The following is a 113,779-nucleotide window of genomic DNA, read 5'->3' on the forward strand; positions in this document are numbered from 1 at the left end:
CGGTCGATTCGTCTTGAGGTTGACCCCGACGCCGGAGAAAGCGATTCGGTTGCCCACCTCCGGCTTGTCCTCGGTAGTACCTCCACACACGACCGGAACGCCGTGCGACAGCGCGAACATGACTCCGCCATAGCCACCGTTGGTCACCAGCACCGCAGCCTTCGACATGATCTTGTCGAAGGGCACGAACGTCGTCGCCCGAGCGTTCGCGGGGAGCTCACCGGACAGCAGGTCTGGATCGACCGTCGCGACAACGAGAACGTCCAGGTCGGACAGCGCATCCAACGCCGGGATGATCAGTTCATCGATACCAGTGGCGACCGTCCCCTGCGTGACGATGACGACCGGCTTCACCGAGTGCATCACTTCGTCCCACCACTGCGGCAATTCCACGTCAGCGGACAGGGTCGGGAGCAAGGGGCCGACAAAGTGCACACTCGCGGGCAGGTCGTTGCGTGGATATTCGAGCCCCGGCACCGACGGCTGGAGGTGCAGCATCGGCGAGGCGAACATCGAAAACGGCTCCGGCTTCAGTCCGACCTCGGCGCGGATCTTGTTCATCACCTTGTTGACCGACCGGAAGACGAGGTTCTGCGCAACGAATGTCAGCGCCTTGTTCTTCCACCGGCCCAGCGGCGAATAGTCCGGCAGCTGGCCAAGACCGAAGGGCGGTACGTCAGCGCTCGGCAATCCGAGGACGGAGATGTTGAAGACCGCCCACGAATCCAGCTCGCCGAGCTCGTACATCAATTTCGCGCCTGCGAACCCGGGATCGGACACGACCGTCGCCGGGAACCTGCTCAAAATCTCGCGCAGGTCCGAGATTTGCCCGGGCACCGGCTCGATGAAGATCTTCCGGAAATCGAACTTGATCTGGCTGATCCCCTTGAGCGCACCCCGACCGGGAAACGCCTCGTCGTAGTCCCGGTCGTCATAGTCGGGGGCGGCGGTCATCGGCTCGAATTTCGCGCCGGCAGCATCCACCTTCGACTCGAACTTCTGTCCGGTGTAGAACCGCACCTCGTGACCACGATCGACGAGTTCGCGCGCCAGCACGAGGCCCGGATTCACATGCCCGGTGATCGGGTGCGCACAAAGTAGGAAGCTGGCCACGGTTGTTCCTCGAAGGTCGAAGAGGCTGGTGTCGGCACTACTTTGTCCCACCGGTCCGGTGATCGGCAACCGGGACGGCGACTTTGTTCGCGTCTCGTCACGAACTGCTCTGCGACACAATGAAGGTCATGGCAGATGTGGACTTTTCGCTGCTCGATGTACCGCGAAATGATCCGATTTCCGACCCGGAGGCCTACCTGCGGGCCGCGATCGCCTGGCATTTCGGCCCGGCGACCGGTTCTCGCTACTGGCTGCGGACGGCCGCACGGCTCCCCTTCGACCCGCTGACCTCGATTCGGACCTTTGCCGACCTCCGCCTCTTCCCCAACTTCGTCAACGAACTGCGGGAGGTCCCGGTCGAGGATCTGATCCCGCAGGGCTGCTCCGGGTTACCGCACGTCTTCGAGTCCGGAGGCACGACAGGCGCGCCCAAGCGAACGTCCCAACTCCCCGACTGGACCGAGCAGGTCATCCGTTGGCAGATCGAGGACTTCACCGCCGGCGGCTTCGAGACCGGCCGTGGATTGCTGTTCGTCATGCCGAGCGGACCGCACGGCGTCGGGTACTTCTCACGGGAAGTCTCGCGGCGACTCGGTGCCGTCTTCTTCCCCGTCGACCTCGACCCGCGATGGGTGAAGAAGCTCGCGGCACGGAACGCGACGAGCGAGATTGCGCACTATGTCGACCATGTCATCGAGCAGGCGGTCTACGTACTGCAAACCCAGGACGTCGGGAATCTGCACACGTCACCGCCGCTTCTCGAGGCCATGGCGCGGGACGATGCCGTCGTCGATCTCATCAACGAAAAGGTGCGATTCATCCTGCTCAGCGGCGCACACGTCGACGTCGACACTCTCGACCTTCTGCGCAGCATCTTCCCCCGCGCGTCGATCACGATGGCGTTCGGCAGCACGATGGTCTTGTCGCAGGCTTCGACTCGGCTCCGCGACGATTCGTTCGTGTTCGATCCCCGGTCGCCGTACGTCGTCATGTGGGTCGTCGATCCGACGACCGGCGATCCCGTTCCCTACGGGTCGCGCGGTCAGGTCGTGATGAACCACCTCAGCAAGGGAATGTTCATTCCCAACAACCTCGAACGCGACTCCGCGATCCGGTTGTCCGGTCCGCCCGGGCACGTCGGTGACTCACTCAGTGAGGTCAAGCCGGTCGCGACCTTCGAGGGTGAACCGGTCATCGAAGGCGTCTACTGAGATGTTCATCGACGCTCTCGGCCCGACGGGTGCCTACCGGACGCGCAATCGCGAAGTCATCAAGGACACCGCGGGAAACCAGGTCGCAGAGCTCAGCATCGTGCCTCCGCTATTCGTCGCGCGATGCGTTCAGACTCAGAGACGGACGCATCCATTACCGGTCGCGGACCGTGCCGCGGCGTTGGAGAAGGCGTCCAAGCTCTTTGTCGACGAGGAGATCGACGGGCTCGATTTCGAGCAATATGTCGAACTCACCAGCCGCGTCTCCGGCTTACCGATAGCCGTCGCACGGGACGGCGCACACGCTGTCGCGGACGGCCTCCTCGCGGCGTTCGACGCCGTGCGACCCGCCCAGCCGGTGGGCGCAGCCTTCGACTGGCGGGAAGAACGCACCCGGCTCGGCAGCGCTGTGTGGGCGCGGCGAGGTGAGGTTTTCGCTGTTCACGCGTCGGGAAATGCACCGGGCATCCACGGAACCTGGCCGCAGGCCTTGGCTCTGGGATACCGCGTGGTCGTGCGGCCATCGCGGCGGGAACCGTTCACCGCGCATCGCCTGATCCAGGCACTTCTCGCGGCTGGCTTCCGACCAGCAGACGTCGCATACCTCCCCACCGACTACGCCGGCGCCGACGAGCTCATTCGGTGCGCCGACCTGGCGACTGTCTACGGCGGTCAGGACGTCGTGGACAAGTATTCGCACGATCCGACGGTTCTCGTGAACGGACCCGGACGCAGCAAGATTCTCGTCACCGCCGATCACGATTGGCGGGATCATCTCGACACGATCGTCGACTCGATCGCGAACCTGGGCGGTATGGCGTGCGTCAACACGACGGCCGTGCTGATCGAAGGCGATCCTGCTCCGCTCGCGCAGGCGATTGGCGAACGGCTCGCGACCATTCCACCGCTGCCCAACCTCGATGAGCGGGCGGTTTTGCCCACGGTTCCGACCGAGAAAGCGCACGCCCTCGCATCCTTTCTGGCGACGAAGGCGGCCGGAACCACGGCGATCCTCGGCGCGGATCAGGTGGTGGCCGACCTCGGGAACGGCCACGCCGCGCTCCGGCCTGCAGTGCACATGCTTGCCGAGCCGGACACCGACAAGCTCAACGTCGAACTTGCCTTCCCATGCGTGTGGGTCGCACCGTGGGCGCGGTCGGACGGCCTCGCGCCGCTACGGAATTCACTCGTCATCTGTGCACTGACGAACGACGGCGACCTGATCGACGACCTCATCAGCGATCCGACGATCGCCAACGTCTACAGCGGGCACCACACGACCTACTACCAATCGGCAGCGATGCCCCACGACGGTTACCTCGCCGACTTCCTCATGCGTAACAAAGGGGTCATACGGGACTGACGGCACGCGGGACCGCAAAGATTGTTCGCACTACTAACGATTTCGGGTTTACGGTGTCGGGTATGTCAGCCGAGGCGCGCAACGTCAGCGCGGTCAAGGAGCGGATCGCGCAGCTCTACGCCGAAGAGCCTGAGTTGCGTGCCGCCGTCCCCCTGCCGGAGATCAGTGCCGCCATCCGAGAGCCCGGCACGAGCCTGGCCCAATCGGTCGAAACCGTCATGACCGGGTACGCCGACCGGCCTGCCGTCGGATTCCGCACAGATGATGAGTTCACAACGGTGTCCTACGCCGAGCTCTGGGCACGCGTAAACGCGCTCGCCGCCGCGTGGCAGGCGGACTCGATCCGACCCGGCGACCTCGTCGCGATTCTGGGTTTCACCGGACTCGACTACACGATCGTCGATCTGACCTGCGTACATCGCGGGGCGGTGTCGGTGCCGCTGCAGACGAGCGCGGCTCAATCCCAGCTTGCGGCAATCCTTGCAGAAACCGAGCCGCGCATTCTGGCGACGAGCGCCGAACATCTCGACGATGCAGTGACGCTCGTTCTGAGCGGTTTCGCACCGGAACGTCTCCTGGTCTTCGACGCACCAACCCCCAGCGCCCTCGTCTCCGCGCGCCAGCGGCTCGCATCGAGCACGGTCACAATCGACACCCTCGACGAGGCACTTGCGCGCGGCCGTTCGCTCGAACCGGTCGACATCCATATCGGAAATGACGACGAGCTCAGCCTCATCATCTACACGTCCGGAAGCACGGGAACACCCAAGGGTGCGATGTACACCGAGCGACTGGTCAAGGTGTTCTGGACGGCACCGCCACCGCAGGCCGCGATCAACATCAACTACTCCCCGATGAGTCACGTCCTGGGTCGCTTCACGCTCTACGGAGTTCTGGCTCGGGGCGGCACCGCGAATTTCACGTCCCAGAGCGACTTGTCGACGCTCTTCACCGACATCGCGCTGGTGCGCCCGACGGAGCTGACCCTCGTCCCGCGCGTGTGCGACATGGTCTACCAGCGCTACCAGGCCGAGATCTCGCGCCGGCCGGACGCCGACATCAAAACCGAACTGCGGGAACAATTCTTCGGCGGCCGCGTGATCAATGCCGCATGCGGAAGCGCCCCTCTCGCGCCAGAGATGCGGAAGTTCATCGAATCCGTCCTCGACGTCCCGCTGCATGACGGCTACGGGTCCACCGAGGCCGGGCCGAGCGTCGTCATCAACAACAAGGTTCGGCGCCCGCCCGTCATCGACTACCGGCTTGTCGACGTTCCCGAGCTGGGCTATTTCGTCACCGACCAGCCGCACCCGCGGGGCGAGCTGTTGCTCAAAACCACCGCGATGATCCCCGGCTATTACAAGCGCCCGGACGTCACGGCGGAGATGTTCGACGCCGACGGCTTCTACCTGACCGGCGACATCGTCGCGGAGACCGGCCCGGATGAGCTCGTCTACCTCGACCGCCGGAACAACGTTCTCAAACTGTCGCAGGGTGAGTTCGTGACGGTTGCCGCCGTCGAAGCCGCGCTGTCGACAAGCCCGCTCATCCGCCAAATCTATGTGTACGGCAGCAGCGAGCGTGCGTATCTCCTCGCCGTGATCGTGCCGACCGATCCATCGACGCCGCGGTCGGAGATCAGCGCATCGATCGCCCAGGCGGCACAGGAAGCCGAGCTACAGCCGTACGAGATTCCGCGCGATTTCATCATCGAAACCGAGCCCTTCAGCGGCGACAACGGCCTGCTGTCCGGGATCGGAAAGTTGCTGCGACCCAAGCTCAAAGCGCACTACGGCGAGAAGCTGGAACAGCTCTACGCCCAACACGTCCAGGCCCACGACGACGAGATGGCAGCGATCCGATCCGGTGCAGATTCGCGGCCGGTTCTGGAGACTGTGGTTCGTTCGGTCGCCGCCATCCTCGACAGCAGCGACATCCCGACAGATGTGCGATTCGTCGACCTCGGCGGTGACTCGCTGTCGGCCCTCACATTGTCGAACCTGTTGCATGACGTATTCGGCGTCGACGTGCCGGTCGGCGTGGTGAACCACCCGGCCAACGACATCGCGCAGCTTGCGCGGTATGTCGAGGAGAAACTCGCCGCGCCGACGTCGTTGCCGGATGTGGTCCATCCCGATCCGGACGTGATTCGCGCTTCTGAGCTGCAGCTCGAGAAGTTCATCGATCGCCAGACGCTGGATTCTGCACGGTCGTTGCCGATGCCATCGGGACCGGTTCGGACGGTTCTGCTCACCGGCGCGAACGGCTACCTCGGACGGTTCCTGTGCCTCGAATGGCTGCAACGGCTGAAGCCCGTCGGCGGCCGGGTTGTGTGCATAATTCGTGGTTCTGCCGCGCGTTTGGAGAGCGTGTTCGAGAGCGACCCGGCGTTCCTGGCTCAGTTCCGCGAGCTATCCGAAGGCTGCCTCGAGGTCGTCTCCGGCGATGTCGCCGAGGCGAACCTCGGGCTCGACGAAGCAACGTGGGACCGGCTTGCGGGCCAGGTGGACCTGGTCGTTCACTCCGCCGCCCTGGTCAACCACGTCCTGCCCTACCGTCAACTGTTCGGTCCCAACGTGTTCGGCACCGCCGAAATCATTCGTTTTGCGATGTCCGAACGCCTGAAGCCGATCTCGTTCGTCTCGACCGTCGCCGTCGCAGCGCAATGCACAACGTTCGACGAGGACGGCGACATCCGCGAGATGAGCCCCTCGCGATCAGTCGGGCCGGGCTACGCGAACGGCTACGGCAACAGCAAGTGGGCCAGTGAAGTCTTGCTGCGCGAAGCCAACGACTGGTGCGGTCTGCCCGTCACGGTATTCCGATCGGACATGATCCTGGCGCACCCGCAGTTCGCCGGACAGCTGAACGTCCCGGACATATTCACGCGACTGCTGCTGAGCCTCGCCTCCACTGGACTGGCGCCGCAATCCTTCTACCGTCGCGGCGACGGCCATTACGACGGCTTGCCAGCAGATTTCGTGGCACGGGCGATCACCGATCTGGGTCTGAGCAAGGACGGCTTCCGCACGTTCAACGTCCTCAACAACCAAGGCGCGTCACTCGATCAGTTCGTCGATTGGCTCATCGATGCCGGCCAGCCGATTCACCGTATCGACGACTATCGCGAGTGGTTCGGACGCTTCGAGTCCCAGCTTCGCGGGATGCCGGAATCAGTCCGCGACCACACGCTGCTCCCGCTGCTGCAGGCATTCGCCAAGCCCGCGGGGTCGTCGTCGTTGCCAGCCGATCGGTTCCGCGAGGCGATCGGAGACCTGCCGACCGTCACCGCGGAACTCATCGCGAAGTACGTTGCCGACCTTCGCCTTTTGGGACTTTTGACTCACTAGCAGAACGGTTCGGTCGCAGCCTGAATGCGAGTTCCTCACGATCAGGTCATCGTTCGTTTCGGGCGTATTTCGTCACTACTGTCACATGTGTCACACGCAATTCCTGATCTCCATCGGGGGAAACACATGAAGACTCTTTTCAAGCGAAGCGCAGTCGTCGCTGCTGCCGTCGTCGCGCCCCTGATGCTGTCGGGCGCCGGACTCGCAAGCGCGGCCACCGGCCCGACGGTCTCGGCAACGGCGATCCCGTTCATCGGAATCACGATGGTTCACGTCTCGGGCGCTCAGCCCGGTGCGACCTGTGGCGCCGCGAACCAGACGATCACCGCGCCGAGCACCGACAACATCGCAAAGCTCGTCGTCAACCCACTCTCGGCGCTTCCGAACGCGAAGAAGGTCGGCCTCAACGGCAGCGCAGACATCATGCTGATGAGCGGCAACGCCACGAAGGTGCATGTCGCGTGCATCAAGCCGAAGATCTTCCCGCTCCCGGCCTCGCTGAACTTCCAGACCGCCGAAGCGAGCGTCAGCAGCCCCTTCGGTTCCTAGATTCCCCACCAGCGCACCCTGGTCGCGACAAAGCTCGAGAGGCTTCCGCGACCAGGGTGCACTCGTGTTCGCATCAACCGGTAAACAAGGACTGTGAGTAATCATGTCCTCGACAACCCCACGTGGCACTCGCTGATCGGCAAGCACCGGCATTTGAGCGCTCGCGCAGGCAAGGCGATTCGCTACCTGCCGGAGGTGTCGATCTTCGGCGGCGTCGAAGACTGGAATGATCCCGCCGCTTGGGCGGACGTCAGCTCGCTGACCAGCTCGCTCGCCTTGATCGGCGAGGAGTTGACACTCCCCACCGACTGGGAGTTCGCCTGGCGGGGCGTCGGTGTCCAGATGACCGAAACCGATTCTTTCGCACCGTACTTCGACGACGCTGCGGTCGTTCTGACCGATGCCGACGTGCCGGAGATGCTCGATCTCGTGGCCCGCACCCAGCCCGGGCCATTCTCGAAGCACACGAACCGGCTCGGTACCTACCTCGGGTTTCGCTCCGAGGGTCGGCTCGTCGCGATGGCTGGCGAGCGGATGGCACCCGAGGGGTGGACCGAGATCAGCGCCGTCTGTACCGATCCGGATTTCCGAGGTCGGGGTTATGCGGAGCGTCTCGTCATGTCCGTGGCGTCCGTCATTCGCGAGCGCGGCGATCGTTCGTATCTCCATGCGGTCGACAGCAACGTCGGCGCGATCCGGCTGTATGAACGACTCGGGTTCGAAGTTCGGCGCGCAGTGACGTTCTCGAGTGTGCGCAAAGCTCGATAGGGCGTTCCGGCCGGTGTGCTACGCCAACTCCTCGAACTCTTTGCGGCACACCAGGACCGGGCACGGGCTGTGGCTCAGCAAGTAACGGCTCGTCGAACCGAGAAACAGCGACCTGGCACGGCCCCGGCCATGGCTTCCCACAACCACCAAGCGCGCGTCGAGCGCCTGCCGCTGCAAAGCTTCCTCCGGCGGAGCCGCGACCACGACCCTCGTCACCTCGACGTCGGGATACTTCTCCGACCAGCCTGCCAGGCATTCCGCGAGCACCGCGTCTTCCGCCGCGCTGCCGACGTCCCGTTCATCCGCGATCAAAACGCCAGGGTCCCACGCATGCACGGCACGAAGATCCGTGCGATATCTGCTGGCAATCTCGAAAGCGTGCTCGACCGCGAGATTGCTGAGCGGACTGCCGTCGACGCCCACGACCACCGGCCCGGCGAAGGGCTCGCCTCGCCATACCGCAACGGGGCATTCGGCGTGGTTGACCACTTGCGCGGTGGTCGAGCCAACGATGAGCGAGTCCACGGAGATGTGCCGATGCGCACCGACGACAATCATCTGCGCACGCCGACTCCATGCCGTCAGAGCGACGTCGGCCGGTCCGTAATTGCTCCACGTCGAGACTTCGACATCCGGATACTTCTCGGCCACGACGCTCTTCGCGTGGTCGAGGTATTTGTTCGCGGCGGCCGATTCGCTGCTGTACAGCGGAATCTCGGTTGGCATGAGCACGTTGACGGAGTAGTACGCGGGTACCACCACGGCTGAGGCGAGCACAAGCGGCACCTGCATTCGCTCCGCCAGGTCAGCAGCCCACAGTGCGGCTTCGACCGCGGCCTCCGAATCGTCCACTCCGACGACGATCGATTTTCTGTCTGCACGAGTCACGGCTTTCAGCGTTGCGCAGCTGGGGAACGCCAACTAGGGACGAAGGTCGTGACTCCAGCCGCCGGATGGACATTTCGGCGGGTGTCGGGCGTCGATGATCGAGTTTCGCTAGACCAGAAGGCTCCGCGTTCAGCAGAATCGACCTTGACGACGCGGCGAGCGGTGAGGCGATGGACGATGCGACCCAGCGCAGTGTGACCGTCGGGGTGGTAGCCGACCTCGAGGCGGTTGGACTCAGCGATGCCGAGCCGATTGGGCAAGGCGGGTTCGGCATCGTTTACCGCTGCCTGGAAAAACATCTCGGTCGCGCGGTCGCCGTGAAGCTGCTGCTCGACGAACTGGCAGAGGACGAAGATCGCGAGCGATTCCTGCGCGAGCAGCAAGCGATGGCCCGGCTCTCGGGGCATCCCAACATCGTCGATGTTTACCAGGCCGGAGTGACCAACTCTGGCAAGCCGTTCATCATGATGCCGTTCTATTCCAGCGGCTCGCTGGAGACCCGGTTGCGAAGCGAAGGTCCGCTACCGGCGCGGGACGTTCTTTCCTTGGGAGTCAAGCTCGCGGGCGCGTTGGAGACCGCACACCTGGCGGGAATCCTCCATCGGGACGTCAAGCCGTCGAACATCCTGATCAGCGACTATGGCGAACCGCTGCTGACCGACTTCGGAATCGCGCACATGACCGGCGGATTCGAGACGGCCACGGGTGCGATCACTGGTTCGCCGGCATTCACCGCGCCCGAGGTCTTGTCCGGTCGGACCCCAACTCCGCGATCCGACGTCTACAGCCTCGGTGCCTCACTCTTCTGCCTGCTCACCGGGCACGCGGTTTTTGAGCGCAGGGAGGGCGAGAAGGTCATCGCGCAGTTCGTCCGGATCGTGAATGATCCGGTCCCGGACCTGCGGGGGCAAGGCCTGCCTGCGGAACTGTGCACTGCTCTGGAACACGCCTTGAGCGCAGATCCCGGTCTGCGTCCAGCGTCGGCGGCCGAATTCGGTGACGCACTGCGGGATGCCGAACGTGAACTCGGACTTCCGCTCACGGAGATGGCGATTTCATCGCGCCGAGCAACTCCCCCAGCGCCGGACACACCACGGGCGCTGACACCGCCCGTTGCGGCGACCAAGTACCGGCCGCCGCCCGCTGCGCACGCGTTGGTCGAGCGCAATCGGCTCATCGAGACGTTGCGGGAAGGTGGTCGCCGACGGCTGGTTCTGATCCACGCGCCTGCTGGGTTCGGAAAGAGCACCTTGGCGGTCCAATGGCGGGAAGAGCTTGTCCGCGAGAGGGTTCCGGTCGCCTGGCTCAGCGTCGACAACGACGACAACAACGTTGTCTGGTTCGGATCGCATCTCCTCGAAGCGATCCAGAAGGCTTCTCCCGGGCTCGCCAACGGCCTCATTCAGATGCTGGAGGCCGGCGGCCCGGCCGCGGTTCGGGGAGTTTTCACGCTGCTCATCAACGAGATTCACGAGGCTGGCAAACAGGTCGTTCTCGTCGTCGATGACTGGCATCTGGTCGAGGACCCCGAGAGCCGGAAGGCACTTGCCGGACTCCTCGATGCGGGCTGCCATCACCTACAGATCGTGGTCACTTCACGTTCCCAGGCGGGACTGCCGTTGGGCCGGCTGCGGGTGCGCGATGAATTGATCGAGATCGACTCGGCTGCTTTGCGATTCGACGGCGCGGAATGCCGTTCGTTCCTCGTTGATCGGGGCGGCATCGCGTTGGCAGACGATGCGGTAGAAGAGCTTCACGACTCGACTGAAGGCTGGATCGCCGCCCTCCAACTGGCTGCGCTGTCCCTCCGCGGCCAACGCACGCCGTCGACCATGCTTGCCCGAATCACGAAGGACCACCGCGCGATCGAGGAGTATCTCGTCGAGAACGTGCTTGATTCCTTGGAGCCGGAACTGCTCGATTTCATGCTCGCGATATCGGTCACCGACCGGACTTGCGGCGAACTCGCCTCAGTTCTGGCCGGAGTGCCCGACGCACAGGGCGTGCTCGACGACATCGAGCGTCGCGAACTGTTTCTTCGCCGAACCGACGAAGACTGGGAGTGGATGCGCTTCCATCACATCTTCCGCGACTACCTGCGTCGGAAACTGCACACGAAGGACCCTGCGCGCGAAGTTCAGCTACACAAGATGGCCTCGCTATGGCTTGCCGACAACGGCCTGTTGAAGGAAGCCGTGGATCACGCACTTGCCGCCGGCGAGACAGATCGCGCGGTCGACCTCGTCGAAACGACCGCTCCGCAGCTTCTCGAACGTGCCCAGATGGCGACGTTGCTCGGTTTGCTCACGAAACTGCCCCTAGATGCCGCAGTCGGGCGACCACGCCTCCTCGTTGACGTCGCGTGGGCGAATTCTCTGCTCAACCATGTGGCGGACAGTTCACGGGCCCTCGATCTTGCGGCACCTGACGCGGACGACGCCCTTCGTGCCGAGACCGATGTCATTCGGGCGACCACCAACTGCATCGCCGACCGCGTCGATGGCGCTCTGGAACTCGTGAGTGGGTGCCTCTCGCATCCGGACGACTTCCGTCCGTTTGTGGTGAGTGCCGCCGCCGCCTGCGCAGCGTACGTGGACTACTGCCAATTCGACTTCCTTAAGGCGATCGAACGGCAAGCCTGGACCAGGCCTTTCCACCGTCGGATGACTGCCCCGTTCGGCGAGGTCTATTCCGAGAACATTTCCGGCATGGCATCCATGGAAATGCTCGACGTCGCCGCCGCCGAGGAGCACTACCGCAGGGCCATGGCGCTCGCCCACCGAACGGGTGACCGGAGCTCTTTCGCGTCCCGGATCGGGGGTGCCCAGCTCGGCGAGCTCCTGTACCTGCGTGGAGACATCGATTCTGCCGAGCCACTGCTCGACGCCAGCCACGAGCTGGGCTTCGAGGGCGGAGTCGTGGCGTTCAAAATCGCGACGTTCGCGACCGGCGCGCAAGTCAAGGCCGCTCGCGGCGACCTGGCTTCTGCTCGGCGACTGCTCGATGAAGGAACCGCCATCGGCCGTGCGATGAATGTGCCGCGGATCGGCGCACACATGGCGCTCGTTCGCATCAAGCTCGGGATCGACGACGGGTCGGATGTCCGAATGGTCGCGGGCGCTCCGATGCTCGAAGAAGTCGTCGACGAGGTGCGAATCCGGCGGCTCGTTGCGCGGGGCGAGTTCGACGCAGCCTGTTCCCAAGCTTCCGAGCTGGTAGGGCGACTCCAGCACGGACCGCGGGCATGGGCTCACCTGAATGCGCAGCTAGTGCTCGCTTTCTGCCTCGCGTCCGCGGGCAGACTTGACGAGGCGCGACCGGTGTTGACCGAGGCGATGGAGACGTGCTCGCGAGTTGGGTTGGTCCGGCCGCTTGTGGATGCGGGGGCTGCGGTTCAGGAATTGGTCGCGAGCTTGCGTTAGGTCGTGAGGTTGCGCTGAAGAACCACGGAACCGATCGGCCTCCTCCTGCGTCCAACTCGGCGAAGGAGGCCGAGGATGCGTGCGAACCCAGATGGACTGCGAAGTGCGGCGAGGCAGTTGCGGGAGGCTGCGGCCGACTTGATCGACGCCGTTCGCCTTCTGCAACCGCAGCAAGCCGGCGACTCGAACTTCATCACGTGCTCACGTGCCGCCCGACGACTTGTCTGCGCGATGGGTCAGCAAGCCCAACTCCTCGAGCTCGCGGCAAGACATGACGAAATGCTCTAGCAGCGACTAACCCCTGGCCAGGCACGATGAGCACATGACTGCCTCGATCCACGTCGCAACCGCTGTCGTCTTCGTGTGGATCGGGCTCGTCGTCGGCATCTCGTGCATCGAGGCGCCGCTGAAGTTTCGCGCTCCGGGCGTCACCATCCCGATCGGGCTCGGGATCGGGCGGCTCGTCTTTCGTGCGATCAACTCGGTTGAAACGGTGCTCGCCCTCATCCTCATCATCGCGCTCGTCGTGGGTTCTCCGGGCGCGCCGGCGATCATCGCACTCGGCATCGCAATTGCGTCTCTAGCTGCGCAGATACTCGCCGTCCGCCCCCGGCTGACCCGTCGCACCAACGCTGTTCTCGCGGGCTCGGACGCTCCGCGCTCCCGTGCCCACCACGCCTACGTTGCTCTTGAAGTCGTCAAACTCGGTGCACTCATCGTCGGCGGGGTCGCCGTCATGTCGTGATGCCGGCCGCTTCCGCAGCCTCCCGATAAGCCTCGGCCAGGGTCTCGACCGTATCGTGCGCATTGAGCCCGCTCGGATTCGGAACGACCCAGACTTCAGCGCCACCGATCGACTCAGCTTGACGGCCGAGCTGCGCCTTCGGTCGTCGAAAGGCCTGCCGGTATGCGGTGACACCGGCCACCGCAACGACGGTTGGTTTCACCTCGTCAACCAGCCGTGCCAGCTCTACACCGCCGCGGCGCAACTCCTCGGCCGACAGTTCGCTCGCCCGAATCGTCGCGCGCCGAACAAGATTCGTGATCCCGATCCCGCGGTCGAGGAGCCGCTGACGATGGACATCCGTCATCGGCGTCCCCCGGGTGAAGTCGGACATGTCGACGATCCCGGCCCGGGTCAGTGCGGGATAGAAGCGGTTGCCCGGGTAGTTGAAGTGCGTTTTCGTCGCCGCCGTCATAAGTCCTGGGTTGATCCCGACGAACAGTAACTTCACACCCGGCCCGATGAGATCGTCGACTTCCTTATCGCGGAACGCCTCCAGTTCTGCGCGGCTGAGCATCACTGCGGCGTCGATTCCTTGCGCAATCGCCGCTGCGCCCGCTCACGAAGTGCGCGCACCCAGCGCGGTCCCGACGGAGTCACTCCCTCGGGGTCCATGAACTCGTTTTCGGCGAGGACACTGACCTCGTCCGAGATGTCTTCCGGCTCGAACGCCCGCAGCGTCCGACCATCATCCCGGCACAACGACTCAACCGCTCCGATGAGTGACCCACCTGCACCTTCGAACGCCGATGCAAGTTCGTCTCTGCTGCATCCCAGATGCTCGCACAGCAGGTCGTCGCGAATGTCGAGGATGGAAGCGGCGACGGACTCTGGGTCAGCCTGCACGGCCGCATCGACCGCAAGGTCGCATTCGGAGTCGAAGCCCATCGAGCGATTGTTGAGATTCGACGACCCGATGCGAAGCAGCCGATCGTCCATGATGAGCACCTTCGCGTGCACGTAGATCGGCTGACCCGCTTCGGTGACCGGGTAGAGAACTCGAACCTTGTGGTGATCGTCGTTCTGCCACAAAACGTGGAGCAGTCGTCGTCGGGCGCCGTCCATCGCCAGCTGTTCCAGCCACCCGGCGGCATTACGCGGGATGACGATGACGATTTCTGGACAGTCAGCACTTTGGAGTCGTTCTGCGATTGCCTCGATGACGATCCTCGATGCGAGGTACTGCGTCTCGATATAGATCGACGAGCGAGCCTCCCGGATGGCCGCCAGGTAGAGCGCCTCGATCTCACGGACGACGTCCTGACCGCGGTATGCGGCCCGAGTTCGCGCGATCGCCACATCCACGTTGATCATCGTCGGCATGAGGCCTTGGGGCCAGATCTCCCTGCCGCGATGGACTGGATCGAGGTCCGTTCCGCCCGCGGACTCCCAGCGTGAACGAACGAGCTCGCCCAGGGAACGTGCGATGGGTCCCTGGACCGCCGTTGTGGCGTCGTGCCACGGCCCGTGTTCTTCGCCGCCGGGATCGGTGCGACGGACATCGTTGTCGGGGTGGTCCCGCGTGTCCCACCGCTCCACCGTCATGTCGATTCCACCGCAGAATGCGAATGAATCGTCGATCACGATGACCTTCTCGTGGTGGGCCGCACCGACCGGGTGGGCCGCATCCGACAGGAGATGCAAACGCTGATGCGTCATCCAGTTGAGCAGAGTCACCGGCATCATTCCGCGGCCGATTGCGGCCCACGTCCCGATGTTCCACTTCAGCAAGTAGACGTCGAGCGAAGAGCGTTCCTTCACCAACCACGACAGAAACGAACCGAGCTTGTTCGGTCCGGGCATCGTCTCCCCGTCCGGTTCGAGCTCGATCCGCGTGTCGAAGTCCCAGCCGACCAACATGATTCGCTGCTCGGCCAACGACATCGCAGCCTTGGCGTAATGGAAATAGTCGGCGGCATCGATGATCACCGAAAGTCGTTCTGCGCGTTCGATTCGCCAACAGGTTTCGCCAGGAACCAAGATCGGGGTTGGCTGCGACACGACGCTGAGTCTATGGGCACGCTTGTCGCCCAGCCTCGCTACCTCGCCTCTGCGACCAACTCGAGAGCCCGAACGCGCTGGTCCGCAGTGACTCCGTGGAAAACGAGCATGACCTCGTCGGCGTCGGCTTCGACCGCGAACTCATCGATGGCACGGACCGCGTCAGCGCCCGTTCCGACGACCGTCTTTCGCATCATCCGCAGTACCTGGCGGCCCTGCGGAGTCGACGCGATCGCGTCGAGTTCCTCATCGGTCACCTTCTCGGCGCCCGGAATTCCGCGCAAGAGGAACGACCGAATCCGCGACCGCCGTACGCGCAGATGAATGGCGTCCGCTTCCTCGACGGTGGGCGCTGCCGTCACGTTGAACGCAGCGATGACATAGGGCTCGTCACGCTGCTTCGAGGGCCGGAACTCCGCGCGGTACGCGGCGACCGCTTCCTCCAGCAGATCAGGTGCGAAGTGTGATGCGAACGCATAGGGCAGACCGAGGTGACCTGCCAACTGCGCACCGAACATCGACGATCCGAGGATCGTCAACGGCACGTTCGTCCCGGCGCCAGGAATTGCACGAACGCCTTCGACCACGGACTCGTCCGACAGATATGCCTGCAGTTCCAGGACGTCCCGCGGGAATCGATCGCTCGTTCGCGGATCGACGCGCAGCGCGGCAACGGTCTTCTGATCCGTTCCCGGTGCTCGCCCCAGCCCCAGGTCGATGCGGCCGGGGTGCAGCGTTTCGAGCGTCCCGAACTGCTCGGCGATGATGAGTGGTGAGTGGTTGGGAAGCATCACCCCGCCGGCGCCGAGTCGAATTGTCGACGTGTGCGCGGCAATGTGCGCAATGAGCACCGCGGTTGCGCTCGACGCGATCGTGGGCATGTTGTGGTGTTCGGCGTACCAAACGCGCTCGTAGCCGTGCTTTTCCGCAGCTTGGGCGAGACGGACACTGCCCGCGAACGAATCCTGAATCGATTCCGTTCGACTCACGGGAGCCAGATCGAGGACGGACAACTTCATGCGGCTTGAGCCTCCAAGAATCGTGCAACGGCTGTCGCCGCCGCGCGGCCGGCGCGATTTCCGCCGATAGTGCTGGCTGATGGTCCGTATCCAACGAGCTGAATACGCGGGTCCTGAGCGGCGGTCACCGCCGTCTGAACGTCGTGACCCGTTGTGCGCAAGGCGATTCCGCCTTCACTGCCGCGCAGCCCGAGCGGCGCGAGGTGGTCAACCGCGGGGCGGAAGCCCGTGGCCCACAGGATCACGTCGACCTTCTCGAACTCTCCCGATGCCCATCGCACACCATCGGGCTCGATGCGCGCGAACATCGGCCTGCGCTCGTACGCTCCCAGACTCTCCGCGAGACGTTCCTGCGGACGCAAAGCGAGTCCCGTGACGCTGACGACCGAGGCCGGCGGCAGTCCTCGACGCACTCGCTCTTCGACGAGACTGATCGCCTTCCGGCCGAGTTCGGAGTCGAAACCATCGCGCCAGACCGGCGGCCTGCGGGTGACCCACACGGTGTCGGTCACTGGCGCGATCTCACCAAGGAACTGCACTGCCGACGCGCCGCCCCCGACGACGAGCACTCGCTTGCCGTGAAAATGTTCGGGGCCCGGGTAATCGACGGTGTGCAATTGCTCGCCTTGGAACGTCGAAGCTCCCGGATAGAAAGGGACGAACGGACGACTCCACGTACCGGTCGCGTTGATGATCGTTCGGGTCGTCCACGTGCGGTTTCCCGCATGGACCACGAGCAGTTCGCCGTCGTTCGTGACCGCGTCGACCCGCACCGGTCGGACCACCGGAAGATCGTGCTCGCGTTCGTAGTCGCCGAACCAGGTCGGCAGAACAGTGTTAGCTCGGTCACTCGACTTGCCCGGTGCGGGCCCATCCGGCAGATCCGCGACGCCGTGGACGTCGTCCATGCTCAGTGAGTCCCACCGGTGCTGCCACGCGCCGCCAGGCGCCGGATTCGCATCCAGGACAACGTGATTGATCCCAAGTCGCTGCAAGTGATACGACGCCGACAACCCCGCCTGACCGGCTCCGATCACAATGGCCTCATACACCTTCACGGATCCTGCAACGCGGGAACGCATCGGAGTATGCCGGCGTTAGCTCCAGAAGAAGGAAGGAACTCGATGACCTTCCAGCGCAAGGAGGAGCCCATGAGCATCGCAGCGAGTACCGCAGCGCAGCGAGGAACGCAGCGAGGAGCGGAATTGGCGACGGTGCGCCCATGAACGGGTCTCGGATCGCAGCAACCCTCGCTGTTGTCATCACTGTTCTGTTCACGCCGATTTGGTTCGCCGTCGTCAGCGGCCCCGACTGGGGATCGACTGCGACCGCGGTCGGAACCGCGTTGGTAGTCGCTGCAGCACTTGCACTTCCGACGTTCATGGTTCTCGGGCACGGACCCCGCCGCCTCGATCGCGCCGCCGTTGCCGGCGACACGATGCTCGGTGCCACGTGGGTTCTGTTCACGTGGTCGATCCTCGGTCTGGTCGCGCGTGCAATTCTCGAGGCCTTCGATGTTTCGAACGCGGGCCGCTTCGTCGGTATCGCAGTGCCTCTCATCTCCGCTGCGCTTCTGGTCTACGGGTTCATCGCCGCGATGCGGGTACCGCGGGTTGTGAACCAGGACGTGGTGATCGACCGCCTCGACCCGGATCTCGACGGTCTGCGCATCGTCGCGATCACGGACACGCACTACGGCCCGATCAACCGTTCGCGCTGGTCGGAGAAGGTCGTCGACCTGGTGAACTCCCTTGAGGCCGACCTCGTCTTCCACGTCGGCGACCTCGCGGACGGCACCCCGGACACTCGGTTCCAGCAGACTCGGCCGCTCGTCGAGGTCAAGGCACGACTCGGCCGGGCCTATGTGACGGGCAACCACGAATACTTCAGCGAAGCCCAGGAATGGCTCGACTACATGGCCAACATCGGGTGGAGCTCACTGCACAACGCACACATTGTTGTCGGACAAGGCGACGGCAAGCTCGTCGTCGCCGGCATCGACGATTTCACCGCCCAGGGTTCGGGCTTGCCGGGACACGGCGCGAATCTCGCGGCGGCATTGGAGGGGGCGGACCCTTCGCTACCTGTCGTTCTGCTCGCCCACCAGCCGAAACAGGTGTTCAGCGCGGCCGAGGCCGGCGTCGACCTGCAGATTGCCGGGCACACCCACGGCGGTCAGATCTGGCCGTTCCGCTACCTCGTTCGGCTCGATCAGCCGGCCGTCAACGGCTTGCAGCGCTTCGGCAAGACCCAGCTCTACACGAGCCGGGGCACCGGCTTCTGGGGACCTCCGTTCCGCGTGTTCGCGCCGAGCGAGGTCACGGTGCTGACGCTACGGACGCCCCACCAGAACGGTTGATTCCTCGGCGTCGTCGAGCGCGAGATTCCAGCGCTCGGGCTGATCGACCAGGTCCCAGAGCTCGGTGAGAATCACCGGCCAGAAGACCTCGGTGGCTGCCGCGAGTTCGGCGGCAGTCCACCACCGGTCGCCCTTGAGCGTGAAGAGTTCGTCGTCGGTGTGACCGCTCGTATCGACCTCGAACGCCGGCACACGGACCGCATAGAAGACGTCGTTTTGGTCGACGATCTGATCGCTGTATCCGTGCCAAACATGTCGTCGTGCGAGCGGTCCGAGAATCGCGTCGGGGGCGATTTTCAGACCTGTTTCCTCGGCCAACTCACGAATGACGGCATCGGCTTCCGACTCACCAGGATCGATTCCGCCGCCCGGCGTCGTCCACCAGGTGTCGCCGGTGCCCGGGTCGCTGTCTTTGAGCAGGAGCACACGGTCGCGATCGTCGAGAACGAGCACGCGAACTGTCGACCGCACGCGGCGACGACGCTGCGCCGGGTCCGCGGGGACGACGTAATCGCGTTCAGCCACAGTCGCATACACCGGTAGCGGGAAGAGCGACGAAGCAGTTCGGGCACAGTGTCACTGGGCGTTCGCCTGGCCCCATCGGCTTCTTGACGGCCTTCTTGGCGGGCGCCTTCGCGACTCTCTTCACCTTGACCGGCGCAGCCGCCGCAACCTCAGGTCGGCGCTGCTGACCGAGCTCCGGTTCGTCGAGTGCCGCAAGCACTTCGTTGATCGCGTCCCGCACTTCCGACGGATCCGGCTCCGAATCCCAACTCCGCTCGATCGCCAGGCTCGGCCGAACATCGACCTGCTGGCGAGACAGTCCGCGCAGCCAGATAATCAGGCCGCTGACCTCAGCGTCGGTGATGTAACCGCGCTCGACGAGATACCGAATGAAGTTCGGGTTCTCGACCTCGTAACGCGAGAATCGGCCGGCGTTCGGCAGGTCGGTCGCCCACTGCCACAGGTAGTCGCGAGCCGGCATGCGATTCGCCGGGTACCAGCGCTGCTTCCAGTCCGAGTTGTGGAACGCGAGGTGGAAGTTCGCGCGGAGAATCCAACCCTTTTCCTCAAGCGCGCCAAGCGATTCCAGCACGTTCACGTTGCCGTACAGCCGGGCGTATTGCGGCATCAATTCACCGGCCCACATGCCCAGGTGAACAGTCGCTCCCTCCGACCACAATGTGGCCCGTTGCGCAGATTCGACGCCATGATCGAAGTCCACGCTGACGCGACCGCCATCATGCTCGTACGCGTTCAGATCAGTTGCATTTTCGAGAACCGTAAAGAGCGCGTCGACCACCCCCTAAAGGTACGGGAGACGCGGGGGTGCAGCTAGGGCGCCTCTCCCCAACTCCTGGCCGTAGCGAGCGGTGGTCAGGTGCGCGGAGTGCAAGGCGGACGAGGAGCACATAGCGGAGCTATATGCGACGAGGACAACGCAGCAGGCCGTGTGCCTGGGCACCGCGCAGTAGGCCACGGGGTTGGGAGAGGCGCCCCAACTTCAGTGAATTCGCCGGGCTTTCACGATGCCGCCATTGGCCGGAATCATCGTGACGTTGCGGTGCTTCGGCGTCTCCCCCGGTCGATCGTGGGTCTTGAGATCGACGCGGCGAAGGATTTCTCGCGTGACGATCTGCAATTCCGCCATCGCGAGCGTGGCGCCGAGGCACCGCCGATTTCCGCCACCGAACGGAATGAAAGTGTGCGGCGGAATGCGTTTGTTGAGGAAGCGGTCGGGCTGGAAAGCGAACGGTTTCGGGTAGAGCTCATCGCGGTGATGGAGGAGCAGGATGCTGATGAGCGCGACGCTGCCCGTCTCGGCGACGTCGTCGCCAATCTGCCACGGACGCATGACTTGCCGCCCCACGATCGGTACCAGCGGTCGGCTGCGCATCGATTCGTAGATGACCGCCTGGAGGAGAGGGTCTTCACCATCCGCTCGGACGGCATCTTGCACGCGGTGGTACTCGTCGGCGTGACGGGTGAGGCGCTCGAAGGTCCACGCGAGCGTGTTCGACGTCGTCTCGTGGCCGGCGAGCAGGAGCGCGAGGAGTTCGTCTCGAATTTCCTGGTCGGAGAGCTTGTCGCCGTTCGCGCGCGTGGCTGCGAGCAAGACCGACATGATGTCCGACCCGGTCGCGTTGTTTCGACGACGCTCCTGGATGACCGCGTAGACAGCCTTGTCGAGAGGGCGAAGAACCAGCTTGGTCAGGCCGATCGCCTCGTCTGTCGTGGCGTTGAAGACCTGCGCGAGAGGTGCGATGGGCATCGTCGATCGCGACAGGAACTTGATGACCTGCTTGCGAAGTTCGAGTTCGGCGCGAGTGGCCTGATGTTGGTCACCGATGCCGAAAATCGCGGTCATGATGACGTCGAGCGTGATGGCCTGGCCGATGTCGGCAAGTGGCTGCAGTTTGTCCACGCGCCAACTATCGATGTGCTTGGTCGCGGACCGCTCGATCGCCGACTGATAGTGCGCGATCGCGCTGCCGTGGAACTCGGGCATGAGCAATTCTCGTTGCTGCTTGTGCCGCTCCCCGATGGCGGTGATGACGGAGTCGGGTCCGACGATCGGGCGTATCGGCGACTGGTGCGTCGCGGATCGAACGTCCGCGACATCTGCGGTCATGAGCGATTTGATGTGCGCCGGATTGCTGGTGACGAACACCGGGTGCTCGCGACCGATGACCTCGTGGCGGTTCACTTCGCGATGCCGTCCGTCGGCGAAGAACATGTCGCCCTGACGAAGAATCAGGTTCAGCGATGTGCCGAATCTGGTGGCCAATCCGTGTCTCGGTGATTCGAGCGCGGTTTCCGCTGGTCCGGCCGCTGGGTTGCCGTCGATCAGCCCGCTATCGGCGGCGGGATCGGTGAGATACCAACTCTTGGTGAGAACGGACTCGATCGTGGACAACATGCCGGGCCTCCTGAGCGCTCACTTCGAGGCTAGGACGATTTCGGCGTGAGCGGGAAGGTGCTGCGGTCGGACGTCGTGTCCTACTGCGGTCGGAGTCGGTGGTCGGCTCCTTCGAATCATCCTTCGGCTTGGCCATGACCGCGATCAGCGCGTACATGCCGACGATCCAGGCCAGCAATAGTGCGAATCCCACCTTGCATCCCTCCTCGTCGACCCGATGTTGACTCCATCGTGAGCCGGGTTTGTGACGGAAGGATCAAGATCAGCTGAGAAAGAGGCGGAGGACACATAACCGCCGATTCCGTGGTTACGGAGCGTTCCGATATGCCTTCAGCGCGGTCGTGATCATCGGGATCTGCAACGGCAATCGCGCAATTGAGGCGGCCTTCAACGGCTTTGACTTCCGGGGGTCGCTCATCCAGTCGACGGTCATCTGAATGTTCGCGGGGAACACTCCCAGCAGCAGTCCGACGGCCGCCAACGCAGCCGGCTTTCGCGTTCGAGGCATGAGCAGTCCACCTGCGATGGCGAGTTCGGCGACACCCGACAAGTAGGTCCACTGACGGGCCTCGCCCGGGAGCGCGTGCGGGACGATCGTGTCGTACGGCCCTGGAATTGCGAAGTGCAGGACGCCCGATCCACCGAGGAGCGCTGCGGTGAGATACGCGGATTTCTGGCTCTTCGCGGAAGCCGACTCATCACTCATGAACTGATCGTCGCAGTTCTGGGGCCAGATCACCCCGCGGTTCGACGACCAGGTCCGCGAGCCCGAGCCAATTCGCCATTCTGCGCAGTTCACGCGCAAGTTCCGCGGCTGTCTCCGGTGGCGAATCAGGCTCGGAAAATGCGCCTTTCACGAGAAGCTTGGAGCCTGCGCGGTCGGCTTTCAGATCGACTCGGGCCACCATCGCCTCGCCCAGGAGGAACGGCAGCACGTAATAGCCGTGGACGCGTTTGTGCTCGGGTGTGTAAATCTCGATGCGGTACGAGAAATCGAACAATCGCTCGGTCCGCGCACGCTCCCATACGAGCGGGTCGAACGGGCTCAACAGCGCTCGCGCCGACACTTTCCGCGGAATGCGGGCATCGCGGTGGAGTAAGTGACCAACCCCATCAACCGAGACCGGTAGCAACTCACCCTCCTGGGCGAGCTGGTCGATCGCGGGCTGCGCCTCGGCCTTTCGCATGCGGTAGTAGTCCGCGAGGTCGCCGACGGTTGCGACGCCCAGCGACGTGGCTGCTCGCCGGACGAGTTCCAGCCGCGCCTGGGCGTCGGTTGGTTCGGGCTGATCCAATACAGCCCGCGGTATCACTCGTTCCGGCAGGTCATAGACACGTTCGAACTGACTGTTCCGCCGGCTTACCGCGAGCTGACCGGAGATGAAGAGCCACTCGAGCGCCCGCTTCGATTCCGACCAGTTCCAGCCCCAATGCTTCTTGGCGCGCGGCAGCCCGCGGTCGAGTTCCCGAGCTGTTTTCGCACCGTCGTCGCGGATCTCCGACATCAGCGACCGCACCAAATCCTCGGAGGCCTTCTCCCCCGTCCAGACGTGTCCCTGCTCGTAGAAGGCGGTCATTCGGTGCCGCATGTATGGCCACAGATCGACCGGCATGTAGGCCGCGACGTGCGCCCAGTACTCGACCAATCGGTGCGGTGATTGCCCGGTCGCGCGATGCAGAAGGTCGACGTCGTACGGACCCATCCGCGAGAAGAGCGGCATGTAGTGCGCGCGTTGGAGCACATTGACCGAGTCGATCTGCAGAACTCCAGTGCGTTCGACGGCACGCACGAGGGTCCGCATCGTCGGCGGATCATGCGGTCTGTCGAGGAAGCCCTGGGCGGCGAGCGTGATCCGTCGCGCTTGCGACCGGCTCAGCGAGTCCATGTCGTGAGGGTATTTGATGTTCGGCTCGCCACCGGCATGCTGTAACGATGGTTTCCCTCTTCACGGCAATCGCCGGCAACTGGCAGGGCCACAACGGCTTCCGATTGATGCCCGATGACGACCTGTCGGACGCACCATGCACCGCGGCCGCGTCACTGGCCGCTCGCGGTTCTGTCCTCACGCTCAGCTACGACTGGCGGCATCCCGAGGACGGCCAGCAAGAGGGCACGCTCGTTCTCGCCCGCACGAGTGAAAGCTCGGCGTGCGGACTGTGGATCGATACGTGGCATCAGAAGAGTGCGCAGCCACTCGGCGACGTCGAGCACACAGATGAGTCCATCCTGTTCGAGTGGGAGTACGCGGAAGGATGGCGTTGGCAGATCGAAGTCGCAATCGCCGAAAGCCTGCTGGTGACGATGCGTAATATCGTTCCGCGCGAACCCGTTACGCCCTACGAAACGATGACGATGCGACTGGAGCGAGCATGAGCACCGATTGGCGAGTTGCGCTGGTAGGCGAACTCCGCACTCTGATCAACCGGGCCGCGCCGGGCGTCACCGAAGAGGCGAAGTGGAAGAAGGCATCGAATCCCGATGGCGTCCCGGCCTTTTCGCTCGGCGGTCTGATCTGCACGATCGAGACCTACAAGGACAAGGTCAAGGTGACCTTCTTCAAGGGCGGATCGCTCGAGGACCCGAGCGGACTGTTCCTGCCGTCCGACGGCGTTCGCCGCGCGATGGACGTCTACGAACAGGACGAACTGAACGAAGATGCGTTCATGGCGTTGGTACGCGTCGCGGCCGCGCTGAACCAGAAGTAGGTTTCCGCTCGCTCAGTGCCTGCTTCTTCGTCGCCGCGAACGAACAGATCGGGCACACGGCGAAGTCGTGACGGAGCGCTGGGCAGTACTCACGGCCGAAGAAGATGATCTGCAGGTGACGGCGATTCCACGTGTCGATGGGAAACGCACTCTTAAGGTCTCGCTCGGTCTTCTCGACCGATGAGCCGTCCGACAATCCCCATCGGCGCGCGAGCCGATGGATGTGGGTATCGACCGGAAACGCCGGCACCCCGAACGCCTGAGACATGACCACGCTCGCCGTCTTGTGGCCAACGCCCGCGAGCGACTCGAGGAACTCCCAATCGGGAATGATCTCGCCGCCCGCGTTCATGATCTGACCGGCCGCGATCCACAAATTCTTGGACTTGGTCGGCGAGAGCCCGATCTCCCGAATCAGTTCGAGGATTCGCTCGGGCCCGAGCGCCAGCATCTTCTCGGGGGTGTCCGCGACCGCGAAGAGCCGCGGCGTCACCTCGTTCACTTTCTTATCGGTCGTCTGCGCAGACAGCGCGACCGCAACCAGGAGCGTGTACGGGTCCGTGTGATCGAGCGGGATCGGAGTCGTCGGGTACAGCTCATCGAGAAGAGACCCGATCTTTTCGACCTTCTCCGCACGTCGCATGGATCGGACGGTACTACGCGCCGCCGAGAGCGAAGACCGGGTGATCGGCATCGTCGGGCAGTTGCTCCCAGTAACCCTTCACCACGCTGCCCAACTTCTCCCGGTAGTGCGCGATGACCGGGCCAGCTTCGGAGACCGGCACCTCGGTCGCCGACACCGTGCGCGAACTGCCCTTCTTCACCAGCTCGATCTGCCCGGCGGCGCGGACATTTCGAACCCACTCCGCCTCACCGCGAACCGACACGAGGTATTGCACGCCATCGAATCGGATCGGCGTCACCGGAACCTTGCGCGGTTCCCCGCTGGTTCGTCCCTTGACGACGAGAGTCTCGGTTCCACCGATGCCAGTCGCCATCGCGACCTTGTTGAGGACGTTCCGGACGAGGAAAGGGGGTTTGACGTAGGCCATGGGGTTCATTGTGCGTCAGGTCGTCGCGCTCGTCCTTCCGTACCGTCGCGAGAGCTTCCGCCAGACCAACCCGTCCGGGACATGCCGGTCGAACAGCACGTAAGCCGCGGTCGAGTCGTTCACCATCGTGAGCTGGAGTTCTCGGCGCGCGTGCGGAGTTCCGGCGAAGAGCAGCGCGTCACCCGTCGCGAGGTGCACGTCGTTCCCGGGGCACAGGATCGCGTCGTCACCGCGTCCGAGTAGCAGCGGTACGGCATCGAGCCGGTGATCGCGGTCCACGGGATCGCGCAGCAGGTCGCCGATGCAGACGTCCTCGGACGCGAGCGCCCCGACGACCGCGGGCGAATGTGCAACGTCCAGGGTCATCGCCCACAGCGCCGGCAACGCCATACCGCAGTGGCCGCGCAGCCGCTCGACGACTTCGGCCGCCCACGCATCACCGCGAGCGGGAGCCTCCTTCAGGAAACGCCACAGCAAAGGGGTGCTGATCTGCGCATAGACCTGATGAGCGACGACTTCGGTGGGGACAAGCAGGGAGTCGACGTTCATGGCGCGGAACAATGCGGTGCTCGACGGCTTGTTCTGGCGGGCGGCGAGGAAAAGGTTCGGATTCAGCTGTCGCGAGTTCGCGAGAATCGACAGATTCGTCGTGTCGTTGTCGGTCCCCGCGACGACGCCGATCGCACTGTCCAGCTTGGCTTTCGCCAGCACCTCGAGATCAGCGGCATCTCCCCGGATGACACCACGTTCGTCGCTGTCGGTGGTTTCGATGATGGTGACCTCGAGCCCCGCTGCGCGGAAATCCTCCACAAGGCGCTTTCCGAATCGGCCGTACCCGCAGAGCACCCATCGCCCGTCCGGAGGCAACTTCCCGCGCACCGGAAGTTCGGCGCCGGGACCCCCTTCCAGCCATTCGAGCAGCTGAAATGTCGACGGTGCGCTCAACGCCAGCCGTAGGTGATCACCGAAGACATCGAACGGATCCACCACGATCGGAGTGCCGAAAGCCCGCGCACGATCGGCGATCGTCGCGGAGGCCGTACGCGTGAAAACCGGCAAGTCGGGCCGCAGAAGGGCGGCGGTGACGGAGATCGTCAGGTTGGTCTCGTCGTTGTCGGTGAGTGCGAGAACCCCTGCACAATGCCGATGACCGAGTCCCGCGAGAGTCAGCAAATGCGGGCTGGCCGCGTCGGCAGCGAGGCCGGGCACGTCCGCGTGCAGAGGTTCGAGGTCCAGCGCCTCGATCCGGCGATCGACCTTGTCGAGGACGACAACTCGCTGGCCGAGAGCGTCGAACGCCTTCACGAGCAGTCGGCCGGTCTGTCCATACCCGGCGAGCAGCAGGAAAGGCTCACGGGACCGCGCGACCGTGCGGGTGAAACGCTGCACGGCCAGAGCCCGCCGGAAGCCGGCGTCCCCAAGCAAGGTCAACAGCGAGCCGATCGCGTAGGCCCAGCCGATGACCGAAAGATAGATCGAGAAGGTCACCCACAGCCGTTGCGCGACGGTGAAGGGCAACGGAATTTCGCCGAAGCCGATCGTCGTTGCGGTGTAGCTGATGACGTAGAACGAGTCGAACAACGTCATCCGCACGGGATTGCCGTCCGCGTCGACACCCGGGATCAAGGCCAAACCGACGACGCTGATCGAGAACACGACGATGAGCACGATGAGCGGCGCCCGCATCTTTCGCATGACGAGGAAGATCGTCGCCGACGGGGCGGCGAATTCATGGTCCGCGAGCGCTCTTGGTCGTATCGAACTCTTCCGCGCACCGAACTGGCGGAAAGCGAAGAACAGCGGATTCGACACGGGTCAGCGTCGGAACGTCACGGTCTCGGACACCAGCAGCACCACCGAGACGATGTTGGCGAGAAGTGCGCCGCCCGAGAGCGATACGACGCTGGCGGTCGAAGCCGCCGTCATCCCGTGGCCGGTGACCTGCTCGGCGAACACCCAGACGAGCCCGGCGGCAAACAGTTGGAGGTCGGCGACGAGGCTCGTGGCGAGGTGAACTGCACCCAGTTGGGTTCGGTCGCCGAACTTGAGAACGGTGGCAATGAGACTGACGGCGAGCGCCGCGAAGAGCTCGTAAATGTTGTGCAGTTCAGGTTTGGTGATGTCGCCGAGAAAGAAGCCGAAGTTCAGTGTCGCGGCCAAAAGCACGAAGAAGCCGAAGACCACCTTTTCGAGGTTCATGGGCCCTCCCTGACGATCATCAGAACGTCCTGAAGTCAGCGTCTCAAATTTTGTTGGCCCGATGTGTCGGAATGTGTCGGTCGGCTCCGACCACCAAGTGAAGGACCTCACCGAAGGAGAGAGCGATGACCACGACCATCGACATCGAACGCATCTACAACGCGGCGCCCGAGCGCATCTGGGACCTGTGGACAACGGCGGCCGGCATCGAATCCTGGTGGGCACCCGACGGGTTCGAGGTCCGTGTCGACGAGTTGGACCTGCGACCCGGCGGCGAACTCCGCTATGTCATGACGGCGACTGGTCCCGACCAGGTGGCGTTCATGAACTCGGTCGGGCTGCCGCTGTCCACGTCGTCGCGGAAGTACTTCACTGCCATCGAAAACGAGGCGCTCCTCGCCTACGACACGGTCGTCGATTTCGTGCCCGGGCGGGCCGAGTACCGGCATCGGACGACGGTGACGCTGACTCCTTTTTCGTCCGGCACTCGGGTCGTCATGACGATCGAGCCCATGCACGACGACGAATGGACGGAGCGAATCGTCGCCGGTCGAGGAAACGAACTCGACAATCTGGGAGTGGCGCTCAGCTCAGACGGACGGGTTTGAGCCGACCACTGACAACAGCTGCAGCTTCTCGTAGCTCTCGCTCCCCGGCACCGCGGTGTAGACGAGGAGCAGGTGCAACTCCTCCGGGTCCAGTAGGACCTGGCAGTTCAGTTCCAGCAGGCCGACGGTCGGGTTGATGAATCGCTTCACTTCGCGGGGTCTGAGACCGATCTCGTGGGCACTCCAGAAGGTTCGAAATTCCTCGGACTGTTCAGTCAGCAACTCAGCCAAATGCGCGGCTTTTGAGGTGGGACCGCGCATGGCGAGTACTCCGCGGAGTCCCGAGACGTACATGCGCGAATAGAACTCGTGGTCGTCCGGCGGGTAGAGGTCGCGGATCGTCGGATCGGTGAACCATCGATATCCGATGCTGCGCGCCGGACCTGAGAAGCGAGTCAGGTCCCCCACGAGCGCGGCGCCGAGCGGAGTCTGCCGAAGCGTCTCACCGAGTTCGGTGACGATCTCGGCCGCGGTGTCATCAAGGCGATCGAAGATTCGCAGCATCCCCGGGCTGATGTGATCGCTTCCCGAGCCGAGTGCCGGCGGCTGATGCCCGGCCAGGCGAAACAGGTGGTCGCGCTCGGCGCGCGATAGGTGCAGCCCCTGTGCGATCGACGCGATCATCTGCTCCGAAGGGTGCGGACCACGCTCCTGTTCGAGGCGTGAGTAGTAGTCGGTCGACATGTGACACAACGCGGCGACCTCTTCGCGACGCAACCCGCTGGTTCGGCGGCGCTGACCCGGTGGGAGCCCAACATCTACCGGTTGCAACGCCTCACGGCGCCGGCGAAGAAACTCGGCAAGACCCGCGCGATCGATCATGCAATTCATCTTTCCTGCACCGGGATCGCCTAACCACGGATCATCAGACCGTGGATAGCGCTTGCGGCGTTGGGCAGGCTCATGGGGAGACCACAAGCTTCAGGAGCAAATCATGATGCGACCCAGACAGTACGACGTAGCCCTACCCGACCTCACGTGGAAGCGTGCCGTCGTGACGGGGGCCAGCGACGGAATCGGACTCGGTATCGCGACGAGGCTCGCGGGTGCGGGAGCCGAGGTCGTGATGCCGGTCCGCAACCGGATCAAGGGCACAGCGGCGATCGCAAAGATTCGAGAGGTGCATCCGCAAGCTGAACTCGTCCTGCACGAGATGGACCTGGCGTCACTGGCGTCGGTCGCCTCGTTCGGCGAAGCGATGCGGGCCGAGGGCGCTCCGATCCACTACCTCGTCAACAATGCCGGGGTCATGACCCCGCCCCAGCGCGGCGTCACCGCGGACGGTTTCGAGTTGCAATTCGGGACGAATCATCTGGGCCATGTGGCGCTCACCGGCCACCTTCTGCCGCTGTTGAAAGCAGGAAGGGCACGCGTGACGTCGCAGACCAGCATTGCGGCCCGACGCGGCGCGATCAACTGGAATGACCTGAACTTCGAGCACGAATACGACGGCATGCGGGCCTATCGACAGTCCAAGATCGCGGTCGGACTTTTCGGGCTGGAGCTGAACCGTCGCAGTGAAGTTGCCGGATGGGGAATCACGAGCACCATTGCCCATCCCGGGGTTGCACCGACGAGCCTGCTCGCGGCCCGCCCGGAAGTCGGGCGTGCGAAGGACACCACCGAGGTGAAGGTCATCCGATGGCTTTCCGGGCACGGGATGCTCATGGGAACCGTGGAGAGTGCCCAACTTCCAGCGGTGCTGGCCGCGACCACGCCCGACGTCGGTTTCTACGGACCGCAGTGGCCGGGGAACGCCGGTGGTCCACCCGGCAAGCAGAAGCTGTGGAAGCCCTTGAGCAACACCGCCGACGCGGATCGGCTGTGGACGGTATCGCAGGAGCTCAGCGGAGTCGCGTTGGTCTGACTCCCATTAGGCTGACCCGGTGTCTGCAACGTTGAACGTCAGCGATCTTTCGGTCGCGCGTGGCGAACGAACCCTGTTCTCCGATTTGGATCTCACGATCGCGGACGGCGACGTCATCGGGTTCGTGGGCGCGAACGGCGCGGGCAAGTCGACTTTGCTGAAACTGCTTGCCGGACATGATCTCCCAGGCGCGGAAGTATCCGGGTCGATGTCGATCGCGCCGCCGGAGGCGACGGTGGGGTACTTGGCGCAAGAACCGGAGCGGATTCCGGGCGAGACCGTTGCGGGGTTCTTGGCCCGGCGAACCGGCGTTGCGGCGGCCGAAGCGGCGATGAACGAGGCAGCCGAAAATCTGGCCGACGCGACCGAGGACGACTACACCCCGGCGCTCGAGGCGTGGCTTGCGCTCGGCGGCGCAGATTTCGAAGAACGTGCGGAAAAGGTTGCCGCAGACTTGGGGTTGACGGTCGCACTCGACACGGAAGTCACGTCTCTGTCGGGCGGCCAGGCGGCGCGCGCCGGGCTCGCCGCGATTCTCCTTGCCCGGTACGACGTCTTGCTCCTCGACGAGCCCACGAACGACCTCGACATCGCCGGACTGCACATCCTCGAACAGTTCGTCCGATCGACGACGACTCCCCTCGGGGTCGTCAGCCACGATCGAGAGTTCTTGGCGCGCACGGTGAACCGGATCGTCGAGCTCGACCTTCCACAGCAGCGGATCGATGTCTACAACGGTTCCTATGACTCGTACCTGAACGAGCGAGCGGTCGCCCGGCAGCACCGACGTGATGCCTTCGAGGCGTACGCCGACACCAAGTCCGACCTCGAAGCGCGCGCCCGCATGCAGCGCAACTGGATGGAATCAGGCGTGCGCAATGCTCGCCGGAAGGCGACCGACAACGACAAGATTGGGCGCAAATTCCGGGCCGAGGCGACGGAGAAACAGGCGGCGAAGGCGCGCCAGACGCAGCGTCGGATCGAACGTCTGGATGCGGTCGAAGAGCCGCGCAAAGAGTGGGAACTGCGGATGGAGATCGCCGTCGCGCCCCGGAGCGGAACGGTCGTTTCGACCCTCAACAGTGCCACTACCGCGTTCGGAGTCGGACCGATTACCGCGCAGGTGAACTGGGGTGACCGCATCCTCATCACCGGCCACAACGGGTCGGGTAAGACCACGCTGCTCAAGCTTCTCCTCGGTCGGATCGCGCCGGAATCGGGCTCTGCGTCCATGGGTTCCGGCGTCGAGATCGGCGAGGTCGACCAGGCGCGAGGCCTCTTCTACGGCGACGGTCCACTGGTCGAGGAGTTCGCGAAGGCCGTGCCGGACTGGGCCGATGCAGACCTGCGGACGCTTCTGGCAAAGTTCGGGCTCGTCGGGCATCACGTACTTCGGCCGGCGTCGTCCCTGTCGCCCGGAGAACGGACTCGCGCCGCGCTCGCGTTGCTGCAAGCGCGTGGCATCAATCTGCTCGTCCTCGACGAACCGACCAACCACCTCGACTTGCCCGCGATCGAACAGTTGGAATCGGCGATCGAATCATTCACCGGCACAGTTCTTCTCGTGACCCACGACCGACGGATGCTCGCCACCGTCCGGAGTACGAGACGGTGGCGAATGGAACACGGGCGGCTGTTCGAGGATTAACTCGGGGCGCCGTATCCGTAGGTGTAGCGGCCGCTCGTCCAACTCATGGTTGCGTGGTAGTAGAAGCCCTTGGATCGCCCGTCCGTGGTGACTTCGGTCGTCACGAAGCAGGAGAAGGTCGTCGTCTCGAGGGTGATGTCCTCGACTCCGCCGGTCACCGGGTCGCAGGTCACCAACAGGATCGGTCCGACGATGAAGCCGGACGCCACGTGCTCGTTTGCCATCTGGCGCACTGACGCTTCGATGTCGTGCGCTGCCGCTCGCCGGCGCGACCGCTCCGACTCGACAGCCTGCTCGGCGGCGCGAGCCGACGACGTTGCGGCAGCCGACGACGACGACGCTGCCGCGGATGACGAGGAGGCCGCCTCGTCGTTTCGTTCCTGCTGGTCGTGCACCGACTTCAGCATGATGCCGCCGAAGATCATCGAGCCCAGGACCGCGACGGTTGCCAACGCGACGAGGATCTTCTTCCACGCCGATGCCTTGTCCGGCTGCGGCACTTGAGGTGCCGAGTACATCGGCGGGAGCGGAGCCGCGTACGGGTCCGGGATTTGAGGGTGAGTGATCATCTCTTCTTCCTTCCAACAGATGATCTGGTGGAGAAAGAAAAGCACCGGGGTACGACAAGTTTTCACTCAAGCCGCGTGTCGCTACACGCCCACAAGCAACCTCCGTGCTAGGTAACCCGGCGCAGAAACCTTCGCAGCGTCGCCGAGTACCACTCGCGGTCGAGATTCCACGCGCGCACGTGTCCCCCACCTTCGATTCGATGGAACTCGACCAGGTCAGGGCGGATTCGATAGAGCCGCTCGCCCACCGGGAACGGAACTGCGGCGTCCGCGGTGCCGTGAATCAACAAGATCGGCAGTCCGAGTTCGCCGGCCCGCGCGATGTAGTCGACTCCGTTCAGATCGATGCCGGTCCGCAAGCCGATGAACCGCAATGTCAGTTTCAGGAGTGCGCCAGCGAATCGACCGCCGGACGGGAGCGCCTCGCCGGAACGCAACGACACGATGTCCCGCACACTCGCCGCCGGTGCTTCCAGGATCAGCGCGGCCACGTTCTCCGGAGCGTGCATCGTGTATGCCAACGAGATCGCGCCGCCCATGCTCGAGCCGAAGAGCACGATCTTTTGTGCACCGTTCGCCTTGGCGAAGTCGACCGCCGCCGCAATGTCGGCGAACTCGTCCTGGCCAGCGCGGATGATCGAGTCCGCAGTCCGCGGAGCGTCCTCGTCGTTGCGATAGGTCACGACCAGCGCGGAGTGCCCCTCGCCGCGCAGTGCGTCCAACACCCGAATGAATTCCGCGGGCGTCGCACCGAGCCCGTGGACCATGACGATCCAGGTCGGCGAGCCCTTGACATGCCAGCCGGCGAGCTCACCAAGCGGTCCCGGGTAGCTGACCTGCTCGAACGCGATACCGACGTCCGCCGGGTCACGCGGGTACATGAAGGGTTCGAGCACTGCGACAGCGTCGCCGACCTGCGGCTTGTCGCCTTCGAACAGAGCGAACGGTCTCGTCTCGCGTCGACCCGCAATGACCGTCGCCGGACCCACATGCCCGTAGCCAGTACTCCAGCGCAACCCGAGGTGCGCGCGCTGATCGGGCACGCGATCCGGCAGCTCCGGAACGTCGAGCACGATCTGGTCGGACGTGACGTCGACGATGCCGACATCGAGCGTCTCGTCGGGGATGCCGGTCACTTTGAGTCCGTCGGCAACGATTCCGGCCGCGTACCACGCCATGCTGACGGAGCTTCCGGCTGCCGAGGCGCCGCCGAGGGCCGCCGCGATACCCAGCCCTCTCGGAAACTTCTTCACGGCGGCCATCGTACGGACGTGTGACGGTTATCGCGCATCCGTGCCGACCGACGGTTACGTCTGGTAGCCCTGTGGTGTGGGAGTTTCTCGAGGTGGTCGACGTGGACTGGGCAGCCGCCTGTTCAGGTTGTGCGGTGCGTTGTTCGTCCTCGGTCTGGTCGCCGCCGCATTGCTCTGGTTGATCACTCCCTCCGTCGGCGACGCGTGGGACCGCTTGCACACGCTGACCACCCAAAATCACTCCGCACAGCTCAATGAGCCGGTGCCGCCGAAGTTCGAGGCAGCCCTCGTTGCCACGGAGGACAGTCGCTTCTATCGGCACCACGGAATCGACTCGATCGGTGTGGTCCGCGGCGGCGTCGGCTTCGTCACCGGCAACGAGACCGGCGGCTCGACCTTGAACCAGCAGCTCGCGAAGAATCTCTACTTCGACGGCCAGCATCCGATGTGGCTCGCTCCGGCGCAGATGACCGTCGCGCTGAAGCTCGACCGTGCCTACTCAAAGGCCGACATCCTGCAGATGTACGCCGACATCTCCTACTTTGGCCACGGCTTCTACGGTCTGCGCGATGCCGCGTGCGGCTACTTCGGTCTCACGCCAGACGAATTGACCTGGTCACAGGCGTCGCTGCTCGCGGGTCTTGTCCAAGCTCCGACAAACTACGATCCGCTCGAGCACCCCGATCTGGCTGCGAAGCGTCAAGAGCATGTTCTGGATCGGCTCGTTGCGACCGGTGCGATCACCGAAGAGCAGAAGCAGGCGATCACCCCGGCGACGTGGGATTTGAACCCCGGGACGCGCTGCCGCTAGGTCACCACTCGACGGAGATCCCCGCTTCCCGAGCCAGCGCGGCGGCAAGTCCGAGAAGATCGCCGCCCTGGATAGTGGCTCCGCGGAGGTCCGTGACTCCCCTCAGATTCGCCATGATGCAGTCGACGAATCGGACGTTGACCATCTCCGCGCCGCTGAACTGCGCACCGGATAAGTCGCATTTCTCGAACAACACATTCCGGAACTTGACGCGCTCGAAGTCGGCCTGCGTCAGTTCGCAGTCACGGAACACGACCATCTGGAGCTTCGAATAGCCGAAGAACGTGAGATTGACCCGGGACGACTCGACGGTGACGTCCCGCCAGGTACCGGCGGTGCAGGACATTCCGGTGAGCCGACTCGACGAGATCCTGGACTGCAGTAGCGATCCACTGTCGGCGTGCAGGTTGGCGAAGTCGCAGCCGGTGAACTCGGTGCCGTAGACGCTGGTTCGTCGCATCGCCGCCGGCATCGTCACGTTGTCGAAGCGACATTGTTCGATTTCGGTCGCTTCAACTCGGACCCCGGCCATGTCCTGACCGAGGTAGTCGAGGCCGCCCAGATGCTTTTCGTCCTCGAAGGCATCGGCTGGAAGTTCGGCAGGCCGCAGCGCCGGAAGCTTGGGCGCCGCGGGCGCGATCCGAGTGCTCGCTGCTCTACCCTTCGCCGAATTGCGCACGGGCATGAGCGTAGTCGGGTTAGACCGTCGGCAGGTTCGCGGTCGCCCACCGCTGGCCATCCGCCGCGGCACGCTCGAGCGCTCCGAATTCGCCGATGTAGTCCGCGACGATGCCGACGTACGGAAGTCTGCCCAGATACGTGTACCGCTTCGTCGGGTGCGGGCGTTTGCCGAGCTCATCGCTGAGACCGCGAACCATCTTCCCGATGCGCCACAACGTCTTTGCGAGGACGAAGGGCGTCCAATTCGGCTCCGGCTCGTTCGGGGCTTCCGGGAGCGTCATCCGCTCGTTGATCACCCGCTTGTTGAGAACCTGCGCAAGCATTCGAACCTGATCTTCGGTGTCGGTCAGCCCGTATTCGCGAGCGACGGCACACAACACGATGGCCTGGTTGCCGTAACCCAGCGCTGCTTGGACCGGCAGCAAGTCCGCGATCGCACCGAACACCGCGGGATACGCGACGACGAGGTTGTTCACCGCGCCGACGCGAATCACCCACCAGCGCGTTCGCGCGGTCACGTCCATCTCGTCCCAGGCCTTCGTGCCGGGCACGGTTGCGGTATTCAGGACCCAAGCCGCGGCATCGAGGACGTGCCCCGGGATGTCGAGCAACTCGCGATCGTCGTCGGGTTCCTTGGTGCGTTCCCTCAGCCCCAGCGGATCGAACGTCGCCAGCACATCGAGCACTGGGTTGACGATCCACACCACCCTCGCGAGGATCGCGGCAACCGTCTCATTGTCGAATGGGTCGTCTGAGGCCACGGCTCGTGAGCGTACTCAGATAAGCGTCTTCTGGTGCACCGGATCGAAGGGCACGATGTCCGCGAGCCTTCCGGTCGCATGCTTGTTCACCCAGTCGGCATCCGAGATCAGAGCGCGTCCGACGGCGGCGAGGTCGAACTCCCCGGCCTCGAAGCGCGCGACGAGTGGGTCGAGCCCGATCGCAGCAGCAGCCTCCGGGCGCTGTCCGCCGAGGAAAATCTTGTCGAGCCCGACCGAGCCGACGGTGACCGTTGGCAGCCCCGTGAGGTGGCGAGTCCAGCCCGCGAGGCTGAGTTCGGAGTTCTCACTCGGAAAGGCGGGCTCCCAGAAGCGCCGAGTCGACGGATGCAGCACGGAGACACCCGCGCCGACCAGAATGTTCAGAAGGTTTGCGAGCTCTGCGGAACTGTCGACGATCTTCGCGTCGTAGGCGCCGGCCTTCCATTGCGAGAACCGGTAGACCACGGGGAACTCTGGCCCCACGGCATTCCGCACGGCACGGACGACCCGCGCCGGGAATGCCGCCCGCGCCTCGAGCGATCCGCCAAATTCGTCGTCCCGACGATTGGTCTGCGCCCACAGGAACTGGTCGAGCAGATACCCGTGCGCTCCATGAAGTTCAATGCCGTCAAAGCCGACGGCCTTTGCGTTTTCGGCCGCCTGCACGTACGCCCCGACCAGTTCGTCAAGATCGGCAAGGGTCAGCGCACGACCAATCGGTGTTCCGGCCAGGCTGAGTCCGGACGGACTTACCGTCTCGACCTCCGGATTGAAGGACGGCTCGGCGCCGCGCGCAGCACCGAGGTGCCATAGCTGCGGAATGATGGCGCCGCCTTCGGCGTGCACGGCGTCGACCACTCGGCGCCAACCCTCGAGCGGTTCCGTGCCCCACAGTCTGGGCACGCGCGTGCTGGGTCCCACCGCATCGTGCGGGATGTAGGTGCCTTCGGTGATGATGAGCCCCACACCGCCGGCGGCTCGACGCCGGTAGTACTCCGCGACGTCTTCGCCGGGGACACCATCGGTTGAGAACTGCCTGGTCATGGGTGCCATCGCGATCCGGTTGGGCAACGTCAAGCCGCCGAATTCGAAGGGTGAAAGTAGCCCGCCAAGCTGTGCACTCATGCGCTCGCCCGATTCTGTCGTGAAGGATTCCTTACGGGTCAACCAAGCGACGGGCGCGGTTATTCTCCGAGACCTGGCTTTCGATCACGATGGGTTTAAGTGCTACCGGCTGCTTCGCCATCCGTAGAACGCAACGGCCAGTCCGATGAGAGCGATCACTGGGCCGAGGACTGACCAGGTCGTGGTGTTGCTCATCGGGCTGCCTTGCACGGCACCGAATCCCTGCAGCGTGAAGAGCAGGCCGAAGAGTGCGACAACGATGCCGCCGATAACCAGCACTGCACTCCGCATCGGGACCTCCTAGGTCAGTATGTCCGCTGGAGTCTGAATAACGTCCACCCCAGCACGAATCGCGTCCTGGTTTCGCAGAATCCGGCATCGCGCCCTATCGTCCGGGCGCCGTGACGGGCTTGAGCCTGCCTCCACCGACCGCGAGTCCGGCAGCAAGCACTATCGCGGCCCCGCCGGAGATCAGGAGGGGAATGCGCCCGTCACCGTGCCAGGCCAGGCCGGCCCAGAGGCCGGCGAGGAATACGGCTCCGCCGGTCAAACCCTGGTAGAAGCCTTGGGCGCTGGACTGGCGTTCTGCCGGAGCCAGGCTGGAGATCCATGCTTTGCCGACGCCATCAGTAGCCGCCGCGAATCCCCCGTACAACGCGAGCGGCAGAAAGACCCATTCCGGCTTCTCGGTATAGGCCAAGCCCAGATAGCCGACGGCGAAAAACAAAAGTCCTGCCGCGAAGACCAGATGGCGAGGAACGCGGTCGGAAAGAGCTCCAGCAGGGTACGAAAGCGCAGCGTAGACCAGGTTGTAGCAGATGTATGCGCCGACGACGGCGCCCGTCGATAAGCCGATTTCGTGAGCGCGCAGCAGTAGTAAAGCGTCCGGGAAGTTGATTAACGAAAACACCGTTAACGTCGCGATGAGAATTCGCAATCTGGCGGGCATCCGGCCAGTTGGAGCAACGCTTTGCGCCCGTCTGAGCTGTGTTGTCTCTGTCCGGCGGGGCCGTTCTTTGACTGCAAGCACGAGCAGAACGGACATGACCGCGGGGACAACGGCGATCATCAGCAGTGGGCGGATCTGATGATCGAGTGCTACGTACAACAGCAAACCGATCGTCGGACCGACGACCGCACCCAGAGTGTCCGCCGTCCGATGCAACCCGAATATCCGACCGCGAGCCGCGGGATCGGCATCGACCATCAACAACGCGTCGCGAGGCGCACCACGAATGCCCTTGCCTAGGCGGTCTACGGCGCGCGCAGCAAGCACGATGGGCCAACTGCTGGCTAGGGCGAGCACCAACTTTCCGAGTGCAGCGAGCCCATATCCGAGGCCGATCAGCGGTCGCCTTGCAAACCGATCACCCAGTCGTCCGGCGAGAATCTTCGTGAATGCCGCAGCTCCTTCCGCGGCACCCTCGACGATGCCGACGACGGCCACTGGGGCTCCGAGGGTGACGGTGAGGAAGATCGGCAGGACGGGATACAACATCTCGCTCGCCGCATCCTGCAGGAACGAAACACCGGAAAGGACTGCGACGTTGCGGGTCAGCCACCTTGGACGCGGCGCCATACCGAATCAGCTTGCCAGCGGAGTGCGCCAGCGTCCATGGAACGTCGTGGATGGTTTAGGTCAGCGCATCCACCGGCGTCTGAATGAAGTCCAGCCCAGCACGAATCGCGTCCCGGTTTCGGAGAATCCGGTAATGCGCCAGCTGGCCAAGTCCACGCGTGGTGACGAGCTGCGCGCTGGGCCAGGTCTCCGCGATCATTTGGCTCGTCGCATAGGAGCTCTGCTTGTCGTCAGGGTCATGTGCGATCAGCAACGGTGGCGGGTTCTTGAGCGCCAACGCCAGATGCTCGATGTCGGTGTGCAGCAACGGATAACCGAGGCGCTTGTCGATGTAGCGATGCAGTCCGTGGCGGATGCGCGGGCCGAAGCCGTGCCGGCGCGCAAAGCTGTCCAAGTAGATATCGAACGTCTCCATCGGGGCGAGGAATACGAGCCGCTCCGCCTCGACTCCCCATTCCAGCGTCATCGCAGCAGCTTTGGCGCCGAGCGAGTGCGCGACGACCGCTTGCGCGGGCCCGAACTTCCGGACCACCGCCTCGACGGCCTTCGCACATTCCAGGATCGTCGTGCGACCCGGCGCCAGCGAACCGTTGCTCGACGCATTGTGACTCGGCAGATCGAACGCGATCACGCGATGACCGGAGTTGATCAGCGGCTTGATGAACATCCCGATATGCGCGGGGCAGCCACCCCAGCCGTGCACGAGATAGACGGTTGGACCCTCACCCCAGATCTGGACGTCGATCCGGTGGCCCTCCCAGTACGCGTCGGCGGGCTGACTCGTCGGAACACCCGGCGGCATTCGAAGACTTGCGTCGAGTTGCGGCACCGAGCACCACAACTCGAACGCCCAGCGGGAGCCGATGGCCGGCGCGAACCGTTCGAGTAGACCGAAAGCACGTCGCGTGCGATCGGACACGGGAGTACCTGCGGCGGGCTCGTCGTCCTCGGTCACAGCCGGATCGTATCCGCGCCGCAGGTAAACCGCTCTTTACGCGCCCGGCGATTCCGGCAGCTTCTTTGGACCCCACAGGTTGACGATGGCTGCAACGACGAGGAAGGCGGAGATCGCGACGAGCGAATCCGTCAGTCCGCTCATGAACGCGTCCTTGACGCCTTCGGCGAGCTGAGTGCTCCCCATCTTCTCCGCCACTGCGAGACCAGCTGCGGCGGAATCCTGCACCGCCGTTGCTGCGGTTGCCGGCAAGCCCGCCAGGCTCGGAAGGTGGTCCGCGTACGAGGTCGTGAATACCGCACCCATCAGCGCAATTCCGACTGCTGATCCGACTTCACGAGTGGTGTCGTTCATCGCGGACGCGACGCCCTGCTGGCGGGTCGGGAGGGCTGTCACGATCAGGCTGGTGCCGGTCGAACTCGTGATGCCGATTCCGGCGCCCGCGACGATCAATCCCGCGAGGAACGGCAGGTAACCCGAGTGACTGTCCAGTGTCGCGATCCAGAGCATTCCCCCGGTGAGGAGCAGCAGTCCGACCGAGGTGGCCACGTTGACGCGCACCCACTTGATGAGTCGCGGCGTCATCGTCGACACCGGCAGGATCACCGCAGCGACCGGGATCAGCGCGACCGCGCTCTTGAGCGGGCTGTATCCGAGGATCAGCAGCAGGTATTGCAGAGCGACGAAGAAGAATCCGAGGAACGCCATGAACTGCACGGTCACCGTGATGCTGCCCATGAGGAAGCCGCGACGACGGAACAGTCGAGGGTCGAGCATGGGTTCCGGGTTCTTCATGCTGAACGCGTAGTAGGCGATGAAGGCCAGCGCGGACGTGACGAATGAGATGACGACGACCGGCTCGGTCCAGCCGCGCTCGCTGCCCTCGATGATGGCGAAGACGAGCGCGCCCACACCGGTCACGGTCGAGATGGTGCCCGCGAGGTCGAAGCGGTGCGGATTCTCGTCCTTGGTCTCGGGCGCGAACTTGATCGCCGCGAGTCCGGCGACGACAGCTGCCGCTCCGGTGACGTAGAAGATCGAACGCCACGACCAGTTGTCGAGCAGCGCACCGGCCGCGAGAAGCCCACCGATCGCGCCAGCTCCGGCGAATCCGGACCAGACAGCGACGCCCTTCTCGCGCTCGTTCGGCGGGAAGACTGCAGTGATCGTCGACAGCGTGCCGGGCATGATCATCGCCGCGGCGAGGCCCATCACTGCGCGCCAGACGATCAACGAGCTGGTGGAGTCACTGAATCCGGCGGCGACCGAGGCGACCGCGAACAGGGCGGTCCCGGCGAGCAGCACTCGACGGCGTCCAATCGCGTCGCCAAGGGCGCCCAGCGGGAGGACGAATGCGGCCAAAGCGACCGTGTAGGCATCCGCGATCCACGTCAGGGACGTGTTCGAGGCACCCATGCTGACGGCGAGCTCCGGCAGCGCGAGGTTGACGGCCGACACCGAGGCGACGACCAGGACTAGGGCAAGACACATGGCGAACAGGACGCCAGGCGTTGATTTCTCGACCGGCGCAGCGGCGCGAGTGGTCGTACGTTCGAGGAGAAGCATGACGAAATCGTCACTTATGAACAATGCGTCAGGCAATGGTTATGTGACGAAAGCGTCAGTTCTGAAGATTTCGGACTATTCTTGGGTCGTGATGGCTACCGAGACACGCGTCAGTCGGCGCAAGGCCGAGACCCGCGCGAAGCTCATTACCGCGGCGCAACAGTTCCTCGTTGACGGCAACGTCCATCCACCGATTCTGGAGATCACGAAGGCCGCCGATGTGGGGATGGGCTCGTTTTACAACCACTTCTCCACGCGCGAGGAATTGTTCGATGCCGCGGTTGCCGCAGCGCGCGAACCATATGCCCAGGCTGTCAATCGGTTGACGCAGGACATGACCGACCAAGCCGAGGTGTTCGCGACCGGATTCCGCATCACCGGGCGGATGTTTCGTTGCCTGCCAGCGCTGGGCCGGATCATCCTCAAGAACGGAACCGAGGAGATTTTTTCGGACTCCGGTATGACGGCGAACGCGCGACGGAACATGCATCTGGCGATCGAGTCCGGCCGGTTTGCCGTGGCAGACCCGGAGCTTGCGCTTGCCGTCGGCGGAGGCGCAATGATCGCTGTCGGCCAGCTCTTGCTCGACGATCCGTCGCGCGACGATGCGGCTTCGATCGACCAGGTCTGTCGGGATCTCTTGCAGATGTTCGGGATTGAAGCAGACGAGGCCGAGCGGCTGGTCAACTTGCCACTGCCAGATCTTGATCAGCTTGCGTTGCCGGGTTCGTAGACTCATTTGATGCGTACCTTGCCGATGTTTCCGTTGGGAACTGTGCTGTTGCCTGGCGCCGGCCTGCCGTTGCGCGTTTTCGAGCCTCGATACGTCGCGTTGGTTGAAGCGTGCCAGGCCGCGGAGGACCTGACTTTCGGGGTGGTGCTGATCTCGCGCGGTAGCGAGGTCGGCGGCGGCGAAGTTCGGACCGACGTCGGCGTTATTGCTCGCATGCAGTCGTGTGTTCGCATGCCGGGCGATCGATTTGCGATGGCCTGTCGGGGTGAAGACCGGTTTCGAGTTGTTCGCTGGTTGGAAGACGATCCGTTTCCACGGGCGGAGATCGAGCTGTGGCCTGACTCAGACGACGGCGACGACTCCGACGCTCTGGCTGCTGTCTTCGAGCGGCGGGACGAACTAAACGAGCTGGTCCGTCGGTTGGCTGAGCAGACCGGGAACGACCCTCGTGCGTTCGCGATGTCGTCTCTGCCAACCGATCCGTCGAAGCGGTCATTCAGCCTGGCTTCGTCGCTGCCGATCTCGGAGATCGACAAGCAGCGGGCACTGGCTGCTGCGGGACCCGTTGAGCGCCTTGGAGTGCTGGCGGACTCACTGGAAGACGTCGTCGCCACGCTGCGATTCCGGTTGATGTAGCCCTCGAACCCGGATCGAGTCCGGGTCCGAGGGTCGGCGTCACGCTGCCAGCACCTTCCAGTCGTCGGTCTTGCGGTCGAACTTCACGCGGACCACCTGTCGGTCGGGGTAATTCGACGCGAACGCGAGCGCTTCGGCGACCATGTCCTGTGCATACCGCAGAACCTCGTCGTCTCCCCCGGACGTTCGCAGCAAGGCAGCCCACCCCGCCGATTCGAGATAAGCGAGGTACGCCGTAACCACGTCGTCGTACGTCAGGTCGAGGTCGCGCACCATCAGGGTGGTACTGGCTTGATGAGAGTTGAGTCCGCCGAACGCGCGGTCGCAGCCACACCGCTTGCTGTCGCAGACCAAGCTCGGTAGTGCGAGCTCCCCCTCGATGCCGAAACAGAAGTCGTCCTCGCGCTGCTTCAGGTGATGAATCGTCAGAACCTTCATCGCTACCCCTTCCTCGATCAAACCGTCCCCCGGGGCGGTTCGAACAAACTATCGAATGGGTGTGACAAGTAGCGGCTTAGCGCGGGGCCCGGGCGGCGATGGAGGCTCTGTCGAGACGGTGTTCTTGCAGGTAGCGCGCAGCCGACTCGTCAGTGTCCTCGAACTTCTGAATCGACAGGAGGAAGAGGTCACTCAGCTCCTGACCGGCTTCTATGAAATCGTTCAGTCGGCCGATCAGCACCTCGTCGCCCGCCAACCGATCGAACTTGCCAGCCAATTGAGTTGCAGATGGAAGGTCGGAAAACCCCTTCGACCGAGGGATATCCCGTGCCGTCGCACGTAGGCCGCTCAGCGCCGACACCCACTCTTCGGCCGCGTCGCGTCCTTTTATGGCTCCCGACGGATCGAGCCACAGAGTCCCGTCCGTCGCGTCAGCGAGGTGCTTTTCAAACATTCATTTCCTTAACTGGGGAGGCTTGGCAGAAGCTTGCGGGCTACATCAACCGCGCGCTCACACGCGTCGTCTGCATAAGGCTTGGTCATATCAATGTGAACAGAGCCGTAGGACGTGTCGAATCCAACGGTGCAGCCACCTCGGCGCGAGTGGGTGAAGAGGTAGGTTTGCCCTTTCCTGCCGTCGACTGACACATCTCGAAAATCGGTGTAAGTCGGATCGCGTCGCATCGTCGACAGGGTGTCCTCATCGGTTGAAGACACATTCAGCCAGTAGTGCTCAAAAACAGTTGGCCATGCACATATGCGCCAGCCGACCAACTGAACGGCAGCGTTCTTCTTCTCGGGCAATGCTCCAGCCTGCTTCAAGGTCGCATCCGATAGTTCGGCGCACGGATCCCAAAAATGCGCTTCGACTGCTTTTCCTTGGACAGAACAACCGCTAAGAGCCATACCCACCAAGAACACAGACAAGATCGACCGCAAACCGTGCACCTCCCTCAAACCCTTTGACGCACGAATGTCGGGCGTGGTTCCGCTCAGCTTCCTATTCCCGTCGAATGTCCCCGGTCGATTGCACGGCAACGACTTACCGGCAGTGGCAGCTTCAGTCTTGTCCACTCGAGAGCTGTTGCTGCCGCAGGTACTCGCGCCCGAGCGCCTTCCCCTTTTCAGTTCCCACAACCCAGTAGCCCTCCCCTCGCGGCTCCCATCCGTGGTCCTCCAGGTCGGCAACTATGCGCTCGAGCACTTCTGGCGAGTGCCCCTCCACCTCGTACAACTTGCTGTAGTGGCCGGCCTCCACGAGTCCCTCGCGAAACAGGTAATCAAGAACGTCGCGGACGAGCGCTTCGAACTCCGGACCGTCGTTCCCGACAGCTTCCTCGGCGGGATCCAGGACCGCTTCGACGCCCCACCAGTCGTCATCGGTCAGCATCATCAACACTTCTCGGACGACTCGATTAACTCGTTGCATCGATATGCACCTTCATATGCTTCTTTCCTACGAATACTTCGACTGTCGGTCCACCCGAGTTCGAGTCAACTCGCCACTGAATTCGCGTCCCGTTCGGCAGCTGGTACGCCTCCGAGATCTTTGGGTCCTTGACTGGGATTCTGACCGCTCCTTCGACCCAGCTATCGAAAAGCGAATCGAGCTGTTCTTCGGTATCGACAAGTCGAACGTTTCTTTGATCGCCTTTTCGCAACGTTCGCCACTCGTGAACCCACTTGCCACCGTTCACCGCGCGTGCCGCTGCCGGCAGCTCCGGATTCTTGACCAGCATCTCGATCCGCCGCATCTCCGCAAGCGACCGGGTGAGGTCTCGCTCGATCTTCACTCCGCGCTCGAAGCGTTTAGCGTTGAGCCAGACGACGATCGCGTCGTGAATAATTCGGCCAAACTTTGCGACAGTCGTGACGGCCTTCGCGGCGCCCGCTGCCGCGCCAACACCAAGGCTGACAAATGATGCACCGATCGCGATCGCTGCATCAATGGCGAGCTCGGTCGCAAGTTGGGTCAAGAAACCTTTGATCTCGTCCCGGAGCTCCTTTAGCCCCGACGCGTATTCGTGGCAGGAACCTGCGATTTCTTGGCACCCCGATTGGAAGTCTGCGATCGCAGCGCGGATCGACGCGAGATCCTCGAAAACGTACTCAACCTCGGGCGATTCAACGTCGATGAACTGCGCCGCGATCTCGTCGAGCTTTGCAATGGCGTTGTTCGTGCTGCTCGCGTCGGCATGTGCCCGCCAAGTTTCCGCAGCCTGGGACAACTTGTCTGAATCACCGTCGGGAACCGGAACTCGGATATGGTCCAGAAGGCCGAGAGCGTCATCAATGAGCCCTTTGCCGGGTCCACCCGCCGCGGGCGGACTCTTCAAAAGAGACGCCGGAGATGCGGGCGGAACCGGCGGCTGAATGGGCGGTTCACCCGGCTCCACGTTCGCGTTGTAGTCGGAAGTTTCGCGGTTATGGCCGAGTTGGATCAGAACCTCGCCATAGCTTTCTAAAGCTGCGACGACCGAATTCGATGCCGTCACAAGTTCTTCCGCGCGAACATCGTAGGTAGAAGCCCAGAGCTTCCCAGTGCTGTAACTACCGGCCATCGCGCCACAACCATTGAGCCTGGTTATCGTGCTTTGGAAGTCGCGGTGCACATCCTTTGCGACGTCAAAGCACGTCTGAGCCGCGCGGTAGAACACCGCGGGGTCGACACTGAGAACTGAGGAATCCATGAGGCCTTGATCCGTGTTTGTGGACTTCACGGCATTGGACGCATCCGATGGCGACATGGTTCCGTGTGACGCGGAACCGAAGTCCGTTGCCTGATGTCCAAGGACGCGAAGGCGGCGCCGAGGCAACCAGCTCCGATCAGGTGAGTGCCGACGCCAGCGGCGGGGGGAAGTCGTCTCCTACGCGATGAAAAGAAGGAAGGCCGATGGCGACGGACTCCTTCTCAGCGAGGGCGACTGGTGGGCGGCACCATCCTGGGCCTGCCACTGGGTGATCGAGTTCGTGCTTCCCAGCGTCTCTCACCCAGAGACGGTCGAAATCCTTAAGGAAATCGACGACAACAACCTTCCGACCTTCCGCATTGATGAGCTGCCGGAGAGCCAACGTCACGAGGTCTACGAACTTCTCGCCACGCGACTCGTGCCGGACGCCGCAAAAAGAATTAAGACGACGGGCGCGACACGCGAAAGCAACCTCGAGTTCCTCGGGACCTTGGCCGAACGCGCACAGGCGTACCTGCCGTCCACTTGATCGGCCTCGGACTGACCCACCACCCGGATGGAACCGATCCGCACTTCCCGGCGTCCAACCTCATAAGTCACCGTCGATCACCGACGCCTGCCTCTGAGGAAACTGCTCGTGAAGTTCACCGTTTCAAAGCTCCGCCAACTGTGGAGCTCAAAGTCCAACTGCTGTCCGGTCTGCGGGTTTTCTGGCCTGCACAAGCCGGCCTACGACTCCGAGAGTGGGCTCGGATCAGCTGAGATCTGCCCCTGCTGTGAGTTCGAGTTCGAGGACCACTACGACACGTACGTGCACGGCGAGTTTCGCGACCGCTGGATCTCGTGCGGAATGCCGTGGTCCGGGGACGAGCACCGGAAGCCGCGCCACTGGGACCCAGCGGGACAACTCGCGGGACTGCTACGTCTAGCCGCAGCAACGTTCAGAAATGTTCACAACGACGTAGCAGCCGCAATCGTCAGTCTCACTACCGCTCTGCAGGAATCTGCGCAGATGGCGGGCACCGATGACACCGCCAAGTCGTGGAGCGACGCTTACGACTGGTCGGTGGCCGCGGTGCTGGAGGCGGCATCGATCGCGGTACTCACGACCGCCGATCTGGTCGAGCAACTCGAACCCGAATCGCGTCGACCAGCACGACTGCACCTGACACCGGTCCCACGCGCGTATGGCAGCAGCCAGCCGAAGCCCAAGTTCGCCAAAGGCACAGGTTGGCCGAACGGCGATCCAGACCGTCTCGCGGCAGCCGCGAAGGCATGGAAGGACGCAGCGACCTCCCTTCACATCACCGATCCGCCAGCTCAACACGCGATCGACATGATTGCGGCACAGCCGGATTCGGCGACCCGCGGGCTCGTCACGCGAGCTCGTACGGTCGCTAACCAGCTCACTGCAGTCAGCAATCAGTTCGCCGAACTCAGCCGCAACTGCCACGACTTCGGACGCACGATCAGCGACGCACAGGCCAAGATTCGTCGGGAGCACAACGCAACTGTTGCGGCCGACGCGCAAGTAGCGCGACTGAAGTTCCTTCCCGAGCGGAAGCCGATTCGGCTCGGGCGCAGAATTCTGATCGGTTCAGCAATCGTCGTCATGATCACCATCGGCCGGCTCATCTATGCGCTCCACGGCACGTCCGTCGTCACCGCGAACATCGGTGAGCAGGCCACCATTGAGTATCGCGACAAAGCCGCCACCGTGATCATCGGTGGATGGCACTGGGCTGAGGGAAGTTCGCTGTTCCCTCCGAAGGGACGACTCATCGTCGTCGATGTGACGATCACTGCCGCGAACGGCGGGTGGACGGTCAACCCGCTCTACTTCTCCGCGCGAACGAAACAGGGCGACGAACTCCAGCCCTCGATCTTCAATCCCGACCCCAACGACCTCCGATCCGAAGACCTCCAGAAGGGCAAGACCGTCCGCGGAACGATCGCCTTCGACGTACCCAACGGGGCGACCATCGACACGATCGAAATCAGCGGCACCTTTGGGCACACGGTCGGAGTGTGGAAGGTCGGGAAACCTACCCTGCCGGCTTGATACGCCCTCGGTTCGTTGAACTATGTTTCCGCAGCCCCTCACTGGGAAGCCCCTATTACATGTTGCTTCGCAGAATTGCACGCCCACTCTTGTCCGCAGCCTTCATTGCGGAAGGCATCGATATCCTGCAGAACCCCGGACCTCTCGCTGACAGACTGAGCCCCGCGCTCGACTTCACTCGCCGCAGGTCGCAGCATCGCGCTGACGACGGATTCGTGGTCGCACCAAGCGCATCGGGAATCGAGGTCAATTCGCCGACCACCTCTGACGCGGTACCGAATTCGTTCAGTTCCGAGCACAGACTGCCAACACCGCCGCTTCCCGAATCGCCGGAGACGGCGGCCCGGATCGTCGCCGGTGTCCAAATCGCGAGCGCGGCACTGTTCGCACTCGGCAAAGCACCGCGCCCCGCAGCGGCTCTCCTCGCCACGACCACCGCGGTGACCCTGAGCCAACACGCGTTCTGGAACGAGGTAGATCCCGAGCTCAAGAAGAGGGAACGCGCTCAGTTCCTCTCTGGCATAAGCAAACTCGGCGGCGTACTCATCGCCACCGCAGACACCGAGGGTCAGCCTTCGCTCGGTTGGCGCGGTCGTCGCGCGGCACGCGATGCCAAGGACCACGCGGAGGCACTCGCGGCGACTGCGGCAGCCATCGCCGCAACAGCGCGCGAACGCGGAACGAACCTTGTCGACACGGCGCGTGAGCGCACCTCCGACTTCGCCGACACGGCAAAGGAGCGTCTCCACGTTGCCGAGGCGCCGCTTGACCGACGCGGCCGTCGCGCGGCCCGCAAGGCCCAGGCTCGTGCCGCCTCGCTCGCCGAGACCGCACGAGAAAAGGGCTCTGCACTGGCGGAAACCGCACGCGAGCGGGGTCCGGAACTCGTCGACGCTGTTCGCGAACGTGGGTCAGACCTTGCCGAACGCGCCCGCGAGCGGAGCTCCGAGTGGGCCGACAAAGCCCGCGACGAGGGTCCGAAGATCGCGGAAGCCGCACGCGAGCATGCGCACACAGCCGCGGACATCGCCCGAGCCAAGGCCGACGTTGCGCGCGCAAAGGCCCGTGAGTTCAGGGCCGAGCACTCCTAAACCGAGTCATCGCGGTCGGATCATCAACGCCTGCGAACCCTTGCCGACCTGACCCTGCAGGTCGTGGATCGTCGTCAGCGCGGTTCCGACACCGGCTGGTCCGACAACGGTCTTGGCATCCATGCCGATCCACTCCCCGACGGGAACCCGCTGGATATGGACCGTCAGTTCGGTGTTGATGAACCACCAGCGGGTCGGGTCGAGCAGGCTTGACAGTCCGTTGCCCGAGTCCGCGACGGCGAAGAGTCGCTGCAAACCGGTCGGCGCTTCGCCTTCCACCAAGGCGACGCGTTGGCGCATCCACGCAACGGACGGACCCGGGATATCGAGCGCACCGGAGATCGGCCGAATCTCCATCGCGTCGAGGTAGCCCGCTCCCCAGTTCTCCGGCCTCGGCCGGACCGCGAATCCGTCCGGAGAAGGCAACGAGTCGGCGCCGCCGGTGACGACCTCGCTCGAGTCGCTGGACGCAATGCGCCACGCGGTGGCAGTCGCGACCAGCTTTGTTCCGACGGAGAGCTCGGCGGCAATGAGCTCGACCGATCTCCCCGGCCGCACGACGCGCGCTTGGACCGTCACGTCCGCAACCGGAAGCGATCCGAGAATCTCCACGGTCACGCGTGCGATCTGCATTGGACGATCTGCCGGCAGCCCTTCCAGCGCGCGTACGAGCAAAGCCGACGGTGGCCCGAAGTGCTGAGCATCTGCCGACCATGGGCCGGCGGTGTGCTCAGTCGACGTGAAACTGGCGTCGCCGCGCGGAATGTAGAACGCCTCAGGCGTTTTCGACATGATTCAGAAATACCGGAGATCAGGCGTTGAGCGACCAGATCGAGTAGTTCAGCGCGCTCGCAAAGAGCACCCAGCCTAGATAAGGAACCAGAAGCAAGCCTGCCGTGCGAGAAGCGCGGATGAACAAGGCGATCGTGACGACGAGCGCAACGTCAAGCACCACGATGTCCACCAAGGCCGCCAGCCGTAATGCCAGGGCAAAGAAGAGCGGTGTCCACGCGAGATTCAGCACCAACTGGATGCCGTAGGCGGCGAGGCCAGGCAAGCGGTGCGGCGAGTTCGAGCGCCAGACGAGCCATGCCGCCACGGCCATGCTGATGTACAAAACCGTCCAGACCGGGCCGAACAACCAACTCGGCGGAGCCCACGACGGCTGCTCGAGAAGTTGGTATTCCGCACCAGCATTTGCCGACGACAGGCCGCCGATCACCGCGACCGCACCGACCGCAACCAAGGAGACTACGAGGGCTGCGCGGTCAGCGTTTCGAGACTCGGCCATCACCACAGTTCAAGCGGCCACGGGGACTCGACGGGCGCGCATCGCGTCGAAGAGGCGTCCCACACCGAAGAAGATCAGCAGCCATCCCGCGACCACTACCAATGTGACCAGCGAAAGTCCCGGCCACGCGAACAAGACGATGGCGCCGAGCAGCGACAGCGCGGCAAGCCCCCAGGCGGCGAAGCGGCTTCCGCCGCGAAGGTGTGCACCCAGTGCCGCCCCGGCGATCGCGTCGAACAACCAGCCGACAGCGATGAACACGACGAGCAGCTCGAGCGACCGACCCGGGCTCATCAGGCAGGCGACACCGACAATGACCAGCAGGACTCCGAACAATCCGACGGCCGCTTTCAGCATCCCGGGTAGTTCGAATTCGAAGGCGGCGGCGATGCGCAAGATTCCCTGGATGAGTAGCTGGAACCCGAAGATGACCGCGACGACGAGCAGCGTGGCGCCCGGCCAGGCCAAAACTGCGATTCCGAGCAGAATGCAAAGGACTCCGTTAACGGCAATCAGGCCCGGAGAAGCTGATCTTAGGAGCATGACACTCTCCTTCTTAGCAACAACAGCGCTACATCAAATAATCTCGCGGATCCCGCTGGGGTGCAATAGATTCCCGACACGGACGGGGCCAGAATGGACCGTGTGACAGCAGCTGCAAATTGAATGGTGAACGATGCCAACCAAGCTGAGTGCGGGCCTACTCGTGTACCGAGTGTCGGCCGTAATCGAGGTCCTTCTCGTCCATCCCGGCGGGCCGTTCTGGGCCCGTAAGGACGACGGCGCATGGTCCATCCCTAAGGGCGAGTACCTTGCCGACGAAGAGCCACTTGCCGCCGCGATCCGCGAGTTCAAGGAAGAGATCGGTATCGATCCGCCGAACGCGGACGTCCTTGAACTAGGCACCATCAAGCAGCCGAGTGGCAAGAAAGTCACCGCCTTCGCCGTTGCAGGTGACCTCGATCTCGACGGCTTCAACAGCAACACCTTCCCGCTGGAATGGCCCCCGAAGTCCGGCAAGGTGCAGGAGTTTCCCGAGGTCGACCGAGTGGAGTGGATGCCGCTCGACCGCGCGCGAACGAAGTTGTTGAAGGGGCAGGTGCCGTTCCTCGATCTGCTGGTGGAGCGGCTGGCCGGTCCCGGCTACTGAGTCGCGTTTCCCGCCGCCCAGGTCGCCCACGGCACATCCCAGTCGCCGTAGGTGTCCCACACCGGGAGGTCCTCGCCACCGGAGTTGGTGATCTCCACGACGTCACCGACATCGAAGTTGTTGTACATCCACTGCGCGTCATCGGTCGACAGGTTGACGCAGCCGTGGGAGACATTGCTCGACCCCTGGCTACCCACCGACCACGGTGCGGCATGGACGAATTCGCCGTCGTTGGAGATGCGCAGGTCGTAGTACACCGTTTCGCGGTAGTAGTTCGGGTCGCCCTTGCACACGCCGTAGGTGCACGAGTCCATCACGACGGAGTACGCGCGCTCAGACACCACGTGCGGGCCGAGATGCGACGGGTAGTTGGGTGAGCCGAGGCTCATCGGCATCTGCCGGATCTGGGTGCCGTTGTGGAAGACCGTGAGCAATTCCGTGCTTCCGTCGGCCTTGGCGATCCAAGAATCGTGCACGGTGTAGTCGGCTGAATTGTTCTCCGCGCCGTAGACGCCATCGCCGAGATCGACGCCGTACACATCGGCCTCGATGTGGATCTTGGTGCCCGGCTTCCAGTACTGAGGTGCGCGGTAGTGCACATGCTCGTCATCGACCCAGTACCACCCGCCGGGTTGCGCAGGAGTCACCGTGATGTGCAGATGCTTCTCGACGTCTTTCTTGTTCGTCACCGGATGGGTGAACTGAAAGACCATCGGCTGCCCGACTCCAATCCCGTTTTCCGCGACCAGGTCCGGCGCGGGAACGACGTTGGCGTAGGCGGTACCGGTGGGGGTGATGGTCGTGATGTCGAACGACTGCGTGCGCGTCTCATTCGCGGGGTTCTTTGCAGTCACGACCAGGTGATACGTGCTTGCGTAGGCCGGATCTGCGGTCGATTTCCAGGTCTGGTGGCCCCTGCTGAACTCTCCCGGGACGGCCTGTCCGTTGTCGGTCGTGTTCGTGACGACGACGTTGGTCAGCGTCCCGCCGGCGGCTTCGACGGTGATCGGCGCGGCCGGGCTGACCTGGGCACCAGTCGCAAGCGGCACTTTGATCGCCACCGGTGGAGGCGGCGTGTGGGAGCAGCCGGTCAGGATGGCGAGGGCTAACAGTGCCGTCGCCAAAAGGCCGAACAGCCGTTGACGAGGCTTAGGGCTGACGCTCGCCCGACTGCGAATGGTCCGCTTCACCCTGACATTCTGCCGTGCCCGTCCCCGATCTGCTGATCAGGTTCGACTGCTGTCCGTCGGGCCGTGTGGAACCGGTACCAACTGGATATACCGAAGACATGCGATGTCGCTGATTCCCTCGAATCTCCGACCCCCAGACACGCCAATGGTGCCGTGCAACCGGGCGCCGAAAGGCGCCCGGTCTTCGACTTGAGGAGTGTCGTGCCGCCCCCAGCTAAGCCGCGATTGCCGCGAACCATGGGCGTCGAAGAGGAATTCCACATCGTCGACGCCAAGACCCGACGCCTCGCGCCACGGGCACCGGAATTGTTGCGCCAACTGCCCGAGGACTACGTTGCTGAGCTGCAGCGCTGTGTCATCGAGATCAACACCGGAATCTCGAACAGCTTGGCGGAGTTGCGCGCCGACCTTCAGGCCCGCCGTGCGGTGTTGGTGGACGCCGCACAGAAGCTCGGTCTCGGGGTCGTCGCCGCGGGGGCGGTCCCGCTGTCGGTTCCGGCCGAGATGCTGGTGACGCCCACCGCACGCTACCGCCGGATGCTCGCCGACTATCAACTTCTCGCCCGCGAGCAACTCATCTGCGGTACCCAGGTTCATGTCGGTGTCGAGGACCGGGACGAGGCGGTCGCCGTCGCCAGTCGGGTCGCTCCTGATCTCCCGACCTTGCTGGCCCTCAGCGCCAGCTCGCCGTTCTGGGCCGACGGCGCCGACACGGGTTACTCGAGCGCCCGCACCCTCATCTGGCAGCGGTGGCCGACCACCGGGCTCGCCGCACCCGTCCACAACGCGGCCGACTACGACCGACTTGTCGACGACCTTGTTTCGAGCGGAGTGATCACCGACGTCGGCATGGTCTATTTCGATGTGCGGCCGTCGAATTCCGCGCCGACGGTCGAGCTGCGGGTCTGTGACAGCTGCCCTCTCGTCGACACGATCGTCCTGGTCGCGGGACTATTCCGCGGTTTGGTCACGCGCGAACTCGATGCGCATCGAGCCGGAACGCCGCCGCGGACCTTGTCCCCTCCGCTCGGTCGCGCCGCGCTGTGGCGTGCGGCCCGTTCGGGAACCGAGGGCGATCTCGTGGACCTGAACGGTCCGACGAGCCAACCTGCCCCCAAGGTGATCTGGCAGTTGATCGAGTCGGTCCGGCCTCAACTCGAAGAGGCGGGCGATTGGGAAACCGTCACCGAACTTGCACGCCAAGCCCTGCTGGTCGGAACGTCGGCAGCGCGTCAACGCCGAGCGCTGCGGCGACGCGGGCGCCTGATCGACGTCGTCGACCAATTGATCGCCGAGACCGCTGGAAACGCACCCGCGACGACGTTCACGACTGATCAGAAACCGACGCTTCTCGCGGGCTATGGCCCACCGGTCGTCGACGACACCGCAGGTTACGACGAAGCGGTGGACACCGACGGCAACCCCAGATCCGACTACGCAGCGGTTCTCGACACGGTCGCCCGTCTCGATATCCCGACGTTGCGTGAGCGCCAGAGCAACATCGAGCATCAGCAACGCGCGGAGGGCATCAACTTCCGGGTGTCCGGCCAGAATCGCCCCCAGGTGTTTCCCATCGACCTGGTTCCGCGACTCATTCCCGCGGACGAATGGACCTACCTCTCGGAGGGTCTCGCCCAGCGCGCAAAAGCCCTCGATCACTTCCTTCGGGACGTCTACACCGATCAGGCGATCGTCTCTGACGGCATCGTCCCGTTGCACGCGATCGACCTCGCCTCACGGTTCCGTTCCACGGGTCGGCTCGTGGGTCATGCCCTCCGTGCACACATCGCCGGGATCGATCTCGTGTGCGACGGTCCCGGCCAGTGGTACGTGCTCGAAGACAATCTTCGGGTGCCGTCTGGAGTCGCGTATGCGATGGCGAACCGGCGACTTCTCCATGAGTTCGCACCGGAACTGACCCTGCCGGCCGACATCGCGAGCGTCGAACATGTGCCGCAGATGCTCCTGGAAACGCTGCGTGCCGCGGCACCGCCGCACGCCGAAGGTGACCTGGAGATCGTCCTGCTCACCTCGGGATGGGAGGACTCCGCCTGGTACGAGCATTCGTACCTCGCAGACCAGATGAGCATCGTGACCGTGCGTCCCGCCGACCTGACCACTCGCGATGGCAAGTTGTTCCGGCACAACCACTTCGGCAACGCGGTGCAGATCGACGTCGTGTATGCGCGGATGGACGAAGACATGCTGCTGTCGTCGAACGATCACACCGGTACCCCGCTGAGCCGCGGAATCCGCGAAGCGCTGGTTTCCAAGAACCTGTCGATCGTCAACGCTTTGGGTAACGGGGTCGCCGACGACAAGGCGATCTACGCGTACGTCCCCGCGATGATCGAGTACTACCTCAACGAAAAGCCACTGCTCCCGCAAATTCGCACCTGGATCTGTGCCGAACGCGAACAGCGCGACTACGTCATCTCAAACCTCGACAAGCTTGTCGTCAAACCGGTCGACGGCCTCGGCGGACGCGGCATTCTCATCGGACCGGACGCGACAGACGCCGCCATCGAGGAGCGACGCCGAGAACTGCTGTCCCAGCCAGAGCGGTACGTCGCGCAGGAGTTGGTCGCACTATCGACGCACCCGACCTTCGACGGCGACGGACTGTATCCCCAGCGTGTTGATCTTCGCGCATTCGTGCATCTCCGACCGGGCCCGTCCGGACCCGAGGCCCACGTCGTACCCGCTGCTCTGACCCGTGTCGCGGCCCGGGGTAGCCACATCGTGAACTCGACGTCAGGTGGCGGCAGCAAAGACACCTGGATCATGACCGGGAGGAAATAGCCCATGTGCGGAATCTGCGGTGAGGTCCGCTTCGACGACCGGCCAGCCGACGTCGGCGCGGTCGATCGAATGACCGCGGCAATGGTCCGCCGGGGTCCGGACTCCGCCGGTGTTGTGGCGCAGGGGCGAGTCGCCTTCGGGCACCGCCGGCTCGCCATCATCGACCTGTCGCCCCACGGCTGCCAGCCGATGGTCGACAGCGAACTCGGCCTCACTCTCGTTTTCAACGGCTGCATCTACAACTACAAAGAACTCCGCCAGGAACTCGAAGGCCACGGATATCGGTTCTTTTCGACGGCTGACAGCGAGGTCGTCATCAAGGCCTTCCATCGCTGGGGCACGGGCTGCGTCGACCATTTCAAAGGAATGTTCGCGTTCGCTCTGGCTGATCGGGATTCCGGTGTCGTGACTCTCGCGCGAGACCGACTGGGGATCAAGCCGCTCTACGTGGCGGAGTCTCCCGGACGGCTGCGGTTCGCCTCGAACATGCGCGCCCTGTTGGACGCAGGCGAGGTCGACACCACGATCGACCGGCAGGCGCTCCACCACTACCTGAGCTTTCACTCCGTCGTGCCGGCACCACTGACGATCTACGAGGGCGTGCGAAAACTGCCGCCCGCGACCGTGCGCGTCGTGCAGCCCGACGGCACGAGCACCGACACCGTGTACTGGACACCGGATTTCCGGCGCCACGATGATCGTTCGGATTGGTCGGCGCAGGACTGGCAGAACGCGGTCATGGGGTCGCTCCGGACGGCTGTCTCCCGTCGCATGGTCGCGGACGTGGGCGTAGGCGTGCTGTTGTCCGGCGGTATCGACTCGAGCATCGTCGTCGCGCTGCTCGCCGAGCAAGGACAGCGCGACCTCGCCACGTTCAGCATCGGATTCGATTCGGCGGGGGGTGAATCCGGCGATGAGTACGTCTACTCCGACCTCATTGCGAAGACCTTCGACACCGACCACCACCGGATTCACATCGACTCCGACCGACTGCTGCCCGCGGTACCGAAGACCATCGCCGCGATGAGTGAGCCGATGGTGAGCCACGACTGCGTCGCGTTCTTCTTGTTGTCCGAGGAAGTGAGCAAGTACGTCAAGGTCGTGCAGTCCGGCCAGGGCGCGGACGAGATTCTCGCCGGCTACGACTGGTACCCACCGCTCGCGACCGTGGCGCGCGAGCACACGACGGAGGCCTACGCGAAGGTCTTCTTCGATCGCACGCATGACGACGTATTGGCGCTGTTGAGCCCGGAGTACGCCCTCGACAACGACGCGAGTCGTGCATTCGCAACGGAGCGCCAGGCAGCCCCAGGCGCGGACACCGCAGTGGATGCGGCGCTGCGGTTGGACACCACGGTCATGCTCATCGACGACCCGGTCAAGCGCGTGGACAACATGACGATGGCGTGGGGATTGGAGGCACGCGTGCCGTTCCTCGATCACGAGTTCGTGGAACTCGTGGCGTCGTGCCCGCCGGAGTTGAAACTGGCATCCGGCGGCAAAGGTGTGCTGAAAGACGCGTCCCGCAGTCTGTTGCCGTCCGCGGTGATCGATCGCACGAAGGGCTACTTCCCGGTTCCGGGGATACGACATCTGAATGGGGCCGTTCTCGACCTGGTGGGCGACGCATTGCACAACGACAAGGCACGAAGCCGTGGCTTGTACCGACCGGAGGCTGTCGATTCTCTGATGGCCGACCCCAACAAGAAACGCACGAATCTGGGTGCCAACGAACTGTGGCAATTGGCCGTTTTGGAGATGTGGTTACAAAGCATGGAGGGGAGCTGAAGGTTGCCCCACGAACACGCAACCTATGGCGCCTCGCTCTCGCCGGATGCGACCGCCTTCGCCCACATCGTCGATGACGGTGGCTACCCGCGCGCGGTCCAGCGATTCTTACGCGGTCGGCACGCGAGCTCCTCGCGCGACGTCGAACTGCCGGTCGACGGAGCAGTCGAACGCGTCATCCACTCGGCCGACGGGCATTGGCTTGCGTGTCAGGTCGCACCGGGAGGCGGCAATCGCATGGAGGTCTGGGTCGTCACGACCGATCCGGACGACCGCGCCGCCCGTCGCGTCGACAACGCCGAGCACGGGACGGCGGAACTCATCGGCTGGGACGGCCAGTTGGTCGCGGTGGTGGTCACCGACGAGGACGGCGTTGGTCACTCGTGCCTGATCGATCCGGCAACGTGTGAAACCACGGTATTGGATCGACGGTCCGGCGGACGTCTCGTTGATGCCTGGGTAGGTTCCGCGCTCATCCGAACGGGCCCCCGCGGCTATCGCGAGATCAGCCTCTTACGTGGCGGAGTGGAAATGGCCCTGCTCCCGTCGGACCCAGGTTCGACGACCGACGTGGGCGTGATCCTCGACGACCATCACGACCTGCGGCTACCGCATGGCGCCGGCGGGACTGAGTGGCGTTTCTATCAGCCGTCGCGATCGTTCGGATTCGGTAGTGACCGCGGCTACGTGCGGGCAATGCTGCGCAGCGACAACGGGTGCGAGTTCGCCCGCCTCATCGAAGTCGCCGCCACGGAGGACGGGGTTTCGTACCACGTCGTCGCCGAACGGGCAGACTGTGACCTCGACGAATTCGCCGTGAGCGACGACCTCAGCACGGTCGCGCTGCTCTGGAACACGAAGGGCTACAGCGAGTTACAGATCCTGCGGCTGCTCGACGAGACGTTGGACGAGCCCATCCCCCTGCCCGGTCTGGTCGCGCGGGAACTCAGCATCAGTGCGGGCGGATCGATGATCGCGCTCACCGTCGAAAGTCCCGGCCAGCCCCGAACGGTCGAGCTGGTCGATCCGCGTTCGAGGACGTGGGAGCCGATCGAGAAGTCTTTCAGCCGCTACATGGGATCGCCGCATCCGGAACTCGTGACGATCGAAGCCCGGGATGGAACGCAACTGCCGTCGTGGCTGTACCGCCCACCCACTGGCGTGCCCGAACGTGGAGCGGTCATCTACCTGCATGGCGGACCCGAGGGCCAGGAACGCCCCGGATTCAGCGAACTCTTTCCGCCGCTCCTCGACGCCGGAGTGACCGTTCTGGCGCCGAACGTCCGCGGGTCCGGCGGATTCGGCAAGACGTTCTCGCACGCCGACGATAAAGAACGCAGATTCGCGGCCATCGATGATGTCGCCGACTGTGTGCAGTTCCTGATCGACAATGCGTACGCCAAGCCGGACCGAATCGGCTGTGCGGGTTGGTCCTACGGCGGCTTCCTCACCCTCGCAGCCTTGACCTTTCACCCAGAACTGTTCGCCGTCGGAGCCTGCTTCTGTGGGATGAGTGATCTCGAGATCTTCTATCACCACACCGAGACGTGGATCGGCGCAGCCGCCTACCCGAAGTACGGACATCCGATCAACGACCGTGCGCTTCTGCAGGAGCTCTCCCCCTTGCGACGCATCTCGTCGTTGTCGGCACCGTTGCTCGTCGTTCATGGCTCACACGACACCAACGTGCCGGTCAGCGGGTCTGAGCAGTTGGTCGATGCCGTCCGCGAACAGGGTGGAGTTGTCGAATACCTGCTGTTCCCGGACGAGGGCCACCACGTCCTGAAGCCCGCCAACCGCGAGAAGTTGAGTGACGCGGTCACGTCGTGGTTCGTCGGAGCGTTCAGCTCGCGTTAGAAGGCAGCGCGCGTCCGTGCAGCCGTCCGACCTTCACGTGTGTAGAGCACACCCAGCGTGAAGGTGTTCGTCAAGCCCGAGGCGGTCGTTGCGACGTCGAACAACGTTTGGCGCGCGACCACGCTGTCTTGGTGGTCGCCGAGTACGCGCTGGATCTTCTTGTAGTGCTTGACCCTTTTCTTCTTGCCGATGAGTTCGCCGGCATAACGTGCCCGTTTCGCAGCCTTGCGGGCGCGATGCAGCGCGTCGTCGCTGTCACCGAGGAGGGCCGTTTCAAGCCGATCGTCGGCCTTGCGGGCAGCGCGTCGCGCGCGCTTGCGGAGCGACTTCGGAGTGACGGTGTCCGGCATCGGCGGCGAGGTCGTCCAGTGCTGAAGCTTGGCGAGAATTGCGAGGTAGCGGGGTGAATCCATCACGTCGGCAACGTCGCTGCGGGCATGAGTTTGTCGTGTCAGCAGTTCGTCGTCCAGTTCGCGCGCGATAGGTCCCACCACGAGCTTCGGGTCCAGTTCAGCGATTGCCGCGGCGAAGCGTTTGCGCTGAACTTGGCAGTCTCTGACCCGCCCCAGTTCGGACCCGAACCACTTGAGTTCGGTGTCGAGGTCGCCGACCGCGTCGGCGTCGAGCAGCTTGCCGAAGACTCGTAGCGTGCTGCGGAGGCGGCGGATGGCAACGCGGGTGTCGTGGATCGGGTCGAGCCTTCGGCGCAGTCCGACGTCGCCGGCGAAGACGATGTCGATTTGCTTATCCAGGTAGTCGTCCAATGGTCCAGACGACCTTGTCTTTGGAACCCCAAGCGTACGTTCGAGTTTCGAGGAGTGAGCAGATTCCTTCGCCCCCGCGCTCACCAGCCGATCGGTGACGACCGACAGATCATTGCCAGCCGGACCGGCTTCGACTTCAGCCTCGCGCCAGACCACTGCCTCGTCGTGGTCCGACGGGACATCCGCATGAACGTGGTCATCGGCGACTTCGGCGATCAGATCACCCTCCGGGGTGAGAAGGCGATAGCGGTCGCGTCTGGTGTGGATCGTTGCGACGACGGCGAGTTGCTTCCCCAGGCGGACTCCCCTGGTCAGTTCGGAAATATCGTCTGGGATGGCGTCAGAGAGTTCCGAGCGGATTTCGGTTCGACCACCCTCGGCTGGGACTTTCAGCTGCCAACCGCTGTCGTCGCCCCCGACGCGCTGGCGCAAGCTCAGTCCATGCGCCAGCAGGTCGTGGTCGTCGGTGTCGAAATACGTACTGGTCAGGTCGGTCGTCGATTCGGCAACGCGAACACCCTGGTAGACGTCGTCGAATGCAGGGAACGCGAATCTTTCGTCGATGTCCCACTTGGACTCGCGTTCGAGGTAGTCGCTCATTACTGAGGGTTTCCCCGGTGAACGAGACGCAATCGCTCCCGACGGGTCCTAAAACTTCGGGTTCGGCTGCCACGGTCCGGTGATCGCGTACATGATTCCCGGCGTCTGCGCGTTGGCGAACAGCGTGCGCTTGTCGGGCGAGAAGACCGGACCGGTGAACTCGTTCTCGTCGATCTGGTTGCGCGCGATTTGGTACGCCTCGCCCTTGTCGTTGACGCCGATCAAGTGCTGGACGCCCTCGCCGTCCTCGGCCATGATGACGCCACCCCACGGTGAAACAGTGATGTTATCCGGGCCGTCGAAGGCGCCGTCCTGGCCGTAGTTCGGGTTGATTCCGAACCGGAGCCTCAACTCCATCGTCTGCTTGCTCGGGTCGACGAACCACAGCTGGCCGTCGTGCGCGACCGCACTGCCGTCCGCGGTGCGTCCAAAGCTCGCGACAATGTAGGCGCCGTGATCACCCCACCAGGCGCCCTCGAGTTTCTGACCGCGCGTGACCGGCTTAGCGAAGCTCTGCTTGCGCGTTGAAACCGTGGCCGCGTCCCGATCGGGCACGGCGATCCACTCGGTCTTGAGGGTCGTGCCTACTTCGGTGACTCGGGAGAGGTCGTCGACGTAGTTGCCCGATTTGTCGGTCGCGCGCATGGCTTCGAGTGCACCGGCGGTCGCGTCAAGGGTTTTGAGGACTCCCGGAGCTGCCTTGTATCCCGCCGGCGGAGTCCACTTGTAGAGCAGTCCGAACGGCCCCTTGGCATCCTCGGTGAGGTAGATTTCGCCGCTCTTCGGGTCAACGCAGCAGGCCTCGTGCGGGTAGCGGCCGAGGCACTTGATCGGCTGCGGGTTCTGGTTCGCAGCACGGTCGAACGGGTGGACCTCGAACACGTAGCCGTGCGGCTTGGTGGACCCGTTCTGGCCGACCTTGTCCTCTGTCTCCTCGCAGGTCAGCCACGTTCCCCACGGCGTGATTCCGCCCGCGCAGTTGGTCGAGGTGCCGGCGATGCCAACGGTCTCATTGACGAGGTTTCCGTCCTTGTCGACGTCGACAATGGTGCATCCGCCGTTGGCGCTCGGGTCGTAGACGAGGCCGTCGGCATGCGGGACGTTGTTCGGTGACGTGCCCCGGATCTCGTGGTTGAGCACGAGAGTCGTTCCGCCACCGGGACGTTCGAAGGCGCCGGTGCCGTCGTGGGTGCCGGGACTCGGTTCACCGGAGTCGAGCTTCGTGACGCCGGCCTGCGTCACGATCTTGTAGGAGAAGCCCTCCGGCAAGGCGAGCTTGCCGTTCGGGTCATTGACGAGTGGGCCGTAGCCGGGGACCTTGGCGGGCGCACCCAGTGCATTCGGCGCGGTGAACAGCGACTCGAAGCTTCCGATGAGAGCGATACCGAGGCCGGCACCGGCCGTCCGGTTGAAGAACTCACGACGTGACAGAGACATGCCACGATCGAAGTGGGACGAATCAGCCAAATGGTGAAGACGCGACAAACGGCAGACGGCCCGAGGCTGGACAGTCGTGGTGTCGCAGGGAGTTCAGTATCAGGCGAGGGTCTTGACCGCGGTGCGCTCGTCGCTCTTCGCAACGAGAAGCTTCGATTGGGTTGCGGGGTGGATGAACTTGTCGTGCTCCAGTGTCAGAGCGCGCCGGCGAACAATTCGCGCGACGAGGTCGAACAGATTTTTCATGGCCGAAGAGTGGGCCCTGGAGTTCCGGAGCATCGAACGCCACGCCGTACTTAACGTCGTGTTTGCTCCGAATCACGCTGATTTGAAGGGGTTCCCGCGGAACCGACGACTTCTACGCTTCAGGTCGATCTAGCCACGACCGCCGCTAAGGAGAACAACGTGCCCTACTCCGTGGGTGACGCAGTCGCCCCCGTCACCCTTTCCCGCGTCGAGGGTGGCGACCACACCGTGGACCCATCAGCTGCGACGGCCACCGTGGTTGTCTTCACCGCGAACCATTGCCCGTACGCATTGGCGTGGCACGAGCGGATTCAGCAGCTCGCCCGCGACTACGCCGACCAGGGCGTACAGGTCGTGCAGATCAACCCGAACGACGAGCACGTCCAACCGCTCGACTCGACCGAAGCGAGTGCGGCGCGAGTGGCCGCGGGCGACTTCGCCGGGCCATATCTCCGCGACGCCGAGCAGGCCGTCGCGCGCGCCTGGGGCGCCCAGAAGACTCCGGACGTCTTCATCGTCGACCGTTCGGGCACTCTCGTCTATCGCGGAGCTCCCGATGCGAACTACGAAGATGAGGACCAGAACGCACGGTTCCTACGCGAAGCGCTGGACGACATCCTTGCGTCGCGGTCGGTCTCGCTCCCGTCGACGGAACCCGTCGGTTGCTCCGTCAAGTGGAGTCCGGTTGGCGTGACTGTCGGTTCATGACGGAATCTGTGCAGTTGCTCGCAACGTCGGGCTGCCCGTCACATGAAGAAGCGCACACGCGTCTGTTGGCGTTGCTTCACGAGATCGGGCGGCCCGACGTCCGCGTCGACGTCGTGTGGATCGAGTCGCCCGAACTCGCCGCTAACATCGGATTCATCGGGTCACCCACCTTCCGGATCGGAGGCAGCGACATCCTGCCGCCCGATCCGAACGCGCCGACCGGGCTCAATTGCCGCGTCTACCAGCGCCGCGACGGGCGGTTCTCACCACTTCCTGATCCCGACGATCTCCGGGATGCGGTAACCGAGGCACTCGCCTAATTCGCCGGGTCGAACAGCTCGATGAGATTCCCCGACGGATCTGCGATCAGAATCTGGCGGCCACCCGGACCCGACACGAGGTCGCTACGGAACGGGACTCCAGCGTCGCGGAGCCTCGTGATGGTGCCGTCGAGGTCGTCGACGATGAGGTGAATCCGGTTTCGTCCGGCGCCAAGCCCTTCGGGGGTCGCTCGCGCTCCCGAGCTTGCGGCGCCCGACACCAGCAGTCGGAGGGCCCCGAGGCGAATATCGGCGAAGGCACTGCCGGCAACGAACTTGACGTCGAAGCCAAGGTGCGTGGTGTAGAAGTCGACCGCGGCAGGCACGTCGTCGACGATGTAGCGAACGCTTGCAACCTGCTCATTGGTGGGCATGAAAGTTCCTCCGCAACGGTGGATAACTGTCACTGTTTAGCCAACTGGTGACTCGGATCGCCGTCAACGGTTCCCCTCATTCTTGAGGCGGACCACGGCAGAACCCAGCGGAACCCGGTGCCCCTGCGCACACCGAACCTCTGCATGAAGGTGTGCGCCGCAGCCTTCGTGGACGAGTTCGACACCCGTCTCGTGGTCCTCGCGGAGCAATTCGCCCCACTGGGTGAGAGCCACGACGATCGGATAAAGCTGGGCGCCCGCCTTGGTCAACACGTATTCGTAGCGCGTGCGCGTCCCGGGATCCTGATACGGCCGCTGAGTGAGTACGCCGCACGCGACGAGGTCCTTGAGGCGTCCCGCGGCGACGGCTTCGCTCAGGCCCGCGCGACGCACCAACTCATCAAATCGAGTGCCGCCGTAGAAGACCTCACGCAGCAGGACCAGCGCCGAACGGGTGCCGATGACTTCGAACGCGGTCTCCAGGCGGCACCAACCTGCGGCCGTCCAAGCGTCTCGGTCGATGAAAGCGCCCTGCCGTTCGATGACGGCGACGCTGTCGGAATTGTCACTGAGCGTGGCCATGGGAACAGAATACGCTGACTTGTGGTTTCCATAGTCAGGCCAGATGGCTGGCATCGTCGGCGGCTCCGCCGACACCGCACGAAAGGAACACTCATGAGTGCCACATCCTCCGCAGTCATCGTCGACGCGGTCCGCACTCCACTCGCCAAGGGCAAGCCCGGCGGCGCCTACTCGGAGATTCATCCGGTAGACCTTCACGCCCACGTCTTGGCCGCGCTGGTCGATCGCACCGGCATCGATCCCGCGGTCGTTGATGACGTCATCAGCGGCGCGGTCGGTCAAATCGGCGAACAGTCCGGAAACACGGCCCGCTGGGCCCTGCTCGGAGCCGGCTTCCCCGAGTCCGTTCCGGGCGTCACGGTGGATCGCCAATGCGGTTCGAGCCAGCAAGCGCTCCATTTCGCGGCGCAGGGTGTCATCGCGGGTGCCTACGACGTGGCGATCGCGTCCGGAATCGAGTCAATGAGCCGTATCCCGATCGGCTCGCAGTTCCAAGGCAAGGACTTCGCCGGCAGCAAGGTCGGCTCCCGGTACGAGCGCGGCCTCGTGCCGCAGGGCGTCAGCGCCGAACTGATCGCCAACCGGTGGGATCTCTCCCGCGCCAGCCTCGACGAGTTCTCCGCCGAGTCCCACCAGCGCGCTGCCCGCGCCTGGAAGGACGGCCTGTTCGAGTCTCAAGTCACCTACGTCAATGACCTGCGGACCGACGAAACGATTCGCCCCGAGACCACCGCTGAAACGTTGGCCGGCCTCCGACTCGCGTTCAAGAACGACCTGTGGGAAGCGCGCTATCCCGAACTCGACTGGCGCGTGACGGCGGGCAACAGTTCGCCCGTGAACGACGGTGCAGCCGCCCTGCTGGTCACCAGCGAAGACGCTGCACACAAGCTCGGACTCACTCCCCGAGCCCGCGTTCACTCGTTCGCCGTCGTCGGCGACGATCCCATCTTCATGCTCACCGGCATCATCCCCGCGACGCAGAAGGTGCTGGCAAAGGCCGGGCTGACCATTGACGACATCGACGCCTTCGAGGTCAACGAAGCCTTTGCCTCTGTGGTGCTGGCCTGGCAGAAGGAGACCGGCGCCGACCTTGCGAAGGTCAACATCAACGGCGGCGCGATCGCCATCGGTCACCCGCTCGGCGCTTCCGGCGCACGTCTGATGACCACGCTCATCAACAACCTCGAGCAGACCGGTGGCCGCTACGGCCTGCAGGTCATGTGCGAGGCCGGCGGGCTCGCGAACGCGACGATCATCGAGAGGCTGTAGGGCCCAAAGGGGCGGATGCCGAGAGCGATCTCGGCATCCGCTGCTCGGCTAGAAAGCGTGCGGGCCGAATCGTTCGACGGCAACGAACAACGCCATCGAAAACAGTGCGAGGTTCACGACCACGCTCGGATACTCCGCGCGACGACCATGGGTAATGATCGCACCGATCATGATCAACGCCAGTCCGGCAGCGGCCAACGGAACGAGCGCAGTTGCAATCTGTAGCGCGGCGGGAAGGATCAGACCAGCCGCGCCAGCCACCTCCGCGGCTCCGATGGCCTTGATCAGTTCCGGCGAAAGATCTTGAGCCCAAGCCATGTTCGGGTTCTCGACGAGCTGCGCTTTCGAGCGCGCCAGCTTCATGGCTCCAGCCATCAGGAACACCACGCCCAGCAGGCCGGCGACTACCACAATGCGGTGTTCATGCGGCCACCCCTTCACGGACGGACTGGAGAGCACCGGACCACGATTCGACCTGGGCGAACATGGTCTGAGCCGCCTCATACTGTTGCGCCCCGGGCTTGAATACCGAGACGTTCTCGAAGTCACTGAACAGCGAGAACGAGAGCTGCTGGCGCACACCCGCGATCTGGAGTTCAGCGGTGATGGCGCGAAGATGCTCGATTGCGCGGGCTCCACCGAGTGCGCCGTAGGACACGAAGGCTGCGGCCTTGTTGTTCCATTCGGCATACAGGTAGTCGATGGCGTTCTTCAGCACGCCGGACGTCGAGTGGTTGTACTCGGGCGAGACGAAGATGAAGCCGTCGTACCGGGCGATTGTCGCTGACCATTTCTTCGTGTGGTCGCCGCTGCATTGGCCCCACGACGGCGGGAGCGCTTCATCGAGGTGCGGCAACGGGTGGTCAATGAGATCAACGAGTTCGTAGGTGGCGTTCGAACGCTCTTTGGACTGCTCGATGACCCAGTCGGCGACGGCTTTGCCGTTGCGGCCAGGTCGAGTGCTGCCGAGGATCACGGCAATCTTGAGGTCGCTCATGGCGAGGACTCCTCCGACTCAGGAATTGATTATGACTTGAACGTTCATGCCTCAACGTACTCCGAGATATATGAATGTTCAAGTCATTCGGAAGTTGGAAACGACATGAACATTCAACTATTAGGAAATTGATCTATACTGCTCGTATGACGGTCGAGGAAGCACCGACGACGCAGCCCCAATGGCTTACCTCCGACGAGATGGAGACGTGGCGAGCGCTGCATCTCCTGCTCGCCATCCTGCCTGGCGAGCTTGGCAGGCAACTCGAGCGAGACTCCAACCTGAGCTTCATCGAGTACTACACACTCGCGGTTCTGTCTGAACAGCCCGACCGAACGATGCGACTGAGTCACCTTGCCGTACTTGCCTATTCAGAACTGTCGCGCCTCTCCCATCTGATGAAACGGCTGGAGAAGCGAGGACTCGTTCGGCGCGAGCCCGATCCGACGGACGGGCGGTTCACCGTTGCGGTGCTGACCGAGGCCGGCTATGCCGAGGTCGTTCAGGCGGCCCCCGGACATGTTGCACACGTCCGCCAGCGGATCTTCGACGTCCTGAGTCCGGACGAACAGCATGCATTGCGCAACGCAGCGCGGAAGGTGACGACGTGGTTCACCGACGAGTGCTGACCAACGTGGAAGGATCGCCCCGACCAGATCGGTAACCTCGGGCTCATGAACCCTCCGACCCGGGACGCCCCGGAGTTCGTCCCCGACCCCGAAACGCTCAAGCAGTTCCGCCGTCTGCGCGACGAAGTGTCCCGGTTCACGATGGAGTACCGCTTCGCGATTGACGAGGTACTCACGAAGGTGTCGATCCTGCGCGAGGAGTTCCTGCATCTGCAGCGGTACAACCCCATCGAGCACGTGACGTCCCGGATCAAGAAGCCGGAGAGCATCGTCGAGAAGGCCACGCGACAGGGTTGTGGAGCGTCCCTCGCCTCAATCCGCGAGGGCATCACCGACATCGCGGGCGTTCGAATCACGTGCAGTTTCATCGACGACACCTACCGTGTGCTCGAAGCGATCACGCGACAGGATGATGTGCGGGTGATCTCCGTGAAGGACTACATCGCAAACCCGAAACCCAACGGGTACAAGAGCCTTCACGCCATCATCGAGATCCCGGTCTTCCTGTCGTCGGGCCCGGTTGCGGTGCCCGTCGAGCTGCAGATCCGGACGATCGCCATGGACTTCTGGGCAAGCCTCGAGCACAAGATCTACTACAAGTTCCAGGGCGAGGTCCCTTCACACCTGGTCCAGGAACTCTCGGCAGCAGCGGAGATCGCCGGCGAACTCGACCGTCGGATGGAACAACTCCACACCGAGGTCCACGGGTCCCGGGAGCCCGAGGAGCCCTCCGAGCTTCCGGCGCCGACGGGCGAGGAGATCGTGCGACTTCTGGTGGCATTGGCACAGCCGTCGGATTAGTGCGTCACGCCAGCCGCCGCGGACCCGCGTCGAACTGCGTCGGCTCGGGCCCCACCCGCACCCTCCCGTAGAGCACCTCAGTCCGTGAACGCGAGGCCAGGATAGGTTCGAGCACGAGTTCGCGTACTTGCGGAAAGTCTTCGCACAGAGTCGAAATCCGCACGAGCAGGTCGGCAAGACTGGCGGTGTCGGCGGCCTCGGTCGTCGGCGTTCCGAGCAGGAGCGAAGCGGTCTTCGGAGCGGCAACGAGCGCAGCCGCGTCTTCCAGACTCAACGGCAGCGAACGATAGGCGCGATCGCCGAGCAGATCCACCATGACGCCCGACAGGCCGAACGACACGACTGGCCCGAATGCCGGATCCTCCTGCACGCGGATAACGCAACCGATCCCCTTGACCGCCATCTTCTGCACATGCACGAGCGGGTTCCCCGACGCTTCGGCCAGATCCTCGTAGGCGCGGCGAACCCCGGCCGGTCCGCCTAGGTCCAGCCGCACGCCGCGCAAGTCGGGGCGATGACGCCACACCTCCCCCGTCGCTTTGACCGCCACCGGGAGACCGAGTTCGTCGGCGGCAGACTCGGCCGCCTCGGCGCTGTCCACCTCCCGGAAATCGACGATGGGCACGCCATAGCTGCCAAACAGGTCCGCGGCATCGCGATCGGACAGCCAGCCGGGAGCCCTCGATGCGAGGATCGCTCCGGCGCGCGCGGAGTCGATCCCGCTGGGCCGGATCGGGGTCGATACCGGCTCTGCACGCCACTGGGCGTACTCCCAGGCGCGCTGAATGGCACGCACCGCATGTTCCGGACCGGAGTACGAAGGCACCGATCCCGCGATCGCCGCACCGGTGTCGTCTCGGACTGCCAGCAGATCCGGAATGCCTTGTTCGCCAGCGAAAGTCGACACGATCGGCTTGCTGGCGACGGCCGCAACACTGCGTAAGGAGGCGGCGAACTGCTCCATCGGAATCGGGACAGGCGGGACGACGATCGCCACGACCGCGTCCACATCGGCCGCGGCGGCGATCTCGCGCAGCGCTGCGTCGAAGGCGTCGGCATCAGCGGTCGGGCTGAGGACCTCGGTCCGGGTCACCTCGAGTCCGCCGGATTCGGCGGCGAAGATCGCCGGCCACGCGAGCGCCTCGCTGTTCCCGACGACCGCAATGCGGCGTCCGGCCGGCAGCGGCTGATGGCACATGAGGGTCGCGCAGTCGAACAAGTCCGAGATCGAATCGACCGCGATGACGCCAGCCTGGCGGAACAGGTCGGCGGCGATTGTCGCGTCGATGGCTGATGCTGCAGGGTCTGGCCGGCCAAGACGTCCGCTTCGGACGAGAATGATCGGCTTGTTCCGGGCGAGGCGCTTCGCGATCCGCGCGAACTTCCGCGCATTTCCGAGAGTCTCCAGGTAGAGCAGCACGACGTCGGTGTCGGAATCGGCGTCCCAGTATTGAATGAGATCGTTGCCGGAGACGTCGGCGCGGTTACCTGCGGAAACGAACGTCGAAAGCCCGAGCCCCCGGGCCGCGGCTTCGCGCAGGATCGTCGACCCGAGCGGTCCCGATTGGCAGAAGAAGCCCGCGCGACCGCGGCGCGGCAGCCCCGCGGCGAGCGTGCCGTTGAGAGCGACCTCGGGATTCGTGTTCGCAATACCCAGCGCATTCGGTCCCACGAGCCGCATCCCGTTCACCCGTGCTTGCCGGGCGAGCCGCTGTTGAGCGGCGAAACCGTGCTCGCCTGATTCGGCGAACCCCGCCGACAGGATCACCACGCCCTTCACACCTTTGGCCAGGCAGTCGGCGAAGACCGCATCGATGTCGGCCGCAGGAACCGCGATGATCGCCAGGTCGACGGTGTCGGGGATGTCGTGAACGGTCGGGTACGCGCGCACTCCCTGGACCGACCGGCGCAGTTCGTTGACCGGATAGACGGGACCGTTGAACTGGCCGGCGAGCAGGTTGGCCAGGATCGCCCCACCGACCTTCTCGGGCCGGACGGACGCGCCGATCACCGCAATCGAGCTCGGCGACAACAGATTTCGCACGCTCCTCGCCTCGGAGGCGCTTTCCCGTGAGTTGCGCACCTGCAGGAGCGCCTCGGTCGGGTCGATCGCGAACTCGAGGTGCAGCACCGATTGCTCGAGGGTTCGAGTGACTTGATAGCCGGCGTCGAGGAACACCTTCACCATCGCGCGGTTTCGGGCGAGAACTTCGGCGACGAACGTGTCGATTCCGTTCTCCGCCGCCGCGCCCGCGAGATGTTCGAGCAAGATCGAGCCCAGACCTCGACCTTGGTGTTCATCGGCGACGACGAACGCGACCTCCGCGCTGCCGTCCGCGTTCGCCTCGTACAGCCCCACCGCGATGATGTCGTCGCCGAGCTGGGAAATGAGGGCTACGCGATTGCGATGGTCGACGTGCGTCGCCCGGTACACGTCCTGCTCGGACAACGTCGGATAGGGCCCGAAGTAGCGCAGGTAACGCGTCTCGTCGGACAGCCTCGAGTGGAAGGCGACGAGGCGCTCCGCATCGTCGGGAGTGATCGGGCGCAGGTGCACCACCCCGCCGTCGGACGCGAGCACGTCAGCGAGCCAGTGTTCAGGAAACGGTGGTTGTTCAGTCACGACGGTCATCCGGATCGAGGCCGAGCAGAGGAAACACTGCGCGCCGCGTCGCGAGCACCGCGGTGTCGACTCGGTGGAAGTCTCGGTCCTCTTGGGCGACACCGCTATCCGGCCGCCCACCGGGCCCGTCCCAGCGCGGGAAGGTGACGTCACCGCCATCGCTCATGGTCTCGGGAACGTCTGCATGCGGCACCCGACTGAGCACATGATCACGCCATTCGGCGGGAATCGGAGTGTTGACGTCGAGGTCCCGATCGAGCGCGGCGGCAAGCAGGTGCGTCCAGGAACGCGGCACCACCCGAACGAGTCCGTAACCGCCACCACCGACGGCAAGCCAACGACCTTCGGCATAGGTATCCGCCAGTTCGCGCATCGCACGGAACGCGGCACGCTGCCCGTCGACCGTCAGCGCGAGGTCGGCGAGTGGATCTTCGCGGTGCGAGTCAACGCCGCACTGACTGACCACGATCTGCGGCCGGAACGCCGCGATGGCACCCGGGACCACCGCGTGAAAGCCGCGTAGCCAGTACCGGTCGGTCGTGCCAGGCTGCAACGCGAGATTCACCACCGAACCTTCGCCGCGGCCCGTTCCGATCTCGCCGGGATAGCCGGTGCCGGGCCACAGCGTCGCCGGATGCTGATGGATCGAAATCGTCAGAACCCGCGGATCGCCTTCGAAGGCACGCTGGACACCGTCCCCGTGGTGAACGTCGACGTCGATGTACGCGATCCGGTCGAATCCCTGCTCCAGCAGCCAGGTGATCGCCACGGCCACGTCGTTGTACACGCAGAATCCCGAGGCATTGTTGCGCATCGCATGATGCATTCCGCCACCGATACTGACCGCCCGCCGGGCCCGTCCGGCTGCGATCTCCTGTGCCGCACGCAAGGTCCCGCCCACGATCACCGAACTCGCCTCGTGCATCCGCGCGAAAATCGGGTTGTCGTCGTTGCCCAGGCCGAACATCGCGGCCGCTCGCGAACCTGGCTGAGCCGGTGCGTGCTTGACCATCTCGACGTAGGCGGAGCTGTGAATCCGCAGGAGATCCTGGTCCCCCGCCGGATCCGGATCGAGGAGCTCGACGCCCTCGAGGACGTTGAGTGCAGAAGCCAGCCGCATCGTCAGATCCAGCCGAACCGGATTCATCGGATGCTCAGGGGTCCACGAGTATTCGAGGTACCGATCGCTCCACACGACCGCGCCACCGGCAGCCTGATGCAGGTCGGGGCCCATATTGGTCAGCCTACTTGGCGCCAGGGGCGTGTCAGACAAATCCCACATCCCCCAATCGGGGGAACGCGATTCCCCCGGCTGAGCGTCCCGTCGGCGGACGCGGCGAAAGGGCTCGGCGAAGGAATCTTGAGACACCAAAGCAAGACCTAAGCCGCTAAAAGGAGTTCGAAATGACCACCACCAACCGTCGCCGCACAATCGTCATCGCCAGCACCGCAGCCGCTCTCGCCGGAATCGGTGGTGCCGCACTTGGCTTTGCTCTTCACTCTGCCGACAGCCCTTCACACAGCGCCTCGGTCCACACCGTCACCACCACGACTCCGGCGGTTGTCACCCCCGCAGCCGCACCCTCGACGCGGGTCGTCGTTGTGCCGGTCACCCCAGTTACTCCGGTTACGCCCGTTACCCCGGTTCATCCAGTTACCCCGGTGCACCCCGTCACCCCGGTTCACCCGGTTCTCCCCGACTACTCGGGCACGATCGCGATGACCATCACGAACAACACCGACAGCACGATTTCACTGGCCGGCTCGGACAACCCGTACGGCGACTGGATCGTTTCGCCGCAGTCGTCGTTGGCCCCCGGCGCCTCGGAAACCGTGAGCGCATCCACGTGGAACAAGGGCGGATTCGGAGTCGACGTCACCTACAACGGCAACGACGGTTCCTCGGTGGTCTTCATGGCCAACAACTACCGCGGCCAGACTGACACCGACGGCACGCGCGTCGATGGTTCGAACCCGGGTCACTGGGTCATCCAGAACACCGTCGACCAGGGTGCCCCGAACATGTCGGCGAGCTACACCCTGATGCCCGGACTCCTGAACCCGGTGCCCGCGCCGCAGCCGGTCAACCCCGTCATTGACCCGGTTACCCCGGACGAGCAGCCGGTCAACCCCGTCATCGACCCCGTCACCCCCGACGACCAGCCCGTCACGCCGGTCGTCCAGCCGGACACTTCGAGCAACACCGTGTCGATCTCGCACAGCACCCCAGCGGGTGACCTCGGCTAGCGATCGGATCGATGGGGCACTGCCAAGCGGCGGTGCCCCATCGTCGTGTCGGATGCCGATTCACACATTGCGCCGCGGTTCGGCATGCGAGGTCTGCACCCCGAGGAGCCGGGCAGCGAGCACCAGCTCGAAGACATCGCCGAAGCGCCGGATGTCGCAGCCGGTCTTCTCGGCAATTCGTTCGAGCCGATGGTAAGCCGTGTTGACGTGCACGTGGAGCTGCGTCGCTGCGACCTTTGCGTTGAGATCTGCCGCGGCATAGGCAATCAATGTCTCGACCAGCCCGCCTTCGCGGTCGATGTCCTCCTGGACGAACTTGCGTACCTGCGGCCTGATCATCTGGCGCGCAGTGTCGTCGGCGCGCAGCAACAAGTAGTCGAGCGTCGAAAGTCTGGGCAACGCCACCACACCCGCGCGCGGACCGGCACCGGCACGAGCCACACAAGCCTCCGAGTAGGCCTCCGGGATCTGGACAAGTCCCCCACGCACTGTGCTGATCCCGACTGCGAGGTAAATGCCGCGAGCAGATAGCTGCGTCCAAGCCTGCTCGACTGCCGAAACAATGGCGGAGACGCGCTTACGCCTGGCCGGAAGTACCGCGATGATCTCGGCATGGCGGACGACCGTCAACCCCTGCTCGCCGACTGCGCGGTCGCCGGCGAGAACCGTTGCCGCTTCGCCGAGTAACCGCTGTTCGGACGAATCGACGGGCGTCGCAGCCAACACGACGAGTCGTGTGTTCGATTCGAGTCCGGCGGTCCGCAACATCGCTTGCTGTATTCCCGCGGAGGGCGCGCGCCGCGCCAGCAGATCTTCGAGCAAGTCACGACGTGCCCGATCACTTTCTGCGAGCAGGGTCTGCTGGGCATCGAGATAGGCTTCCGCGGCAGCGGCACTGGCAGCCTCGGCCGTGTTCATGACGGGTTCCACCAACTGCACTGCAGCGGTGCCGATCTCGGGATCGGCCTCCGCGATCGCGCGCAATCCCCGCCATAGCGCGAGTTGTCCAACGCGATAGCCCTGGAGCAGTTCTCCGAGGGAAATACCCATTCCCAGCAGCAGTGACGCCTGCCCCCGGGTGAGTGCCACGTCCACGGGCCGTACCGGAATCCCCTCGCGCAGTCTCCCTAGAAACGCGCGCACGATGGCCTCCGAGTGGGCCTCGACTGCGCGCCGCGACTCTGACGTGGCCCCTTCGCCAAAGGCGGGAATCTGCTCGAAGACTGCACGCACCGCGCTCGTGACGAGTGCGTCGACTGACGCCTCGGCAGCGTCCGCGAGTCGCCGAACCTCAGCAGAGATGTCCTCGGCCATTGCCTCACTCTGCTCCACGACTGCGTCGATCTGCATCCCAAACCGGCCAATATGCGACGTCAACGCAAATTCGGGTAACCGGACCACAGCGTCGCTTGTGGTCGGACCACTAACGCGCGACGTCGGGCAACGGGCACCGTGGAGAGCACCCGAACCAGAGCCGATGAGGGACCGCCCTTGACTTCAAGCAAATAGTGAGGCAACACCCATGACAACGACTTCCGAAATCAAACCAGTCAAGAAGACTCCCGGCGGACTCGCCGGATTCATTGCACGCCGGTCCCAGGCAGCCATCGAGGGCGCCCTCCAGGGACCGAGTTCTCGCGTCACCCGGTTCTCCCAGCCGGTCTGGAACCTGCTGTGCGACAAATACTTCCGCCTGGAGATCGACGGTTTTGATCGTCTGCCCGACAAGCCGTCACTGTTGGTCGGTGTGCACTCCGGCGGGGCGCTGACGATGGATGCGTGGACCCTGGTGGTCGCGTGGCAGCGCCACTTCAACAACGGCCGGACTTTGCACGGGACCGCGCACGACCTGTTGATGGCAGCGCCAGTTCTCGGCGACTACTTCCGCGCGAGCGGAGTGTTGCCCGCTTCCCGAGAGGCGGTCACTCGAGCGCTCGCGGCTGGAGACGATGTCATCGTGTGGCCGGGTGGCGAGCAGGATGCGATGCGCAGTTGGCGCAAGCGTGATGTTGCGACCCTCGCCGGGCGAAAAGGCTTCGTGCGGCAGGCTATCCGTTCCGGCGTGCCCATCGTGCCGGTGGCCACAATCGGCGGGCACGACACCGTGTTCGTGCTTTCCGAAGGACGCTTCATCGCGGACGGGCTCGACCGGCTCTTCGGAATCAAGAAGTCTTTGCGCGGCGTGACGGTCCCGATCATGCTCGGCTTTCCCTTCGGTCTCACGATTGAGACGCTGCCGACTCACCTGCCGCTGCCGGCCAAGATCCGAACCGAGATCCTCGACCCGATCTATGTCGATGACGATCCCGAACGAGCGAACGACCAGGCCTACGTCGATGCTGTCTACAAGGACGTCGAGGGAGCTATCCAGGACGGCATGAACCGCCTGGCCAAGCGCCGCACGTTCCCGATCTTCGGCTGACGGCGACGACAACGACGTTTTCCTGCCGAGTTTCTGTCCGAATGAATGCGTGGCTAGTTTCCCCCTCGGTGCACCGCAGACATCGGTAGGTTCGCAACAGTCGAACGACACACACAGAGGCGGGATCGACGGTGGAGGACGCAACCCAGCACGACGCCGCTCTCGGCGTGGGCGCCCAGCTCGAGGCTGCGGGTTTTCGGGATGCCGAGGTTATCGGTCACGGCGGTTTCGGCATCGTGTACCGCTGTGTCGAGGCTGGTCTGGGCCGCACGGTCGCGGTGAAATTGCTGCTTGAAGACCTTGCGGCCGATGAAGATCGCGAGCGGTTCGTGCGCGAGCAGCAGGCGATGGCCCGGCTCTCGGGTCATCCGAACATCCTCGACGTGCATCAAGCCGGAGTCACCGCGTCCGGTCAGCCGTTCATCGTCATGCCGTACTGCGCGAACGGAGCACTCGACTCCAGGTTGCGGGCGCAAGGCACGCTGTCGGACCGGGAAGTTCTGGCCATCGGCGTGAAGCTCGCCGGTGCGCTCGAAACTGCGCATCAGGCGGGGATTCTGCATCGTGACGTCAAGCCTGCGAACATTCTCATCAACGACTTCGGCGAGCCGCAGCTGACCGACTTCGGCATCGCCCACATCAAGGGTGGCTTCGAGACGGCGACCGGCGTCATCACCGGATCACCCGCGTACACCGCGCCGGAGGTGCTCACCGGGCGAACCCCGACGGCGAAGTCCGATCTCTACAGCCTCGGCGCAGTCTTGTTCTGTCTGGCGACCGGGCACGCGGTTTTCGAACGCAAAGAGGGCGAGAAGGTCATCGCGCAGTTCGTGCGCATCGTGAACGAGCCCGTTCCGAATCCTCGCGACCGGGGCGTTTCGGAGGCGCTGAGTTCGGCGATCGAACATGTGATGAATCCGGACCCGGCAGCCCGTCCGGCTTCGGCCGCCGAATTCGGCGAGGAGTTGCGAGCCGCCGAAGCCACGCTCGGACTTGCACCGACTGACATGGCGATCCCCGCAGGCACTCAGATATCGCACGCGGACACCTCGACGACTCGTCGCAGTTCGCTGACACCTCCGGTCGCGGGGTCGAAGTACCGGCCGCCCGCGGCCGCGCACGCGCTGGTCGAACGTGCGCGGTTGATCGAGATGCTGCGTGCCGGAGGTCGTCGACGCCTGGCCCTCATCCATGCGCCGGCCGGCTTCGGAAAGAGCACACTCGCTGCGCAGTGGCGCACCGAACTTGTTTCCGATGACGTTGCGGTCGCCTGGCTCAGCGTCGACGCCGATGACAACAATGTGGTCTGGTTCGTGTCGCACGTGCTCGACGCAATCCGAAACGTCCGCCCAGGCGTCGGCTACGGAATGGTCGAACTGCTGGAATCTGGCGGCGCCCGCGCGGTGCGCAGTGTTTTGAATGTGCTCTTGAACGAGATCCACGAAACGGGGACGGATCTCGTGCTCGTCGTCGACGACTGGCATCGCATCGAAGACCCGCAGACGATCGCCGCGATGGCCATGATCCTCGATGACGGCTGTCACCACCTGCGGGTCATCGTGTCGAGCAGGTCCCACGGCGGATTGCCACTGGGACGCCTTCGGGTACGTGACGAGCTGATCGAAATCGATTCGGAGGCACTGCGATTCGACGAGACGGAGTCCCGCGCGTTCCTTACCGAGCGCGGAGTCGATGAGAACGATGTCGCTGATCTTCTGCAGTCGACCGAGGGCTGGATCGCCGCGCTGCAGCTGGCGTCGCTGTCCCATCGCATGCCCGCGGGGATTACGCGACGGCTCGGCGCAGACCATCAAGCTCTCGAGGAGTACCTCGTCGAGAATGTCCTCGACTCGCTCAATCCGGATCTGCTCGATCGCATGCTGGCGATCGCCGTCACCGAACGCACCTGCGGTGACCTCGCCGCACGGTTGACCGGAGCGGGCAACGGTCAGACCGTGCTCGACGAAATCGAGCACCGGGAACTGTTCCTCAGTCGCACCGATGACGACTGGGAGTGGATGCGCTTCCAGAACATGTTCCGCGAGTATCTGGTTCGGCGCCTGCACACCCGAGACCCGCAGCGCGAGATCCAACTTCACAAGCTGGCGTCGCTGTGGTTCGCCGACAACGGACTGCTCAAAGAAGCTGTCGATCACGCACTCGCGGCGGGTGACACCGAACGAGCCGCCGACTTGGTCGAGGAACATCGAGAGGGGTTCCTCGCACGGTCAGCCACCGCGAGCCTGGTCGGTTTGGTCGCGAAGCTCCCGGCCCAAGTGGTCGAGCAGCGGCCGTCGCTGCAGACGGTGAACTCTTTGTTGGAGGACTCGCAACGCACATTGAACCGGGTCCTGCACGAGGTTGGCGCGACCGTCGGCCTCGGCGACCTGATCCCAGAGGTCGACGTCGTTCACACTGCGTCCAAGGGTTGGGCGAAGGGAGTTGGCAGTCTCAAGGGCTTGATGCATGGGTTGTCGCGATCTACCGAACCGAAGAAGGCTGACTCGGACTAGGTCGTGTCTGGCAAATCCGGCCGGATGGGATTTTGCCAGACACGGCCTATCTGCCGGGTAGCGTCCGAGTGGTGAGCGAACGTCGGGTTTACGTCGACAAGCAGAAGCCGTCCATCTACAAGGCGCTGGGTGCTGCGGCCATCGAATGCCGGGCCCAGGCGGTCGAGGCTGGAATCACTCGCGCGACGCTGGAACTGATCAATGTGCGTGCATCGCAGATCAACGGATGTGCGTTCTGCCTCGACCTGCACACCCGGCTCGCGGTGAAGGAAGGCGTGACCGCTCAACAACTGGGCGTCCTGCCTGCATGGCGGGAGACCGAAGTTTTTGAGCCTATTGACCGGGCCGCGCTCGAGATCGCCGAAGCTGTCACGAACGTGGCTACCGATCACCTCGAGGATGCGGACTACGACCGGATCCGCGGTCAGCTCAATGACGACCAGTTGGCCGTACTCGTCTATGCCGCGTCGATCATCAACGCGTTCAACCGGCTGTCGATCCTGAGTCAGCACCCGGTGACGCATCGGGAAGCGCGGGATTAGGTCCGCTATCCCCTCTCCCACCAGGCACGATAGGTCTGCGCGAGCCACGTGTTGATCACCCGATCGTCGGTCGCTTCCGGAAGGTCCGACTGTGCGGTCGCCGCCGTAAGCCGTGCCGACAGATCCGCGATCTCGTCCAGACATTCGGCGAGCGTGAACTTGCCGAGGCGGACGTCCCGCAAGTGCCCGCGGAGATCCGGTCGCATGGGCAGCTCGATCGTCGCCGATTCCATCAGCTCGATGCCTTGGATGGCGATCCGCATTGAGTGGTACGCGTACTTCGTGTCTAGGCCGTACTTCTCGATCAACTCCGGACGGTTCAGTCGCGGCGCGGATTCCCCAGAAAGATGCCGGCGCTGCGAGTTCAGGTAGCCGAGGAACCGCAGCCCCGCCTTCTTCGACAACAGCATCAACCGATTCGCCCGGAGGTCGAATCCTGGTTCGGCAATCCGGACGATCTCCGTATCGGGCGCGAACAGAGGCATGAGAACCGTCGGATTGCCCGCGGATGCGAGGCGGATGTACTTGCGGAGCGAATAGACCACAAGATCGAGATCACCAGGGCCGCTGCGGACTCCGACTGGCTGTGATCGGTACTCGTACTGCTCGAATGCCTTCGGGTTGCAGCGGAGTGCCACCTCGGGCGGCTCGATTGCGATACCCATTTCATCGCGGTCATCGGCTTCTTTCACGGTGACTCCATGCAGACCCGACCCAACCTGGGTTTGCAATACCGTGTTGCTGTCGGCGATCTCGCGATGCCAATCGGTCGAATGCTTCGTGATGAACACCCTGACGTCACTCATTTGACCTTGCCCCTCCGGCGCCGAATTCTTTCGGCTGGTTGGACGCGCGGGCAAGCGAAAAAGTTCCGTTGGGCGGCGCGAGTGTTCTCTTAGCGTCTCCGTGTACGCAGACGCTCGCGAATTTCCGGAATCGATCCGAGTCCAACGACGACAGCCCCGATAGCGACGACCGCCATTGCGGCGAATACGACCGTTCCGACAACCTCCATGATGTTCTCCTCGCTCCTCCCTCCACGATAGGTCGGGAGAGCCGTGTGTCGAGGTCTCGATTAGCAGGGACGGAACATCGATGGACGTGAGGGCGGCTGATGGGGGCTGCGGAATTGCCGCAGCCCCACGATTTCAGCTCGCGCGTTCGTCGAGAACGCCCCTCGTGTCCAACTGTGCAAGGTCGGCAGCTGCACGACCGGCACCCCAACCGGCGCTATCCCCCGCCCGGACTGCGGTCTGCGTGAGTTCCGGGAATATCGCGCTCGCCGCTACCCGCACCTCCTCTGCACGTGCGGCAAGCACCGGAAGCAATGCGCCACCGTGCTCTGCATCAGCCTGGGTCGTGGTTTGCGCGCTCGCCTCGCTGAGCCGCTCACCGATACGCTCCGCATAGGCCACAAGGAACGACTGCCGGTACGAGCGCGTGCGTGAAGTGCCGTGGCGTGTGGCATGTGATCCAGCCGCAGTCATGGCTCGAGTGGCTTGAACGAGCAGGGATGTCGCGAGCAATTCGGTGGCGGCCAGGTCCGCACGGTGACCGACCAGCGTCACGAACCCCCACTCCTTGGACAGCACGCAACTGCAGTTGTTGCTGCCTGCAACCGCATTGACGAGCAACGCTTTCGGAACGAGGTACGGGGCGTCGAGCCACAAGCGACGGACGATGGGGCGGCTGCGGGTAGTCCGGGTCTGCGCAGCGAGCACATGATCGATCGAATGCGTCGTGATCAGCTGCTGCGCCTTCGCGGTGAGCGCTTCGGCCTCATCTTCGAACTCCGTGGACTCGGCCTTGACCAGCAGCGCTCGCACCTTTCGCAGCACTCGATCATCAATGTCTGAGATCGTGTCGACCACTTCAGCCGTCGACGCGCCTGGAGCCGGCAGTACGAAGGCGAGCGCCGGCAAGGAGAACAACACGACCAGTAGGTCGATGAGTTGATCGCGCGCGTCGTTCCAGGCAAGCCGCGTCCGCGCCGCCCACGCCTGCGTCCCGTTGTCGTGCGTTGTGCTCAACGTCGACAGCTGAGCGGACCAGTCTGGGTGGACCGCACCTCGACCGGCGCTCTCGCGTGCGACGACACACATGACGAACTCGACGACCGGCGCAGAGAATCGGCGCCGACTCACCTCATGCAGGTCGAGCGGCGTCCAGCCGCGCGCGATCGAAGCGCGCACTCCGGACACGATCTGATCGTCGAACGCACGCTGTTGATGGTGGTCCGCGTACCGAGCAAACTGCGCGTCGGCGTCGCTTATCAAGGTGTTGCCGCCGGCTCGCTGCAGCGCGAGGTGGCGCAGTGCGAGACTGGCCAACTCGTGCGCGCTCCACGACTCGTCGTGGCGGTTCCGAGGTCCGTTCTGTGTGGTCTGCTGCTTCCGTGCCTTGCGCGCCTTCTCCGCCCGGCGCTGACGGTTGTTGACTCCCATGCCGAAGAGTCTCGGGGAGGGTACTGACAAGTTCGCGCGCCCGGCACTTGGCACGGCAGCTTTCGCAGATTTGCCGTGTGAAAGCGGAACCGTTCGACCGCCGTCTGCGTCAAACCCCGCGAAGGAGGCTTTCGATGCAGGCAAAACCACAGGAATTGCGAACGGCGGCAAATCAATTGCGCGAGATCGCCGCAGACCTGATCAACGACGTTCGCTCGTTGCACGCGAACGCCGAAACGGTGATGAGTTCGCACTGGACGGGCGACGCGTCCGCCACACACGTCGAGGCGTGGAGAGACTGGTCAGACGCGGCACGAAAACTCGTGTGCGCCCTCAGCTACGACGCGCAACTTCTCGCCCACTCTGCAGCTGAATTCTCCGCTGCCGATGACGCGTTTGCCGGCGCTCTCGCATGACCGCGTATTCGGCCAACCTTCCAAGCCTGGAATCGCTCGTCAGCACGGCAGTGGATATCGGCAACGCGATCGAAAAGCGCGTGTCGGAGGTTGAGCGAGCCGTCGACGATCTCCATGTCGATTGGCTGGGAAATAGCGCCGAGCAGCACCGCGAGAACGCTCAGACGTGGCACCGGTCGATGTCGATAATGCGCTCAGCACTCGATGACCTTCGCAATGCGGTCGCAGCGGCGCGGGACGCGTACAGCCACAATGCCGAGCACAACCGACGGATGTGGCCGTGACGCAACCGCTCACAGTCGACACTGCCGTGTTCGATTCCGCAGCCGAGATGAACAAGACGGCACACGATCGTGCGCAGAAGGCCGTGCGGGATTTGGCTCGCGCGCTCGACGCACATTGGGGCTGCGCGGGGACCGATCCGTACGCCCACAAGTGGACGACCAACTACGACCCGGCCGCTGCCTCGGCGATCAAAGCTGCGACCGATCTCGTGAATGGATTCGGCAAGCTTCACGATCTGCTTGCTTTCACCTCGGTCAATCACACCAATGCCAACCGATTGGCCTCGAGTCCGCCGCAGGCGGCACTTGAACCGCCGGTGTCGATCGAAGGTTTCGCCATCCCCCGCTTCCGCGGAGCATATGGAGGCGATACGCCAATACCGTTCGGCTGGAGCGCTATCACGACGGTGGCTAAAGATCTGACGTGGCCGAACGGCGACCCCGCCGAGCTCCGCAAACTCAGCGACGCGTGGGGCAATGCCGCGCAAGGACTTCGGCAGGCGGCTGACGACGCGGGTCCCGCACGCGCGGAGCTCGAATCGCTCGACAGTCCAGAGATTCCTCAGATCCTCGATCAAGTCGACATCTCGTTCGAGCTGGCAGACATCCTGGCGACGCGATTCGAAGAGCTCGCGCGGAACTGTCGGGACTGGGCTTGGGACATCGAACAAGCTCACCGCGACATCGAGAAGATCCTTGCCGCAGCTGTCGCTGCCGCGGTCATCGTGGGCGTTGGAACTGCGCTGCTCTCGGCCGGATTCGCTACTGCGGCGATCGAGTCCGGAGTCGCTGCAGCCACGGGAGGCGCCGTCGCTGGTGTCCTCGCGGTCCTCGATGGTGCCGCCATCGCCTCGGCTGCGGCAGCGGCTGGGATCGGTGTCGCCATCGCGGGTGCGGTCACCCAGATCCAGCCGTTGCTTGATGCCGAGCCGACGGTATTCGAGGCGGTGGCGACGGGGCGTGGGCGGACGCACGACTATGTTCACGCGCCGGATGAGCTGGAGGCATTTCCAAATGCACGGAATGTCCCGTCTGTCGGACCGCACTACCGGACTCGATGGATCGACGAAGACGGCAAGATCCTCGAATGGGATCGCAAGAGCGGAGCCGTCGAGAAGTACACGAAACGTGGTGTCCACCTCGGTGAGTTCGACCCGATCACCGGTCGGCAATTGAAAGCGGCCAAGGCCGGACGCAAGCCAGACGGGTTCTAGACCCCAAGAGAAAGGGCAGATCAATGTGGATGCTCAGCGCATTCCCAAAGGATGAAAAACGGTACGGACCATTCAGGGTTGCAAAATACGCCGTGCACGGCATCACCGACGAAACCGTCCAACGCGTCGTCGAATACTGGGGAGAACATCCGCCCGTCTGGGCACGCGAAAATCCTGTGCCGGATGGGTCGGTCGCGTTGCTGACCCCGTTCATCGACGAGCCGTTTGCCCAAAGGCCCGATTGGAAATATTTCCTGGGATATCGCGGGGAATCAGCCGCGGATTAATCCAGAAAGGAAACGCAACTATGTGGGAGCTTGAGGCCTGCCCAAGGAGGGAGGCTTTCTGATTGCCAGCTGCGAGGTCCGCGGCATTACCGACGAAACTGTAGAACGCATCGTCGAATACTGGGGAGACCATCCACCCGTCTGGGCACGGAGAATCCGGTCCTATATCAATCGGTCGCAATGGTTGTCCCGTTCCTTGACGAGCCGTTCACAGCGGTCCGACTGCAAGTACTACCTGGGCTATAGCGCGCCGCCCAACCGGGATTGACCGGGATCCAAGACCGAAAGGAGGAATCGCACACATGTGGGAGCTTGAGGCCTACCCGAAAGACGGCATCTACCTGATCGAGAGTTACGAGGTCCGCGGCATCACCGACGAAACCGTAGAACGCATCGTCGAATACTGGGGATACCATCCGCCCGTCTGGGCACGCGAAAATCCTGTGCCTGATGGGTCGGTCGCGTTGCTGATCCCGTTCATCGATGAGCCGTTTACCCAAAGGCGCGATTGCGATTATTTCCTCGGATATCGCGGGGAAGCCGGTTGGAACTGATGAGATTCCTTCCCTGCGTCCGACCTGGTGTCCCCAAAAAAGAAACATCGACGATGAGTCAGGACGTCGCAGTCATGCTCGCAAATTACGAGCCGATCCTTCGACGGTTTATTCGGCACGAGATCTCGGGGCAGGAATTCGAAACCGATTTCCTCAGCCAGTGGCGAGGGCACAGGCGCCAGCCGGGGTCTCCCGAACTCGACATCATCAACGAGATCTTCTACGACGTAGACGAATACGTGGATGACCCGGATCTTCGGGAGCGAGCGGGCGGCATGGACACCGCGACTTTACGAACCAAGGTGCGGGACGCATATCTCGCCCTCTACAACTGCGATCCCGGTTCTCGCGAAGGGTAGCTGAGAGCGCGGTTATCGAGACTTCGCGAATACGGACTGCCACTCCCTGGCCCGTTCGGAGGTAAGCGGACCGTTGATTTCAGGAGCAGATACCTCAAACAAGAAGTCGTTCAGCAGCTGTTCTACCCCGGCCTGACGGCCGATGCCATCGCGGACTTCAACCGCATCAGCCCAAAGCGCGCAATCGGCCGGACTTAGTCCACCAGTCAGAAACCGATCGATTACAGAACTCAGATGCTCAATCGTCAACAGAACGATCGGATGTTCTGAGTCCCAGGCGAACTCGTTGAGCTGCGGTATCGCCTCGTCGAGCGGTACCCGTAGTTCCACAAGGTCTAAGAGCGCCTCAAGCCGCTGATTGTTCATTGGGACATCGTGTCCTCAACTGCGAACGTCGGAGACGAACCCGAACGTCCGCCGGAACCATGACTGACGTTCATCACTCAACCTGATTCGGCAAGCGGTGCAGCGGAACCGTATCCCCCGGCCGACTGTGCCCGGGACCGCGGTGACCGGGTCCGGTATGTCCGGGCGCAGCACTGGTCACGTGGGCCGAATCGATCCACTGCAGGCGTCCTCGAAGTTCATGGGCGTGACTCTGAACTTCCGCTTCTCGTTCCGAATCTGCCATTGCAGTCTGCGCGCTTGCATCCGCCTGAGCTCGCGCCACCTCGTGCTCGTCGAACGTCTCGGAAACCTGTTGATACGGCGTCCGTTTGCCCAGGTTCTGCATGACCTTGAACAGCACGGGCAGCAACTCGATGGCGATAAACAGCAGCGCGACCGCGATTCGCGCCATCAACGCAAGGAAGTTGCCGGCAGTGACGTCGCTGAGCGCCTTGAGCCGCGCGATGATTCCGGTGTTCTCCTGTAGTGAGTTGATCGTTCCGTTCTGCGCGTACGAAACCGCATCGCGGAGACTGTCAACGGTCTTCGTCACCTGCGGGAGATCGCGCTTGGCGTCCTCGATCGCCTTCGCGCTCGCAGCCAGGAGTGTCGCCCGGTTGGTCGTCGCGTAGGTCGCTCGCTGGTCCTTCAACGCTTGCAACTCGGACTGCTTCTGTTGCCAGATGGCGCGGCGCTCGTCGGCTACCTGTTGCTTTCGAACGCACTCGTCGGCACATCCGACGACGCCGGTGCCGCCGGTCCCATCGGATTCTGCGATGTACTCGGCCTGCGCCTTGTCGTAGTCGGCTTTGGCCTTGTCGATTTCTTGCTGCTTGGTCGCCATCTGCTTGTCGATGTCTTGGACCTCGGGCAGGAAGCGCGCGTCCGCGGTGGGACCGGCAGCGATCATGTCCTGCAGGCGGCGCATCTCCCTCTCACGCTCGGTCAGCTTCTCCTGCAGCGGCCCGGTGTTGAGCGGTGCGATGCTCTGCTCAAGCGCTGCAATGTTGTTCTTCATCATCTGCGCGTTGATCTCCGGCTCGAAGATCTTGAGCATGAGCGGCGTCGAGATCACGACGCCGATGATGAGCGCGAGAACCACTCGAGGAGCGGCGAGCCCGAGGTTGCGCTTCAGGCCGCTTTCGTTCGCCAGGCCCAGAACCAGGAGTCGGTCCAGGTTGAGAATGGCCAATCCCCAGAGAAGTCCCGCGAGCACGCACCACCAGATTGAAGCGAAGTGCACGACCGACAAGGCGTAAGCGGCCGACGCCGCGGCGAATACCGCGGTAGTGAGGATGACCGCACCCATCGCCGCCTGCTGCGCTACCGAACCGGGAAGCTTGCGGAGAATGTCGATGCGAGCACCGCCGACCCGGGCCAGAAAGTATGAGAAGGACATGGTTCCTCGATCTATTCGGGGCTCTGGTTGAGATGCCGTGCGACGAACAGCGGAATCCCGCAGTACAGGCCGGTCAGGCAGAACAACATCGGAATTGCGGCAGGGATCTGCCACGAACGCAGGTAGCCGACGGCCGAGTAACAACCGTTGGCGAGGTCACGACTGGTTGCGTTCTGAAGTCGCTGGCACGGCCCGTAACTCGGCCACGACGGACTCGTGCCGTAGAGACTGTGCAGTACTTCGGTGTTGGTATCCGGGCCCTGCCACTGTGCGCTGGCTGTCGCGGTGGCGGCGAGCGCCCGCAGATCCGTATGGAGAAACGCCATCGCGAACGGCACGGACGCAACAGCGGCAATTCCGGCGATCGTTAGGTACAGCCGTCTCCGCAGGCAGGTGGCCGTTAATCGATGCAGCGGTGCCGCGATGGCCGCGGCGAGAACAAGCGCCACGAAACCCAGCGGTTTCCACAGGACGAAGCCGGCACTGATGAGCGACAGGAGAAGCAGTCCCGTCACGGTGACGATGCAGGCATGAACCGGATCGACATAACGCCGCAAAGCAGTGGCTGGACGCATGCCTCCCTTTCCACACCCTCACGATCGGACAGTTCGCTTTCCAAGGTATGTCCGGATTTCGGGGTCGCCCTCCCCCGGAGGAGGGAGATCAGCTGTGACGGTGGTCATCGACCGGCCCCTGCAGGCCGATCCCGACTTGTCGGCACCCCGTTGTATTGTCCGAACACACGTTCGAATAGGCGGGAGTGGAGATGAACCGGTTGCAACAACAAGCATGGCTCGATCAGGAAGACGCGCGAGTCTCCGGCATAATCCGCAAGCACGGCTGGGCAGTCGAGTTGATCGGCTTCGGCGTCTGCTCGACGCCTGGTTGCGATTGCAAACCTTCGGAGGTTCCATTCGCGTACACCATCGGCCTGTTCGGCATGGGCCACCCCGAGTTGCTCATTCTCGGAGCGGGATGGTCGACGTCGCACAGCGTGCTCAACGATCTCGGCAAGTGAATCCGAGCCGGTGAGGACCTCATTCCTGGCCAGCTCATCACCTTCAAGGGCTGGCGTCATCGAATCATCCCCGAGGAGGTTCCCAACCCCGGGGACATCGTGTTCGGGGCAAACCGCCACTACCGGCGGCCCCGCGATGCGTCGGTGCCGGTCCTGCAGCTCAGCTACGACGACCTCAAGGGCAGATTCCCGTGGGAACCGGGCTACGCCGCTCCGAAGTTGCAACCGCGACCGGGAAAGTTCCACGGGTAGCGGCCGTTTTGGGACCGCCCTTCGCACGCTTGCGGAGGGTGGCCCTGATTCGGGCCACCGGGCTGGACGTCTTGTCCGGCTACATTGAGTTGATCACTTCTTTTGTCTACGAACGGGATTCCCGATGACGGATGCTGTCCTTGAGGCGTTTCTCAAGGTGACGAACGAGCTGTTCGACACGCTCGATGGAGTACTCGATGACTGCGGCGACGAATTCGTCAATGCGGTGCCCGCTGGCGTTCCCGGAATCAATTCTGTGTACGCCCTCACGATTCACATCGGGGGTGCGATCGGATTCTGGGGCGGGTCCTTCGTGTCAGGCGAGGTAATCCCACGCGACCGTGACGCCGAGTTCCGCGCCACAGGCACCGTCGCCGAGGCCCGCGCGGTGCTCACCAACACCCGTACCCAACTGCCGCGATGGGCGGCGAACGCCCGGACGACCGGCATTCTCAACCGGGGCGCAGCCGGAACGACACGCGCCGACACAACCACTGTCACGCCGGAGTACGTGCTCACGCACATCCTGCGGGAACTCGCGCAACACGTCGGACATGCACAGATCTGTCGGGACGTCGTGCTCGCCGCAGGGAACTAGCTTCCCGCTACCTCGCCATCACAGCGTGGCGATGTAGTCGACGACGTCTGAGAGTGCCGTCAGCTGCGATGTCTCGGCGCCACCCTCGGTGGTCACCAGAACCTTCGAACCCTGACGAACGTGCAGGCGGTCCCACGCATACGGGAGCACCGGAGCATGGACGGACACCTCATCGCACGTGAACATCACGCGAGTCTGATGCAACGCGGCACGGTCTGCGACCTGCTCGGCGATGGTCTCGGTCCACGTGCTTGACGCGACGATTTCCTGCAGGTGCATGCACTTAATGGTCGCGCAGTTCGCCGACTTGGTGCGGATGTCGGTTTGCCGCGTGTCTTAGGACGAGCGGCTGTGCCTTTTCGGGAATGAGCCCGACCTAGCGGAAGGCGCGGTAACAAAGGGGTAGGAATGTGACCCGATCCTGTGCCATCGATCTCAGAACATCGTGGATCCGCAACGTATCGACGCCGGTGAACGGCATAACTCCAGGAACCCGAGGAAGACTCCTCGAGCGAGGAGTTACCGGTGAAGGACCCATTCGCGACTTTGTATGGACTCGCTTTATGCGCAGGACTCACCTACCTCGTGGTGACGTTGGTCCGAAGCAACCGGACCGTAGAGTCGGCGACGAACGTTCGCGACGCGACGAGCTTCTGGCGATTCAACCCACCACCTGGTTGGCCGCCCGCGCCTGTTCGCTTCGTCCCCGAAGCCGGCTGGCGACCCGATCCCGCACTTCCCATCGCCCCGATCGGTTGGCGCTGGTGGGTGCCTGCTGGCCCAGCAGACGGCGTGACCACCATCGTGGCAGCGACCGCGTGGGTCCCGGCCTTTGCGGATCGGGCCGCCCGCTAACTCGGCTTTCAAATAGCCCCTCGTCGGCCGGCTATTCGGCCGGATATCAGGCGGAAGGGCGGAAAGGTGAGCCACAAGTAAGGTCAATTTGTGGCCACTTCCCGCGCGCGCGTCGATGAGATCATGAGCAATCTGACTCTCGTCGAGGCCCGCACCCGCGCGATGTTCGGCGAATATGGCCTGTACTGCAGCGACAAGTTCGTGGCGATGATCTGCGACAACACCCTGTATATAAAGCCTGTAGAGGGACAGTCCGATCTCACCACCGGACTCGCCGCAGGCCCTCCATACCCGAGCGCCAAAGACCACTGGATCGTCCCAGACGAGCGCATCGCCGACACCGAATGGATCTGCGCACTGCTTCAGCGCACCGCAGACGCACTGCCGCTGCCCAAGCCCCGCAAATCCACGAAGCGTTAAGGCCACGCAACCGTGTGGTGGGTTACGCCTACTAGCAGCTCAGGTTCCAGTTCTGGGGGAGAAAATCAGCGGGCTTCAAGGAGTGGTCCGGAAAGTTCCTCGCGGCGAACGGTAGATCGTGACGATGTCTGTCCCTAGCGTGTTCAACGAAGTCCCGCACGCGGTGGATAGGGATCTTCCGGCATCGACACTTTGGATCGACACAGACCAAGGGATAAGCGGCGCTACGAGGAGGACGCAGCACAACTCGTTCCAGGCGCGTGATGAGTGCCAAGTGCGTAAGCATCACGGCGTCATCAAGTTCCGGCGGCGCGCCGTCGACGAGTAACCGAGTCACACGGGCCCGTGCAGACTCCACTCGATCGAAGTTGGCGAGCTTCCATTCCTGTTGACGCATGCAGCGGTCCCTGCGCACCAGAAGTCCAGCCGCCTCAAGATCGGTGAGAACTTCCAGGGTCCAGCGGCTCGCGAACTTGACGACCTCAAACTGCTGAACTGGCTGGCCACGAAGATCCGAGAGCGCCTGTGCCTGTGGTCGTCGCACAGACGAGGCGTCGCTCGAGACTGTGTAGCCCCTCGCCCCCAAGCCTCCGCGCTTCTCGATCGTGACAAGCCCATCGAGTTCGAGCTCACTCATCAGAGCGTTCCCGAGGGCGACATGGAAATCGGAGGGGCGCACTGCCCCCTTGCGGCGAGCGACGATCGACAGAAGAACAACGTCGTCGGCAATGTGCCGCTCACCCATGGCCGAAGCATAGTTGGCGTAGCGTGCCGGAATTCATGGCGCGGTTCCACGTCCCATAGCGCGGCCACCCGCAATGCTCAGCCGACGCAGCTTTGTCGAGGTGCAGCGGAGACTGACACGAAATGCCGGCTACTTTGACGAAAGCGACCCCCGACTGTGTGCGGCGATAGTGGACCCGTTCGCGCATGGGCGTCAATCGTGTCGCTGAATCTGGGTAAGCACCTTCGCCGTGGCCGGGAATTTCGCGATGCCGTCGGCCGTGGTGGGGTACGCGCCGTTGAGGGCATAGAACGCGACCGCCAGTTCTTTGCCGCTGGCGGTGGTGAGGTACCCAGCCTGCCCGGCAGCGACAAACATCGCCGGCATCGGTCCAAGTTCAGGGCGAGCACTCAAGCCGCTCTTGACCAGGATCTTTCCGTCGTGATTGATGTCGGGAAGGCCTTGTTTGAGCGCGTTCCCCCACGGCTGATCATGTATCCAGGTGAGCCAGCGGACCATCGCGGCGGGGGTGGCGGAAGATGGGTCGGAGCCCTCGCCGTCGTAAATCATCACGGTGCCGGGATCGATCTTGGCTCTCGCGAACTTCGAGATGATGGTGGTCATTCCGTCTTCGCAGTCACGGGAACCGGCCTTCTTCGCGAGGAGGCAGAGCAACGTTTCGGCGCCGCGGTTGTGGCTGATTTTCAGCACGAGCTTCGTCAGAATGCTGGTCGGCGGCGAGGTGAGCGACGCGACCTTGTCGGCATGCGTGTAATCACTGTTCGCGGGGAGGGCGCCAGTCGCCTTGCCGAGCGGAGCCGTGACGGTAACTCCGGCACGTTGAAGTGCCTCGATGAAGAGGGCCCGTGCGTACGTCGCGGGGTCTGGAGCGAAGACGGCGAGGTCAAGCTGCTTCGAGCCGATCGGGACGTTGCCGCTGATGACGATGCGATTGTCGGCGCCCAGAGCGGCTGTCGCCGTCGAATCGCTGCCAGAAGCGCTGGTCTTGGCTTCGTTGACGACCTCGAAGAAACCGGTCTGCGGGCGCGTCACCATCGTGGCCGGATCGCCGGCTGTTGCTCCGGGATTGACCAAAATGTCGAGAAGGTTGTCGTTCACCATGATCGACGTCACGACACCTTCCTTGGTCTGGAAGGGGTCCCAGAGCTTGTCGTCGACGAGCACGTCACCATCGATGGAAGTAATCCCCTTGGCGGCAACCTCTTTGGCGAGCTTGTCGAGTCCGGCGAGTGGGTCGGCTTTGACTGTTTTAGCCGTCGGAATTGCGTAGGCATAGACGTGATCGTCCGGATCGACGTACTCGAGGTTGCCGTCGAGCACGCCTCGGCTCCCAAGGATGAAGTCGCCCGAGCCGACCAGCACGAGGTCACCCGCGAGCGTCCCACCGTTCCGTGCACCGACGGCATACACGGGCGTCTCGAGCGTCGAATCTGCGCCAAACTCGTCGAAGTACGTCCCTGTCGTGAACAGCTTCGTGGTTGAGCCGAGGAAGTTGATTTCGTTCTCCTTGTTCGCGTAGACGGCCTTGCCTGACCCGAGCTCAACCGCGTCCCAATGCCACGATCCGTGCGCATATTCCGGAACGTTCACGGCGGCTTCCGCGTCAGCGGGCAGGTCACCAGACTTCGCCTCGGTGCCAGAACCGCAGGCGCTCACGAGCAGTAGGCCGGACAGCAAGATCGAGCCAAGCCACGGCCGGCGCGTCGCAGGTTGCTGTTCAGAATGCTTCTGCGACATGGTCGAAATGTCCTTTCCTGGCCTGAGCTGACGGTACGCCGAGGGGTGTGCGTGCGGTCGGGAAAGGACCTACCGCACGCCCTTCAGTCCGGCAGCAACGACCTTCCCGAGGATCGTCTCGACGGTGAATTTGTTGATCTGCGCGAACGTGAATTCCGCCTCCGGTCGCAAGATCCGGCTCAGGTCCTCTTTCGGGGTGGTGGGCACGTCGTACGCAAGGCCCTGCGCCTCACCTTTGTCGATGTCGTCGTAGGACCACATCGGTTCGCCGCTTTCACGCCAGAAGTACTGCGTGGCAATCCAGTTCGCAATGAAGAACCGGTGGCCGCGGACCATCGTCCACACCTTGCGGCGGTCGATGCGGACACGGGCGTCGGGTCGCGTGAGTGCAAGACCAGCCAGCGAACCATCGGCGGCGTTCGACATGCGCCAGTACCGCCAGCCCTGCGCGCCGCCGCGAATGAACAGGTGCTTGCGCGCCAGATCAGCCATTTCGCGTTTGAGGCGTGCGTCGCCGATTGGTTCGCCGAGTTCGTCCCGTGGTTCGTTTGCCGTCATTGCTGGTGCGAATCTCTGAACAAACCCATTCCTTAAGGTACCCAGCTTCACGGCAGCAACGCCCCGCCGCCGACTGCATGTCATACCCCCGTCGTAGTCTTTCTGAATCGTCGGAAACAGGGAGTTGCACGTGGATTCAGTAGGCCGGGTCGTCGGCACCCAGGACGCCACTCCCCTGGTCTTCCACGTCGCGATCGCACCTGACCAGTACCTCCAACTCGATGATGTCGTGGCGACTGTGCGCGAAGTCCCGGGCAAGGGCCCCGTCATGACCTGCGGCATCGTGACCGAGGTCCGCTCCCGCCACGAGGGCGCAAGCTTCGCGTCAGACGTCTTCCTCATCGCGGACGGTGTCCTGCCGGCGACTGTGCAAGAGATCGCGGAAATCAGCACAACGCGCGTCGAGCCGGAGTGCTATGTCCCGCCGCGCCCGGGCGAACCGGTACGCAGGGCAACCGGCGACGAACGCGCGCAAGCCCTCTACTTTGACAAGATGGAACGCCAGGTCGCCGTCGGCACCGGGCGCGACGGCGAGATCGTCTACCTCAACATGGAGTTTCTCGACGGAACCCGCGGCGCGCACGCGTCCATCAGCGGAGTCTCCGGCGTCGCCACCAAGACCAGCTTTGCGCTGTTTCTGCTGCACTCGATCTTCCGCGGGAACGCTCTCGCCAACGCGCACAACGCGAAGGCGCTCGTCTTCTCCGTCAAGGGCGAAGACCTACTCTTTCTCGATCTGCCGAACAAGCGCCTCGACGGACCGGAGGGTGCGGACCTGCGGGATCAGTACGCCAAACTCGGCCTCCCCGCGGAACAGTTCAAAAGCACCGCCTTCCATGCCCCGCCGTTCCCGGGCGATCTCACTGGCAAGCCCAACGTCACCAGCCGCGCGCAGGGCATCCGGCCGTTCTGGTGGACGTTGCAGGAATTCTGCCGCGACCAGCTACTTCCCTACGTCTTCGCCGACGCCGAAGACGATCGCGCGCAGTACACGATGGTCGTTCACAACGTCACCGCACTGCTCAAACGCGAAGCGGTCGCGATCGGTGACGGCGGGATTTCTATCGAAGGCCAAGCATGCCGCACGTACTCGGCGCTCGTAGATCTCATCTCGGAACGACTCACCGACCCGGAGACGATTCACGACTGGGCCGGTCCGGCGATCGGCGCCGGGACCGCGAACGCCTTCGTCCGCCGCATTCGATCCTCGGTCCGCGCGCTCAACGACATCATCCGCGGCGACCTGCCCGACCGCCCGGAACGTCGGATCAGCACCGACGGCCAGCAGGTGACCGTCGTCGACCTGCACAATCTCGTCGAACGCGCGCAACGATTCGTCGTCGGCGTCGTCCTCGCGCACGAGACTGCGCGGAAGGAAGCCGCCGGCCCGGGCAGCCTGCTTTTCACCATGATCGACGAGCTCAACAAGTACGCGCCGCGCGAAGGCGCGAGCCCGATCAAGGACGTCCTGCTCGATATCGCCGAGCGCGGCCGATCGCTCGGAATCATCCTGATCGGCGCACAACAGACAGCGAGCGAAGTCGAGCGTCGAATCATTTCGAACAGCTCGATCAAGATCGTCGGGCGGCTTGACTCGGCCGAAGCGTCACGCGCCGAGTACGGATTCCTGCCACCCGGTCAACGGCTGCGCGCCACGATCGCCAAACCCGGCACGATGTTCGTGAGCCAGCCCGAGATCCCGGTCCCGCTCGCGGTCGAATTCCCCTTCCCCGCGTGGGCAACACGAGCGTCTGAAGTTCCGGACACCGGCACCTCTGACGCGAGCCGCGCGTACACACGCATTCCCATCGCCGATGACGACGACCCTGGATTCTGACCGATGAAGTTCCTCCACACGTCCGACTGGCATGTCGGCAAAACGCTCAAGGGTCGTAGTCGCCTCGAGGAACATCGCGAAGTACTGCGGGAAATCGTGCAGATAGCGCGGGAGAACACGGTCGACGCGGTCCTCATCGCCGGCGACCTCTTCGAGACGTCAGCGCCGTCTGCCGAGGCGCAGAAGCTCGTCGTCCAGGCGCTCATGGCACTCAAGAACACCGGCGCCGAAGTGATCACGATGTCCGGAAATCACGATCACGCTGGGCTTTTCGAAGTCTTCCGACCGCTCATGAGCGCGGTCGGCATCCACATCCTCGGCTCGTTCCGGCCCGCGGCGAAAGGTGGAGTCGTCTCATTCACCGCGCGCAGCACAGGTGAACTCGTCAACGTCGGCGTCATTCCGTTCCTGTCCCAGCGGTACGCCGTCAAGGCCGCCGAACTGCTGAACAACACTCCGGCCGAACACTCCGGCGCGTATGAACAGCAGGTCCGCGACGTGCTCGCCGACCTCAAAACCGGCTTCACGCCGAACGCCGTGAACATCATCATGGCCCACCTCACGGTCACCAATGCGGCATTCGGCGGCGGTGAGCGGGCAGCCCAGTCGATCTTCGAATATCACGTCCCAGCAACCGCTTTCGGCTCCGAGCCGCACTATGTGGCGCTCGGTCACCTGCACCGGAGGCAGAGCCTTCCCGCGGCCTGCCCGGTCCACTACAGCGGCTCCCCGATTGCGGTCGACTTCGGCGAGCAGGAGAACGACAACGTGGTTCTGCTCGTCGAGGCATCGCCGTCGGCACCCGCGTCCACCACCGACGTCCCCATCACCACGGGCCGGAAGCTTCGGACTGTCCACGGCACCGTTGCCGAACTTGCCGATCAGGACTTCGGCGACGACTACCTGCGCGTCTACGTTCGCGAACACGCCCGCGCCGGCCTCCGGGACGAAGTGCAGGATCTGTTGCCCAACGCCCTGGAAATCCGCATCGACGAGGAGTTCGCTCAACGTATTTCGGCGCCCACAGTCGACATCCGCGCCGACCGCTCACCCGCCGAACTGTTCGCCGAGTACTGCAACGAGCGCGGCATCGCGGACGCACGGCTCACCGCACTGTTCGATCAACTCCACGACGACCTCACTGCAGCCGGAGGCAACTGATGCGCCCGGTTCTGTTGGAAATCGACGGCTTCACCTCGTACAAGAACAAGGCCGTCATCGACTTTCGTGACACCGATTTCTTCGCCTTGGTCGGCCCAACCGGCAGCGGCAAGAGCACGATCCTCGACGCGATGGCGTTCGCCCTCTACCGCTCCGCACCGCGCTGGAACGACGTTGGTGCTGTGGCGCCAGCCCTGTCACCGACGGCGAACCGAGCGATCGTCCGGCTGATCTTCGATGCGAATGGCAAGCGCTACAGCGTTATTCGAGATGTCCGGCGAGGGGGCGGTAAGACCGCCCCAGTCACGGTCAAAGAGCAACGACTCGAACAGTTCCACAACGCAGACGACGACGGCACCGGCGAGACCGATGTCCTCGAAGCCGGCAACGCAGTCACCGCGAAGGTCACCGAGCTACTGGGCCTGACCTTCCAGGAGTTCTGCACGTGTGTCGTTCTCCCGCAGGGCGACTTCTCCAAGTTTCTGCACGCGACGTCCGGTGAGCGCCAGGCGATCCTCAAGAAGCTGCTCGGCTACCAGATCTACGACAACATTCGATCGGCGGCCGATGCCCGGGCGCGTGATCATCACGCCAGAGCCGAGGGTTTGCAGGCCCACCTCGAATCAATGGGGGCCGTCGGCGAGAGCGTGATCGCCGAACGCCAGGCCCGGGTCACTCAGTTGGAGACGTTGGAAAAGCTGGTCGCCGACGAGCTGCTCCCCGCTCACAAGCAAGCAACCGATGCAGCCGCTGCGATCAATCTCCAAGTGCAACAGGTGACTTCGGAGCAGTCCCTGCTTGGCCGAGTCTCCGTGCCACCTGATGTGGCCGACCTGCAGCACGCACGAGCGGCGACTGCCGAAGCCGTCGTCGACGCACAAGCGGCCGAGTCGGTGGCCGAACTCGACGACCAGACCGCTCGCGACGCACTCGCTGCTGCCCCGGCACGCGCCGCGTTGGAGATCGTCAAGCGGAACTGGGCAGATCTCGCGGCGGTGACTTTGCAGATCCCTGGGCTGCAGGTTCAAGCCACCGATGCCGGCGCCGCACTGCGCGCCGCCGAGGTGGCCACCACCGAGGGCGATTCCGCGCTTATCGCGACCCGAAATGCACACGAGAGCGCGAAGGCAGAGGCCGAATCCACGGCGGCAGCTGCTGAGCGAGCCGGCGCCGAGCTCGGTTTGCTGCTCGCCATCAAGACGCCGGCTGGCGTCAGCGAGCTTGCCGAGTTGCTCGACAGCGCCGCTAAGTCTCGGGCGTCGGCGAGCGCGGCGGTCGCCGACGCGGAGAAGGCTGACGAGCGTGCCCGCGATGCGCTCGCTGCCGCACCCGATGCTGGAACTCTCTCCACCGCAACCAGTCTCGCCGCGCAGGTCGCCAAGACCGCGCAAGTGATGGCGAGCGACGACACCGATGATTCGGCGATCCTCGCCAAGCGGCAGGCTGCCGTCGTACAGGCCGAGCAAGCCGTCGAGGAGATCAACGTCAACAGCCACGTCCACGTGCTCCGCGAGACGCTGACCGCGGGCGCCGCATGCCCGGTGTGCGAACAGACCGTCTCGACCATTCCGCGCGCGGCGGTCGTCGACGAGGATCAGCTGCCCAAAGCGCGAGCCGAGCTCAAAGCTGCTCGAGAACAACTGGCCAAGGCCGACCGCGAAGCCGCGGCCCGCACGGCAAAACGTTCCGCGGAACGCGATCGCCTGGCGTCTGACCAGCGCCGACTGGATGAATTGCTCGCCCAACTCGACTCGACCGTGGACGGTCTGCCTGGCCTCACAGCGTCGAGAGTCACGCTGCAGGAGACCGCGGTCCGCGCCGCTGCCCGATTGCGAACGGCACGGAACTCGCTGATCGATGCGCAGGAGGCGGTCGAGAAGCTGACCGATCGACGGCGGAATTCAGTCACCGAACTGCGGTCCGCGCGCGACACGGTCCCTGGCGCCCCGCTAATCGACGACTCCGACGTCGCGGCAGCCTGGGGATCGCTCACTACCTGGGCCGCCGAACGAGCTGCCGCGATTCCGATCGATCAGCTGAAGCAAGAAGCAGCCCAAGCACATTCGGACTTCATCGCGAAAGCGACAGACCTCAAGTCGTCCGAGGCGGCAGCGAAGCAGGCAAATCAAAGGCGGCTCGACACCGCCCTCGCCAGCCAGAAGGCGCAGGCGGCGCTGTCCAACGCCGAGACCCGTCGAGACGAACTCACACAGACTCTCGCGACCGCAATCGACGCTGATTCCGTCGAGATCGAATTACGGAAGGTCGCGCTACTCGAAGCGAGCTGCACGAAGGCTCGAGCACAACTCGCCGCCGCGCGAACCGCGGTCCGGACAGCGCAATCGGCACAGAAGCAAGCCACCGAACGCGCGTCGGCAAGCTGGGCGGCTCTGCGGCGTGCCCGCGATCCGCTTACCGGGCTAGGCGCACCCGAGCCTGGTGCGGAATCTAGTGACTTGCAGCAGGCATGGACGACTCTCGCTCGTTGGGCTGCCGCCGAAGTCGTCGCTAGACGTGCGCAACTCGAGGAACTCACTGCGTCTACCGAGGAGGCTCGACGAAGTATCGAGACAACAGCAACTGCACTCGAATCGCAGCTCGTGGAAGCTGGTGTCGAGGCGGTGACCGGCACCGCAACTCGCGTTCTCGCGGGCTCGATCGCACAGGCTCATGCTGCTCTGAACCAGGCAAAGTCCGACTTCGACAAGGCCAAGAACCTGCTCGATGACGCGCGCCGGGAGAAGGAGAAGGCGCAGGTCGCGCAAGAACTTTCGCGTCTGATGCGGGTGACGAACTTCCCGCAGTGGCTCGTGAATTCGGCGCTCGATGTCCTGGTCGGCGAGGCGTCGTCGGTCCTGTTCGAGTTGTCGAACCGGCAATTCGAGCTCACCACGAAGGATGGCGACATCTTCGTCATCGACCACAACAATGCTGATCTCACGCGCTCGGTCAAGACGCTGTCCGGCGGCGAGACGTTCCAGGCGTCGCTCGCACTTGCGTTGGCGTTGTCCCGGCAGATGTCGACCATGTCGACCGCGGGATCGACGAAGTTGGAGGCGATCTTCCTGGACGAAGGTTTCGGCACGCTCGATCCCGAGACGCTCGATGAAGTTGCCTCGACCCTCGAGAATCTCGCGCATTCGGGTTCGCGGATGGTCGGCGTGGTGACGCACGTGGCGGCCCTCGCCGAGCGGATTCCCGTGCAATTCCGGGTTACGCGAGACGACTTGGGATCACACGTGGAAGTGGTGCGGACCTGATGCGGTTCACGGTGGAGGCGTGGGACCCGAGCTACGGATCGCCGCTCGAGAACGACCAGTTGCCTGCGTCGACGGCAAAGGTCGACGCGGGCGTCGAGACCGACAAGTGGGCTCCAATCCCGTCGCAGAAACTTCCTGATCCCAGTGCGGTTCTCTTCGTTGACGGGGTTCGTCGTATCGATGCGCGGGTGTGGATCGAAGACGGGAACGGTATTGCGACGCAAGGTATTTGCGCGTCGTACGCCGCTGGCGTCGTCGTGTGCCGCAACGGCAAATCTGAGATGACGACGGCGGAGGTTCGGCGCAGCCTCGTCAGCATCACCGACGCTCCCGACATCCAGACGCGCTTCGGCACATACCGCGCGGCACGAACGGTCGCCGGCGACAGTGGGATCGGACCGGCACTGTCGAATATGGTGCAGCGCAAGTTGTTCGACACCGAGGTGACAGTCGCCGTGAATGCCCGCGACGGGTCAGAGGACTTGCTCATTGTCGATGGTCCGCTCCGAAACCGATCGAACCTCGCCCGGACGCTCGGCTACATCAAGACCCATCACGCCGAATACCTGCCGACGGAACTGAACACTGTCGTTTCGGCGCTGCAGGCTGGCGAGCGCAGTCCCGTGTTCCTGCTCGAAACCAACTGGGGCCGATACGCGTGGTACCTGCGACTCCCCTGCCCACCCAGCGCTCCGTGGGCCGGTGTTGTGCGCATCGAAGCGTCGTCAGAACTGCGACTCGCCGACGTGATTGCGCTGGCGAACCTGAGCCAGTCCGTGCTGCCCCGGTACGCGTCGTTGGAATACAAGGATTCTCGGGCGCCGCAGAATCTGTTCCCGATTGCTGGGCTGGAGAAGGCGCTGAAGCATCGACTCGGGGATGCGGCACTGGCGTATCGGTCGTTGCGAATGGCGGCGCGGAGTTAGGCGCTAGATCTAGGAGCGGCCACGTGTGAAGCTTGGCCATTCCCGATTGATGGGGATCTTCGCGGTCATCGCACTGATTACCAAACGGTCTGCGATCTCGTCGTTGGAGAGTCTGTGGGCGACGAGTGCCACGGCTTCCCGCTCGAATTGTTCGTGCCGAGATTGTCTTATCGAGGTTTTCGGACCGATCGGCCAACGAGATAGCGCTAATCGGACCAAGCGCATGCGTCCCGACCGATAATCAGTAGTGGTCGGGAAGGGAGATCCGGCATGGCGGCAACTGGTCAGGATTGGATGCTGAAGTCCGGCCAAACATTTGCCCGTTATCAGATCATTCGACCCCTAGGTTCGGGTGGAATGGGCGAGGTATATCTCGCGCTGAACCCACGTCTCGGTCGGCAAGAGGCGCTCAAGACGTTGTATCCGCACTTGACGCACGATTACCAGATGCGCCGACGGTTCGAACGCGAAGCAAGCCTGACGGCGCAGCTGGACCATCCCAACATCGTCAGTGTCTACGACGCCGACCACGATAGTGCTTCCGGGATCGAGTGGATCTCGATGAAGTACATCGTTGGGCGTGACGCATCCGGGTTAATCGCGGATCACCAAGCCGGTGTCGAGCCGGCGCGCGCCGTCGACATCATTTCGCAAGCGGCGGCGGGACTTAACGACGCTCATGAGCATGGACTCCTGCACCGCGACGTGAAGCCGGCAAACTTACTGATTTCCGAGGATTGGCGCGGCCATCAAAGGTTGCTTCACGTCTACGTCACCGACTTCGGAATCGCCAGAACGCTGACTAACTCGACCGCCCTCACAAGTCATGGATCGTTCCTGGGGACGCTGCTCTACGCGGCGCCGGAAATGATGTCTGGAACGGAAGAGGTCGATCATCGAATCGACGTGTATTCGCTCGGAGCAACCCTGTTCCAGCTGCTCACGGGTGTGACGCCATTCTCCTCACGAGAACCCGCCGGACTGGTCAATGCGCACCTCAATCAACCGGTGCCGCGAGTCAGTCAGCGTTGTCCGAGCGTTCCAGTTGCAGTTGACGACGTCATCGCCACCGCAATGGCAAAGGATCGCGACAACCGTTTCGAATCGTGTAGCGAGCTAGCAGAAGCCGCGTCCGCAGCTCTTGTTGCCCCGCTAAGCAAACCGGCCGTGTTTGAAGTCAAGACTCCATGGCCCGCCAATGAGGTGAAAGAACACCGACGTAGGCAATCGGTCGAAGGCACCACAGCGAATACGCCGCCGCCGTTGCCACCGCCGACGTCCGCGCTCGGCACCAACGAGATCGCGAGGATGGTTGCACCGCCGCCGCCCCCTCCTCCGGTTAGCCCGAGACGGCCGTTCCCGGCAGAAAACGCCGGGCTCTTCGTGTCGCCTCCGGCTCGCAATGGAGTGCGTGCGGCGGCGAAACCAAAGCGCCGGATCAACATCAACATCTCGATTAGTATCGCCATTTTGGCGCTGATTGTTGCTGCGGGCGCGATCGCCTGGTGGCCTCGCGGCGAAGACGGAAACCCCGCGCCAGTGACTCCGACCAGCGCACAGTCTCGAGCCCTGACCTTCGCTGACATGGAGCAGTTCCTCCGCGGCCATTACGCCCTATTACCGGATCGGGTTGATGCCGCCTGGCAGAACCTGTCACCGAAGTTGCAGGACAAAGTGGGCGGATACACCACGTTCTTGAGGTATTGGAGAACGGTCAAATCGGTGGCCGTCTCGCAGGTTCTGCCTCGCGACGGCACAAGCGTCAACTTCACGCTCGACGTCATCCTTCTGGACGGCGGAGTCGGAACTGAAGAACGGACCGCGACCTTCGCCCAGATCGACGGCCGGTTGATCGTCGATGCAATTGAGACGCTCACCTACACGATGCCCAGTCGACCTGGGAACACGTCACCGCCGGCAAATGCGACGACAAGTCGAGACACTGCAACGACCAGTCCGCAGGAGGGGTAGCAAGTCGCCGGCGAGCTACCCGTCGTGCGCGCTTGCCTACATCGCTGGGTTACGGACAGCCCGCGACAACAGACAGCCACTCGCGCGCCCGTTCGGAAGTAAGCGGACCGTTGATTTCAGGCGCCGACACCTCAAACAGAAATTCATTCAGCAGCGCTTCCGACCCGCCCTCGCGGCCGATGTCGTCGCGGACTTCGATCGCATCCGCCCAACGCGCAGAATCGGCCGGACTGACGGCACCGCTCAGAAACCGATCGATAAGTGACTTCAGATGCTCAACCGTCAACAAAACGATCGGATGTTCGGCGTCCCAGGGGAACCCGTTGAGGTGTTGTATTGCCTCGTCGAGTGGACCACGCAGTTCCACAAGATCTAAGAGCGCCTCAAGCCGCTGATCCTTCATTTCGGCATCTTGTCCTTAACGTGTGCGATTGAGCCATCCGGAAGGTTAGTTGTCTTCGAGTATCCGGCAGTCGTTCCGTCTTCAAGGACAACCTTTGTGTACGTGGCGGACGAACCCGGAACTCGGCCGGGAACCGTGCTCTCGAACTGGATCGAGCCGTCGTTGCGACGCGTAATAACGGTCTCCTCTGCAGCGGCCGGAAGCTTCTGCTCGTAGCGTTTGAGGTTCGCGGCTTGGTCGGGCGACAATTCCTCGCGGCCCAGTGGCCTCCCCGTCAGGTCGACCGCCGGAGCGGCATCGTCGGAATCGTCGATCACTTCGACGTGGTCGTCTCCGATCGCACCGTCAATGACGTTCTTTGCCCCAACGGCGGCGATTCCGAGGCCTGCTGTGATACCCGCAGCCGAGATTGCTTGCGCAGGCACACCAACGACCGCGCCGATGCCAGTCGCATCCAAGACGGTCCCTCCGCCGAACCCTGCTGCACTGACGGCTGCCAGTCCGAGACCAGCAACGACGGCCCCGGCATCGAGAGGGTGCCGGAGAACCGAGTTCCCGAACGATGCTGCACCGTTGACCACCACGGCTGCGACGTGAAGGAGCAGGTCTTCGAAATCGTCCAGCCAACTCGACGTCTCAGGCGCGCTCTTCGCGCGCTCACTGAGGGCCTGAGCAGCAGCCTCGCTGGCGATACTTAGAGAGCTCCGTGCAGATGCGAGCACGTCACCTGCTTCATCCTTATGCTCGTCGCCTCTCTCCCACACTGCGACGGCCTCTCGGGCGCGCGACTGCGCCCACCGCAACATAGTTGCGTAGTCCTCGAGAACGCTCGCGGCGGATTCCAGAGCGTCCGCAGCGGAGAACCACCTGGCTGGCTCATACGAGAATTTCTCTCTGAATGCGCTCGCGGCGGCACCTGTCCAGCTCCCCGCGTCGATTGCAAGCAGCCCTTCGCCAGCACGTTGCGCCTGCTCGGAACGCGTACGACTCACACGAGCGTTCTCCTCGATCGAGTCGGCGTTGCCTGGGACGAGTTCCTTCGGGTTGGAGGTCTCGCCAAGCTCAGCCATCGGCGATCGCCGCGATGCCTGGATCCGTGGAGAGGTGTTCACCATTGTTCTGGTCAGCCTTGCGATACCCCTGAGCAGCTCGAGTTAGCGCGGCGCTGACCTTGGAGGCGTCATCGGTCAACAGATCAAGACCATCGCTCCAGCGGGCGCAGAAGCTCTGGAATTCGCTGTGCACTCGATCATGTCCGTACAACGCCGGCGGACCGCAGAGCTCGCGAAGCTCGAAGCTGTCCTGACTTTCGACGGAGTGATCAATTCCTGCGGCAGCATCTTCAAGGGCCGTCACATCGACTCGGAAGCCAACGCCCTCGATCACATAGTCACTCACGCTCGATATGACGCAGCGTGACTGTCGTCGGTTCCATCGCGTCTGGAACTTGCTCGCAGTTCGCCCTGACCTGTAGCCGTCACGGATTCACGACAACGCTCGACGCCCACCCGGGTTCCAGTCTGAACTGAGGACCGTCAGGGCAGTCAACAATTCTCAGCCCGCAGGCTTGCCCGTCTCGATTGCCACCATCCGCACTAAACGCCGTTGATGAATTCGCGAAGGCTGGACGCCAACCCAGATCTGTATTGAGCCACGACGTCACGGCGAAGTTCGACCATCACTGATTGCACGCGAGAATCCTTGGCGTCGTACGCGAACAGCGGGACGTACGTGCCGCGAAACGGCGAATCGAACTCAACCGATCGACCATTGTTCGCGAAACACTTGTGCACGCGAAGCGCAAGCTCGCTGGATGTGTGGACCGCATCTGTACCAATGCACACCTCAGGACGTTCACCATCTCCGTGCAGCTCATAGGGGTTCTTCTGCAGCGGATAGGAATGCAGGTCAATGATCAGCACTTCACCCAACGCGTCGAGTCGTTCTCGTACAAGTCGGCTGAGCGCGTCGGAATACGGGTGAAAGTACGTCGAGAGCAGTGAGTCTCGTTGTTCGGCACTCGGCTGCCTCAGAATCTCGCCGGTCGTAGTCCTCTCGTAAACAGCACCCATACCCACCGCGTTCAATTCTTCACGCTCGTCGGGAAACCGCTCTGGGTCTATGACCAGCCGCGAGGTCCGGTTGATAAACAGCCACGGTCGAACGCGGGTTGCGGCAACGGCCTCGATCGCGATCAGATCGGTATCCGCGTCTGTGATCGCCGCCAACTGAACAGCCAGCGCCGCGTCATCGAGAACAATTCCCGCGCGAACATCTTCTGGGATGTAGGTCGATGAATGCGGAACGTGGATCACCACTGGGGATCCGGTGTCTCCGGGGATGATTTGAAAGCTCATATTTTCCTTTCGTGGGGAAGCGCTCAGCCGGGTCGACGATATGGCCGTCTCCGTTCAGATAGGCAGCGGGAGGTTGTTCACCATCGATGTTTTAAGCCGAACGAGCTACGTAGCCGACTCCAGAATTCAGTGCCGACAGCTCGGCCCAGTGCACCTTCAGACGTTCTCGCTCGATGACGACAACGTTCCCTGCGTACCCGACATCGACCCCACTACCGCTAGCCACATGCCCGAAACTCAGATGCACCGACGGATCCTTCTGCCGTACGTTGCTGCTACTAGGCCCCGTAGCTCAGCGGAAGAGCGCGTCCCTCATAAGGACGAGGCCGAAGGATCGACACCTTCCGGAGCCACTCGCCACCATAAGAGTCGCACCGAGTGCTGACATATTGCGATCGAATTCTTGTCACTGCCTCGTGCCACACTCACGCCATGGGGATGGTTAATGCCCCGGACTATCAGTCCGAGTGCGTGGCTGCATCCTCGGTGGTGAGGTTGGTGACGTACTCGGGGACCCGTTCGGGTTCGAGACGAAGATCGAAATCCTCGCCGCGCACACGCAGATCCCGAAACGGCCAAGCGGGAATAGTCACGGTTTCTACAGTGCAAACAGTCGCTCCTTATAGGGCGAGCACCGCAAATGACCCCTCGATGGCAATTCTGGCGACCAACAACAGTCTCTGACGGCGCCCGCTCTTGGCTGGGCCCAACCCGACGCTCGTCGCGAACCATAATCGACAGAAAGTGTGAACGCTGGTCCCACGTAGGCGCATCTTCGTCACCAATTGGTTCGTGACTGCCGACCACGAGCTCGAAAGTGGCAGCCAATGACGATCGGGCACTGCTGGGAACAACTCGCCGCGATGGCGATCCACGACCGTCCGTCAGCTACCGGTACTTCCGAAAACGGGGATGCCCGGCGCCAATCGCGCTGCTCGCACCGCCGCGTACGCGTCGAGCAGTCCCGCGCCACAGCCAGCCGCGCACGACCCTGGAAGTGGTTTGGCCGTCTGTTTGATGATGTTGACGACCTGGGCCGGCGTCAGTTCCGGCGCCGCCTCTTTGATCAGTGCAGCAACGCCCGCGACCTGCGGCGCGGAGTACGACGTACCTTCGGCGTAGGTGTAGGTAGCCCCGATTTCAGTGGTCAGCACCCCGTCTTCCGGGTTGGGAACGGCCCTGCCGCCTGGCGCCGTGATGTCGACGAGCGGACCGAAGTTGGAGTAGCTCGCGAGATTCCCGGACCGGTCACTTGCCGCGACGCGGAGAAAGTCGCCCGTGCAGTTGCCGGGGCATCTCAGCCGAAACATCCTGGCTGGTGTTGCCGGCCGAAACCACAACGACCGCACCGGCCGCAACCGCCGCGTCGAGAGCCAATTGCATCGGTTCCAGGCAAGGCAATTCACCATTGATGCTCATATTCACCACCGACGCGGGATTCGGGTTCGGCGGCACGCCCGGCACCGTCCCACCGACTGCCCAGTTGAGTCCGTCGATGACGTCCGCGAGGCTTGCGAAGAGGCCCAAGACACGCACCGGGACGATGCGCGCCCCGAAGGCCACACCAGCCACACCCTCATTGTTGCCTGTGGTCGCGGCGATCGTTCCCCCGGTCCGGACGCCGTGACCGTAATTGCAGGCGTCGGTTGGATCGGCGTCGCGCAGGTCGCCGTCACAGGTCGGGTTCGGGTTGCCCGGGCCGGGGAGGTCGGAGACGAAGTCGTACCCGCCGACGAATGCCGGATTCAGGTCCGGATGGTCGAGCCGACCGCTGTCGAGGACGGCGACCGTCACCCCGGCGCCGGTGGCGAGATCCCAGGCTTTCGGCATCTCGATGCCGACGGGAGCGTCCTGCAGGTGCCACTGATCGGGGAAACGGGGATCATTCGGAATGGCAGATGCGGTGAGGACCGCGTTCGGCACGGCGTATTCGACGTTGGGATCGGAGGCGAGGGCATCAAGGACGGCCGAAGTCTCAGCGTCATCGAGTGCACGATCTGCGGTGACGACATTTGCGCCGAATGACATGGGGCGTTTGATGTTGAGGTCGAAGTCTTCAGTCAGGCTTTGCTTGAGCACACTGGTAGGTGCGTTGAACTTGACGATGAAGCTGGTCAGGTTTGCTGAGGCACCCGGGTCGAGCGGAGCTGCCCCAGCCGGCGCGCTTCCGACAACAGCGGTCAGCAGCAGCGAGGCCGCCACAGCCCGAGTCGGACGCGAACTTCGAACGGCCATGTCCGCTACTCCTCGTATGCAGCCCGGATGCTTTCGGGCAAACGTAAGAGGCGGTACGGGGATGAACGGGGTGGCGCAACGGCCCGTCGTAGAGTTGCAATACATCCGATATCGGGCAAATCGGACTCGTAGTGGATCTACTCGACGACGCGTCGGCGCCATACGACTTCCTGTCCAGGACCGCGACGAAAGTGGTCGGCTCGCAGATGGGAGGGAACGTCAAACTGGCCGAGAATGCTCAAAGACTCGCGGAGAACCCCGGGTTGGCGAAGACCGACCGGAGAATTCGGCACGCCTTCGGATCAAGTACGAATCAGTTAGAGGCTGCTAGTCGCCGCGTGCGAACTCTTAGCCGATCTCGGTTCGCGCTCTTCTACGCACACTCGCGGCAACGATACCGCCCCAACAACTCAGCCTCCGCATGCGTCGTTAGGTTCACGACCGCCAGCACGCCACCACGCTCGAAGACCTGGCTCTGCCCGTCGGACAGAGCTACACATCCGCGCACTCGGTGGAAGTGGCTGCCGCCTCCGGAGACGTACACGGTCGGCGACTGTGCGCACATCGCACAAGTCGCGATGTCCAAGTCGTGCTTGCACTCACTCATTGGAACGATTGTCCGGAAGGGTACGACAAGTCGAGAGGAGCGCCGGCGCCGGGCGGCTAACCAAATATCCTCCCCAGCCGGCGACGGATCGCTGACCAGGTTCCGGGTTCCACACCTCCGTCAATTAGCCGAGTCGCTTCCGCGGCTGTCCAACCTGCGTCGAGACGGTGCTCACTGTCCGCCACCTCGCGGACCATTTCAATGAAGGTCTCATGCGCCCCTTGCGCCGGGTCCTCGACGGTGTCCACCCCATACAAGACAACAAATCGAGCTGGTCCACCGCCGTCCTTGAGTCGAATGACACGACCGAGGCGCTGAATCATCTGCCGCTTCTGACTGCTCGCAGACATCACGATCCCCAGGTCAATATTGGGGATGTCGATGCCTTCGTCGAGGATCTTCGGTGCACACAGCGCCCGGATGCTGCCGTCTTCCAGACTCTCAAGATTGCCGCGCCGTTCACGGCTGTCCATCTGAGAGTGCACGGCGTGCGTAGGTACGCCTGCGGCTCGCAGCGTTGCAGCAGCCTCGTCCGCGACCGCGACTGTCTGGGAAAAGACGACAGAACCGTTCGAATTGTCGATCGCCTGCGCGAGCTTACTCACCGCGTCGATCTTGCCCCGGCACTCTGCAAGCAGGGTTCGCCGCTGCCTGAGTGCGGTCTCGTATTGCCGCGCGGCAATCGTGAGCGGATTGTATGGAGATCCGGCGGAGAGCAGATTTAGCTCCTCGCGTTGCTGTACCAGACTTCCCTGAAGGAAGCCCGCGTCAGCGAGCTTTTTTCGGTTGACGGCGGCTTGGCGCGTCCATTCCGAGTAGTTCGCACGTTCGTCCGCATCGAGGGCGACACCGAGAAACACCAGCCTGAACGGTGCAACAACGCGCTCGGCCCGGGCTTGGCGATAGTCGTAGTGGAACACCACGGCGCCGAAATATGGCAACAGTCGATGCGCCACGCCCTGGTCGCCGCTACGCTCCAGCGTCGCTGTCAGTCCCAGTCGAAAGCTGTACGCCGCCGACAGCGCCAGCGACCAGTGCTCACCGCCGTAGCGATGGACCTCATCCGCAACGAGTAGTCGAAGTGGTGATATCGCAGGAATCGGTGCACGCGCTGCTGTTTGCACCAATGCAACCGTGACGTGCGCCGTCGCTGGATTGCCGGAAACTTCCCCGCCAACGGTCGCGATTGACAGGTGGGTGAACTCGGTGATTCGCCGCTTCCACTGCCTCTGCAGTTCGACGGACGGAACGAGAATCGTCGTTTGACCCCCGAGTTGCGCGATCTGGATTGCGGCCTCAAGACCCAGGTGCGTCTTACCGGTACCCGTTACAGCCTCGATGACTCCGCGACGCCCAGCGGCAATCCAGTTTCTGAGCGCATGTTGCTGCCACGGCCGCAAACTGAGAGTCCACTCAGTGGCTGTCGCCGCGGACTTTTCCTCTCGCTTCGGGCGAGGGTTAGCAACGGCAGTTCGCGCCGCGGCCGATCGGTCGAGGCGTTCTCGTTCCTTGCGAACACGCGCAGTCCGCGGCGCCACCGACTGCACCGCGGCCGGAGCGACTTGGACACGCCAGCGCGGGACGTAACTTTCGTCCTTCTGAAAATCGTCGAGGTTCCCATACAGGATCTGATTGACGTCTCTGCGCGTCAGCGTGTAGTCACGCGTCCACACGTGCAACTGAGCCTGAATCTCGCGGGCGGTCGAACCAGGAAACTGCGACAACACGCCGACGATATGACTGCGAAGCAGCTCCCGTGGCAGCCCCAATTCGAGCTACCTCCTACCCGGCTGTGAAACGATCCGACTAATTGTGGCCGTTCAGCTCGACCAGACAAAATCCGATAACCGACTGCCGCGCAATCACGGAGACCGCTACACACCAGATGCACGCACTCCGATAACGTTCCGTCATGACCTCCGGATCACAGTGGGACCTTGACGACGATTGGCGAGGACTCATTTACAAGTTGGTCAGCGAGTCGCCGAACCAAACCGCCAGGCACATCGCAAATGCCCTGCGGCGGCACGGCCACGACGTCGACAAGAGCCGGGTAAACGCCGTGCTCTACCGCTATTCGACCGTCTTTCACAACGACGGAGCGGTTCCACCGCGGTGGAGCCTTGCCAGTAACACAACTCAGGACTCGATGCGTGCAGTGCATCGAATAGCGAGTGTTCTCGCCTTTAACTTCAAAGCGTTCGAACTGGCTCAGCCAGCGTTTGCGCCAATCACTCTGCTGTTCGGCGAAAACTCCTCAGGCAAGTCAAGCGTTTTCCACGTCATCCAGCTCCTCAAGCAGTCCTGGGAGACCGGCACGCTTCGATTTGAAGGCCCCTCTGCGTCGTTCGGTTCATATGGCAACGCGGTTCATTCCCATAACCTCGATCGGCCAATCGTTGTCGGAGTCGGATGGGGCGGCGCGGACTCCGGATGGAGCAGGTTCGTCATGCTGAATGCGTTCAACGGCCATTCAAGCAAATCCACCGACGACACACACCCGGTCGATCGAATCCAATGTGTGACTGCAGGCAGACACATAGCGCTGGACGCCACTCCGAACACCGGGGATCTCAGTGCACGATGGTGGTACGTATACCCCTTGGAGAAGGGTGAAAGAGCTTCAACGAGCCGGATTACCTTCCCATCCGACTACTACGGTTTCCCGAAACTTTCGCGACCGCAGCCAGCTCCTTCCAGCCACGCGCTCTCAGTACCCGACCATGTTCTTGCGACAGAGATAAGGAAGACGTTCGAAGAGGCAACGGATGCGTTCAAGTCGATACAGCATATTGGCCCGACACGAGCCGTCCCCCTTCGCGAAGCGACCGAATGGGAGGCGGATCAGCGAGACTCAACCCCTGACTATCTGCTCCGACTCTCCTCTAATAGTGATCTTGTCGTCGACGTCAATGAGTGGCTGCTCAAGTTCGAGATCCCATACGCAATTGAAGTCGAACACTCCGGAAGACCTACTGATCCTGATGTTCGGTTAAGAGTCCGGCGCATCGGCGCAGGTAGCGAGCGAGTGCACCTCCGCGACGTTGGATTCGGCGTGAGCCAGCTCCTCCCGATCATCGTCATCCTGCTCGGTAGCCGCGAGAAGACGATCCTGATCGAGGAACCGGAGGCCCATGTGCATCCCCGATTGCAGTCCGTCCTAGGAGATTTGTTCGTGACGAGCGAACAAGACTACGGAAACGTCCTCTTGGTCGAAACGCACAGCGAACCGATTCTTCTCCGCCTCCAACGCCGAATCGCTGAGCAGCGAATTGGGCCAGACGAGGTTGCGGTTCACCATGTGACCCGCCAGGGCGAAGCTTCACAGATCGAGACCGTTGCGATCAGGGACAACGGTCAGCTCGATTACCAATGGCCGGGCGGCTTCTTCGACAACCGTATGGAGGATCTCGTCGCAATCCTGAACCCTGAACCCGAGCAGTGAGAGCGCGATGCTGCTGAAGATCGGGATCGACCCGGACGCCGCGCAGGAGCTCATCGAGAACGGAATCGGGCCGGGCCGGCTCCTCATTCGATTTCTCAAGGAGAGAAGTCTGCTGGTCACCGACTCTGATCAGTCGGCCGCGGAGTTACTAGTCGAATTTGCACAGACTGGATCGCCAGAGCTGGCAGAGGTGATATTCCAACTCGTTCAGAATCGCCGTACGCCGACGCCGAGTCCGCAACCGGTTCCGCTCAAGGATGTGAGCGGGGAGTCCGACCTTCGTAGTTGGGCGACGGCAGCGCACCTTCTACTACTCGCGCAGTACCGATTAGACGTGGTCGGGAAAGCGGGGACTCGGCCAGAGCTGTCGACGTTCGCAACTGCGACAAATTCAGACGCGGTGGCCGACTTGCTGGAGAAGTGGCACGGCTTTATCCCAAAAGGGACCAATCGCGAGAGCATCTGGAACCAGCGATTCGCTCCACTTGCTGCTCAAACGCGCAGTGTGTACATCCTCGATCATTACGCCGCCGCAAACTTCGCCGACGAATTGCGTGGAGCGCCAGGCTCTTCGATCAAGGGACCTGCGTGGTTTCTCGGCCACCTTGCAAGGACCAAGGTCAAACGAATCCATTTAGCGTGCTCGTCGCAGCCCATCGAGCAGAAGAACATGACTGTGGCCCAGGCTTCGGAGCTTCTCACGCGGTGGATGCGCGACCGCAATCCGAGGATTGAACTTCGTCTGCATTTCGAGCGTTACTTCGACCACGGTCGTCGAGTCGCATTCGACGGATGGGCTGGCTTCGGCATTCACAACGGGCTTGCGACGTTCGACCACCCGGAGCTGACTGAAATGCTCGAGTTGCATGCGGATGCGCCGCTCGCTCAAGCGGTCGCTGCAGAAGTGCTGCGAATCAGTCCCTTCATGACCTGAACGGTTCGCGCTCAGTAATCGCGATTGCGGGAAGGCACAATGGAGCGCCGACAGATGGTGGCCGGCCCACGGCTCCGCCATAGTGGGGAGACCCGAGTCTGCTCGGTCGATCGCCTCACCCATGCCGTCCCCAACGTCCGTAGTCACAACAACGAGCCGGAGACCCGCGAAGTCAGGAAACCGCCCGCACCGTCTCCGCCCACCCCAATCAGGCAGGCACGGTCCAGCAATCGATTTTGCAGTTCGCATGAAACCTCAGGAACCAGCAGGCACGAATGGCACGCAGCCAGATTCGCGGCGCCAGCACCGGTCGACGCCGACTCGAGGCAGACTGGGTCAGCCGAGCACCACAGTGCGCGCTCCAGTGCTGAGGTGACCAGTTTCTCGACACTCGTTGGGGTGCCCTTGGAACAGAGCCCACCAAGGCTTCCGGCCGCGTCCGCAGTTGCCGTGTAGAGAAGGATGCCCGACTGGCCATTCTCGGCGTACAGCCGTTCGCGAATGGACGACGCGGGATATCCGGTATCGAGTGCAAGTTCATTCAATAGCGAATGAGACAGTGAGTGGAGCAGCAGCACACGAGGCGACACCGGTGGAACCTCACCAGCCTGCTTGGACGCGGCCGCCTGCATCGCCCGCTGCAGCTTTTGTGCGCGTGTTGTTGCGAACTCCGACCCTTCCCAGCTCGCGACCTCCTCTTCGCGCAGTCGAATGAAGACGCCTTCACCTAAGACCTCGATCGCCGGCAGCCAATCGTGACGACCTCTCGATAGGGCTCCTTTGGGTGCGGAACCCGCGCCCTCGGAAGGAGCCACACGAGAGAACCCGGTCAGAGCTCGCACTTCCCGGAGCCTTGCAACCCTGGATACAACGTCGACAACCCGCCCGACTTCACCTGTTGGCGAGACCCTCTTAGGCTCACTAACAAACGTCTCAGCACCGGTGATCTCCGGATGCTCGCGGCCGAGAGCTTCATATTCAGCGGATCGAATCTCCCGATATGCCTCCGCGCCCGAGAACGAAGCCGAACCGAGCCGGCGATAGGCAGCGATCAGCTCGTCCTGATTGACGTTGTGCTGCCGAGCCTTGATTCCAATCAGCAGAGCGACATCGTCAGCCAAAGCACCTACCAATTCGGGCAGAATCTTCTCCAGCACCTCCTCGACTGGTGACAACGTACGGTCAACTGTGATTGCCGATCGAACGTCCCCGAACCAGACATTCGATGCACCTCGCTGCAACCCGACCAGTTGCGCCTTACAGGAATCACGAGTGCCGTCCAACCAGGGCGAAGCTCCGGCACAGCTGAGACTTAGGGACCCGCTTCCAAGTGCCCCCTCCAAAGTCCGCTTGGCACCGCAACTGCACGCCAGCCGGATTCCGGCAAGAGTCGAGTTTGAGGGGTCCACGGTGATTTTCAGAGAGTGCGCTTCCCCCTCAGTCCGCTCGTGCCCCCGATGCGTCCAGTGCACATAAGGAAAATCCTGAATATGACCATCGGCACAACACGCGACGAACCGTGACGGCACCAGTCGAGATGTGACGCAATGACGACACCTGTTGATATACCGGTCACTCAACTTGTCCGCGATACGCCAGAACTTTTCAAGTCGAGAGCACTGCGGGCAATAGACCCACTCGGGAAACCGTGCGATCGGGACCATTCCGCGCGAACTGTTTCCCGGTGGAAGATACAGTCCGCTGACACCCAGTGACCTGCTCAGTCTTGGTTCCTCGATCAGATCCTCAGGCCGCGGATTCCAATGATCGAGACCGGCGACGATGAAGCTCTCAGACTCAACGGGGACCAGTGCGCCGACCCCGTACGTCGTGATCATCTGGCTTCTGCGTACGGTCGTCTTAACTGGTGGCTTCTTCGAGCTGAGAGTCTTTCTCAACACCATCGGAAATCGCCTCCTTTGCAACATACTTTTCGAACAGTGGCGTCTCGTCGTCTACGTCGCGCATGCTCGTGAGAGTGGGCCACGGAGGTTCGCTGACCGGGTACGTCGATGGACTCGAATTTCCCGATGCCTGCGTCATCAACGACGGTCCAGCTGACTTCTTCGCCGAAGGATGGCTGAGTTTGCCGTACTCTTCAATGGCCCCGGCGATCGCGTTATCAGCCCATTGCTGAAGGAGCGCATCCAGTTGCTCCTTGAAGGGGCCAGCCTCATCGGGTGACACACGCTCTGCCCGCTCAACCAGCCGCGCTATGGCCGCTTCGACCTCAGAGCGATGCTTGTTCACCTCGACCACTGACCGATCGCCGCGCAATGCGGGCACCAATAGGCGCGCCGCGGACACGAGTACGCCATGCGCTGCACGATCCCTCGCCCGCGACGCGAAGGGAGTCGCGGTTGTCGCCTCGACCTCTCGGTACAACGCGCGATGGAACGGGATAAATGACTCGTAGTGCGACGTATCGCGCGAACGCTGAGCATTCAGCGCGACAACGACGAGCCCAGGGTGTCGTCTGCCGACACGGCTTGTCGACTGAATGTATTCCGATGTGCTCTGCGGCTGACCTGCAACAACCATCAGCCCAAGTCGGTCGATGTCGAGGCCAACCGAGATCATGTTGGTCGCCAACACCACGTCCGGGCAGCCCTGCTTTCCGTACGGCGTCTCAAGCGCAGCCATAGCCGACGGAATTCGGTTTTGGTCCACCCGCGATGTGAGTTCGACTGGTTCCTGCGAGATCGCGCGTCCTTCAGTGGAGTGACGAGCCGCGACGACCTTAATTCGATCTGGCACGTCGTCCAATACCTGGAGATACGTCGAACCCAGCACGCGAAGGCTGTTGAAGTACCCCAGCAATGTCCAGTAGTCGTCCCGGATCGTCTCAGTGGCCTCCAGTTCGGCGGCCGATTGCAGCAGCGCAGCATAGAGCCGAACCAATACCGTCGATTGGCTCGTTCCGGGTGCCATGACTGCGACGTAACGTCGAGTCCCCTTCTCCTCGCGTGTCGCGTCAACGGCGAAATAGTTGTCGCTCGGATCAAGTCCAGGAGGTGGGAACTGGATCGATTCACGATCGAACACGTTCCTGACCTGATCCGCGGCACGGCGGATCGTGGCAGTTGACGCGAGCACCTTCGGCCGGCCAGCGCCGGTACACGCAAGGTCCAACGCAGACTCGTATAGTCCGACGATCGTTCCGAGCGGACCCGAGATCAGGTGCAAT

113 protein-coding genes, 1 tRNA gene and 1 pseudogene (2 of these 115 only partly in view) are annotated in these 113,779 nt (G+C 63.4%); 51 read left to right on the forward strand and 64 right to left on the reverse strand.

Going from position 1 to position 113,779, the window contains the following annotated elements:
- A protein-coding gene (locus F600_RS29460; RefSeq protein WP_018162989.1) for a glycosyltransferase crosses the window boundary here: on the reverse strand, positions 1-1,113 show its 5' portion. The gene continues 198 nt to the left of window position 1, outside the view; the window shows 1,113 of its 1,311 coding nt (coding positions 1-1,113); the start codon lies at positions 1,111-1,113; the stop codon falls past the left edge of the window.
- A 128-nt stretch (positions 1,114-1,241) separates the two neighbouring features.
- On the opposite strand from F600_RS29460, the gene F600_RS0122865 reads away from it, so the two are divergent.
- The 5 genes from F600_RS0122865 (at position 1,242) to F600_RS0122885 (ending at position 8,354) form a co-directional block, all read left to right on the forward strand.
- Positions 1,242-2,324, forward strand: a complete 1,083-nt coding sequence (locus F600_RS0122865) for a phenylacetate--CoA ligase family protein (RefSeq protein WP_026306865.1) — start codon at positions 1,242-1,244, stop codon at positions 2,322-2,324.
- Position 2,325: 1 nt separating this feature from the next.
- On the forward strand, positions 2,326-3,687 hold the full coding sequence (locus F600_RS0122870) for an aldehyde dehydrogenase family protein (protein ID WP_018162991.1): 1,362 nt from the start codon (positions 2,326-2,328) through the stop codon (positions 3,685-3,687).
- A 62-nt stretch (positions 3,688-3,749) separates the two neighbouring features.
- Entirely contained in the window at positions 3,750-7,037 is a 3,288-nt protein-coding gene (gene car / locus F600_RS0122875) for a carboxylic acid reductase (RefSeq protein ID WP_018162992.1), read from the forward strand.
- Positions 7,038-7,163: 126 nt separating this feature from the next.
- Complete coding sequence (locus tag F600_RS0122880; protein WP_018162993.1) at positions 7,164-7,586, forward strand: hypothetical protein; 423 nt, start codon at positions 7,164-7,166, stop codon at positions 7,584-7,586.
- A 93-nt stretch (positions 7,587-7,679) separates the two neighbouring features.
- On the forward strand, positions 7,680-8,354 hold the full coding sequence (locus tag F600_RS0122885; protein ID WP_018162994.1) for a GNAT family N-acetyltransferase: 675 nt from the start codon (positions 7,680-7,682) through the stop codon (positions 8,352-8,354).
- An 18-nt stretch (positions 8,355-8,372) separates the two neighbouring features.
- On the opposite strand, the gene F600_RS0122890 is transcribed toward F600_RS0122885, so the two are convergent.
- Positions 8,373-9,242 carry a universal stress protein gene (locus tag F600_RS0122890; RefSeq protein WP_040632295.1) on the reverse strand — a complete coding sequence of 290 codons (870 nt, stop codon included), beginning with the start codon at positions 9,240-9,242 and terminating at the stop codon, positions 8,373-8,375.
- A 170-nt stretch (positions 9,243-9,412) separates the two neighbouring features.
- On the opposite strand from F600_RS0122890, the gene F600_RS29465 reads away from it, so the two are divergent.
- The 3 genes from F600_RS29465 (at position 9,413) to F600_RS0122905 (ending at position 13,409) form a co-directional block, all read left to right on the forward strand.
- Complete coding sequence (locus F600_RS29465) at positions 9,413-12,664, forward strand: serine/threonine-protein kinase (protein ID WP_018162996.1); 3,252 nt, start codon at positions 9,413-9,415, stop codon at positions 12,662-12,664.
- 75 nt (positions 12,665-12,739) lie between these two features.
- On the forward strand, positions 12,740-12,952 hold the full coding sequence (locus F600_RS0122900) for a hypothetical protein (RefSeq protein ID WP_018162997.1): 213 nt from the start codon (positions 12,740-12,742) through the stop codon (positions 12,950-12,952).
- A gap of 34 nt (positions 12,953-12,986) precedes the next feature.
- Complete coding sequence (locus F600_RS0122905; RefSeq protein WP_018162998.1) at positions 12,987-13,409, forward strand: hypothetical protein; 423 nt, start codon at positions 12,987-12,989, stop codon at positions 13,407-13,409.
- Here F600_RS0122905 and mug read toward each other — a convergent pair.
- From mug to F600_RS0122925, 4 genes are read right to left on the reverse strand one after another with little or no spacing between them, the layout of a single operon-like run.
- Positions 13,399-13,968, reverse strand: coding sequence for a G/U mismatch-specific DNA glycosylase (mug, locus tag F600_RS0122910; RefSeq protein ID WP_156024782.1), 570 nt, complete (start codon positions 13,966-13,968; stop codon positions 13,399-13,401). The genes F600_RS0122905 and mug overlap by 11 nt on opposite strands.
- A complete protein-coding gene (locus F600_RS0122915; RefSeq protein ID WP_026306868.1) occupies positions 13,965-15,449 on the reverse strand; it encodes a phospholipase D-like domain-containing protein in 1,485 nt (494 codons plus the stop codon). Before F600_RS0122915 ends, mug begins: the two co-directional genes overlap by 4 nt.
- Before the next feature lie 38 nt (positions 15,450-15,487).
- Complete coding sequence (locus tag F600_RS0122920) at positions 15,488-16,468, reverse strand: LLM class flavin-dependent oxidoreductase (protein ID WP_018163001.1); 981 nt, start codon at positions 16,466-16,468, stop codon at positions 15,488-15,490.
- Positions 16,465-17,550 carry an NAD(P)-binding domain-containing protein gene (locus F600_RS0122925; RefSeq protein WP_211220109.1) on the reverse strand — a complete coding sequence of 362 codons (1,086 nt, stop codon included), beginning with the start codon at positions 17,548-17,550 and terminating at the stop codon, positions 16,465-16,467. The genes F600_RS0122920 and F600_RS0122925 overlap by 4 nt, the downstream gene beginning before the upstream one ends.
- A gap of 140 nt (positions 17,551-17,690) precedes the next feature.
- Here F600_RS0122925 and F600_RS0122930 point away from each other — a divergent pair, with 140 nt between their 5' ends.
- A complete protein-coding gene (locus F600_RS0122930; RefSeq protein WP_018163003.1) occupies positions 17,691-18,827 on the forward strand; it encodes a metallophosphoesterase in 1,137 nt (378 codons plus the stop codon).
- On the opposite strand, the gene F600_RS0122935 is transcribed toward F600_RS0122930, so the two are convergent.
- From F600_RS0122935 to F600_RS0122955, 5 genes are all read right to left on the reverse strand, one after another.
- Entirely contained in the window at positions 18,801-19,352 is a 552-nt protein-coding gene (locus F600_RS0122935) for an NUDIX hydrolase (RefSeq protein ID WP_018163004.1), read from the reverse strand. The genes F600_RS0122930 and F600_RS0122935 overlap by 27 nt on opposite strands.
- Entirely contained in the window at positions 19,345-20,130 is a 786-nt protein-coding gene (locus F600_RS0122940; protein ID WP_018163005.1) for a hypothetical protein, read from the reverse strand. Before F600_RS0122940 ends, F600_RS0122935 begins: the two co-directional genes overlap by 8 nt.
- 201 nt (positions 20,131-20,331) lie before the next feature.
- Positions 20,332-21,747 carry a cytochrome P450 gene (locus tag F600_RS0122945; RefSeq protein WP_018163006.1) on the reverse strand — a complete coding sequence of 472 codons (1,416 nt, stop codon included), beginning with the start codon at positions 21,745-21,747 and terminating at the stop codon, positions 20,332-20,334.
- A 307-nt stretch (positions 21,748-22,054) separates the two neighbouring features.
- Positions 22,055-22,453 (reverse strand): DoxX family protein, encoded by a 399-nt coding sequence (locus F600_RS0122950; RefSeq protein WP_018163007.1) that lies wholly within the window; start codon positions 22,451-22,453, stop codon positions 22,055-22,057.
- Positions 22,446-23,633, reverse strand: a complete 1,188-nt coding sequence (locus F600_RS0122955) for a winged helix-turn-helix domain-containing protein (RefSeq protein WP_018163008.1) — start codon at positions 23,631-23,633, stop codon at positions 22,446-22,448. The genes F600_RS0122950 and F600_RS0122955 overlap by 8 nt, the downstream gene beginning before the upstream one ends.
- 47 nt (positions 23,634-23,680) lie before the next feature.
- Here F600_RS0122955 and F600_RS0122960 point away from each other — a divergent pair, with 47 nt between their 5' ends.
- On the forward strand, positions 23,681-24,121 hold the full coding sequence (locus tag F600_RS0122960; RefSeq protein WP_018163009.1) for a hypothetical protein: 441 nt from the start codon (positions 23,681-23,683) through the stop codon (positions 24,119-24,121).
- Positions 24,118-24,453, forward strand: coding sequence for a DUF1801 domain-containing protein (locus tag F600_RS0122965; RefSeq protein ID WP_018163010.1), 336 nt, complete (start codon positions 24,118-24,120; stop codon positions 24,451-24,453). The genes F600_RS0122960 and F600_RS0122965 overlap by 4 nt, the downstream gene beginning before the upstream one ends.
- Here the strand turns inward: F600_RS0122965 and F600_RS0122970 are convergent.
- The 4 genes from F600_RS0122970 to F600_RS0122985 are packed head-to-tail and all read right to left on the reverse strand — an operon-like array spanning position 24,410 to position 27,704.
- Positions 24,410-25,096 carry an endonuclease III domain-containing protein gene (locus tag F600_RS0122970; protein ID WP_018163011.1) on the reverse strand — a complete coding sequence of 229 codons (687 nt, stop codon included), beginning with the start codon at positions 25,094-25,096 and terminating at the stop codon, positions 24,410-24,412. The genes F600_RS0122965 and F600_RS0122970 overlap by 44 nt on opposite strands.
- Positions 25,097-25,109: 13 nt before the next feature.
- Positions 25,110-25,505 carry a nitroreductase/quinone reductase family protein gene (locus tag F600_RS0122975; protein WP_018163012.1) on the reverse strand — a complete coding sequence of 132 codons (396 nt, stop codon included), beginning with the start codon at positions 25,503-25,505 and terminating at the stop codon, positions 25,110-25,112.
- A 15-nt stretch (positions 25,506-25,520) separates the two neighbouring features.
- Positions 25,521-27,317, reverse strand: coding sequence for an NAD-binding protein (locus F600_RS0122980; RefSeq protein WP_018163013.1), 1,797 nt, complete (start codon positions 27,315-27,317; stop codon positions 25,521-25,523).
- Between the two features lie 3 nt (positions 27,318-27,320).
- The gene (locus tag F600_RS0122985) at positions 27,321-27,704 is read right to left on the reverse strand and encodes a DUF6394 family protein (RefSeq protein WP_018163014.1); all 384 of its coding nucleotides are present in this window, start codon (positions 27,702-27,704) and stop codon (positions 27,321-27,323) included.
- Positions 27,705-27,829: 125 nt separating this feature from the next.
- On the opposite strand from F600_RS0122985, the gene F600_RS29470 reads away from it, so the two are divergent.
- Positions 27,830-28,312: an SRPBCC family protein gene (locus tag F600_RS29470; protein WP_018163016.1), complete on the forward strand. Its 483-nt coding sequence runs from the start codon at positions 27,830-27,832 to the stop codon at positions 28,310-28,312.
- On the opposite strand, the gene F600_RS0123000 is transcribed toward F600_RS29470, so the two are convergent.
- Positions 28,295-29,134 (reverse strand): helix-turn-helix transcriptional regulator, encoded by an 840-nt coding sequence (locus F600_RS0123000; RefSeq protein WP_026306869.1) that lies wholly within the window; start codon positions 29,132-29,134, stop codon positions 28,295-28,297. The two genes, F600_RS29470 and F600_RS0123000, sit on opposite strands and share 18 nt — an antisense overlap.
- A 115-nt stretch (positions 29,135-29,249) precedes the next feature.
- On the opposite strand from F600_RS0123000, the gene F600_RS0123005 reads away from it, so the two are divergent.
- Complete coding sequence (locus F600_RS0123005; protein ID WP_026306870.1) at positions 29,250-30,179, forward strand: SDR family oxidoreductase; 930 nt, start codon at positions 29,250-29,252, stop codon at positions 30,177-30,179.
- Between the two features lie 19 nt (positions 30,180-30,198).
- Entirely contained in the window at positions 30,199-31,827 is a 1,629-nt protein-coding gene (locus F600_RS0123010) for an ABC-F family ATP-binding cassette domain-containing protein (protein ID WP_018163020.1), read from the forward strand.
- On the opposite strand, the gene F600_RS29475 is transcribed toward F600_RS0123010, so the two are convergent.
- Entirely contained in the window at positions 31,824-32,396 is a 573-nt protein-coding gene (locus F600_RS29475; protein ID WP_156024784.1) for a DUF2510 domain-containing protein, read from the reverse strand. The genes F600_RS0123010 and F600_RS29475 overlap by 4 nt on opposite strands.
- A gap of 107 nt (positions 32,397-32,503) precedes the next feature.
- Positions 32,504-33,649, reverse strand: a complete 1,146-nt coding sequence (locus F600_RS30805; protein WP_162141465.1) for an alpha/beta hydrolase — start codon at positions 33,647-33,649, stop codon at positions 32,504-32,506.
- Between the two features lie 76 nt (positions 33,650-33,725).
- On the opposite strand from F600_RS30805, the gene F600_RS29485 reads away from it, so the two are divergent.
- Positions 33,726-34,460, forward strand: a complete 735-nt coding sequence (locus F600_RS29485; RefSeq protein WP_081628986.1) for a biosynthetic peptidoglycan transglycosylase — start codon at positions 33,726-33,728, stop codon at positions 34,458-34,460.
- 1 nt (position 34,461) lies between these two features.
- Here F600_RS29485 and F600_RS0123030 read toward each other — a convergent pair whose 3' ends face one another.
- The 7 genes from F600_RS0123030 to F600_RS0123060 all read right to left on the reverse strand — a co-directional run bounded on the left by F600_RS0123030 (position 34,462) and on the right by F600_RS0123060 (position 41,127).
- Positions 34,462-35,145 carry a pentapeptide repeat-containing protein gene (locus tag F600_RS0123030; protein ID WP_018163024.1) on the reverse strand — a complete coding sequence of 228 codons (684 nt, stop codon included), beginning with the start codon at positions 35,143-35,145 and terminating at the stop codon, positions 34,462-34,464.
- A 13-nt stretch (positions 35,146-35,158) separates the two neighbouring features.
- Complete coding sequence (locus tag F600_RS0123035) at positions 35,159-35,902, reverse strand: hypothetical protein (RefSeq protein WP_018163025.1); 744 nt, start codon at positions 35,900-35,902, stop codon at positions 35,159-35,161.
- 15 nt (positions 35,903-35,917) lie between these two features.
- Positions 35,918-37,027 (reverse strand): NADH:flavin oxidoreductase, encoded by a 1,110-nt coding sequence (locus tag F600_RS0123040; protein ID WP_026306871.1) that lies wholly within the window; start codon positions 37,025-37,027, stop codon positions 35,918-35,920.
- A 102-nt stretch (positions 37,028-37,129) separates the two neighbouring features.
- Positions 37,130-37,318 (reverse strand): hypothetical protein, encoded by a 189-nt coding sequence (locus tag F600_RS0123045; RefSeq protein ID WP_018163027.1) that lies wholly within the window; start codon positions 37,316-37,318, stop codon positions 37,130-37,132.
- A 94-nt stretch (positions 37,319-37,412) separates the two neighbouring features.
- The gene (locus F600_RS0123050) at positions 37,413-38,606 is read right to left on the reverse strand and encodes an MFS transporter (RefSeq protein WP_018163028.1); all 1,194 of its coding nucleotides are present in this window, start codon (positions 38,604-38,606) and stop codon (positions 37,413-37,415) included.
- Positions 38,607-38,661: 55 nt separating this feature from the next.
- Positions 38,662-39,561, reverse strand: a complete 900-nt coding sequence (locus tag F600_RS0123055) for an alpha/beta fold hydrolase (protein WP_018163029.1) — start codon at positions 39,559-39,561, stop codon at positions 38,662-38,664.
- A gap of 36 nt (positions 39,562-39,597) precedes the next feature.
- Positions 39,598-41,127, reverse strand: a complete 1,530-nt coding sequence (locus tag F600_RS0123060) for an MFS transporter (RefSeq protein ID WP_018163030.1) — start codon at positions 41,125-41,127, stop codon at positions 39,598-39,600.
- A 91-nt stretch (positions 41,128-41,218) separates the two neighbouring features.
- Between F600_RS0123060 and F600_RS0123065 the strand changes: the two genes are divergently transcribed.
- Both F600_RS0123065 and F600_RS0123070 read left to right on the forward strand, forming a co-directional pair.
- Positions 41,219-41,860, forward strand: a complete 642-nt coding sequence (locus F600_RS0123065) for a TetR/AcrR family transcriptional regulator (RefSeq protein WP_040632443.1) — start codon at positions 41,219-41,221, stop codon at positions 41,858-41,860.
- 9 nt (positions 41,861-41,869) lie between these two features.
- Positions 41,870-42,496, forward strand: coding sequence for an LON peptidase substrate-binding domain-containing protein (locus F600_RS0123070; protein WP_040632298.1), 627 nt, complete (start codon positions 41,870-41,872; stop codon positions 42,494-42,496).
- 39 nt (positions 42,497-42,535) lie between these two features.
- Here F600_RS0123070 and F600_RS0123075 read toward each other — a convergent pair whose 3' ends face one another.
- The 5 genes from F600_RS0123075 to F600_RS29490 form a co-directional block, all read right to left on the reverse strand.
- The gene (locus tag F600_RS0123075; RefSeq protein ID WP_018163033.1) at positions 42,536-42,934 is read right to left on the reverse strand and encodes a DUF7715 family protein; all 399 of its coding nucleotides are present in this window, start codon (positions 42,932-42,934) and stop codon (positions 42,536-42,538) included.
- 76 nt (positions 42,935-43,010) lie between these two features.
- Positions 43,011-43,388, reverse strand: coding sequence for a hypothetical protein (locus F600_RS0123080; RefSeq protein WP_018163034.1), 378 nt, complete (start codon positions 43,386-43,388; stop codon positions 43,011-43,013).
- A gap of 8 nt (positions 43,389-43,396) precedes the next feature.
- Positions 43,397-43,873 carry a DUF3558 domain-containing protein gene (locus F600_RS31355; protein ID WP_245541611.1) on the reverse strand — a complete coding sequence of 159 codons (477 nt, stop codon included), beginning with the start codon at positions 43,871-43,873 and terminating at the stop codon, positions 43,397-43,399.
- 121 nt (positions 43,874-43,994) lie between these two features.
- Positions 43,995-44,363 carry a hypothetical protein gene (locus F600_RS0123085; protein ID WP_156024786.1) on the reverse strand — a complete coding sequence of 123 codons (369 nt, stop codon included), beginning with the start codon at positions 44,361-44,363 and terminating at the stop codon, positions 43,995-43,997.
- Positions 44,350-45,624: a WXG100-like domain-containing protein gene (locus F600_RS29490; protein WP_156024787.1), complete on the reverse strand. Its 1,275-nt coding sequence runs from the start codon at positions 45,622-45,624 to the stop codon at positions 44,350-44,352. Before F600_RS29490 ends, F600_RS0123085 begins: the two co-directional genes overlap by 14 nt.
- A 184-nt stretch (positions 45,625-45,808) precedes the next feature.
- Here F600_RS29490 and F600_RS0123095 point away from each other — a divergent pair, with 184 nt between their 5' ends.
- From F600_RS0123095 to F600_RS0123105, 3 genes are all read left to right on the forward strand, one after another.
- A complete protein-coding gene (locus tag F600_RS0123095) occupies positions 45,809-46,153 on the forward strand; it encodes a hypothetical protein (protein WP_018163037.1) in 345 nt (114 codons plus the stop codon).
- A gap of 108 nt (positions 46,154-46,261) precedes the next feature.
- On the forward strand, positions 46,262-47,686 hold the full coding sequence (locus tag F600_RS31940) for a WXG100-like domain-containing protein (RefSeq protein ID WP_018163038.1): 1,425 nt from the start codon (positions 46,262-46,264) through the stop codon (positions 47,684-47,686).
- Positions 47,687-47,745: 59 nt separating this feature from the next.
- Positions 47,746-48,777 (forward strand): DoxX family membrane protein, encoded by a 1,032-nt coding sequence (locus F600_RS0123105; RefSeq protein ID WP_026306873.1) that lies wholly within the window; start codon positions 47,746-47,748, stop codon positions 48,775-48,777.
- Between the two features lie 6 nt (positions 48,778-48,783).
- On the opposite strand, the gene F600_RS0123110 is transcribed toward F600_RS0123105, so the two are convergent.
- From F600_RS0123110 to F600_RS29500, 3 genes are read right to left on the reverse strand one after another with little or no spacing between them, the layout of a single operon-like run.
- Complete coding sequence (locus F600_RS0123110) at positions 48,784-49,569, reverse strand: thioesterase family protein (RefSeq protein WP_018163040.1); 786 nt, start codon at positions 49,567-49,569, stop codon at positions 48,784-48,786.
- 19 nt (positions 49,570-49,588) lie between these two features.
- On the reverse strand, positions 49,589-50,068 hold the full coding sequence (locus tag F600_RS0123115) for a TspO/MBR family protein (protein ID WP_018163041.1): 480 nt from the start codon (positions 50,066-50,068) through the stop codon (positions 49,589-49,591).
- 9 nt (positions 50,069-50,077) lie between these two features.
- Positions 50,078-50,611 carry an HdeD family acid-resistance protein gene (locus F600_RS29500; protein ID WP_081628987.1) on the reverse strand — a complete coding sequence of 178 codons (534 nt, stop codon included), beginning with the start codon at positions 50,609-50,611 and terminating at the stop codon, positions 50,078-50,080.
- 133 nt (positions 50,612-50,744) lie between these two features.
- Between F600_RS29500 and F600_RS0123125 the strand changes: the two genes are divergently transcribed.
- A complete protein-coding gene (locus tag F600_RS0123125) occupies positions 50,745-51,218 on the forward strand; it encodes an NUDIX hydrolase (RefSeq protein WP_018163043.1) in 474 nt (157 codons plus the stop codon).
- On the opposite strand, the gene F600_RS0123130 is transcribed toward F600_RS0123125, so the two are convergent.
- A complete protein-coding gene (locus F600_RS0123130; RefSeq protein WP_370670706.1) occupies positions 51,212-52,408 on the reverse strand; it encodes a L,D-transpeptidase in 1,197 nt (398 codons plus the stop codon). The genes F600_RS0123125 and F600_RS0123130 overlap by 7 nt on opposite strands.
- A gap of 201 nt (positions 52,409-52,609) precedes the next feature.
- Between F600_RS0123130 and F600_RS0123135 the strand changes: the two genes are divergently transcribed.
- The 3 genes from F600_RS0123135 to F600_RS0123145 are packed head-to-tail and all read left to right on the forward strand — an operon-like array spanning position 52,610 to position 58,855.
- Positions 52,610-55,210, forward strand: a complete 2,601-nt coding sequence (locus tag F600_RS0123135) for a carboxylate--amine ligase/circularly permuted type 2 ATP-grasp protein (RefSeq protein WP_245541612.1) — start codon at positions 52,610-52,612, stop codon at positions 55,208-55,210.
- 3 nt (positions 55,211-55,213) lie between these two features.
- Positions 55,214-56,998, forward strand: coding sequence for an N-acetylglutaminylglutamine amidotransferase (locus F600_RS0123140; RefSeq protein WP_018163046.1), 1,785 nt, complete (start codon positions 55,214-55,216; stop codon positions 56,996-56,998).
- Positions 56,999-57,001: 3 nt separating this feature from the next.
- Entirely contained in the window at positions 57,002-58,855 is a 1,854-nt protein-coding gene (locus tag F600_RS0123145) for an alpha/beta hydrolase family protein (RefSeq protein WP_018163047.1), read from the forward strand.
- Here the strand turns inward: F600_RS0123145 and F600_RS0123150 are convergent.
- The 3 genes from F600_RS0123150 to F600_RS31760 all read right to left on the reverse strand — a co-directional run bounded on the left by F600_RS0123150 (position 58,852) and on the right by F600_RS31760 (position 61,902).
- Positions 58,852-60,219 carry a CYTH and CHAD domain-containing protein gene (locus F600_RS0123150; protein ID WP_018163048.1) on the reverse strand — a complete coding sequence of 456 codons (1,368 nt, stop codon included), beginning with the start codon at positions 60,217-60,219 and terminating at the stop codon, positions 58,852-58,854. The genes F600_RS0123145 and F600_RS0123150 overlap by 4 nt on opposite strands.
- 48 nt (positions 60,220-60,267) lie before the next feature.
- Entirely contained in the window at positions 60,268-61,656 is a 1,389-nt protein-coding gene (locus F600_RS0123155; protein ID WP_018163049.1) for an alkaline phosphatase PhoX, read from the reverse strand.
- Between the two features lie 99 nt (positions 61,657-61,755).
- Positions 61,756-61,902, reverse strand: coding sequence for a hypothetical protein (locus F600_RS31760; protein WP_018163050.1), 147 nt, complete (start codon positions 61,900-61,902; stop codon positions 61,756-61,758).
- A 159-nt stretch (positions 61,903-62,061) separates the two neighbouring features.
- Between F600_RS31760 and F600_RS0123170 the strand changes: the two genes are divergently transcribed.
- Complete coding sequence (locus F600_RS0123170; protein ID WP_018163052.1) at positions 62,062-62,610, forward strand: thioredoxin family protein; 549 nt, start codon at positions 62,062-62,064, stop codon at positions 62,608-62,610.
- Entirely contained in the window at positions 62,607-62,930 is a 324-nt protein-coding gene (locus F600_RS29505; RefSeq protein ID WP_018163053.1) for a hypothetical protein, read from the forward strand. Before F600_RS0123170 ends, F600_RS29505 begins: the two co-directional genes overlap by 4 nt.
- Here the strand turns inward: F600_RS29505 and F600_RS0123180 are convergent.
- Both F600_RS0123180 and F600_RS0123185 read right to left on the reverse strand, forming a co-directional pair.
- Positions 62,927-63,304 carry a VOC family protein gene (locus F600_RS0123180; protein WP_018163054.1) on the reverse strand — a complete coding sequence of 126 codons (378 nt, stop codon included), beginning with the start codon at positions 63,302-63,304 and terminating at the stop codon, positions 62,927-62,929. The genes F600_RS29505 and F600_RS0123180 overlap by 4 nt on opposite strands.
- Positions 63,305-63,367: 63 nt before the next feature.
- A complete protein-coding gene (locus tag F600_RS0123185) occupies positions 63,368-63,886 on the reverse strand; it encodes a winged helix-turn-helix transcriptional regulator (RefSeq protein ID WP_156024788.1) in 519 nt (172 codons plus the stop codon).
- 93 nt (positions 63,887-63,979) lie between these two features.
- On the opposite strand from F600_RS0123185, the gene F600_RS0123190 reads away from it, so the two are divergent.
- The gene (locus tag F600_RS0123190; protein WP_018163056.1) at positions 63,980-65,155 is read left to right on the forward strand and encodes an acetyl-CoA C-acyltransferase; all 1,176 of its coding nucleotides are present in this window, start codon (positions 63,980-63,982) and stop codon (positions 65,153-65,155) included.
- A 48-nt stretch (positions 65,156-65,203) separates the two neighbouring features.
- Here F600_RS0123190 and F600_RS0123195 read toward each other — a convergent pair whose 3' ends face one another.
- Positions 65,204-65,596 (reverse strand): DoxX family protein, encoded by a 393-nt coding sequence (locus F600_RS0123195; RefSeq protein WP_018163057.1) that lies wholly within the window; start codon positions 65,594-65,596, stop codon positions 65,204-65,206.
- Positions 65,577-66,152, reverse strand: coding sequence for an NADPH-dependent FMN reductase (locus F600_RS0123200; RefSeq protein ID WP_018163058.1), 576 nt, complete (start codon positions 66,150-66,152; stop codon positions 65,577-65,579). The genes F600_RS0123195 and F600_RS0123200 overlap by 20 nt, the downstream gene beginning before the upstream one ends.
- Before the next feature lie 146 nt (positions 66,153-66,298).
- Here F600_RS0123200 and F600_RS0123205 point away from each other — a divergent pair, with 146 nt between their 5' ends.
- Together F600_RS0123205 and F600_RS0123210 are read left to right on the forward strand one after the other, a co-directional pair.
- Positions 66,299-66,781: a MarR family winged helix-turn-helix transcriptional regulator gene (locus tag F600_RS0123205; protein WP_018163059.1), complete on the forward strand. Its 483-nt coding sequence runs from the start codon at positions 66,299-66,301 to the stop codon at positions 66,779-66,781.
- Between the two features lie 45 nt (positions 66,782-66,826).
- Positions 66,827-67,582, forward strand: a complete 756-nt coding sequence (locus tag F600_RS0123210; protein WP_018163060.1) for a GTP pyrophosphokinase — start codon at positions 66,827-66,829, stop codon at positions 67,580-67,582.
- A 4-nt stretch (positions 67,583-67,586) separates the two neighbouring features.
- Here F600_RS0123210 and F600_RS0123215 read toward each other — a convergent pair whose 3' ends face one another.
- Both F600_RS0123215 and F600_RS0123220 read right to left on the reverse strand, forming a co-directional pair.
- On the reverse strand, positions 67,587-70,214 hold the full coding sequence (locus tag F600_RS0123215) for a bifunctional acetate--CoA ligase family protein/GNAT family N-acetyltransferase (RefSeq protein ID WP_018163061.1): 2,628 nt from the start codon (positions 70,212-70,214) through the stop codon (positions 67,587-67,589).
- Entirely contained in the window at positions 70,198-71,439 is a 1,242-nt protein-coding gene (locus F600_RS0123220) for an acetoin utilization protein AcuC (protein ID WP_018163062.1), read from the reverse strand. The genes F600_RS0123215 and F600_RS0123220 overlap by 17 nt, the downstream gene beginning before the upstream one ends.
- Positions 71,440-71,609: 170 nt before the next feature.
- On the opposite strand from F600_RS0123220, the gene F600_RS30815 reads away from it, so the two are divergent.
- The gene (locus F600_RS30815; protein ID WP_018163063.1) at positions 71,610-72,452 is read left to right on the forward strand and encodes a hypothetical protein; all 843 of its coding nucleotides are present in this window, start codon (positions 71,610-71,612) and stop codon (positions 72,450-72,452) included.
- A 60-nt stretch (positions 72,453-72,512) separates the two neighbouring features.
- Here the strand turns inward: F600_RS30815 and F600_RS29515 are convergent, their stop codons facing one another.
- Positions 72,513-73,802, reverse strand: a complete 1,290-nt coding sequence (locus F600_RS29515) for a PucR family transcriptional regulator (protein WP_018163064.1) — start codon at positions 73,800-73,802, stop codon at positions 72,513-72,515.
- A gap of 172 nt (positions 73,803-73,974) precedes the next feature.
- On the opposite strand from F600_RS29515, the gene F600_RS0123235 reads away from it, so the two are divergent.
- The 3 genes from F600_RS0123235 (at position 73,975) to F600_RS0123245 (ending at position 77,929) form a co-directional block, all read left to right on the forward strand.
- The gene (locus F600_RS0123235) at positions 73,975-74,874 is read left to right on the forward strand and encodes a lysophospholipid acyltransferase family protein (protein WP_018163065.1); all 900 of its coding nucleotides are present in this window, start codon (positions 73,975-73,977) and stop codon (positions 74,872-74,874) included.
- Between the two features lie 131 nt (positions 74,875-75,005).
- Positions 75,006-77,387 (forward strand): serine/threonine-protein kinase, encoded by a 2,382-nt coding sequence (locus tag F600_RS29520; RefSeq protein WP_018163066.1) that lies wholly within the window; start codon positions 75,006-75,008, stop codon positions 77,385-77,387.
- 71 nt (positions 77,388-77,458) lie between these two features.
- Entirely contained in the window at positions 77,459-77,929 is a 471-nt protein-coding gene (locus tag F600_RS0123245; protein WP_026306875.1) for a carboxymuconolactone decarboxylase family protein, read from the forward strand.
- A gap of 5 nt (positions 77,930-77,934) precedes the next feature.
- Here F600_RS0123245 and F600_RS0123250 read toward each other — a convergent pair whose 3' ends face one another.
- The 3 genes from F600_RS0123250 to F600_RS0123260 form a co-directional block, all read right to left on the reverse strand.
- A complete protein-coding gene (locus F600_RS0123250) occupies positions 77,935-78,735 on the reverse strand; it encodes a DNA polymerase beta superfamily protein (protein ID WP_018163068.1) in 801 nt (266 codons plus the stop codon).
- 89 nt (positions 78,736-78,824) lie between these two features.
- Positions 78,825-78,944, reverse strand: coding sequence for a hypothetical protein (locus tag F600_RS32750; protein WP_018163069.1), 120 nt, complete (start codon positions 78,942-78,944; stop codon positions 78,825-78,827).
- Between the two features lie 133 nt (positions 78,945-79,077).
- Positions 79,078-80,373: a DUF2786 domain-containing protein gene (locus F600_RS0123260; protein ID WP_018163070.1), complete on the reverse strand. Its 1,296-nt coding sequence runs from the start codon at positions 80,371-80,373 to the stop codon at positions 79,078-79,080.
- A gap of 134 nt (positions 80,374-80,507) precedes the next feature.
- Here F600_RS0123260 and F600_RS0123265 point away from each other — a divergent pair, with 134 nt between their 5' ends.
- From F600_RS0123265 to F600_RS0123290, 6 genes are all read left to right on the forward strand, one after another.
- Positions 80,508-80,789 (forward strand): WXG100 family type VII secretion target, encoded by a 282-nt coding sequence (locus F600_RS0123265; protein WP_081628989.1) that lies wholly within the window; start codon positions 80,508-80,510, stop codon positions 80,787-80,789.
- Positions 80,786-81,073 carry a WXG100 family type VII secretion target gene (locus F600_RS0123270; RefSeq protein WP_018163072.1) on the forward strand — a complete coding sequence of 96 codons (288 nt, stop codon included), beginning with the start codon at positions 80,786-80,788 and terminating at the stop codon, positions 81,071-81,073. The genes F600_RS0123265 and F600_RS0123270 overlap by 4 nt, the downstream gene beginning before the upstream one ends.
- Positions 81,070-82,287: a colicin E3/pyocin S6 family cytotoxin gene (locus F600_RS32205; RefSeq protein WP_211220110.1), complete on the forward strand. Its 1,218-nt coding sequence runs from the start codon at positions 81,070-81,072 to the stop codon at positions 82,285-82,287. Before F600_RS0123270 ends, F600_RS32205 begins: the two co-directional genes overlap by 4 nt.
- A gap of 23 nt (positions 82,288-82,310) precedes the next feature.
- On the forward strand, positions 82,311-82,574 hold the full coding sequence (locus tag F600_RS0123280; RefSeq protein WP_156024789.1) for a hypothetical protein: 264 nt from the start codon (positions 82,311-82,313) through the stop codon (positions 82,572-82,574).
- 302 nt (positions 82,575-82,876) lie between these two features.
- The gene (locus F600_RS0123285; RefSeq protein ID WP_018163075.1) at positions 82,877-83,128 is read left to right on the forward strand and encodes a hypothetical protein; all 252 of its coding nucleotides are present in this window, start codon (positions 82,877-82,879) and stop codon (positions 83,126-83,128) included.
- A gap of 53 nt (positions 83,129-83,181) precedes the next feature.
- Positions 83,182-83,487, forward strand: a complete 306-nt coding sequence (locus F600_RS0123290; RefSeq protein ID WP_018163076.1) for a colicin immunity domain-containing protein — start codon at positions 83,182-83,184, stop codon at positions 83,485-83,487.
- Between the two features lie 12 nt (positions 83,488-83,499).
- Here the strand turns inward: F600_RS0123290 and F600_RS0123295 are convergent, their stop codons facing one another.
- The 3 genes from F600_RS0123295 to F600_RS0123305 all read right to left on the reverse strand — a co-directional run bounded on the left by F600_RS0123295 (position 83,500) and on the right by F600_RS0123305 (position 85,848).
- A complete protein-coding gene (locus tag F600_RS0123295; RefSeq protein WP_018163077.1) occupies positions 83,500-83,853 on the reverse strand; it encodes a hypothetical protein in 354 nt (117 codons plus the stop codon).
- A gap of 73 nt (positions 83,854-83,926) precedes the next feature.
- Positions 83,927-85,273 (reverse strand): DUF4407 domain-containing protein, encoded by a 1,347-nt coding sequence (locus F600_RS29525; protein WP_018163078.1) that lies wholly within the window; start codon positions 85,271-85,273, stop codon positions 83,927-83,929.
- Between the two features lie 11 nt (positions 85,274-85,284).
- The gene (locus F600_RS0123305; protein ID WP_018163079.1) at positions 85,285-85,848 is read right to left on the reverse strand and encodes a hypothetical protein; all 564 of its coding nucleotides are present in this window, start codon (positions 85,846-85,848) and stop codon (positions 85,285-85,287) included.
- 191 nt (positions 85,849-86,039) lie between these two features.
- Here F600_RS0123305 and F600_RS32490 point away from each other — a divergent pair.
- Both F600_RS32490 and F600_RS0123320 read left to right on the forward strand, forming a co-directional pair.
- A pseudogene (locus F600_RS32490) lies at positions 86,040-86,543 on the forward strand (DUF4262 domain-containing protein).
- A gap of 124 nt (positions 86,544-86,667) precedes the next feature.
- Entirely contained in the window at positions 86,668-87,141 is a 474-nt protein-coding gene (locus F600_RS0123320; protein WP_018163082.1) for a mycothiol transferase, read from the forward strand.
- 18 nt (positions 87,142-87,159) lie between these two features.
- Here the strand turns inward: F600_RS0123320 and F600_RS0123325 are convergent, their stop codons facing one another.
- Positions 87,160-87,420 (reverse strand): hypothetical protein, encoded by a 261-nt coding sequence (locus F600_RS0123325; protein ID WP_018163083.1) that lies wholly within the window; start codon positions 87,418-87,420, stop codon positions 87,160-87,162.
- A 246-nt stretch (positions 87,421-87,666) separates the two neighbouring features.
- Between F600_RS0123325 and F600_RS0123330 the strand changes: the two genes are divergently transcribed.
- Both F600_RS0123330 and F600_RS0123335 read left to right on the forward strand, forming a co-directional pair.
- On the forward strand, positions 87,667-87,996 hold the full coding sequence (locus F600_RS0123330; RefSeq protein WP_026306878.1) for a hypothetical protein: 330 nt from the start codon (positions 87,667-87,669) through the stop codon (positions 87,994-87,996).
- Positions 87,997-88,086: 90 nt separating this feature from the next.
- Complete coding sequence (locus F600_RS0123335; RefSeq protein ID WP_018163085.1) at positions 88,087-88,416, forward strand: TfoX/Sxy family protein; 330 nt, start codon at positions 88,087-88,089, stop codon at positions 88,414-88,416.
- 31 nt (positions 88,417-88,447) lie between these two features.
- Here F600_RS0123335 and F600_RS0123340 read toward each other — a convergent pair whose 3' ends face one another.
- The 3 genes from F600_RS0123340 to F600_RS29540 all read right to left on the reverse strand — a co-directional run bounded on the left by F600_RS0123340 (position 88,448) and on the right by F600_RS29540 (position 91,456).
- Complete coding sequence (locus F600_RS0123340; protein WP_018163086.1) at positions 88,448-89,161, reverse strand: GPP34 family phosphoprotein; 714 nt, start codon at positions 89,159-89,161, stop codon at positions 88,448-88,450.
- Positions 89,162-89,353: 192 nt separating this feature from the next.
- A complete protein-coding gene (dacB, locus tag F600_RS29535; protein ID WP_018163087.1) occupies positions 89,354-90,898 on the reverse strand; it encodes a D-alanyl-D-alanine carboxypeptidase/D-alanyl-D-alanine endopeptidase in 1,545 nt (514 codons plus the stop codon).
- A gap of 69 nt (positions 90,899-90,967) precedes the next feature.
- On the reverse strand, positions 90,968-91,456 hold the full coding sequence (locus F600_RS29540; RefSeq protein ID WP_018163088.1) for a hypothetical protein: 489 nt from the start codon (positions 91,454-91,456) through the stop codon (positions 90,968-90,970).
- Between the two features lie 130 nt (positions 91,457-91,586).
- Here F600_RS29540 and F600_RS0123355 point away from each other — a divergent pair, with 130 nt between their 5' ends.
- The 5 genes from F600_RS0123355 (at position 91,587) to F600_RS30825 (ending at position 100,611) form a co-directional block, all read left to right on the forward strand.
- Positions 91,587-93,293, forward strand: coding sequence for an ATP-binding protein (locus F600_RS0123355; protein ID WP_018163089.1), 1,707 nt, complete (start codon positions 91,587-91,589; stop codon positions 93,291-93,293).
- A gap of 3 nt (positions 93,294-93,296) precedes the next feature.
- Positions 93,297-94,454 (forward strand): exonuclease SbcCD subunit D, encoded by a 1,158-nt coding sequence (locus F600_RS0123360; protein ID WP_018163090.1) that lies wholly within the window; start codon positions 93,297-93,299, stop codon positions 94,452-94,454.
- On the forward strand, positions 94,454-97,714 hold the full coding sequence (locus F600_RS0123365) for an AAA family ATPase (protein WP_018163091.1): 3,261 nt from the start codon (positions 94,454-94,456) through the stop codon (positions 97,712-97,714). Before F600_RS0123360 ends, F600_RS0123365 begins: the two co-directional genes overlap by 1 nt.
- On the forward strand, positions 97,714-98,640 hold the full coding sequence (locus F600_RS0123370) for a DNA double-strand break repair nuclease NurA (protein ID WP_018163092.1): 927 nt from the start codon (positions 97,714-97,716) through the stop codon (positions 98,638-98,640). The genes F600_RS0123365 and F600_RS0123370 overlap by 1 nt, the downstream gene beginning before the upstream one ends.
- A 294-nt stretch (positions 98,641-98,934) precedes the next feature.
- Complete coding sequence (locus F600_RS30825) at positions 98,935-100,611, forward strand: serine/threonine-protein kinase (RefSeq protein WP_281168320.1); 1,677 nt, start codon at positions 98,935-98,937, stop codon at positions 100,609-100,611.
- Positions 100,612-100,660: 49 nt separating this feature from the next.
- Here the strand turns inward: F600_RS30825 and F600_RS0123380 are convergent, their stop codons facing one another.
- The 4 genes from F600_RS0123380 to F600_RS0123395 all read right to left on the reverse strand — a co-directional run bounded on the left by F600_RS0123380 (position 100,661) and on the right by F600_RS0123395 (position 103,371).
- Positions 100,661-101,014 (reverse strand): hypothetical protein, encoded by a 354-nt coding sequence (locus F600_RS0123380; RefSeq protein ID WP_018163094.1) that lies wholly within the window; start codon positions 101,012-101,014, stop codon positions 100,661-100,663.
- Positions 101,011-102,084, reverse strand: coding sequence for a putative T7SS-secreted protein (locus F600_RS29550; protein WP_018163095.1), 1,074 nt, complete (start codon positions 102,082-102,084; stop codon positions 101,011-101,013). Before F600_RS29550 ends, F600_RS0123380 begins: the two co-directional genes overlap by 4 nt.
- A complete protein-coding gene (locus F600_RS0123390; protein ID WP_156024790.1) occupies positions 102,077-102,400 on the reverse strand; it encodes a hypothetical protein in 324 nt (107 codons plus the stop codon). The genes F600_RS29550 and F600_RS0123390 overlap by 8 nt, the downstream gene beginning before the upstream one ends.
- Before the next feature lie 209 nt (positions 102,401-102,609).
- Positions 102,610-103,371 (reverse strand): N-formylglutamate amidohydrolase, encoded by a 762-nt coding sequence (locus F600_RS0123395; RefSeq protein WP_081628994.1) that lies wholly within the window; start codon positions 103,369-103,371, stop codon positions 102,610-102,612.
- A 281-nt stretch (positions 103,372-103,652) separates the two neighbouring features.
- On the opposite strand from F600_RS0123395, the gene F600_RS0123400 reads away from it, so the two are divergent.
- Positions 103,653-103,724 (forward strand) — tRNA-Met (locus F600_RS0123400).
- A 105-nt stretch (positions 103,725-103,829) separates the two neighbouring features.
- On the opposite strand, the gene F600_RS32590 is transcribed toward F600_RS0123400, so the two are convergent.
- From F600_RS32590 to F600_RS0123420, 4 genes are all read right to left on the reverse strand, one after another.
- Positions 103,830-103,964 (reverse strand): hypothetical protein, encoded by a 135-nt coding sequence (locus F600_RS32590; protein WP_255222421.1) that lies wholly within the window; start codon positions 103,962-103,964, stop codon positions 103,830-103,832.
- Positions 103,965-104,255: 291 nt separating this feature from the next.
- Complete coding sequence (locus F600_RS30830) at positions 104,256-104,681, reverse strand: S8 family serine peptidase (protein ID WP_018163099.1); 426 nt, start codon at positions 104,679-104,681, stop codon at positions 104,256-104,258.
- Positions 104,620-105,606 (reverse strand): S8 family serine peptidase, encoded by a 987-nt coding sequence (locus F600_RS30835; protein WP_162141466.1) that lies wholly within the window; start codon positions 105,604-105,606, stop codon positions 104,620-104,622. Before F600_RS30835 ends, F600_RS30830 begins: the two co-directional genes overlap by 62 nt.
- A 663-nt stretch (positions 105,607-106,269) precedes the next feature.
- On the reverse strand, positions 106,270-107,940 hold the full coding sequence (locus F600_RS0123420; protein WP_018163101.1) for a DEAD/DEAH box helicase: 1,671 nt from the start codon (positions 107,938-107,940) through the stop codon (positions 106,270-106,272).
- 185 nt (positions 107,941-108,125) lie between these two features.
- On the opposite strand from F600_RS0123420, the gene F600_RS31380 reads away from it, so the two are divergent.
- Positions 108,126-109,658, forward strand: coding sequence for an AAA family ATPase (locus F600_RS31380; RefSeq protein WP_081628998.1), 1,533 nt, complete (start codon positions 108,126-108,128; stop codon positions 109,656-109,658).
- Between the two features lie 400 nt (positions 109,659-110,058).
- On the forward strand, positions 110,059-110,592 hold the full coding sequence (locus F600_RS31770; protein ID WP_156024791.1) for a hypothetical protein: 534 nt from the start codon (positions 110,059-110,061) through the stop codon (positions 110,590-110,592).
- 143 nt (positions 110,593-110,735) lie between these two features.
- Here the strand turns inward: F600_RS31770 and drmB are convergent, their stop codons facing one another.
- Together drmB and F600_RS29570 are read right to left on the reverse strand one after the other, a co-directional pair.
- Positions 110,736-112,520 carry a DUF1998 domain-containing protein gene (gene drmB / locus F600_RS32210; RefSeq protein ID WP_156024792.1) on the reverse strand — a complete coding sequence of 595 codons (1,785 nt, stop codon included), beginning with the start codon at positions 112,518-112,520 and terminating at the stop codon, positions 110,736-110,738.
- Positions 112,453-113,779, reverse strand: partial view of a helicase-related protein gene (locus F600_RS29570; protein ID WP_081629039.1) — the final stretch only. The gene runs 1,847 nt beyond the window's last position; 1,327 of the gene's 3,174 nt are visible here — the last part of the coding sequence; the start codon falls outside the window, past its right edge — the gene reads right to left on this strand; the stop codon is at positions 112,453-112,455. The genes drmB and F600_RS29570 overlap by 68 nt, the downstream gene beginning before the upstream one ends.

Source organism: Smaragdicoccus niigatensis DSM 44881 = NBRC 103563, from assembly GCF_000380645.1.
GTDB classification, from domain to species: Bacteria; Actinomycetota; Actinomycetes; order Mycobacteriales; family Mycobacteriaceae; genus Smaragdicoccus; species Smaragdicoccus niigatensis.

Excerpts from the sequence above, each read along its gene's own strand:
- F600_RS0122865 (WP_026306865.1), top strand. The coding sequence starts at position 1,242 with ATGGCAGATGTGGACTTTTCGCTGCTCGATGTACCGCGAAATGATCCG.
- F600_RS0122870 (WP_018162991.1), top strand. The coding sequence starts at position 2,326 with ATGTTCATCGACGCTCTCGGCCCGACGGGTGCCTACCGGACGCGCAAT.
- car (WP_018162992.1), top strand. The coding sequence starts at position 3,750 with ATGTCAGCCGAGGCGCGCAACGTCAGCGCGGTCAAGGAGCGGATCGCG.
- F600_RS0122880 (WP_018162993.1), top strand. The coding sequence starts at position 7,164 with ATGAAGACTCTTTTCAAGCGAAGCGCAGTCGTCGCTGCTGCCGTCGTC.
- F600_RS29465 (WP_018162996.1), top strand. The coding sequence starts at position 9,413 with ATGGACGATGCGACCCAGCGCAGTGTGACCGTCGGGGTGGTAGCCGAC.
- F600_RS0122900 (WP_018162997.1), top strand. The coding sequence starts at position 12,740 with ATGCGTGCGAACCCAGATGGACTGCGAAGTGCGGCGAGGCAGTTGCGG.
- F600_RS0122905 (WP_018162998.1), top strand. The coding sequence starts at position 12,987 with ATGACTGCCTCGATCCACGTCGCAACCGCTGTCGTCTTCGTGTGGATC.
- F600_RS0122920 (WP_018163001.1), bottom strand. The coding sequence starts at position 16,468 with ATGAAGTTGTCCGTCCTCGATCTGGCTCCCGTGAGTCGAACGGAATCG.
- F600_RS0122925 (WP_211220109.1), bottom strand. The coding sequence starts at position 17,550 with ATGCGTTCCCGCGTTGCAGGATCCGTGAAGGTGTATGAGGCCATTGTG.
- F600_RS0122930 (WP_018163003.1), top strand. The coding sequence starts at position 17,691 with ATGAACGGGTCTCGGATCGCAGCAACCCTCGCTGTTGTCATCACTGTT.
- F600_RS0122945 (WP_018163006.1), bottom strand. The coding sequence starts at position 21,747 with ATGTTGTCCACGATCGAGTCCGTTCTCACCAAGAGTTGGTATCTCACC.
- F600_RS0122950 (WP_018163007.1), bottom strand. The coding sequence starts at position 22,453 with ATGAGTGATGAGTCGGCTTCCGCGAAGAGCCAGAAATCCGCGTATCTC.
- F600_RS0122955 (WP_018163008.1), bottom strand. The coding sequence starts at position 23,633 with ATGGACTCGCTGAGCCGGTCGCAAGCGCGACGGATCACGCTCGCCGCC.
- F600_RS0122960 (WP_018163009.1), top strand. The coding sequence starts at position 23,681 with ATGGTTTCCCTCTTCACGGCAATCGCCGGCAACTGGCAGGGCCACAAC.
- F600_RS0122965 (WP_018163010.1), top strand. The coding sequence starts at position 24,118 with ATGAGCACCGATTGGCGAGTTGCGCTGGTAGGCGAACTCCGCACTCTG.
- F600_RS0122970 (WP_018163011.1), bottom strand. The coding sequence starts at position 25,096 with ATGCGACGTGCGGAGAAGGTCGAAAAGATCGGGTCTCTTCTCGATGAG.
- F600_RS0122975 (WP_018163012.1), bottom strand. The coding sequence starts at position 25,505 with ATGGCCTACGTCAAACCCCCTTTCCTCGTCCGGAACGTCCTCAACAAG.
- F600_RS0122985 (WP_018163014.1), bottom strand. The coding sequence starts at position 27,704 with ATGAACCTCGAAAAGGTGGTCTTCGGCTTCTTCGTGCTTTTGGCCGCG.
- F600_RS29470 (WP_018163016.1), top strand. The coding sequence starts at position 27,830 with ATGACCACGACCATCGACATCGAACGCATCTACAACGCGGCGCCCGAG.
- F600_RS0123000 (WP_026306869.1), bottom strand. The coding sequence starts at position 29,134 with ATGATCGATCGCGCGGGTCTTGCCGAGTTTCTTCGCCGGCGCCGTGAG.
- F600_RS0123005 (WP_026306870.1), top strand. The coding sequence starts at position 29,250 with ATGCGACCCAGACAGTACGACGTAGCCCTACCCGACCTCACGTGGAAG.
- F600_RS29475 (WP_156024784.1), bottom strand. The coding sequence starts at position 32,396 with ATGATCACTCACCCTCAAATCCCGGACCCGTACGCGGCTCCGCTCCCG.
- F600_RS0123030 (WP_018163024.1), bottom strand. The coding sequence starts at position 35,145 with ATGCCCGTGCGCAATTCGGCGAAGGGTAGAGCAGCGAGCACTCGGATC.
- F600_RS0123040 (WP_026306871.1), bottom strand. The coding sequence starts at position 37,027 with ATGAGTGCACAGCTTGGCGGGCTACTTTCACCCTTCGAATTCGGCGGC.
- F600_RS0123045 (WP_018163027.1), bottom strand. The coding sequence starts at position 37,318 with ATGCGGAGTGCAGTGCTGGTTATCGGCGGCATCGTTGTCGCACTCTTC.
- F600_RS0123050 (WP_018163028.1), bottom strand. The coding sequence starts at position 38,606 with ATGGCGCCGCGTCCAAGGTGGCTGACCCGCAACGTCGCAGTCCTTTCC.
- F600_RS0123060 (WP_018163030.1), bottom strand. The coding sequence starts at position 41,127 with ATGCTTCTCCTCGAACGTACGACCACTCGCGCCGCTGCGCCGGTCGAG.
- F600_RS0123065 (WP_040632443.1), top strand. The coding sequence starts at position 41,219 with ATGGCTACCGAGACACGCGTCAGTCGGCGCAAGGCCGAGACCCGCGCG.
- F600_RS0123070 (WP_040632298.1), top strand. The coding sequence starts at position 41,870 with ATGCGTACCTTGCCGATGTTTCCGTTGGGAACTGTGCTGTTGCCTGGC.
- F600_RS0123075 (WP_018163033.1), bottom strand. The coding sequence starts at position 42,934 with ATGAAGGTTCTGACGATTCATCACCTGAAGCAGCGCGAGGACGACTTC.
- F600_RS0123080 (WP_018163034.1), bottom strand. The coding sequence starts at position 43,388 with ATGTTTGAAAAGCACCTCGCTGACGCGACGGACGGGACTCTGTGGCTC.
- F600_RS0123085 (WP_156024786.1), bottom strand. The coding sequence starts at position 44,363 with ATGCAACGAGTTAATCGAGTCGTCCGAGAAGTGTTGATGATGCTGACC.
- F600_RS29490 (WP_156024787.1), bottom strand. The coding sequence starts at position 45,624 with ATGGATTCCTCAGTTCTCAGTGTCGACCCCGCGGTGTTCTACCGCGCG.
- F600_RS0123095 (WP_018163037.1), top strand. The coding sequence starts at position 45,809 with ATGAAAAGAAGGAAGGCCGATGGCGACGGACTCCTTCTCAGCGAGGGC.
- F600_RS0123105 (WP_026306873.1), top strand. The coding sequence starts at position 47,746 with ATGTTGCTTCGCAGAATTGCACGCCCACTCTTGTCCGCAGCCTTCATT.
- F600_RS0123110 (WP_018163040.1), bottom strand. The coding sequence starts at position 49,569 with ATGTCGAAAACGCCTGAGGCGTTCTACATTCCGCGCGGCGACGCCAGT.
- F600_RS0123115 (WP_018163041.1), bottom strand. The coding sequence starts at position 50,068 with ATGGCCGAGTCTCGAAACGCTGACCGCGCAGCCCTCGTAGTCTCCTTG.
- F600_RS29500 (WP_081628987.1), bottom strand. The coding sequence starts at position 50,611 with ATGCTCCTAAGATCAGCTTCTCCGGGCCTGATTGCCGTTAACGGAGTC.
- F600_RS0123125 (WP_018163043.1), top strand. The coding sequence starts at position 50,745 with ATGCCAACCAAGCTGAGTGCGGGCCTACTCGTGTACCGAGTGTCGGCC.
- F600_RS0123140 (WP_018163046.1), top strand. The coding sequence starts at position 55,214 with ATGTGCGGAATCTGCGGTGAGGTCCGCTTCGACGACCGGCCAGCCGAC.
- F600_RS0123150 (WP_018163048.1), bottom strand. The coding sequence starts at position 60,219 with ATGAGCGACTACCTCGAACGCGAGTCCAAGTGGGACATCGACGAAAGA.
- F600_RS0123155 (WP_018163049.1), bottom strand. The coding sequence starts at position 61,656 with ATGTCTCTGTCACGTCGTGAGTTCTTCAACCGGACGGCCGGTGCCGGC.
- F600_RS31760 (WP_018163050.1), bottom strand. The coding sequence starts at position 61,902 with ATGAAAAATCTGTTCGACCTCGTCGCGCGAATTGTTCGCCGGCGCGCT.
- F600_RS29505 (WP_018163053.1), top strand. The coding sequence starts at position 62,607 with ATGACGGAATCTGTGCAGTTGCTCGCAACGTCGGGCTGCCCGTCACAT.
- F600_RS0123180 (WP_018163054.1), bottom strand. The coding sequence starts at position 63,304 with ATGCCCACCAATGAGCAGGTTGCAAGCGTTCGCTACATCGTCGACGAC.
- F600_RS0123185 (WP_156024788.1), bottom strand. The coding sequence starts at position 63,886 with ATGGCCACGCTCAGTGACAATTCCGACAGCGTCGCCGTCATCGAACGG.
- F600_RS0123190 (WP_018163056.1), top strand. The coding sequence starts at position 63,980 with ATGAGTGCCACATCCTCCGCAGTCATCGTCGACGCGGTCCGCACTCCA.
- F600_RS0123200 (WP_018163058.1), bottom strand. The coding sequence starts at position 66,152 with ATGAGCGACCTCAAGATTGCCGTGATCCTCGGCAGCACTCGACCTGGC.
- F600_RS0123205 (WP_018163059.1), top strand. The coding sequence starts at position 66,299 with ATGACGGTCGAGGAAGCACCGACGACGCAGCCCCAATGGCTTACCTCC.
- F600_RS0123210 (WP_018163060.1), top strand. The coding sequence starts at position 66,827 with ATGAACCCTCCGACCCGGGACGCCCCGGAGTTCGTCCCCGACCCCGAA.
- F600_RS0123215 (WP_018163061.1), bottom strand. The coding sequence starts at position 70,214 with ATGACCGTCGTGACTGAACAACCACCGTTTCCTGAACACTGGCTCGCT.
- F600_RS0123220 (WP_018163062.1), bottom strand. The coding sequence starts at position 71,439 with ATGGGCCCCGACCTGCATCAGGCTGCCGGTGGCGCGGTCGTGTGGAGC.
- F600_RS30815 (WP_018163063.1), top strand. The coding sequence starts at position 71,610 with ATGACCACCACCAACCGTCGCCGCACAATCGTCATCGCCAGCACCGCA.
- F600_RS29515 (WP_018163064.1), bottom strand. The coding sequence starts at position 73,802 with ATGCAGATCGACGCAGTCGTGGAGCAGAGTGAGGCAATGGCCGAGGAC.
- F600_RS0123235 (WP_018163065.1), top strand. The coding sequence starts at position 73,975 with ATGACAACGACTTCCGAAATCAAACCAGTCAAGAAGACTCCCGGCGGA.
- F600_RS0123250 (WP_018163068.1), bottom strand. The coding sequence starts at position 78,735 with ATGAGTGACGTCAGGGTGTTCATCACGAAGCATTCGACCGATTGGCAT.
- F600_RS32750 (WP_018163069.1), bottom strand. The coding sequence starts at position 78,944 with ATGGAGGTTGTCGGAACGGTCGTATTCGCCGCAATGGCGGTCGTCGCT.
- F600_RS0123260 (WP_018163070.1), bottom strand. The coding sequence starts at position 80,373 with ATGGGAGTCAACAACCGTCAGCGCCGGGCGGAGAAGGCGCGCAAGGCA.
- F600_RS0123265 (WP_081628989.1), top strand. The coding sequence starts at position 80,508 with ATGCAGGCAAAACCACAGGAATTGCGAACGGCGGCAAATCAATTGCGC.
- F600_RS0123270 (WP_018163072.1), top strand. The coding sequence starts at position 80,786 with ATGACCGCGTATTCGGCCAACCTTCCAAGCCTGGAATCGCTCGTCAGC.
- F600_RS0123280 (WP_156024789.1), top strand. The coding sequence starts at position 82,311 with ATGTGGATGCTCAGCGCATTCCCAAAGGATGAAAAACGGTACGGACCA.
- F600_RS0123285 (WP_018163075.1), top strand. The coding sequence starts at position 82,877 with ATGTGGGAGCTTGAGGCCTACCCGAAAGACGGCATCTACCTGATCGAG.
- F600_RS0123290 (WP_018163076.1), top strand. The coding sequence starts at position 83,182 with ATGAGTCAGGACGTCGCAGTCATGCTCGCAAATTACGAGCCGATCCTT.
- F600_RS0123295 (WP_018163077.1), bottom strand. The coding sequence starts at position 83,853 with ATGAACAATCAGCGGCTTGAGGCGCTCTTAGACCTTGTGGAACTACGG.
- F600_RS29525 (WP_018163078.1), bottom strand. The coding sequence starts at position 85,273 with ATGTCCTTCTCATACTTTCTGGCCCGGGTCGGCGGTGCTCGCATCGAC.
- F600_RS0123305 (WP_018163079.1), bottom strand. The coding sequence starts at position 85,848 with ATGCGTCCAGCCACTGCTTTGCGGCGTTATGTCGATCCGGTTCATGCC.
- F600_RS0123320 (WP_018163082.1), top strand. The coding sequence starts at position 86,668 with ATGACGGATGCTGTCCTTGAGGCGTTTCTCAAGGTGACGAACGAGCTG.
- F600_RS0123325 (WP_018163083.1), bottom strand. The coding sequence starts at position 87,420 with ATGCACCTGCAGGAAATCGTCGCGTCAAGCACGTGGACCGAGACCATC.
- F600_RS0123340 (WP_018163086.1), bottom strand. The coding sequence starts at position 89,161 with ATGGGTGAGCGGCACATTGCCGACGACGTTGTTCTTCTGTCGATCGTC.
- dacB (WP_018163087.1), bottom strand. The coding sequence starts at position 90,898 with ATGTCGCAGAAGCATTCTGAACAGCAACCTGCGACGCGCCGGCCGTGG.
- F600_RS29540 (WP_018163088.1), bottom strand. The coding sequence starts at position 91,456 with ATGACGGCAAACGAACCACGGGACGAACTCGGCGAACCAATCGGCGAC.
- F600_RS0123360 (WP_018163090.1), top strand. The coding sequence starts at position 93,297 with ATGAAGTTCCTCCACACGTCCGACTGGCATGTCGGCAAAACGCTCAAG.
- F600_RS0123365 (WP_018163091.1), top strand. The coding sequence starts at position 94,454 with ATGCGCCCGGTTCTGTTGGAAATCGACGGCTTCACCTCGTACAAGAAC.
- F600_RS0123370 (WP_018163092.1), top strand. The coding sequence starts at position 97,714 with ATGCGGTTCACGGTGGAGGCGTGGGACCCGAGCTACGGATCGCCGCTC.
- F600_RS30825 (WP_281168320.1), top strand. The coding sequence starts at position 98,935 with ATGCTGAAGTCCGGCCAAACATTTGCCCGTTATCAGATCATTCGACCC.
- F600_RS0123380 (WP_018163094.1), bottom strand. The coding sequence starts at position 101,014 with ATGAAGGATCAGCGGCTTGAGGCGCTCTTAGATCTTGTGGAACTGCGT.
- F600_RS29550 (WP_018163095.1), bottom strand. The coding sequence starts at position 102,084 with ATGGCTGAGCTTGGCGAGACCTCCAACCCGAAGGAACTCGTCCCAGGC.
- F600_RS0123395 (WP_081628994.1), bottom strand. The coding sequence starts at position 103,371 with ATGAGCTTTCAAATCATCCCCGGAGACACCGGATCCCCAGTGGTGATC.
- F600_RS30830 (WP_018163099.1), bottom strand. The coding sequence starts at position 104,681 with ATGTTTCGGCTGAGATGCCCCGGCAACTGCACGGGCGACTTTCTCCGC.
- F600_RS30835 (WP_162141466.1), bottom strand. The coding sequence starts at position 105,606 with ATGGCCGTTCGAAGTTCGCGTCCGACTCGGGCTGTGGCGGCCTCGCTG.
- F600_RS31380 (WP_081628998.1), top strand. The coding sequence starts at position 108,126 with ATGACCTCCGGATCACAGTGGGACCTTGACGACGATTGGCGAGGACTC.
- drmB (WP_156024792.1), bottom strand. The coding sequence starts at position 112,520 with ATGTTGCAAAGGAGGCGATTTCCGATGGTGTTGAGAAAGACTCTCAGC.